Origin of the sequence: Pacificoceanicola niger (assembly GCF_048553275.1) — a bacterium.
Taxonomy (GTDB): Bacteria; Pseudomonadota; Alphaproteobacteria; order Rhodobacterales; family Rhodobacteraceae; genus Pacificoceanicola.
In genome coordinates this window covers 1-110,234 of sequence record NZ_JBLZMW010000009.1, presented here as the reverse complement: position 1 = coordinate 110,234, position 110,234 = coordinate 1, and the positions used below count along the sequence as shown (strand labels likewise).

Annotated in this window: 120 protein-coding genes (1 of these 120 running past the window's edge); 58 read left to right on the top strand and 62 right to left on the bottom strand. The window is 63.2% G+C overall.

Annotated features, from left to right (window positions below):
* On the top strand, positions 1–895 hold the 3' portion of the coding sequence (locus ACN2XU_RS13060; RefSeq protein WP_419410884.1) for a replicative DNA helicase. 590 nt of this gene lie to the left of the window's left edge; 895 of the gene's 1,485 nt are visible here — the last part of the coding sequence; its start codon lies off the left edge, out of view; the stop codon is at positions 893–895.
* Between the two features lie 86 nt (positions 896–981).
* On the opposite strand, the gene ACN2XU_RS13055 is transcribed toward ACN2XU_RS13060, so the two are convergent.
* From ACN2XU_RS13055 to cobT, 3 genes are read right to left on the bottom strand one after another with little or no spacing between them, the layout of a single operon-like run.
* Positions 982–1,485 (bottom strand): histidine phosphatase family protein, encoded by a 504-nt coding sequence (locus ACN2XU_RS13055; protein WP_419410883.1) that lies wholly within the window; start codon positions 1,483–1,485, stop codon positions 982–984.
* Positions 1,476–2,243, bottom strand: coding sequence for an adenosylcobinamide-GDP ribazoletransferase (gene cobS / locus ACN2XU_RS13050; protein ID WP_419410882.1), 768 nt, complete (start codon positions 2,241–2,243; stop codon positions 1,476–1,478). The genes ACN2XU_RS13055 and cobS overlap by 10 nt, the downstream gene beginning before the upstream one ends.
* Positions 2,240–3,241, bottom strand: a complete 1,002-nt coding sequence (gene cobT / locus ACN2XU_RS13045; protein ID WP_419410957.1) for a nicotinate-nucleotide--dimethylbenzimidazole phosphoribosyltransferase — start codon at positions 3,239–3,241, stop codon at positions 2,240–2,242. Before cobT ends, cobS begins: the two co-directional genes overlap by 4 nt.
* A 95-nt stretch (positions 3,242–3,336) precedes the next feature.
* Here cobT and alr point away from each other — a divergent pair, with 95 nt between their 5' ends.
* From alr to ACN2XU_RS12995, 10 genes are all read left to right on the top strand, one after another.
* Positions 3,337–4,374 carry an alanine racemase gene (alr, locus tag ACN2XU_RS13040; RefSeq protein ID WP_419410881.1) on the top strand — a complete coding sequence of 346 codons (1,038 nt, stop codon included), beginning with the start codon at positions 3,337–3,339 and terminating at the stop codon, positions 4,372–4,374.
* The gene (locus tag ACN2XU_RS13035) at positions 4,371–5,153 is read left to right on the top strand and encodes an MlaE family ABC transporter permease (RefSeq protein ID WP_419410880.1); all 783 of its coding nucleotides are present in this window, start codon (positions 4,371–4,373) and stop codon (positions 5,151–5,153) included. The genes alr and ACN2XU_RS13035 overlap by 4 nt, the downstream gene beginning before the upstream one ends.
* Positions 5,150–5,896, top strand: coding sequence for an ABC transporter ATP-binding protein (locus ACN2XU_RS13030; protein ID WP_419410879.1), 747 nt, complete (start codon positions 5,150–5,152; stop codon positions 5,894–5,896). The genes ACN2XU_RS13035 and ACN2XU_RS13030 overlap by 4 nt, the downstream gene beginning before the upstream one ends.
* Positions 5,893–6,276, top strand: a complete 384-nt coding sequence (locus ACN2XU_RS13025) for a hypothetical protein (RefSeq protein WP_419410878.1) — start codon at positions 5,893–5,895, stop codon at positions 6,274–6,276. The genes ACN2XU_RS13030 and ACN2XU_RS13025 overlap by 4 nt, the downstream gene beginning before the upstream one ends.
* Positions 6,261–6,716 carry a paraquat-inducible protein A gene (locus ACN2XU_RS13020; protein ID WP_419410877.1) on the top strand — a complete coding sequence of 152 codons (456 nt, stop codon included), beginning with the start codon at positions 6,261–6,263 and terminating at the stop codon, positions 6,714–6,716. The genes ACN2XU_RS13025 and ACN2XU_RS13020 overlap by 16 nt, the downstream gene beginning before the upstream one ends.
* Before the next feature lie 161 nt (positions 6,717–6,877).
* Positions 6,878–8,242 (top strand): DNA repair protein RadA, encoded by a 1,365-nt coding sequence (gene radA / locus ACN2XU_RS13015; RefSeq protein ID WP_419410876.1) that lies wholly within the window; start codon positions 6,878–6,880, stop codon positions 8,240–8,242.
* A gap of 49 nt (positions 8,243–8,291) precedes the next feature.
* Positions 8,292–8,879, top strand: coding sequence for a CvpA family protein (locus ACN2XU_RS13010; protein ID WP_419410875.1), 588 nt, complete (start codon positions 8,292–8,294; stop codon positions 8,877–8,879).
* Positions 8,880–9,180: 301 nt separating this feature from the next.
* The gene (gene purF, locus ACN2XU_RS13005) at positions 9,181–10,665 is read left to right on the top strand and encodes an amidophosphoribosyltransferase (protein WP_419410956.1); all 1,485 of its coding nucleotides are present in this window, start codon (positions 9,181–9,183) and stop codon (positions 10,663–10,665) included.
* Between the two features lie 171 nt (positions 10,666–10,836).
* Positions 10,837–11,166 (top strand): hypothetical protein, encoded by a 330-nt coding sequence (locus ACN2XU_RS13000; protein ID WP_419410874.1) that lies wholly within the window; start codon positions 10,837–10,839, stop codon positions 11,164–11,166.
* A gap of 56 nt (positions 11,167–11,222) precedes the next feature.
* Positions 11,223–11,885: an SDR family NAD(P)-dependent oxidoreductase gene (locus ACN2XU_RS12995; protein ID WP_419410873.1), complete on the top strand. Its 663-nt coding sequence runs from the start codon at positions 11,223–11,225 to the stop codon at positions 11,883–11,885.
* A 90-nt stretch (positions 11,886–11,975) separates the two neighbouring features.
* Here ACN2XU_RS12995 and ACN2XU_RS12990 read toward each other — a convergent pair whose 3' ends face one another.
* Genes ACN2XU_RS12990 through ACN2XU_RS12975 form a run of 4 tightly spaced genes read right to left on the bottom strand, consistent with a single transcriptional unit; the run spans position 11,976 to position 14,480 of the window.
* Complete coding sequence (locus ACN2XU_RS12990) at positions 11,976–12,803, bottom strand: ATP-binding protein (protein ID WP_419410955.1); 828 nt, start codon at positions 12,801–12,803, stop codon at positions 11,976–11,978.
* A gap of 23 nt (positions 12,804–12,826) precedes the next feature.
* On the bottom strand, positions 12,827–13,774 hold the full coding sequence (gene tatC / locus ACN2XU_RS12985; protein ID WP_419410872.1) for a twin-arginine translocase subunit TatC: 948 nt from the start codon (positions 13,772–13,774) through the stop codon (positions 12,827–12,829).
* Positions 13,771–14,259, bottom strand: a complete 489-nt coding sequence (gene tatB / locus ACN2XU_RS12980) for a Sec-independent protein translocase protein TatB (protein WP_419410871.1) — start codon at positions 14,257–14,259, stop codon at positions 13,771–13,773. Before tatB ends, tatC begins: the two co-directional genes overlap by 4 nt.
* A gap of 5 nt (positions 14,260–14,264) precedes the next feature.
* Complete coding sequence (locus ACN2XU_RS12975) at positions 14,265–14,480, bottom strand: twin-arginine translocase TatA/TatE family subunit (protein ID WP_419410870.1); 216 nt, start codon at positions 14,478–14,480, stop codon at positions 14,265–14,267.
* A gap of 269 nt (positions 14,481–14,749) precedes the next feature.
* Between ACN2XU_RS12975 and ACN2XU_RS12970 the strand changes: the two genes are divergently transcribed.
* A complete protein-coding gene (locus ACN2XU_RS12970; protein WP_419410869.1) occupies positions 14,750–15,421 on the top strand; it encodes a helix-turn-helix transcriptional regulator in 672 nt (223 codons plus the stop codon).
* Here the strand turns inward: ACN2XU_RS12970 and ACN2XU_RS12965 are convergent.
* Positions 15,412–16,083: an HAD hydrolase-like protein gene (locus ACN2XU_RS12965; RefSeq protein ID WP_419410868.1), complete on the bottom strand. Its 672-nt coding sequence runs from the start codon at positions 16,081–16,083 to the stop codon at positions 15,412–15,414. The genes ACN2XU_RS12970 and ACN2XU_RS12965 overlap by 10 nt on opposite strands.
* A gap of 129 nt (positions 16,084–16,212) precedes the next feature.
* Between ACN2XU_RS12965 and glmU the strand changes: the two genes are divergently transcribed.
* Genes glmU through ACN2XU_RS12950 form a run of 3 tightly spaced genes read left to right on the top strand, consistent with a single transcriptional unit; the run spans position 16,213 to position 20,104 of the window.
* Positions 16,213–17,565, top strand: a complete 1,353-nt coding sequence (glmU, locus tag ACN2XU_RS12960; RefSeq protein WP_419410867.1) for a bifunctional UDP-N-acetylglucosamine diphosphorylase/glucosamine-1-phosphate N-acetyltransferase GlmU — start codon at positions 16,213–16,215, stop codon at positions 17,563–17,565.
* A gap of 1 nt (position 17,566) precedes the next feature.
* Positions 17,567–19,384: a glutamine--fructose-6-phosphate transaminase (isomerizing) gene (glmS, locus tag ACN2XU_RS12955; protein WP_419410866.1), complete on the top strand. Its 1,818-nt coding sequence runs from the start codon at positions 17,567–17,569 to the stop codon at positions 19,382–19,384.
* Positions 19,385–19,429: 45 nt separating this feature from the next.
* A complete protein-coding gene (locus tag ACN2XU_RS12950) occupies positions 19,430–20,104 on the top strand; it encodes a DNA alkylation repair protein (RefSeq protein ID WP_419410865.1) in 675 nt (224 codons plus the stop codon).
* Position 20,105: 1 nt separating this feature from the next.
* On the opposite strand, the gene ACN2XU_RS12945 is transcribed toward ACN2XU_RS12950, so the two are convergent.
* The 3 genes from ACN2XU_RS12945 to ACN2XU_RS12935 are packed head-to-tail and all read right to left on the bottom strand — an operon-like array spanning position 20,106 to position 21,596.
* Positions 20,106–20,702 carry a DedA family protein gene (locus ACN2XU_RS12945; protein ID WP_419410864.1) on the bottom strand — a complete coding sequence of 199 codons (597 nt, stop codon included), beginning with the start codon at positions 20,700–20,702 and terminating at the stop codon, positions 20,106–20,108.
* A complete protein-coding gene (locus ACN2XU_RS12940) occupies positions 20,695–21,051 on the bottom strand; it encodes a hypothetical protein (RefSeq protein WP_419410863.1) in 357 nt (118 codons plus the stop codon). The genes ACN2XU_RS12945 and ACN2XU_RS12940 overlap by 8 nt, the downstream gene beginning before the upstream one ends.
* Positions 21,052–21,098: 47 nt before the next feature.
* The gene (locus ACN2XU_RS12935; RefSeq protein WP_419410862.1) at positions 21,099–21,596 is read right to left on the bottom strand and encodes a hypothetical protein; all 498 of its coding nucleotides are present in this window, start codon (positions 21,594–21,596) and stop codon (positions 21,099–21,101) included.
* 86 nt (positions 21,597–21,682) lie between these two features.
* On the opposite strand from ACN2XU_RS12935, the gene moaA reads away from it, so the two are divergent.
* A complete protein-coding gene (gene moaA, locus ACN2XU_RS12930; protein WP_419410861.1) occupies positions 21,683–22,690 on the top strand; it encodes a GTP 3',8-cyclase MoaA in 1,008 nt (335 codons plus the stop codon).
* 129 nt (positions 22,691–22,819) lie between these two features.
* On the opposite strand, the gene ACN2XU_RS12925 is transcribed toward moaA, so the two are convergent.
* Entirely contained in the window at positions 22,820–23,884 is a 1,065-nt protein-coding gene (locus ACN2XU_RS12925) for an anhydro-N-acetylmuramic acid kinase (protein ID WP_419410954.1), read from the bottom strand.
* 113 nt (positions 23,885–23,997) lie between these two features.
* Here ACN2XU_RS12925 and tyrS point away from each other — a divergent pair, with 113 nt between their 5' ends.
* Positions 23,998–25,248 (top strand): tyrosine--tRNA ligase, encoded by a 1,251-nt coding sequence (gene tyrS / locus ACN2XU_RS12920; protein ID WP_419410860.1) that lies wholly within the window; start codon positions 23,998–24,000, stop codon positions 25,246–25,248.
* 224 nt (positions 25,249–25,472) lie between these two features.
* Complete coding sequence (locus tag ACN2XU_RS12915; protein ID WP_419410859.1) at positions 25,473–26,369, top strand: GNAT family N-acetyltransferase; 897 nt, start codon at positions 25,473–25,475, stop codon at positions 26,367–26,369.
* A 72-nt stretch (positions 26,370–26,441) separates the two neighbouring features.
* Here ACN2XU_RS12915 and ACN2XU_RS12910 read toward each other — a convergent pair whose 3' ends face one another.
* Together ACN2XU_RS12910 and ACN2XU_RS12905 are read right to left on the bottom strand one after the other, a co-directional pair.
* A complete protein-coding gene (locus ACN2XU_RS12910; protein WP_419410858.1) occupies positions 26,442–26,999 on the bottom strand; it encodes a peptidylprolyl isomerase in 558 nt (185 codons plus the stop codon).
* Positions 26,992–27,498 carry a peptidylprolyl isomerase gene (locus tag ACN2XU_RS12905; RefSeq protein ID WP_419410857.1) on the bottom strand — a complete coding sequence of 169 codons (507 nt, stop codon included), beginning with the start codon at positions 27,496–27,498 and terminating at the stop codon, positions 26,992–26,994. Before ACN2XU_RS12905 ends, ACN2XU_RS12910 begins: the two co-directional genes overlap by 8 nt.
* A gap of 128 nt (positions 27,499–27,626) precedes the next feature.
* Between ACN2XU_RS12905 and ACN2XU_RS12900 the strand changes: the two genes are divergently transcribed.
* The 6 genes from ACN2XU_RS12900 to ACN2XU_RS12875 all read left to right on the top strand — a co-directional run bounded on the left by ACN2XU_RS12900 (position 27,627) and on the right by ACN2XU_RS12875 (position 33,484).
* Entirely contained in the window at positions 27,627–28,814 is a 1,188-nt protein-coding gene (locus ACN2XU_RS12900; RefSeq protein WP_419410856.1) for a phosphoglycerate kinase, read from the top strand.
* Positions 28,815–29,079: 265 nt separating this feature from the next.
* Positions 29,080–29,382 (top strand): FtsB family cell division protein, encoded by a 303-nt coding sequence (locus ACN2XU_RS12895; RefSeq protein WP_419410855.1) that lies wholly within the window; start codon positions 29,080–29,082, stop codon positions 29,380–29,382.
* A gap of 100 nt (positions 29,383–29,482) precedes the next feature.
* Complete coding sequence (gene pdhA, locus ACN2XU_RS12890) at positions 29,483–30,478, top strand: pyruvate dehydrogenase (acetyl-transferring) E1 component subunit alpha (protein ID WP_419410854.1); 996 nt, start codon at positions 29,483–29,485, stop codon at positions 30,476–30,478.
* 4 nt (positions 30,479–30,482) lie between these two features.
* Positions 30,483–31,859, top strand: a complete 1,377-nt coding sequence (locus ACN2XU_RS12885) for a pyruvate dehydrogenase complex E1 component subunit beta (protein WP_419410853.1) — start codon at positions 30,483–30,485, stop codon at positions 31,857–31,859.
* Positions 31,856–32,170, top strand: a complete 315-nt coding sequence (locus tag ACN2XU_RS12880; RefSeq protein WP_419410852.1) for a hypothetical protein — start codon at positions 31,856–31,858, stop codon at positions 32,168–32,170. Before ACN2XU_RS12885 ends, ACN2XU_RS12880 begins: the two co-directional genes overlap by 4 nt.
* A 21-nt stretch (positions 32,171–32,191) precedes the next feature.
* The gene (locus ACN2XU_RS12875; protein WP_419410851.1) at positions 32,192–33,484 is read left to right on the top strand and encodes a pyruvate dehydrogenase complex dihydrolipoamide acetyltransferase; all 1,293 of its coding nucleotides are present in this window, start codon (positions 32,192–32,194) and stop codon (positions 33,482–33,484) included.
* A gap of 124 nt (positions 33,485–33,608) precedes the next feature.
* On the opposite strand, the gene cysE is transcribed toward ACN2XU_RS12875, so the two are convergent.
* From cysE to ACN2XU_RS12780, 19 genes are all read right to left on the bottom strand, one after another.
* The gene (cysE, locus tag ACN2XU_RS12870) at positions 33,609–34,424 is read right to left on the bottom strand and encodes a serine O-acetyltransferase (RefSeq protein ID WP_419410850.1); all 816 of its coding nucleotides are present in this window, start codon (positions 34,422–34,424) and stop codon (positions 33,609–33,611) included.
* A gap of 174 nt (positions 34,425–34,598) precedes the next feature.
* The gene (locus ACN2XU_RS12865; protein ID WP_419410849.1) at positions 34,599–34,838 is read right to left on the bottom strand and encodes a DUF7742 family protein; all 240 of its coding nucleotides are present in this window, start codon (positions 34,836–34,838) and stop codon (positions 34,599–34,601) included.
* Between the two features lie 54 nt (positions 34,839–34,892).
* Positions 34,893–38,825, bottom strand: coding sequence for a baseplate multidomain protein megatron (locus ACN2XU_RS12860; RefSeq protein WP_419410848.1), 3,933 nt, complete (start codon positions 38,823–38,825; stop codon positions 34,893–34,895).
* Positions 38,825–39,259 carry an NlpC/P60 family protein gene (locus ACN2XU_RS12855; RefSeq protein ID WP_419410847.1) on the bottom strand — a complete coding sequence of 145 codons (435 nt, stop codon included), beginning with the start codon at positions 39,257–39,259 and terminating at the stop codon, positions 38,825–38,827. The genes ACN2XU_RS12860 and ACN2XU_RS12855 overlap by 1 nt, the downstream gene beginning before the upstream one ends.
* On the bottom strand, positions 39,256–40,143 hold the full coding sequence (locus ACN2XU_RS12850) for a phage/gene transfer agent baseplate hub protein (RefSeq protein WP_419410846.1): 888 nt from the start codon (positions 40,141–40,143) through the stop codon (positions 39,256–39,258). Before ACN2XU_RS12850 ends, ACN2XU_RS12855 begins: the two co-directional genes overlap by 4 nt.
* Positions 40,143–40,775, bottom strand: coding sequence for a phage distal tail protein, Rcc01695 family (locus ACN2XU_RS12845; RefSeq protein WP_419410845.1), 633 nt, complete (start codon positions 40,773–40,775; stop codon positions 40,143–40,145). Before ACN2XU_RS12845 ends, ACN2XU_RS12850 begins: the two co-directional genes overlap by 1 nt.
* 12 nt (positions 40,776–40,787) lie before the next feature.
* Positions 40,788–41,450 (bottom strand): RcGTA-type gene transfer agent tail tape measure protein, encoded by a 663-nt coding sequence (locus tag ACN2XU_RS12840; RefSeq protein ID WP_419410844.1) that lies wholly within the window; start codon positions 41,448–41,450, stop codon positions 40,788–40,790.
* Complete coding sequence (locus ACN2XU_RS12835) at positions 41,447–41,647, bottom strand: rcc01693 family protein (RefSeq protein WP_419410843.1); 201 nt, start codon at positions 41,645–41,647, stop codon at positions 41,447–41,449. The genes ACN2XU_RS12840 and ACN2XU_RS12835 overlap by 4 nt, the downstream gene beginning before the upstream one ends.
* Positions 41,634–41,966, bottom strand: a complete 333-nt coding sequence (locus tag ACN2XU_RS12830; protein WP_419410842.1) for a gene transfer agent family protein — start codon at positions 41,964–41,966, stop codon at positions 41,634–41,636. The genes ACN2XU_RS12835 and ACN2XU_RS12830 overlap by 14 nt, the downstream gene beginning before the upstream one ends.
* Positions 41,966–42,388 (bottom strand): phage major tail protein, TP901-1 family, encoded by a 423-nt coding sequence (locus ACN2XU_RS12825; protein WP_419410841.1) that lies wholly within the window; start codon positions 42,386–42,388, stop codon positions 41,966–41,968. Before ACN2XU_RS12825 ends, ACN2XU_RS12830 begins: the two co-directional genes overlap by 1 nt.
* Positions 42,389–42,462: 74 nt before the next feature.
* A complete protein-coding gene (locus ACN2XU_RS12820; protein WP_419410840.1) occupies positions 42,463–42,879 on the bottom strand; it encodes a DUF3168 domain-containing protein in 417 nt (138 codons plus the stop codon).
* Positions 42,876–43,214: a phage head closure protein gene (locus ACN2XU_RS12815; RefSeq protein WP_419410839.1), complete on the bottom strand. Its 339-nt coding sequence runs from the start codon at positions 43,212–43,214 to the stop codon at positions 42,876–42,878. Before ACN2XU_RS12815 ends, ACN2XU_RS12820 begins: the two co-directional genes overlap by 4 nt.
* A complete protein-coding gene (locus ACN2XU_RS12810; RefSeq protein WP_419410838.1) occupies positions 43,211–43,804 on the bottom strand; it encodes a head-tail connector protein in 594 nt (197 codons plus the stop codon). The genes ACN2XU_RS12815 and ACN2XU_RS12810 overlap by 4 nt, the downstream gene beginning before the upstream one ends.
* 156 nt (positions 43,805–43,960) lie before the next feature.
* Positions 43,961–45,139 (bottom strand): phage major capsid protein, encoded by a 1,179-nt coding sequence (locus ACN2XU_RS12805; RefSeq protein ID WP_419410837.1) that lies wholly within the window; start codon positions 45,137–45,139, stop codon positions 43,961–43,963.
* A 33-nt stretch (positions 45,140–45,172) separates the two neighbouring features.
* On the bottom strand, positions 45,173–45,718 hold the full coding sequence (locus ACN2XU_RS12800) for an HK97 family phage prohead protease (protein WP_419410836.1): 546 nt from the start codon (positions 45,716–45,718) through the stop codon (positions 45,173–45,175).
* A gap of 34 nt (positions 45,719–45,752) precedes the next feature.
* Complete coding sequence (locus ACN2XU_RS12795) at positions 45,753–45,971, bottom strand: GTA head formation protein, RCAP_rcc01685 family (protein ID WP_419410835.1); 219 nt, start codon at positions 45,969–45,971, stop codon at positions 45,753–45,755.
* 1 nt (position 45,972) lies between these two features.
* Positions 45,973–47,169, bottom strand: a complete 1,197-nt coding sequence (locus tag ACN2XU_RS12790; RefSeq protein ID WP_419410834.1) for a phage portal protein — start codon at positions 47,167–47,169, stop codon at positions 45,973–45,975.
* A gap of 322 nt (positions 47,170–47,491) precedes the next feature.
* Complete coding sequence (locus ACN2XU_RS12785) at positions 47,492–48,832, bottom strand: DNA-packaging protein (RefSeq protein ID WP_419410833.1); 1,341 nt, start codon at positions 48,830–48,832, stop codon at positions 47,492–47,494.
* The gene (locus ACN2XU_RS12780) at positions 48,771–49,145 is read right to left on the bottom strand and encodes a hypothetical protein (protein WP_419410832.1); all 375 of its coding nucleotides are present in this window, start codon (positions 49,143–49,145) and stop codon (positions 48,771–48,773) included. The genes ACN2XU_RS12785 and ACN2XU_RS12780 overlap by 62 nt, the downstream gene beginning before the upstream one ends.
* A gap of 275 nt (positions 49,146–49,420) precedes the next feature.
* Here ACN2XU_RS12780 and ACN2XU_RS12775 point away from each other — a divergent pair, with 275 nt between their 5' ends.
* The 3 genes from ACN2XU_RS12775 to ACN2XU_RS12765 are packed head-to-tail and all read left to right on the top strand — an operon-like array spanning position 49,421 to position 51,734.
* On the top strand, positions 49,421–50,602 hold the full coding sequence (locus ACN2XU_RS12775; protein WP_419410831.1) for a pyridoxal phosphate-dependent aminotransferase: 1,182 nt from the start codon (positions 49,421–49,423) through the stop codon (positions 50,600–50,602).
* A complete protein-coding gene (locus ACN2XU_RS12770; protein WP_419410830.1) occupies positions 50,599–51,408 on the top strand; it encodes an isocitrate lyase/PEP mutase family protein in 810 nt (269 codons plus the stop codon). The genes ACN2XU_RS12775 and ACN2XU_RS12770 overlap by 4 nt, the downstream gene beginning before the upstream one ends.
* Positions 51,405–51,734, top strand: a complete 330-nt coding sequence (locus tag ACN2XU_RS12765) for a TfoX/Sxy family protein (RefSeq protein WP_419410829.1) — start codon at positions 51,405–51,407, stop codon at positions 51,732–51,734. The genes ACN2XU_RS12770 and ACN2XU_RS12765 overlap by 4 nt, the downstream gene beginning before the upstream one ends.
* An 85-nt stretch (positions 51,735–51,819) precedes the next feature.
* On the opposite strand, the gene ACN2XU_RS12760 is transcribed toward ACN2XU_RS12765, so the two are convergent.
* From ACN2XU_RS12760 to ACN2XU_RS12740, 5 genes are all read right to left on the bottom strand, one after another.
* On the bottom strand, positions 51,820–52,908 hold the full coding sequence (locus ACN2XU_RS12760) for an ABC transporter ATP-binding protein (protein WP_419410828.1): 1,089 nt from the start codon (positions 52,906–52,908) through the stop codon (positions 51,820–51,822).
* 24 nt (positions 52,909–52,932) lie between these two features.
* Positions 52,933–54,573, bottom strand: a complete 1,641-nt coding sequence (locus ACN2XU_RS12755; RefSeq protein WP_419410827.1) for an alpha-amylase family glycosyl hydrolase — start codon at positions 54,571–54,573, stop codon at positions 52,933–52,935.
* 116 nt (positions 54,574–54,689) lie between these two features.
* Entirely contained in the window at positions 54,690–55,853 is a 1,164-nt protein-coding gene (locus ACN2XU_RS12750) for a carbohydrate ABC transporter permease (protein ID WP_419410826.1), read from the bottom strand.
* A 15-nt stretch (positions 55,854–55,868) separates the two neighbouring features.
* Positions 55,869–56,870, bottom strand: coding sequence for a carbohydrate ABC transporter permease (locus ACN2XU_RS12745; RefSeq protein ID WP_419410825.1), 1,002 nt, complete (start codon positions 56,868–56,870; stop codon positions 55,869–55,871).
* Positions 56,871–57,017: 147 nt separating this feature from the next.
* A complete protein-coding gene (locus ACN2XU_RS12740) occupies positions 57,018–58,283 on the bottom strand; it encodes an ABC transporter substrate-binding protein (RefSeq protein WP_419410824.1) in 1,266 nt (421 codons plus the stop codon).
* A gap of 300 nt (positions 58,284–58,583) precedes the next feature.
* Between ACN2XU_RS12740 and ACN2XU_RS12735 the strand changes: the two genes are divergently transcribed.
* The 7 genes from ACN2XU_RS12735 (at position 58,584) to ACN2XU_RS12705 (ending at position 65,213) form a co-directional block, all read left to right on the top strand.
* Positions 58,584–59,609 (top strand): LacI family DNA-binding transcriptional regulator, encoded by a 1,026-nt coding sequence (locus ACN2XU_RS12735; RefSeq protein ID WP_419410823.1) that lies wholly within the window; start codon positions 58,584–58,586, stop codon positions 59,607–59,609.
* Between the two features lie 9 nt (positions 59,610–59,618).
* On the top strand, positions 59,619–60,938 hold the full coding sequence (locus tag ACN2XU_RS12730; RefSeq protein ID WP_419410822.1) for a GH1 family beta-glucosidase: 1,320 nt from the start codon (positions 59,619–59,621) through the stop codon (positions 60,936–60,938).
* 2 nt (positions 60,939–60,940) lie between these two features.
* Positions 60,941–61,903, top strand: coding sequence for a glucokinase (locus ACN2XU_RS12725; RefSeq protein ID WP_419410821.1), 963 nt, complete (start codon positions 60,941–60,943; stop codon positions 61,901–61,903).
* 302 nt (positions 61,904–62,205) lie between these two features.
* The gene (locus ACN2XU_RS12720; RefSeq protein WP_419410820.1) at positions 62,206–63,204 is read left to right on the top strand and encodes a hypothetical protein; all 999 of its coding nucleotides are present in this window, start codon (positions 62,206–62,208) and stop codon (positions 63,202–63,204) included.
* A gap of 62 nt (positions 63,205–63,266) precedes the next feature.
* Complete coding sequence (locus ACN2XU_RS12715) at positions 63,267–64,496, top strand: hypothetical protein (RefSeq protein WP_419410819.1); 1,230 nt, start codon at positions 63,267–63,269, stop codon at positions 64,494–64,496.
* A 117-nt stretch (positions 64,497–64,613) separates the two neighbouring features.
* Positions 64,614–64,793 (top strand): YqaE/Pmp3 family membrane protein, encoded by a 180-nt coding sequence (locus tag ACN2XU_RS12710; protein ID WP_419410818.1) that lies wholly within the window; start codon positions 64,614–64,616, stop codon positions 64,791–64,793.
* Between the two features lie 3 nt (positions 64,794–64,796).
* Positions 64,797–65,213, top strand: coding sequence for a DUF4112 domain-containing protein (locus tag ACN2XU_RS12705; RefSeq protein ID WP_419410817.1), 417 nt, complete (start codon positions 64,797–64,799; stop codon positions 65,211–65,213).
* Positions 65,214–65,313: 100 nt separating this feature from the next.
* Here ACN2XU_RS12705 and ndk read toward each other — a convergent pair whose 3' ends face one another.
* Complete coding sequence (gene ndk, locus ACN2XU_RS12700; protein ID WP_136440865.1) at positions 65,314–65,736, bottom strand: nucleoside-diphosphate kinase; 423 nt, start codon at positions 65,734–65,736, stop codon at positions 65,314–65,316.
* A 249-nt stretch (positions 65,737–65,985) separates the two neighbouring features.
* Between ndk and ACN2XU_RS12695 the strand changes: the two genes are divergently transcribed.
* The 6 genes from ACN2XU_RS12695 (at position 65,986) to ACN2XU_RS12670 (ending at position 72,782) form a co-directional block, all read left to right on the top strand.
* Positions 65,986–66,669 (top strand): potassium channel family protein, encoded by a 684-nt coding sequence (locus tag ACN2XU_RS12695; RefSeq protein ID WP_419410816.1) that lies wholly within the window; start codon positions 65,986–65,988, stop codon positions 66,667–66,669.
* Entirely contained in the window at positions 66,669–68,024 is a 1,356-nt protein-coding gene (locus tag ACN2XU_RS12690; RefSeq protein WP_419410815.1) for a TrkH family potassium uptake protein, read from the top strand. The genes ACN2XU_RS12695 and ACN2XU_RS12690 overlap by 1 nt, the downstream gene beginning before the upstream one ends.
* Before the next feature lie 248 nt (positions 68,025–68,272).
* Entirely contained in the window at positions 68,273–70,138 is a 1,866-nt protein-coding gene (locus tag ACN2XU_RS12685) for an ABC-F family ATP-binding cassette domain-containing protein (RefSeq protein ID WP_419410814.1), read from the top strand.
* A gap of 151 nt (positions 70,139–70,289) precedes the next feature.
* Positions 70,290–71,339, top strand: coding sequence for a metallophosphoesterase family protein (locus tag ACN2XU_RS12680; RefSeq protein WP_419410813.1), 1,050 nt, complete (start codon positions 70,290–70,292; stop codon positions 71,337–71,339).
* A 180-nt stretch (positions 71,340–71,519) separates the two neighbouring features.
* Complete coding sequence (locus ACN2XU_RS12675; protein ID WP_419410812.1) at positions 71,520–72,146, top strand: MarC family protein; 627 nt, start codon at positions 71,520–71,522, stop codon at positions 72,144–72,146.
* Between the two features lie 54 nt (positions 72,147–72,200).
* Positions 72,201–72,782: a retropepsin-like aspartic protease family protein gene (locus tag ACN2XU_RS12670; protein WP_419410811.1), complete on the top strand. Its 582-nt coding sequence runs from the start codon at positions 72,201–72,203 to the stop codon at positions 72,780–72,782.
* Here the strand turns inward: ACN2XU_RS12670 and ACN2XU_RS12665 are convergent.
* A complete protein-coding gene (locus tag ACN2XU_RS12665; protein WP_419410810.1) occupies positions 72,779–73,237 on the bottom strand; it encodes a DNA polymerase III subunit chi in 459 nt (152 codons plus the stop codon). The two genes, ACN2XU_RS12670 and ACN2XU_RS12665, sit on opposite strands and share 4 nt — an antisense overlap.
* 6 nt (positions 73,238–73,243) lie before the next feature.
* On the bottom strand, positions 73,244–74,710 hold the full coding sequence (locus tag ACN2XU_RS12660; protein ID WP_419410809.1) for a leucyl aminopeptidase: 1,467 nt from the start codon (positions 74,708–74,710) through the stop codon (positions 73,244–73,246).
* A gap of 148 nt (positions 74,711–74,858) precedes the next feature.
* On the opposite strand from ACN2XU_RS12660, the gene lptF reads away from it, so the two are divergent.
* From lptF to rsmA, 6 genes are read left to right on the top strand one after another with little or no spacing between them, the layout of a single operon-like run.
* A complete protein-coding gene (gene lptF / locus ACN2XU_RS12655; RefSeq protein WP_419410953.1) occupies positions 74,859–75,968 on the top strand; it encodes an LPS export ABC transporter permease LptF in 1,110 nt (369 codons plus the stop codon).
* A complete protein-coding gene (gene lptG, locus ACN2XU_RS12650; protein ID WP_419410808.1) occupies positions 75,965–77,059 on the top strand; it encodes an LPS export ABC transporter permease LptG in 1,095 nt (364 codons plus the stop codon). Before lptF ends, lptG begins: the two co-directional genes overlap by 4 nt.
* Complete coding sequence (locus ACN2XU_RS12645; RefSeq protein WP_419410807.1) at positions 77,056–79,227, top strand: LPS-assembly protein LptD; 2,172 nt, start codon at positions 77,056–77,058, stop codon at positions 79,225–79,227. The genes lptG and ACN2XU_RS12645 overlap by 4 nt, the downstream gene beginning before the upstream one ends.
* Complete coding sequence (locus ACN2XU_RS12640) at positions 79,215–80,453, top strand: peptidylprolyl isomerase (RefSeq protein WP_419410806.1); 1,239 nt, start codon at positions 79,215–79,217, stop codon at positions 80,451–80,453. Before ACN2XU_RS12645 ends, ACN2XU_RS12640 begins: the two co-directional genes overlap by 13 nt.
* Entirely contained in the window at positions 80,450–81,412 is a 963-nt protein-coding gene (gene pdxA, locus ACN2XU_RS12635) for a 4-hydroxythreonine-4-phosphate dehydrogenase PdxA (protein WP_419410805.1), read from the top strand. Before ACN2XU_RS12640 ends, pdxA begins: the two co-directional genes overlap by 4 nt.
* Positions 81,413–81,468: 56 nt before the next feature.
* Positions 81,469–82,311, top strand: a complete 843-nt coding sequence (gene rsmA / locus ACN2XU_RS12630; protein WP_419410804.1) for a 16S rRNA (adenine(1518)-N(6)/adenine(1519)-N(6))-dimethyltransferase RsmA — start codon at positions 81,469–81,471, stop codon at positions 82,309–82,311.
* 63 nt (positions 82,312–82,374) lie between these two features.
* Here rsmA and ACN2XU_RS12625 read toward each other — a convergent pair whose 3' ends face one another.
* The 6 genes from ACN2XU_RS12625 to ACN2XU_RS12600 all read right to left on the bottom strand — a co-directional run bounded on the left by ACN2XU_RS12625 (position 82,375) and on the right by ACN2XU_RS12600 (position 87,930).
* The gene (locus tag ACN2XU_RS12625; protein WP_419410803.1) at positions 82,375–83,073 is read right to left on the bottom strand and encodes a DUF4167 domain-containing protein; all 699 of its coding nucleotides are present in this window, start codon (positions 83,071–83,073) and stop codon (positions 82,375–82,377) included.
* 208 nt (positions 83,074–83,281) lie between these two features.
* Entirely contained in the window at positions 83,282–84,130 is an 849-nt protein-coding gene (gene prmC / locus ACN2XU_RS12620; protein ID WP_419410802.1) for a peptide chain release factor N(5)-glutamine methyltransferase, read from the bottom strand.
* A gap of 1 nt (position 84,131) precedes the next feature.
* The gene (gene prfA, locus ACN2XU_RS12615; protein ID WP_419410801.1) at positions 84,132–85,181 is read right to left on the bottom strand and encodes a peptide chain release factor 1; all 1,050 of its coding nucleotides are present in this window, start codon (positions 85,179–85,181) and stop codon (positions 84,132–84,134) included.
* A 31-nt stretch (positions 85,182–85,212) separates the two neighbouring features.
* Positions 85,213–85,620 (bottom strand): DUF1499 domain-containing protein, encoded by a 408-nt coding sequence (locus ACN2XU_RS12610; RefSeq protein WP_419410952.1) that lies wholly within the window; start codon positions 85,618–85,620, stop codon positions 85,213–85,215.
* Between the two features lie 165 nt (positions 85,621–85,785).
* Complete coding sequence (gene speB, locus ACN2XU_RS12605) at positions 85,786–86,745, bottom strand: agmatinase (RefSeq protein ID WP_419410800.1); 960 nt, start codon at positions 86,743–86,745, stop codon at positions 85,786–85,788.
* A gap of 12 nt (positions 86,746–86,757) precedes the next feature.
* A complete protein-coding gene (locus ACN2XU_RS12600) occupies positions 86,758–87,930 on the bottom strand; it encodes a M20 aminoacylase family protein (RefSeq protein ID WP_419410799.1) in 1,173 nt (390 codons plus the stop codon).
* A gap of 299 nt (positions 87,931–88,229) precedes the next feature.
* On the opposite strand from ACN2XU_RS12600, the gene mazG reads away from it, so the two are divergent.
* The 4 genes from mazG (at position 88,230) to ACN2XU_RS12580 (ending at position 92,151) form a co-directional block, all read left to right on the top strand.
* Complete coding sequence (gene mazG / locus ACN2XU_RS12595) at positions 88,230–89,036, top strand: nucleoside triphosphate pyrophosphohydrolase (protein WP_419410798.1); 807 nt, start codon at positions 88,230–88,232, stop codon at positions 89,034–89,036.
* Between the two features lie 149 nt (positions 89,037–89,185).
* Positions 89,186–90,190: a Fe(3+) ABC transporter substrate-binding protein gene (locus ACN2XU_RS12590; protein WP_419410797.1), complete on the top strand. Its 1,005-nt coding sequence runs from the start codon at positions 89,186–89,188 to the stop codon at positions 90,188–90,190.
* A gap of 165 nt (positions 90,191–90,355) precedes the next feature.
* Positions 90,356–91,327 carry a diacylglycerol/lipid kinase family protein gene (locus ACN2XU_RS12585; RefSeq protein WP_419410796.1) on the top strand — a complete coding sequence of 324 codons (972 nt, stop codon included), beginning with the start codon at positions 90,356–90,358 and terminating at the stop codon, positions 91,325–91,327.
* A complete protein-coding gene (locus tag ACN2XU_RS12580) occupies positions 91,324–92,151 on the top strand; it encodes a metallophosphoesterase family protein (protein WP_419410795.1) in 828 nt (275 codons plus the stop codon). Before ACN2XU_RS12585 ends, ACN2XU_RS12580 begins: the two co-directional genes overlap by 4 nt.
* 134 nt (positions 92,152–92,285) lie before the next feature.
* Here ACN2XU_RS12580 and ACN2XU_RS12575 read toward each other — a convergent pair whose 3' ends face one another.
* The 3 genes from ACN2XU_RS12575 to fabD all read right to left on the bottom strand — a co-directional run bounded on the left by ACN2XU_RS12575 (position 92,286) and on the right by fabD (position 94,487).
* Complete coding sequence (locus ACN2XU_RS12575) at positions 92,286–92,519, bottom strand: acyl carrier protein (protein WP_094035528.1); 234 nt, start codon at positions 92,517–92,519, stop codon at positions 92,286–92,288.
* A gap of 206 nt (positions 92,520–92,725) precedes the next feature.
* Complete coding sequence (gene fabG / locus ACN2XU_RS12570) at positions 92,726–93,463, bottom strand: 3-oxoacyl-[acyl-carrier-protein] reductase (RefSeq protein ID WP_419410794.1); 738 nt, start codon at positions 93,461–93,463, stop codon at positions 92,726–92,728.
* Between the two features lie 82 nt (positions 93,464–93,545).
* Positions 93,546–94,487, bottom strand: coding sequence for an ACP S-malonyltransferase (gene fabD, locus ACN2XU_RS12565; protein WP_419410793.1), 942 nt, complete (start codon positions 94,485–94,487; stop codon positions 93,546–93,548).
* A 175-nt stretch (positions 94,488–94,662) separates the two neighbouring features.
* Between fabD and ACN2XU_RS12560 the strand changes: the two genes are divergently transcribed.
* The gene (locus ACN2XU_RS12560) at positions 94,663–95,856 is read left to right on the top strand and encodes a cytochrome b/b6 domain-containing protein (protein ID WP_419410792.1); all 1,194 of its coding nucleotides are present in this window, start codon (positions 94,663–94,665) and stop codon (positions 95,854–95,856) included.
* A gap of 180 nt (positions 95,857–96,036) precedes the next feature.
* On the opposite strand, the gene ACN2XU_RS12555 is transcribed toward ACN2XU_RS12560, so the two are convergent.
* The gene (locus tag ACN2XU_RS12555; protein WP_419410791.1) at positions 96,037–97,554 is read right to left on the bottom strand and encodes a hypothetical protein; all 1,518 of its coding nucleotides are present in this window, start codon (positions 97,552–97,554) and stop codon (positions 96,037–96,039) included.
* Between the two features lie 239 nt (positions 97,555–97,793).
* On the opposite strand from ACN2XU_RS12555, the gene ACN2XU_RS12550 reads away from it, so the two are divergent.
* Together ACN2XU_RS12550 and ACN2XU_RS12545 are read left to right on the top strand one after the other, a co-directional pair.
* A complete protein-coding gene (locus tag ACN2XU_RS12550) occupies positions 97,794–98,543 on the top strand; it encodes an SDR family oxidoreductase (protein WP_419410790.1) in 750 nt (249 codons plus the stop codon).
* A complete protein-coding gene (locus tag ACN2XU_RS12545) occupies positions 98,540–99,145 on the top strand; it encodes an enoyl-CoA hydratase/isomerase family protein (RefSeq protein ID WP_419410789.1) in 606 nt (201 codons plus the stop codon). Before ACN2XU_RS12550 ends, ACN2XU_RS12545 begins: the two co-directional genes overlap by 4 nt.
* Positions 99,146–99,257: 112 nt before the next feature.
* Here the strand turns inward: ACN2XU_RS12545 and ACN2XU_RS12540 are convergent, their stop codons facing one another.
* The 4 genes from ACN2XU_RS12540 to ACN2XU_RS12525 all read right to left on the bottom strand — a co-directional run bounded on the left by ACN2XU_RS12540 (position 99,258) and on the right by ACN2XU_RS12525 (position 100,994).
* Positions 99,258–99,833, bottom strand: a complete 576-nt coding sequence (locus ACN2XU_RS12540; RefSeq protein WP_419410788.1) for a YceI family protein — start codon at positions 99,831–99,833, stop codon at positions 99,258–99,260.
* Positions 99,834–99,941: 108 nt separating this feature from the next.
* Positions 99,942–100,322: a hypothetical protein gene (locus ACN2XU_RS12535; protein WP_419410787.1), complete on the bottom strand. Its 381-nt coding sequence runs from the start codon at positions 100,320–100,322 to the stop codon at positions 99,942–99,944.
* Positions 100,323–100,335: 13 nt separating this feature from the next.
* Positions 100,336–100,632: a hypothetical protein gene (locus ACN2XU_RS12530; protein WP_419410786.1), complete on the bottom strand. Its 297-nt coding sequence runs from the start codon at positions 100,630–100,632 to the stop codon at positions 100,336–100,338.
* Positions 100,633–100,757: 125 nt separating this feature from the next.
* Positions 100,758–100,994: a hypothetical protein gene (locus ACN2XU_RS12525; protein WP_419410785.1), complete on the bottom strand. Its 237-nt coding sequence runs from the start codon at positions 100,992–100,994 to the stop codon at positions 100,758–100,760.
* A 326-nt stretch (positions 100,995–101,320) separates the two neighbouring features.
* Here ACN2XU_RS12525 and rpsF point away from each other — a divergent pair, with 326 nt between their 5' ends.
* The 4 genes from rpsF (at position 101,321) to ACN2XU_RS12505 (ending at position 104,177) form a co-directional block, all read left to right on the top strand.
* A complete protein-coding gene (gene rpsF / locus ACN2XU_RS12520; RefSeq protein ID WP_419410784.1) occupies positions 101,321–101,677 on the top strand; it encodes a 30S ribosomal protein S6 in 357 nt (118 codons plus the stop codon).
* Between the two features lie 24 nt (positions 101,678–101,701).
* Entirely contained in the window at positions 101,702–101,929 is a 228-nt protein-coding gene (rpsR, locus tag ACN2XU_RS12515) for a 30S ribosomal protein S18 (protein ID WP_008328567.1), read from the top strand.
* Between the two features lie 12 nt (positions 101,930–101,941).
* Positions 101,942–102,562 carry a 50S ribosomal protein L9 gene (rplI, locus tag ACN2XU_RS12510; RefSeq protein WP_419410783.1) on the top strand — a complete coding sequence of 207 codons (621 nt, stop codon included), beginning with the start codon at positions 101,942–101,944 and terminating at the stop codon, positions 102,560–102,562.
* Between the two features lie 205 nt (positions 102,563–102,767).
* Positions 102,768–104,177 carry a methyl-accepting chemotaxis protein gene (locus ACN2XU_RS12505; RefSeq protein WP_419410782.1) on the top strand — a complete coding sequence of 470 codons (1,410 nt, stop codon included), beginning with the start codon at positions 102,768–102,770 and terminating at the stop codon, positions 104,175–104,177.
* A gap of 74 nt (positions 104,178–104,251) precedes the next feature.
* Here the strand turns inward: ACN2XU_RS12505 and tig are convergent, their stop codons facing one another.
* The 6 genes from tig to ACN2XU_RS12475 all read right to left on the bottom strand — a co-directional run bounded on the left by tig (position 104,252) and on the right by ACN2XU_RS12475 (position 109,987).
* Entirely contained in the window at positions 104,252–105,583 is a 1,332-nt protein-coding gene (gene tig / locus ACN2XU_RS12500) for a trigger factor (RefSeq protein WP_419410781.1), read from the bottom strand.
* A gap of 129 nt (positions 105,584–105,712) precedes the next feature.
* Positions 105,713–106,474 carry a hydroxypyruvate isomerase family protein gene (locus ACN2XU_RS12495; RefSeq protein ID WP_419410780.1) on the bottom strand — a complete coding sequence of 254 codons (762 nt, stop codon included), beginning with the start codon at positions 106,472–106,474 and terminating at the stop codon, positions 105,713–105,715.
* Complete coding sequence (gene otnC, locus ACN2XU_RS12490) at positions 106,471–107,115, bottom strand: 3-oxo-tetronate 4-phosphate decarboxylase (protein WP_419410779.1); 645 nt, start codon at positions 107,113–107,115, stop codon at positions 106,471–106,473. The genes ACN2XU_RS12495 and otnC overlap by 4 nt, the downstream gene beginning before the upstream one ends.
* Complete coding sequence (gene otnK, locus ACN2XU_RS12485) at positions 107,112–108,350, bottom strand: 3-oxo-tetronate kinase (RefSeq protein WP_419410778.1); 1,239 nt, start codon at positions 108,348–108,350, stop codon at positions 107,112–107,114. The genes otnC and otnK overlap by 4 nt, the downstream gene beginning before the upstream one ends.
* Positions 108,347–109,252 (bottom strand): L-threonate dehydrogenase, encoded by a 906-nt coding sequence (gene ltnD, locus ACN2XU_RS12480; RefSeq protein WP_419410777.1) that lies wholly within the window; start codon positions 109,250–109,252, stop codon positions 108,347–108,349. Before ltnD ends, otnK begins: the two co-directional genes overlap by 4 nt.
* Before the next feature lie 357 nt (positions 109,253–109,609).
* Positions 109,610–109,987, bottom strand: a complete 378-nt coding sequence (locus ACN2XU_RS12475; RefSeq protein WP_419410951.1) for a type I-E CRISPR-associated protein Cas7/Cse4/CasC — start codon at positions 109,985–109,987, stop codon at positions 109,610–109,612.
* Between ACN2XU_RS12475 and ACN2XU_RS12470 the strand changes: the two genes are divergently transcribed.
* Positions 109,922–110,095, top strand: a complete 174-nt coding sequence (locus tag ACN2XU_RS12470; protein WP_419410959.1) for a hypothetical protein — start codon at positions 109,922–109,924, stop codon at positions 110,093–110,095. The two genes, ACN2XU_RS12475 and ACN2XU_RS12470, sit on opposite strands and share 66 nt — an antisense overlap.
* Before the next feature lie 9 nt (positions 110,096–110,104).
* On the opposite strand, the gene ACN2XU_RS12465 is transcribed toward ACN2XU_RS12470, so the two are convergent.
* On the bottom strand, positions 110,105–110,234 hold a 130-nt coding region (locus ACN2XU_RS12465), incomplete at its 5' end, for a transposase (RefSeq protein ID WP_419410950.1).

Genomic DNA, 110,234 nt, shown 5'->3' with positions numbered 1-110,234 from the left:
GGGCATTTCCACCGGCCTTGTCGATATGGACAAGAAACTCGGCGGTCTGCACCCCTCTGACTTGCTGATTCTCGCGGGTCGTCCGTCGATGGGGAAGACCTCGCTGGCGACCAACCTCGCGTTCAACATCGCCAAAGCCTATAAAAAAGGCGCACGGCCCGATGGCACGACCGGATCGGTCGAGGGCGGGGTCGTCGGCTTTTTCAGCCTTGAAATGAGCGCAGAGCAGCTGGCCAGCCGGATCCTCGCCGAGGCCTCCGAGATTTCCAGCCACAAGATCCGCCAGGGGGACATGGACGAAGGCGAGTTCCGCCGCTTCGTCGAGGCCGCCAAGGAACTGGAAGCCTGCCCGCTCTATATCGACGACACGCCTGCCCTGCCGATCAGCCAGGTCGCCGCACGGGCGCGCCGCCTGAAACGGACCCATGGGCTGGACCTTGTGATCGTCGACTACCTTCAGCTGCTGCGCGGCACCGCAGAGAACCGCGTGCAGGAAATCGGCGAGATTTCCATGGGTCTCAAGGCCATCGCCAAGGAGTTGAATATCCCGGTGATCGCGCTGTCGCAGCTGTCGCGTCAGGTGGAAAACCGCGAAGACAAGCGGCCTCAGCTTTCTGACCTTCGCGAATCCGGCTCGATCGAGCAGGACGCCGACGTGGTCATGTTCGTGTTCCGCGAAGAATACTACGTGGAGCGGGAAAAGCCCGGCGATCACGAGCTGGACAAGATGGCGGATTGGCAGGAGCGCATGAGCCGCCTGCACGGCAAGGCAGAGGTGATCATCGGCAAGCAGCGTCACGGCCCCATCGGCACGGTCGAGCTGTCCTTCGAGAGCCAGTTCACCCGGTTTGGCAACCTTGCCAAACCGTGGCAGCAGGATGGCGGCGAGTTCTGAGAGGCGCCGGACCACGTGGAGACAATCGGATCAGGCGTCTGCAAAGCGGCCTGATCCGCCGCCCCGACCATGGGGCATCAACAGGTTTACAGCATCACCACCCCGCCAAAGGGCACCTGCGCATCCCATCCCTTCGGATCGCCATGTTCGACCAGCGCCGCCTTGATGCAGCCCATATGGGTGACGACGAGCGCCCCGTCTGGCGCCGCGTTCAGGGCCCGGGCAACGCGGCTGTGAAGCTGGGCCACGCTTTCGCCGCCGTGGCCGTCGTAGCCGTGAAAATCGGCCGCCCAGGCATCCAGTTCAGCCCGCGGCAGCGCCTCCCAGGCACGCCCCTCCCAAGCGCCGAAATCCATTTCCCGCCAATCGCTTGAAATCACAACCTCATGTGACAGATGATCCGCGATATGGCTGGCAAGCTGGCGGCAGCGCAGCAGCGGTGAAGAGACGATTGCCGTGACCGGCGGCAAGTCCGCAAGAACCCGGTCTGCCTCATCGTCGAAACTGTCGGCGAGGCGCAGGTCCGTGATGCCGTAGCAGGTCCCCCTGACCACTTCGGGCGTCGTATGGCGCAGCAGCGTCAGAGCCAAATCAAGACCGCCAGAAGCATGCCGATTTCGGCCATCTGCTGAGTACCGCCGAGGCAATCCCCGGTGTAGCCGCCGAGCTTGCGCAGATAGACCGACCGAAACACCTGCCCCAGGGTCGTCGCCCCGACAAATGCAACGGCCGCCACGCCGAGACCCGCCGCGAAGACCAGCCCGAGAAGAACAACGCCCGCATAGATCAACGCCACACGATAGCCCTCCGGCGTTACGGTGGGCGCGGTGAATTTCGCGCCGTCGTGGCGGGCATAATCGGTGGTTGCGATGACATGCACCACCGCCATGCGGCTGATCGCATGTCCGGCAATCAAGGCAACGCCCGCCATCCAGGGCTCGAAGGCCATCAGGATCGACGCCTTTAGCGCCAAAGTCATGCCAAGCGTCACCGCCCCGTAGGTGCCGATGCGGGAGTCGCGCATGATCTCCAGAGCCCGGTCCCGCGTCAGACCACCGCCAAGACCATCGGCGGCATCGGCCAGCCCGTCTTCGTGGAAGGCACCCGTGGCAAGGATCGTCGCGGCCATCGAAAGCAGCACGGCAACGGGCACGGGCACAAGCGCGGAAAACACCCAGAGCACCAAGGCCCCGATCAGCCCGATCAGCGCGCCGACCAGCGGATAATATTTCGTCGCCCGAGCAAGCAGATCATCGGAAAATTCAAGATCGCGCGGCACCGGCAGGCGTGTGAGGAACTGCACCGCCAGGAGGAAAAGCGTCCATTCCAGCCGCAGATCGCGCTTCATTCCGCCTCCGAAACGCCCGCAGAGGCAAAAGACGCCATATCGTTGAGCATCGCGACCGACGCCTTGACAAGCGGCCATGCCAGCGTCGCGCCGGTGCCCTCGCCGAGGCGCATGTCGAGCTGTAGCAACGGCTTGGCCCCAAGGGTATCGAGCAGCACACGGTGGCCCGGCTCGCCGGAGAGGTGGCAGAAGATCATCGCTTCGCGCGCCTTCGGCTCGATCCGCGCCGCCGCGAGCGCGGCCGTGGAAGCGATGTAGCCATCGACCAGGATCATGCGCCGCGCCGCCGCTGCGCCAAGCATGGCGCCCGCCATCATGGCGATTTCAAACCCGCCGAACTCCGCCAGCGCCCGGATCGGGCCAAGCTGTCCGGACACCCGGGCACTGGCCCTGGTCAGGGTTTCGTGCTTGCGGATCAGCCCGTCGTCATCGAGCCCGGTGCCGCGCCCGACCAGCGTGGTCAGCGACGCCTCCGTCAGCCGGTGCGTCACCAGCGCCGCCGCAGACGTATTGCCGATCCCCATCTCGCCAAAGGCGCAGGCGTTCCAGGCACCCTCGGCCCCGATTTCGCGACCGATGGCGATGGCCTTCTTACAGGTCTCCATGCTCATGGCCGGGCCGATCACGCTGTTGCCGGTGCCCTCGCCCAACGGCTCGTCGCGCACCTGAGGGATGTTGAACCGTCCGCCGCAGACCCCGGCATTGACCACCTGAAGGTCCATGCCGACTGTCCTGGTGAAGACATTCGCGGCCGCGCCACCGCCCGCGAAATTCAGCACCATCTGACGGGTGACCTCGGCGGGATAGGCCGAGACACCGGAACGCGCGATTCCGTGGTCGCCCGCGAAGATCACCAGCCGCGCCCGATCCATGACCGGCTCAAGCGTTCCTTGCAGGCGCGCGGTCTTGGCCGCGAGCAATTCAATCTGGCCCAAGGCACCCAAGGGCTTGGTTTTGCCATCAATCTTGGCTTGCAGGTCATCATCGAAGTTTGTCATGGCCAAGCAGTAGCGCCGGGTGACGCGACCCACAAGGCACCATGCGTCGCATTTCCCCCTTGACGCGACAGCGCGGCGTGCGAAACACGGACCCCATGGCACAAGCACGTCTTTCGATTGATCTCGGCGCCCTGCGCGCAAACTGGAGCGCCCTCGCCGGCAAAGCCAGCGCCGAGGCTGGCGCCGTGGTCAAGGCCAACGCCTACGGGCTTGGTATCGAGCAGGTCGCCCCGGCCCTCGCCGCCGAAGGCGCGCGGCGGTTTTTCGTGGCCATCGCCGAAGAAGGCGCGACTCTGCGCCGCATCCTTGGTCCCGGACCGGAGATCTGCGTCTTTTCCGGCCACATGGCAGGCGATGCCGCGATGATCGGCGAAGCAAAGCTGACCCCGATGATCAATTCCATCGACCAGATGTTGCGCCACGTGGAAAGCCTGCCGGGGCATCCCTTCGGCATTCAGCTCGACAGCGGCATGAACCGGCTCGGAATGGAACCGGCCGAGTGGAACGCGCTGCGCGATATTGCCCTGGCTCAGAAACCGACGCTGATCATGAGCCATCTGGCCTGCGCCGATGAGCCGGATCATCCGATGAATGCGCATCAGCTGCGCAGCTTTCGGGATATGACCGATGGCATCGACACGCCGCGTTCGCTCTCGGCCACCGGCGGCATCCTGCTTGGGCCGGACTACCATTTCGACGTGACCCGCCCCGGCATCGGGCTTTATGGTGGCCTGCCCTTTGTCGATGCCCGGCCCGTTGCCACGCTGGCAATTCCGGTGATCCAGGTTCGCGAGATCGCCGCTGGGGAAACCGTCGGCTATGGCAATACCTTCACCGCTCCCGCACCCATGCGCGTGGCCACCATCGCCGGCGGTTATGCCGATGGGATCCTTCGGGGGATGGGACCGGAGGCGCATGTCTGGGCGGAGGACACCCGCTGCAAGGTGCTTGGCCGGATCTCCATGGATCTGATCGGGGTCGATGTGACCGCGCTGAACACCGAGCCTGAAACGCTGGAATTGCTGGGCAAGCATCAGTCGGTGGACACGCTGGCCGGGTGGGCCGGCACCATCGGCTATGAAATCCTGACCTCGCTGGGCCAGCGCTACGCCCGCGCGTACCACGGCGCATGATCCTGCTCTCGCCCCTGGGTGCGCTTGGGCGTACGATGCTCGGGTTCCTGGCCGCCATTGGCCGCGTCGCGCTGTTTGCGGCCTCGGCGGTCAGCCACATCGTGCGGCCGCCCTTCTATGGCCGCGAATTCGCGATGGCGCTTTTCAATATCGGGTGGCTGTCGCTTCCGGTTGTCGGCCTGACGGCGATTTTTACCGGCGCGGCGCTGGCCTTGCAGATCTACGCCGGCGGCGCGCGCTTCAATGCCGAGGCGGTGGTGCCGCAGATCGTCGCGATCGGCATGGTGCGCGAGCTTGGCCCCGTTCTGGTGGGTCTTATGATCGCGGCGCGCGTCACCTCCTCAATCGCGGCGGAAATCGCCACCATGAAGGTCACCGAACAGATTGACGCCCTGGTGACCCTCTCCACCAATCCAATGAAATACCTCACCGCGCCGCGGGTTCTGGCGGCGCTGTTGGTGGTTCCGGCTCTGGTCGGCGTCGGCGATATCATCGGCGTGTTCGGCGGTTATGTCGTGGCGACCGGCTCGCTCGGCTTCAACCCCGCCGCCTATATCAAGAACACGGTGGATTTCCTCGAACCGCTCGACATCATCTCTTCGTTGGTCAAGGGCTGCGTCTTTGGCGGCATCGCGGCCCTTATGGGTTGCTACTACGGCATGAACTCGGGGCGCGGCGCGCAGGGCGTGGGCCGCGCCACCAAGGGATCGGTCGAGGCTGCCGCCGTGCTGATCCTCGCCGCCAACTTCCTGCTGACGGGGGTGTTCTTCTCGCTATGATCGAACTCCGCAACGTCAAGAAAGCCTTTGGCCAGAAGGTCGTCCTGCGCAATGTCGATCTGACCATCGCGTCCGGCACTTCCATGGTCATCATCGGCGGCTCCGGCACCGGGAAGTCCGTGCTGCTCAAGTCCGTGCTCGGCCTTGTGACGCCGGACAGCGGTCTCATCACGCTCGACGGGCAGGACGTGGCGAAGGGCGACCGCGATGCCTTTCTCGCGCGGTTCGGGATGCTGTTCCAGGGCGGCGCGCTGTTCGATTCCCTGACGGTCTGGCAAAACGTCGCCTTCCGCCTTCTGCGCGGATCTCTGAAAAGGCCAAAAGCCGAGGCCCGCGAGATCGCCATCGAAAAGCTGCGCCGCGTCGGGCTGAAACCCGATGTTGCGGACCTGTTTCCGGCGGAGCTGTCGGGCGGCATGCAAAAGCGCGTCGGCCTTGCCCGTGCGATCGCCGCCGAACCCGAGATCATCTTCTTTGACGAGCCGACCACCGGCCTCGATCCGATCATGTCGGGTGTCATCAACGACCTGATCCGCGAAATCGTCGTCGAAATGGGCGTGACCGCCATGACCATCACCCACGACATGACCTCCGTGCGGGCCATCGCCGACACTGTTGCCATGCTGCACGACGGGGTGATCCAGTGGAGCGGCGCGATATCGGACATGGACCAATCGGGGGACCCCTACCTCGATCAATTCATTGCGGGCCGCGCAGAGGGGCCGATCGAGGCCATCCGATGAGCTTTTTCGAGCCGGATCCGGTGTTGCTCTGGTTTCTGTTCTTCAAGAAATTCGTGTATCTAGAAGTGCTTGCGCTCCTCTCCTTCACCCGAATCCTCCAGGAGCGCGGCCCGAGCCGCTGGCTCGCGCTGATCGCCCTGATCCTCGCGCTTGCCGGGGTTGCCACGGTCTTCGCCCCGGCTGCGGGGCTGAACGATGGGGCGGTCTATGTCCGGGCGGAGGCCTTGCTGCGCCACGGTGGCGGGCTTATCGCGCTGCTCGTACCGTCCGCATTCCTTGTCCTGTCCGGGGCGCTCAAGACCGCCCGCGCGCGATGGATCGACGTGCTTCACGGCCTGCTGGTGCTGACCCTGCTCGGGTTTGCATGGTACGCCGCGTGATGCGCTGGGTGAACCTCGCCCTGCTGATCTTCTATCCCGTCGCATGGATTGCACCTCTGCTGCGCGCCGGGCTGCTGCCACTGTTTGGCCTGAGCGAAATTTCGGTTATTTCCGGCCTGCAGAGCCTTTGGGGAACGGATGTGTTTCTCGCCTTGCTGGTCACGGTCTTCGCGCTTTTTGCGCCCCTGCTGAAAACGCTCGGGCTGGCCCTGATCCAGTTTCACTTTCTCGACCGCCGCGCCCTGCCTGCGGTCAACCTGCTGGGCAAGTTTGCCATGGCTGACGTCTTCCTGATCGCGGTCTATATCACCCTCGCCAAGGGCATGGGTATCGGACGGGTGGAGACCGCCTGGGGCCTTTACCTGTTCACCGCCTGTATTCTCGCTTCTGTGACGCTCGGCGCATTGGAGAGCAGGAAACCGGTCGACCCAACCGTCTAGCGCCCGCATCCCGGTCTTCGACGCCAAGCCAATCGCATTCCAGGGTGGCGGTCGCGGCACCGACCTCGCGATATCGGCCTGCGAAGCATCAGCGCAGCCATTGGCCCCGGCGACAGATTGCGGCATAAGGCCCGCAATCCCACCTCACGACCGGACGTATCATGGCCAAACCGACCCTCACCTTCGTTTGCCAATCCTGCGGCGCGGCCTTTTCCAAATGGTCAGGGCGCTGCGACGGCTGCGGCGAATGGAACACGATCCAGGAGGAAAAGCCGCTCTCCGAAGGGCCGGGCAAGCAGGCCTTGTCGGGGCGCGGGCGGGCCGTGGTCCTGACCGATCTGGCGACACAGGAGCCACCGCCCCCGCGCACCGCCTCTGCCCTGTCTGAACTCGACCGCGTTCTCGGCGGGGGTCTTGTCCCGGCCAGTGCCGTGCTCGTCGGCGGCGATCCGGGTATCGGCAAATCGACGCTTCTGCTGCAGGCCGCGGCGGCCTTCGCCAAATCCGGGCTGAAGGTGATCTATATCTCCGGCGAGGAAGCCAGCGCCCAGGTCCGCCTGCGGGCGCAGCGTCTCGGGCTGACCGATGCGCAGGTCAAGCTTGCCGCCGAAACGAACCTTCGCGACATTCTCACCACGCTGGATGTCGAACGACCGGACCTCGCCATCGTTGATTCGATCCAGACCATGTGGTCCGACACCGTCGGCAGCGCCCCCGGCTCGGTCTCTCAGGTGCGCGCCGCTGCTCATGAGCTGACCAGTTTCGCCAAGAAGCGTGGCAGTGCGGTCATCATGGTCGGCCATGTGACCAAGGACGGCCAGATCGCCGGGCCGCGCGTTGTCGAACATATGGTCGATACCGTGCTTTATTTCGAAGGTGAGCGCGGCCATCAGTTCCGCATTCTGCGCAGCGTCAAGAACCGCTTTGGCCCCGCCGACGAGATCGGCGTGTTCGAAATGACCGGTGCGGGCCTTGCCGAGGTGCTCAACCCTTCGGCGCTTTTCCTGTCGGAACGCGGCACGCCGGCGCCCGGCTCCGTGGTTTTTTCCGGGATCGAGGGAACGCGTCCGGTTCTGGTCGAGCTTCAGGCCCTCGTCGCCCCCTCCCCGCACAGCCAGCCCCGGCGCAGTGTCGTCGGCTGGGACGGCTCACGGCTCGCCATGATTCTCGCGGTGCTCGAATCGCGCTGCGGCATTCCATTTACCGGGCTCGACGTCTACCTCAACGTCGCTGGCGGCATGAAAATCAGTGAGCCCGCAGCGGACCTTGCGGTCGCCGCCGCACTGCTTTCCGCCCGCGAAGACACCGCATTGCCCGCCGAGACGGTTGTTTTTGGGGAAATAAGCCTCTCCGGTGCGCTTCGGCCGGTGGGTCAGACCGAAAACAGGTTGAAAGAAGCCCAAAAACTTGGTTTCTCCACGGCGATCCTGCCCAAAGGCGGCAAGGCAGCCTCGAACAAAGCGATGAAACTGTCCCGCATGGGCGATCTCGCGTCCTTTGTTGGTGAGGTCTTTGGCGCCGGATGATCCGGGCCGGGCAGATATTTGAAGCACGACAAAAGGACGGGCAGCGCGTATGGAAGGTTTCACGATCATCGACGGGGCGGTGGCCGTCATCATCGTCCTCTCGGCCCTTTTGGCCTATTCGCGCGGCCTCGTGCGGGAGACCATGGCAATTGCGGGCTGGATCGTCGCCGCGATCCTCGCCTTCATGTTTGCGCCGCAGGTGCAGCCGCTGGTCAAGGAAATTCCGGTCATCGGCGATTTCCTGTCGGACAGCTGCGAATTGTCGATCATTGCCGCCTTTGCTGCGGTCTTTACCGTCGCTCTGGTGATCACCTCGTTCTTCACACCGTTGTTTTCCTCGCTGATCAAGAGGTCCGCGCTTGGCGGGCTCGATCAGGCGCTTGGCTTTTTCTTCGGTGTGGCACGCGGTGTGCTGCTCGTGGCTGTCGGCTTTTTCGTCTACGAGACCGTGATCACGGCGCAGGACATTCCGATGATCGACGACTCGCGCTCTGCCGCCGTTTTCTCGCGCTTTACGAACCGCATCGAAGAGCAGAACCCGGAGCAGGCGCTTGGCTGGATCACCGGCCAGTACGAACAGCTCGTCGGTGTGTGTGCAGCCCCCGCCCCGGACGCGCCGAGCGCCAGCGATACCTGACAGCGGCGGACAAAATACCAAAGGACAAAAGCGGGACGGCACGGCCGAGCCCGCTTTTTTATTGGCCAGATCCGCCGACCGACGGACTCATGGCCGAGTCGCAATCCGCCCGGCCGCAAACGTTTTAACCAATTTTCGACGTCAGGCGGCGCAACGCCCGGAAAACATGCGAGGCATGTGGGGGGGTTATGAATAACCTGCCGACAAAATGTTATCGTTTCGTGACACTCGGGCTTTCAGGCAGTATGTGAGGGCCACACCGCACAGTCAGGATTCGGAGCGCCATTTGTCCGACCGCCATATGCCACCCGCCCATCCGTTTGATTTCGACTACGCTCAGGACGACATGTCCGGCGATACGCTGCATGAAGAATGCGGTGTATTCGGCGTTGTCGGGGTCACCGATGCCGCGAATTTCGTCGCCCTTGGTCTGCATGCTCTCCAGCATCGCGGACAGGAGGCTGGCGGGATCGTCTGCCATCATCCGGATCACGGGTTCAACTCCGCACGTCGCTTTGGCTACGTCCGGGACAGCTTCACCAAGCAATCGCTGATGGAGACGCTGCCGGGGCCCGTGGCCATCGGCCACGTCCGCTATTCAACCGCAGGCTCCAAGGGCCAGACCGCGATCCGTGATGTTCAGCCGTTCTTTGGCGAGTTTTCCATGGGCGGCGCGGCAATTGCCCACAACGGCAACATCACCAACGCCGATGCCCTGCGCAAGGAGCTGATCGAACGCGGCTCGATCTTCCAGTCCTCGTCGGATTCGGAATGCATCATCCACCTGATGGCCCGCTCCCTGCAGCGCAACATCCCCGAACGCATGGAAGATGCGCTGCGCCGTGTCGAAGGGGCGTTTTCCGTTGTTGCCATGACCCGCACCAAGCTGATCGGTGTGCGCGACCCGCTGGGGGTGCGCCCGCTGGTGCTTGGCAAGATCGCAGATGGCTATGCACTTTCCTCCGAGACCTGCGCGCTCGACATCATCGGCGCCGAGTTCGTGCGCGAGATCGAGCCGGGCGAGATGGTCGTGATCACCGACAAGGGCGAGATCGAAAGCACGCGGCCCTTCCGCCCGCGCCCGTCGCGGTTCTGCATCTTCGAACATGTCTATTTCTCGCGCCCCGACAGCATCATCGGGGGGCGCTCTGTCTATGAAACCCGCCGTCAGATCGGTGTGGAGCTGGCCCGCGAGGCGCCGATGGACGCGGACCTTGTCTGTCCGGTGCCGGACAGCGGCACCCCGGCGGCCATCGGCTTTGCCCATGAGAGCGGTATTCCTTACGGCATGGGAATCGTGCGCAACCAGTACATGGGCCGGACCTTCATCGAGCCTACGGAGCAGATCCGTAACATGGGTGTACGCCTGAAGCTGAACGTGAACCGCGCCCTGATCAAGGGCAAGCGCGTGATCCTCGTGGACGACTCGGTGGTGCGTGGCACGACCTCCCGCAAGATCAAGGAAATGATCCTTGATGCGGGCGCAGCGGAAGTGCACTTCCGCATCGCCTCTCCGCCGACCGCCTGGCCATGTTTCTACGGTGTCGACACACCGCAGCGCGAAAAACTGCTGGCCGCGACCATGTCCGAGGACGAAATGCGCGAGCATCTCGGTGTCGATTCGCTCAAATTCATCTCGCTTGATGGCCTCTACCGGGCCGTCGGCGAGGCAGAAGGCCGCAAGGCAAGCTGCCCGCAGTACTGCGACGCCTGCTTCTCCGGCGAATACCCTGTAGAACCGGCGGACATGATCCAGAAGGGCTTCCAGATGAAGGCCGCCGAGTAAGGTTTCGTTAAGATCTCCTGCGGGTTTCCGCCGGGTTCATGGCAAAACGAGCAAAGGGGCGCCGAGCAATCGGTGCCCCTCTTTCGCACCTGCAGCATGGGCGCTATCAGCCGGTCCGCCATCCCCGTTGCTCCGGTGCGGCTGGCCGCAACCGCTATACAGAGGCTCCAAATGCTCACCAAATCGCTCCGCCCCAAAGCGCGGCCCGACACGCTGGCCGCCAAAGCCAAAGCCTTGGCCGACAATCCCGTTGTCTCGGAGGGCGACACGCCCGCCGAAGTTCAGAAAATCGCCACAACCGAGACGAGCCTGCCCGGCACCGAGCCGATGGTGCTCGGTGTGTTTGGCAAGGAAAGCGCCCAAACCGCGCTGATCCGCCTGCCCAACGGTGTGGTGAGCAAAGTGTCGGTCGGCAGCCGGATCGGCGCACAGCAAGTGATCGCCGTGGCCACGGATACGGTCACTTTGACGAACTCCACGCGCCTGCGAATGCCGATCTGAAGACGGGACAAAGTGCCCCGCTTGACCTTCGGCGCGTTCCGCCGCAAAGGAGGGCCATGACCAAACTTGCTCTGATCACCGGCGCGTCACGCGGCCTTGGCTTTGCCCTCGCTGAGGCGCTGGCCCCCGACTTTCACATCATCGCTGTCGCCCGCACCGTGGGCGGGCTCGAAGATCTGGACGACCGGATCAAGGACAAGGGCGGCGAGGCCACGCTGGCGCCCATGGACATCTGCAACCGCGATGCCATGGCACACCTGTGCCGCTCCGTGTTCGACCGCTGGGGACCGGGGACGGAAGCGGATGGCACGGTCGCCCTCTGGGCGCATACGGCGATCCACGCCGCGCCGCTGACCCCCGCACATCACATGGATCAAAAGGATTGGCAGAAGTCGCTGTCGATCAACGTCGATGCCATGGGGCACCTGATCCCCTTCGTTGCGCCCCTGCTCGGCACCAACGGTCAGGCGCTGTTCTTCGACGATCCGCACGCGGGTGAGAAGTTCTTTGGCCACTACGGCACCACCAAGGCGGCGCAGATCGCCCTGGCGCACAGCTGGCAGGCCGAGAGCGCCCAGATCGGCCCGAAAGTGCACATCCTGCAGCCGCGCCCGCTGGCCACGGCGACGCGCGCGCGGTTCTTTCCCGGTGAAGATCGGGAGACGCTCATCCGTCCTTCGGAAGAGGCAAAGCGTCTGCTGGAGAGCCTGAACGCCTGAGCGTCGCAGCGGATTTGGCGCCGGGCTGGACCGGCTCGGCGCGCGAGCGGCCTGTTCCGTCCATCACGTCCTCAATGGGACGCAGGCCCGTCAGCTCAGCGCAACACCGTTGCGCCCGGCCAGATCGGTAAAGAACTGCCACGCCACACGGCCCGACCGGGCCCCGCGCGTCGCCTGCCATTCGATGGCTTCCGCGCGCAGCGTCTCCGCATCGACCGTCACGCCGTAGGCATCGCAGTAGCCCGCAATCATCGACAGGTAGTCATCCTGCGAACAGGGATGGAAGCCGAGCCAAAGCCCGAACCGGTCGGAGAGCGAAACCTTCTCCTCAACCGCCTCGGACGGATTGATCGACGTCGAGCGTTCATTTTCGATCATGTCACGCGGCATCAGGTGACGGCGGTTGGAGGTGGCATAAAGCACGACATTGTCCGGCCGCCCCTCGACACCGCCGTCCAGAACCGCCTTGAGGCTTTTGTAGTTCTGATCGTCATGGCTGAACGACAAATCATCGCAGAACAGCACAAACCGCTCCTTTGCCCCGCGCAGCAGGGTCAGAAGCCGTCCGACAGAGGCAAGGTCCTCGCGCTGGATTTCCACCAGCTTGAGGTCCAGCCCTTCGGCGCAGATCGCGCCATGCGCCGACTTCACAAGGCTGGATTTTCCGGTCCCGCGCGAGCCCCAAAGCAGCGCATTGTTGGCCGGCAGGCCGCGCGCAAACTGGCGCGTGTTGGCCATCAGCGTGTCGCGCGCCCGCTCGATACCGACCAGAAGGTCCAGTTCGACCCGGTTCACGTTTGGCACCGGGACAAGCCGATCCGGCTCCACGTGCCAGACGAAAGCCTGCGCGGCAGAGAAATCCGGTGCCCCCAGAGGCGGCGGGGAAATCCGCTCCAATGCCGCTGCGATGCGCTCCATAGGGTCCACCGGGAAATCCTTGCTCACTTGTCGTCGTCCTTGTCGAACTCCGCCATCAGCGGGTCTTCGTCGTCGTCGTCGTCATCCTCGAACCAAAGGCCCTGCGCCCGCAGTTCCTTTTCGCGCTTCTTCTCGACCATGCGCACGAGGAGGATCGAAATCTCGTAGAGGCCATAAACCACGGTGAAGAGGATGATCTGTGTCGTCACATCCGGCGGAGTGACCACAGCCGCCAGCACCAGAATGCCGACCATGGCGTATTTGCGCACCGAGCCGAGGCCTGCCGCACTGACCAACCCCGCCTTCCCCATCAGGGTCAGCAGAACCGGAAGCTGAAAGCACAGGCCAAAGGCCATGATGAATTTCAGCGTGATATCAAGGCTTTCGTTCACCTTGCCGAAGAAGGTGATGCGTATGCCGTCGGCGGTATCAGGCACCACGGCCACATCGGCGGGAAGCTGCGCCCCGGTTGCATCCCCGGCGGCATTCAGCAGATCCGCAAAGATCGAGGAAATATCCGCAAAGCCAAGGAAGAAGGTCATCGCCAGCGGCGTGACCACGAAATGCGCAAAGGACGCCCCGAGCAGGAACATGAACGGCGACGCAATGATGAAGGGCAAAAAGGCGCCCTTCTCGGATTTATACAAACCCGGGGCCACGAAACGCCACAACTGGTGGGAGATCACCGGGAAGGCCAACGCAAATCCGAAGACCATGGATATCCGGAACAGCGTAAAGAGGTATTCTTGTGGGCTGGTATACTGCATCGTCGGCGACGGATCGCCCAACTCGCGCAGCGTGGACTCGATAGGCCCCAGCAGGAATTGCAGGATCGGCTCGGCCACGATGAAGGCCAGAACCATGCCCACGACAAACGCCAGCACGCAGCGAATGAGCCGCGTGCGCAATTCTGCCAGATGCTCGATCAGCGGGGCCGCGCTGTCCTGAAGCTCGTCGTCGGCGCTGCTCATGCGGTCCCCTTGTCAGTGTCGTTGCCCGCCGGCACATCCGGCGGCAAATCATGCGGATCGGCAGCGAGCGATTTTTCCAGCGCATCGGCCTTCTGCGCTGCGTCCTCGGCTTCGCGCTTCTTGCGATCGGCGGCCATGCGCGCGGCATTGGCTTCGATCTTGCGCTTGGCCTCTTCACGTTCCTTTGACAGCTTGCCGGTCTCGCTGTCCGGTTTGATGTCCGTCATCGACCGGGCGGCATCCTTGACACCGTCCATCGCGCTGCCGACCGGGTTGGTCGCCGATTTGAAGGTTTTCTGCATGTCCTTCACGCCCGCATCATCCGCCGCCTGATTCATGGCAGTGGTGAATTCGCGGGCCATGCCACGCGCCTTGCCGACGAACCGGCCGACGTTGCGGAACAGTTTTGGCAGATCTTTCGGGCCGACCACGATCAACGCGACCGTCCCGATCACCAACATCTCGCTCATGCCGAGATCGAACATGGGCCTTACGCCTTGTCTTTTTCTTCCTCGGGGGTGACGTCCTTGGCCTCGTCGGCCTTGGAGGTCTCAAGCTCTTGCTTGCCGTCATCGACGCCCTTCTTGAAGGCGGTGATACCCTTGCCAACCTCACCCATGAGGCTGGAAATCTTGCCGCGGCCGAAAAGCACGAGGACCACGACGGCGATCAGCAGAAGGCCGGGAAGGCCGATGTTGTTGAGCATGGCTCCACTCCTTTGTCAGCAGGCGCCACATCGGGCCTGTGCGAAAACTGGTGAGGGCGTTCTAAGCCTTCTGCGGCCGCTCGAAAAGCGCCAAAACCGCGCGGCACGGGGCTAGTTTTGTCACCTTCTTGTCAGTTGTCAGGTTTTTGTCAGTATGGGGCGACGAATTGGAGAGAATCGGTCATGCGCCCAGGTGCGAAAACATCGCGTGAAATGCCCCGAGATCCGGGGAACGGGATGCGGCCAATGGCGTCCCTGACGGCCCCGTCATGAATCGCAAGGACCGCCTCTATGCCCTGATGGAGCGTCTGCGCGATGGTGAATTACATACGGCGGAGGCCATGGCACAGGACCTTGGCGTCTCTGTCCGGACGATCTATCGCGACATGGAAGTGCTCGCAGCCTCCGGCGTGCCGGTGGAAGGCGCAAGGGGCTATGGCTACACGGCGCGCGCCGCGGTGACCCTGCCTCCGCTGAACCTCACCGATGCGGAACTGGACGCATTGCACATCGCGCTCGCGGCCCTCGGTGCGTCGGATCTCGAAGAACACGCCGCCGCCGCGCGCAGCCTCGCCGCCAAGATCGAAGCCGTGTTGCCAGAGGAAGCCGGTCAGCCCGCCGCGCCGTTCGGCTTTGCCACCGACGCCTTCGCCGGGGCGGCACGGGGGTTTGCCCATATGCCGACGATCCGCGCCGCCATCCGGGCGCGTCAGAAACTGCGCGTGGTCCTGGCCGGTCAGCCGCATGACATCCGCCCGCTTTTGCTCGATTACTGGGGGCGCGTCTGGACCTGCGTCTGCTGGGACGAGCGCGACGGCGCCTTCAGCCGCTTTGCCCTCGACCGGATCGAGGGCCTCGCGCCCCTGCCCGGCCTGTTCGTCGATGAGCCGGGAAAGCGGCTCTCGGACTGGCAAACTCTGGGAAAACCCTCTCAGGGGTGACCGATCAGCCGCGCAACCTCCCCGTGCAGCTGGTCGAAATGCGTGATGACGGACTCCGGCGCCAGATCGCGCACCGCCTCCCCCGCCGGCGAGAACGCCACCAGAACCGAAGGCACCCGCGCCGCCGCAGAGGTCTTGCGGTCGGTATCGCTATCCCCGACCAGCAAGGACGCCTCGCGCTGCCCGCCGCAGCCATCGACTGCAGCCCAGAAATGCGCCGGATCGGGCTTTTTCACCGGCAAGGTATCGGCCCCGATCAGCGATCCGAACAGATCGCGCACCCCGAGCCGCGTGAGCAGCGTGTGCGCAAGCCCTTCGGGTTTGTTGGTACAGATCCCGACGGCATATCCCGCCTCCTTGAGCTGCTCGACCGAGGCCACCGCACCGGGGTACATCTGCGTATGCACATCCAGCGTCTCGGCGTAGACCTCCAGCAGACGCGGATACCAATCCATCACGCGCGCCTCGTCAAACCGCCCGGCCCGCTTGAGTCCGGTCCCAAGCATCATCCGCCCGCCGCGCAGCGCCACCATACGATCGCTGTCAATGGACAGTCTCACATCCTCGCCCATCTCCTCGAAACAGCGGTTGGCCGCAGCCAGGAGATCAAGGCTGGTGTCCGCCAAAGTCCCGTCGAGGTCGAAAATAACGCAAGGCTGCATGCCGTCTCCTGCCAGATGGGGTGACAGCGCGCTGTCACATGCCGAAATCAAGCGTGAAAAGCGCCTGCTTGCCCCGCCGCCATATCCGGATAAAACGGGGCCAACAGAAAAACAAACAGGAAAGAGGCCATGAGCACCGCCCTCATCATACTTGCCGCCGGCAAGGGCACGCGGATGGAATCCGACCTGCCCAAGGTTTTGCACTCGATCGCCCACGCCCCGATGCTCTGGCACGCCATGCGCGCCGGACGCGCGCTGGACCCGGAGGCCACCGTCGTCGTCGCCGGTCACGAAGCAGCCAAGGTCGAAGCCTCGGCGCTGGACTACGATCCGGAGGCGAAGGTCGTCCTTCAGGCCGAACAGCTTGGCACGGCACATGCGGTGGCCCAGGCGAAAGATGCGTTGGACGGGTTTTTCGGCAATGCCATCGTGCTCTACGGCGACACGCCCTTCATCTCCGAAGCGACGCTCGAAGCCATGCTGGAGGCGCGCCAGACCCATGACTTGGTCGTTCTGGGCTTCGACGCGGCCGACCCCGGTCGCTATGGGCGGTTGGTCACGCAAGGGGAAGCCCTGGAGCGGATTGTCGAGTTCAAGGACGCGAACGAAGAAGAACGCGCCATAACCCTTTGTAACTCCGGCGTTGTCTGCGCTGATGCGGCAACGCTGTTTGCGCTGATCGACGCGGTTGGAAACGACAATGCCAGCGGCGAATACTACCTGACGGATATCATCGGTATCGGCCGGTCGCAGGGTCTTTCGGCGACGGTTGTGCGCTGCGATGAGAGTGAAACGCTGGGGGTGAACTCCCGCGCGGAACTCGCTGATGCGGAACGGCTTTTCCAATCCCGGCGCCGCGCGGAGCTGATGGCGGACGGGGTCAGCCTGCAAGCCCCGGATACCGTGTTCCTCTCCTGGGACACGATCATCGGTCGCGACAGCGAGATCGAACCGAACGTGATCTTCGGCCCTGATGTCACCGTTGAGAACGACGTTCGCATCCGCGGGTTCAGCCATATCGAAGGCGCCCATGTCAGCCGCGGCAGTACCATCGGCCCCTTCGCCCGCCTGCGTCCCGGCGCGGAACTGGCGGAGAACGTGCACATCGGCAATTTCGTCGAGGTCAAGAACGCCGTCCTGCACGAAGGGGTGAAGGCCAATCACCTGACCTATCTTGGCGATGCGGAAATCGGCGCCCGCACGAACATCGGCGCGGGCACCGTGACGTGCAACTACGATGGCGTGTTCAAACACAAGACAACCATCGGCGAAGACGCTTTCATTGGCTCGGACACCATGCTGGTCGCGCCGATAACGGTGGGCGACGGCGCAATGACAGCCTCCGGCTCCACGATCACCGAGGATGTGCCCGCAGGGGCGCTCGCCGTCGCGCGCGCGCGGCAGGAAGTGAAGCCGGGCCTCGCGAAAAAATTGTTCGATATGTTGAAGGCCCGGAAGGCCAGACAGGGTAAAGGGGCATAAAATGTGCGGTATTGTCGGAATCCTCGGAAAACATGAAGTCTCGCCCAGCCTCGTCGAGGCGCTGCGCCGTCTGGAGTATCGCGGCTATGACAGCGCGGGCATTGCCACGATCAACGACGGCCATCTTGACCGGCGCCGCGCGGTGGGCAAGCTCGTGAACCTGTCGGATCTGCTGGTGCATGATCCGCTGCCGGGCAAATCGGGCATTGGCCACACCCGTTGGGCCACCCATGGCGCGCCGACCGAAACCAACGCCCACCCGCACAAGGCCGGGCCGGTGGCCGTCGTGCACAATGGCATCATCGAAAATTACAAAGACCTCCGCGCCGAGCTGGCCGAAGCCGGGATCACGCCGCAGACCGAAACAGACACGGAAACCGTGGCCCTGATGGCGCAGCACCTGCTTGGGCAGGGCCTTTTGCCGGTGGAGGCCGCGATGCGGACCATCGACAAGCTGGACGGTGCCTTTGCGCTGGTGTTCCTCTTCGATGGCGAGGATGACTTGCTCATAGCGGCCCGCAAGGGCTCGCCGCTGGCCATCGGTCATGGCGATGGCGAGATGTTCGTGGGCAGCGATGCCATCGCGCTGGCCCCGCTGACCGATCAGATCACCTATCTGGAGGAAGGTGACCGCGCCATTATCACACGGCTGGGTGCTGTGATTACGGACGCCGCCGGCCGCGAGGTCAGCCGCGAGGTGCGCACGATCCAGATGGATGCGGCCCGCGTGGACAAGGCCGGGTACAAGCACTTCATGGCCAAGGAAATCGCCGAACAGCCCGGCGTCTTGTCCGGCGCGCTGAGCGCGTATCTGGCGCAGGACGAGATCTCCCTGCCGCAGCCGGGCCTCGATTTCGACAATGTCGAACGGCTGGTCATGGTTGCCTGCGGCACCGCCTATTATGCCTGTCTCACGGCGAAATACTGGTTCGAACGGCTGGCGGGCATTCCCGTTGAAGTCGATATCGCGTCGGAGTTCCGCTATCGCGAACCACCGATCACGGGCCGCACGGTCGCGCTTTTCGTCAGCCAGTCAGGCGAAACCGCCGATACGCTGGCTGCGCTGCGCTATTGCCGCGGCAAGGCCGACACGATCGTATCGGTGGTCAATGTCGAGACGTCCTCGATCGCCCGCGAAAGCGATCTGGCCCTGCCGATCCACGCGGGTGCGGAAATCGGCGTGGCCTCGACCAAGGCCTTCACCTGCCAGCTCAACGTCCTGTTGCTGCTGGCGCTCAAGGCCGCACAAGCGCGCGGACGCATGGACGAGGCCAGACTGCATGATATGCTGGAGGCGCTGCGCGCCTTGCCGGGCATCTTCAACATCGCGCTGGATCAGGACGGGCGCATCGCCGAGGCCGCGCGCCAGATTGCCGAAGCGCGGGACGTGCTGTTCCTCGGCCGTGGGCTGATGTATCCTCTGGCGCTCGAAGGCGCGCTGAAACTTAAGGAAATCAGCTATATCCATGCCGAAGCTTATGCGTCGGGTGAACTGAAGCACGGCCCGATCGCATTGATCGACAAGACGGTGCCCGTGGTGGTCATGGCGCCCTGCGACTCGCTCTTTGAAAAGACCGTGTCCAACATGCAGGAGGTGATCGCGCGCGGCGGCAAGGTCTGCCTGATCACCGATGCCAAAGGGGCCAAGGCCGCTGGCGAGGATGTTTGGCAGGTGGTGATCCTGCCGGAAGTGGCCGAAGAGTTGACGCCGCTGCTCTACGCCCTGCCCGCGCAGCTTCTGGCCTACCATGCGGCCATCGCAAAGGGCACCGATGTGGATCAGCCGCGCAACCTTGCCAAGTCCGTGACGGTGGAATGACCGCTATGCCGCCAGGCGATCCACACAAGAACAAGGGCCTTTGTAATGAACCTGAATGACGCGCTTGCCGCCCTGAATGCAGAGGCCGACGCGGAGCGCGCCGCAGGCAGCGCAGCCTATCACAAGGCGGAGCGCGTCTATCTCGGCGTGCCCAACCCGGTGATCAACACGCTGACACAGGGCTGGCGGCAGGCTCTCGACGTGCCCGAGCGGGTCGCTCTGGCCGATGCGCTGTGGCAAACCGACATTCACGAAGCGCGGATCGCGGCGGCAAAAGTTTTGACACAGGCGCGGATGCGCCCGGATGAAGACGCCTGGCAGCTGATCCAGTCATGGGTGCCGCAGTTCGATGCCTGGGCAATCGCCGATCACGCCTGTTCGGCGGGCGCGCGGAGGCTGCAGGCCGATCCGGCGCGGATTGCACAGGTTGAACCCTGGACCGGGTCCGATCACCTGTGGACCAAACGCGCGGCTCTGGTCATCACCCTGCCCTGGACAAAACAGAATTTCCCGTCGGAACAGGACCTTGAGATCCGGGATCGGGTGCTTGGCTGGGCGGCGGACTATGTCCACGACCCGCGCTGGTTCATTCAGAAAGCCGTCGCCTGGTGGCTGCGCGATCTGTCGAAACATGATCCGGACCGGACACGAGCCTTTCTGGCCGACCACGGCGACGCGATGAAAGCCTTCGCCCGGCGCGAGGCCGCGAAATACCTGTGACTCAGGCCCCGTTCCGCGGCGACGCCCGGAACAGGAACCGTCCGAGCACGACCGTCACCAACAGCGCCGCCAGCAGTCCGATCAAGTCCGAGGCAATCTGCGCCACCTCCGCGATCTGACTGGCAAAGGCAAAGCCCAGGCCGGTGTAGAGACTGACCCAGAGGCTCTCTCCGCTGAGACTGCCCAATGTAAAGCGCCGCCAGTCCAGCCCCATCGCGCCGCCGATGAAATTCACATACGGCCCGAGCGGGCTGAACAGCCATCGGGTCAGAAAGACCGCCACTCCGCCGCGCTGATCAATCATGCGCTGCGCCCGTTTCAGAAGACCGGCGCTGCGGCGGGCGTGTTGCAGCCGCGCGATCAGCGGCGCGCCGCCTTTCCGGCCAATGAGATAGCCGGTTTGATCCCCGACGAGCGCACCGCCAAGCGCAGAGGCCAGCACCGTGGTCATCGTCAGATCCCCGGATGCGGCAAACGCGCCGCCTGCCAGCATCAGGAAAGACGACGGAACCGGCAGCGCAAGGCAGGAAAAGAAGGTCACTGCCATGAGAATCCATCCGCCATACTCCGGCACCAGCGCCAACAGCATGTCAGTCATGCGGCGCGGTCCGGAACGCGGTGATGGCGTTATAGAGATCGACGCTCAGGCTCTGGAACGGGACGCCGCGCGCCTTCGCCAACTCATCCAGGGTCTGGCCCGGCTGAAAGCTGTCCTTGGTCAGCCCGAGCGCATCACCGACAATCTCGTTCGGAACCTGCCACGAATGCGCGACGTATCCCGGCGTCATCCACCCGGCGATGGTCTGATCGCGGTGCGCCGGATTGGCCCAGAACACCGAGTGCACGATCAGACGCCCACCGAAAAAAACGCTCGCCAACAGCGCCACGGCAAAGAGCAGTGTCAGGACTGGCTGTTTCTTGTAGCTGTGAACGAGGCGTGCGCGCATGACCGCAGGCTAAGCGCAGGTCGCGTTCAAGACAAGCGTGGTGCGGCCTAGCCGCCTGAAAACACTTGAATTGTCGGCAGATCGGTCAATGGCGCTTCGAGCAGGCGCATGGCCGCGAGCGAAATGCGGCTGCCGGCGGTTGCCGGCCCGTCGATCGGGATCAGATCGACCTGAGCCGATTTTCCGGTTGCCGGATTCAGTACGCGGCCCTTTGCAGGCGCGGTCACCAAGGGTGTCTCCAGCCAAAATCCGGGCCGTGCCACGTCGCCAAGCGAGGCAACTGTGCTGCCAAGACTGACCTCCCCGGCCGGTTTCGGCGCGGCCGCCGCGGCGCGCTCTTCGGCGGAGGTGGTGTCGAACTCCTCGGCGGTGCGGGCGTTTTGCGGCGGGGGCGGCGCGACAGCGCTGTCCGGACGGGCTTCGGGGCGGGTTTGCCCCTCGGCATTGGTGGCGGGATCGGCGGCGCCCGGTTTGCGGAAGAACTCCCCCGCGCTGCTGCAGGCCGACAGGCTCAAGGCCAGAACGACTGTGATTGCTGTTCTCATATCCCGCACCCTACGACCTTGGTCGCCCCATGACAATTTCGTTGCAAGACTTGCTCATATATCCGCCGGCCCTTAGGTTCAATCGCATGACAGCCCCTCTGATTGATCCGTTCCACCGTCCGATCTCCTACCTGCGCGTTTCGGTGACAGACCGCTGCGATTTTCGCTGCGTCTACTGCATGTCCGAAAACATGACCTTTCTGCCCAAGAAAGAGCTTCTGACGCTGGAAGAACTGGACCGCATGTGCTCGACCTTCGTGCGTCTGGGCGTCGAGAAACTGCGCATCACCGGCGGAGAGCCGCTGGTGCGGCGGGATATTCTGACGTTTTTCCGCTCGATGACCCGGCACCTCGATTCGGGGGCGCTCAAGGAGCTGACGCTGACCACCAATGGCTCACAGCTGGAGCGGTTTGCCGACGATCTCTACGCGGCGGGAGTGCGCCGGGTGAATCTGTCCATGGATACGATGGACGAGAAGAAATTTGCCGACATCACGCGCTGGGGCCGCCTGCCGCAGGTGCTGCGCGGGATCGATGCGGCGCAAAAAGCCGGTCTTCGGATCAAGATCAACGCCGTGGCGTTGAAAGGGTTCAACGAGGACGAGCTGATCCCGATGACCGAATGGTGCGCCGAACGCGGCATGGACCTGACGTGGATCGAGGTCATGCCGATGGGCGACATCGGCAACGAACAACGCCTGGACCAGTACTGGAAGCTCACCGATCTGCGGGCCCGGCTGGCCGAGCAGTATACCCTGACCGACCTGCCTGAGAGCACCGGCGGGCCGGCGCGCTACGTGCGCCTGGAAGAAACCGGACAGAAGATCGGCTTCATCACCCCGCTGAGCCATAATTTCTGCGAAAGCTGCAACCGCGTGCGGCTGACCTGCACCGGCGATCTGTTCATGTGCCTTGGCCAGGAAGACATGGCTGACCTGCGCGCCCCTCTGCGCAATCATCCGAAGGACGATCAGGCGCTTGAGGACGCGATCCGCGCCGCGATCCGCCTCAAGCCGAAGGGCCACGATTTCGACTATTCACGCCAGAACGTTGATGGCCGCGTCTCCCGCCACATGAGCCATACCGGGGGCTAGGGCTTTCCAGACCGGCGCGCCTAGGGGCGCCCTCTCCTCTGGGGGCAAGCCCCCAGACCCCCGCTCGGAGCGTTGCCCCGAACCCCGAGTATTTTTCAAGAGAAGAAGACAAGGTGGAGTTACCGATTGTCAGACACCATCCGGACGGCTGATCTGACCGCCACCGACCGGCGCCGCGACACCGGTTGTGGCGGGCGCGGAGGTTGGCAGGCCACGCATCACGCGGACCGCGAGGAAAGCAAAGGCCTGCGCTTCCAGCATGTCACCGTCGAGGCCGACCGCCTCCACCGGCTCAACCGGGCAGTCGAGACCCGCCGCAAGCATCCTCATCATGACAGGGTTATGCCGCCCGCCGCCAGTGACCAGCACACGGCCCGGCGGGCTTGGGCAATGCTCCATGCCCTGCATCACGGCTGTCGCAGCCATGGCCGTCATCGTGGCGGCCGCGTCCGCATCGGACAGCTCTCGCACAAGATCCAGCATCAAGGAAAAATCGTCCCTGTCCAATGACTTGGGCGGGATCTTGCGGAAGTAGCCTTCCTCCAGAAAAAGCTCCAGCGCGCCCTCTTCAACACGCCCGGTACGGGCCAGCGCCCCGTCCCGGTCACAGTCCAGCCCCAGCCGCTCGGACACCAGATCGTTGATCGGCGCATTGGCCGGGCCGGTGTCGAAGGCCAGCAAGGCCCCCTCATCCTGCGGCCTTGCCTTGCCCGGATCTACCCACGTCAGATTGCCAACGCCGCCGAGATTGAGGAAGGCAACCGGCTCTGTCGCGCCGATCCATTTGGCGCATGCGAAGTGATAGAAGGGGGCAAGCGGCGCGCCCTGGCCACCCAAGGCCACATCGGTCGAGCGAAAATCCCAGACCACGGGTGTGCGCAAGGCCTCTGCCAGCGCTGCGCCATCACCCATTTGATGCGTGCCCCGCCCCTGTGGATCATGTGCCAGGGTTTGACCGTGAAATCCAATGACCTCTGCGGCCCCGAACTGGCCGAGCACGTCGCGGTGCGCGTCGAAACAGACCTGCGGCGCCGCGCCGAGATCATCGCCGGGCCAGCAGCCCAAAGCAGCCTTCAAGGCTGCCCGTTCCGCATCCGAATAAGCACGGTACTGCGATGGACCGAATTCGAAAATCGTCTCGCCATCGGTGCGCAGCATCGCCGCGTCCACGCCATCGAGAGAGGTGCCCGACATGGCCCCCAATGCCCAGACCGGACCGCTCTGCCGCCCGTGGCTCAACTTGCCCTTCACCTTCGCCCTCACGCCTCTTATAGGTGCCTCCCGTACACGTATACGAGAGGCACACCATGACCTACCATCCCAAATCGGACTTCATGTCGATCATGATGCAACGCGGCTACCTTGCCGATTGCACCGATTATCAGGGCCTTGACGAGGCGCTGAGCAAGGGATGCGTGCCGGCGTACATCGGCTTTGATGCGACGGCGAAGTCCCTGCACGTGGGGAGCCTGATCCAGATCATGATGCTGCGGTGGCTGCAAAAGACCGGGCATCAACCGATCACGCTTATGGGCGGCGGCACTACCAAGGTGGGCGATCCGTCCTTTCGCGCGGACGAGCGGCCGCTGCTGACCGACGATCAGATCGACGACAACATCGCCGGGATCAAGCAGGTGTTTGCCAAGTACCTCGATTATGATCGCGCCGAAAACCCGGCCTTGATGCTCAACAATGCCGAATGGCTGGACGGGTTGAATTACCTCGATTTTCTGCGGGACATCGGGCGGCATTTCTCCGTCAACCGGATGTTGTCATTCGAGAGCGTGAAATCGCGGCTGGACCGGGAACAGTCTCTGAGCTTCCTGGAATTCAACTACATGATCCTGCAAGCCTATGATTTCCTTGAGATCAATCGCCGCTACGGGTGTTTGTTGCAAATGGGTGGCAGCGATCAGTGGGGCAATATCGTCAATGGGATCGACCTGACTCGCCGGGTTCTGGACCACGAGATCTACGGCCTGACCTCGCCGCTTCTGACCACATCGGACGGCAGGAAAATGGGCAAGTCTCAGGACGGGGCGGTCTGGCTCAATGCAGAGATGCGCAGCCCCTACGAGTTCTGGCAGTTCTGGCGCAACACGACCGATGCGGATGTCGGACGGTTCTTGAAGCTCTACACCGAGATCGACATCGACGAATGCGCCCGCCTCGGTGCACTGGCCGGCTCCGAGATCAACGAGGCGAAGATCGTGCTGGCCAATGCGGTCACGACGCTTTGCCACGGGGCCGAGGCAGCCGCAGCCGCAGAGGCCACCGCGCGGGAAGTCTTTGAAAAGGGGGGGGTTGGCGACGATTTGCCAACTTTGGAGTTGAGCGCCGGTGAGGTGGGTGACGGAATTTCCGTGGTTCAGCTGATTGTGCGCGCAGGGCTCGCCAAATCCGGCAAGGAGGCCAAACGGCTGATTGCGGAAAATGGCGCGCGCATGGACGATGCCCCGCTCACCGATGCCGGGCTGGTGCTGGACGTCGCGGCCCTGGCCTCGCCGATCAAGCTCAGTGCGGGAAAAAAGCGCCACGCGTTGATCAAGCTGAGCTGACAACGTCCAAATCGTCGGACACGGACGCCGCCCATTGGGGCGGCGTTTGTTTTTACGGCTCAGGTCATAGAACGACCTCGACCAGCGCCAGAAGCGCAAACGGCATGGAGAGCATCAGCGCAACCAACAAGGCAGCGCCGGATGTGGGACGGGGGCGTGGGGCAACGGCTTTTTCCATGCGGCCATTAATCACACGGAAAGTTTCTCTTTGGTAAACTCCCGGAATGACCGGCTTGATTTGTCCCCTGCCCCAATCGTCCGAATTTGCCCGCGCCAGTGAGGCGCTGAACTTGCCCGTGCGCCGGATGCAGCGCGAATCCGGCGGATCGGTGAAATTGCTCTGGCAGGTGCAATCGCGCAAGCTCGGTCCGCTTGGGCGGGTGGACATGATTTCGCGGGGCCCCGTCGCCCGGAATACGGCGGACCAACTTGACTGGCTCGGCATGTTTGAGCGCTGGCAGGACGGTTGCCCCCTGATCCTGAACAACGATGGCTTGTCGGCGGAGCGGCTCTTCGATGCGGGATTCTGGCCCTTGCTGACCCCGGCCACACTGGCGCTCCTGCCGCTGAGCGATGGTGCGCAAATGCGGTCCGCTTTGAACCAGAAATGGCGCAACCGCCTGGTGCGTGCGGAAACGTCCGGTCTGAAGGTGACGCGACATCCGCTTTCGAAGGGGCATTGGCTGCTGGCCGCGGAGGAGCGGCAGGCGCGTAAGAAGGGCTACCGTGCGCTGCCGACAAACCTGTCTTTGGCTTTTGCCAAGGCAAATCCGGGCAAGGCGCAGCTTTGGGAAGTTCGGCAGGCTGGGGAGCCACTTGCCGCAGTCTTGATGCTGCGGCACGGGGCTATGGCCACATGGCAGATGGGCCATGTCACGCCGCAGGGTCGCAAACTGAACGCCATGAACCTCGCGTTGTTCACCGCGATGAAAGCCCTGGCCGATCAGGGGCATACGCTGCTCGACCTTGGAACGATCAACACCGAGGACGCGCCCGGTCTGGCCCATTTCAAACTCGGCACCGGCGCCTACAGCCACCGGCTGGGTGGAAGTTGGCTGCATCTGGGCGCATTGGCCGCCATTGTCCGGCGGCTGCCCTTGACGCTCAGGCTCGCGGCCTGATCCGGCGGGCTGTCGCGACAAAAAAGGCGGGAGCAACGCCCCGCCTTTGTGCATGAATTTCTGCGGTCCGGATCACTCCGTGACGGTCACCTTGACCATGCGGTCCGGCGCACCGGCAACCTCGCCGTTGCGGCCCGCGCCGCGCTTGATCTTGTCGACCACTTCCATACCTTCGGTCACTTCGCCGACAACGGTGTACTGACCGTTAAGGAACGGGCCCGGCTCGAACATGATGAAGAACTGCGAATTTCCGGAGTCCGGGCTTTGCGAACGGGCCATGCCCACGATGCCGCGATCAAACGACAGCTCCGAGAATTCCGCCTTCAGATCCGGACGGTCCGAGCCGCCCCGACCCGCCATACGCATGTCAAAGCCTTCGGCCTCCATATCGCCAAAGCGGACGTCGCCGGTCTGGGCCATGAAGCCGTCAATCACCCGGTGAAACACGACATTGTCGTATTCGCCCGCTTCGGCCAGCGCGGTGATCTGCTCCACATGCCCCGGTGCAACGTCCTCGAAGAGATCGACCTGAATGGTGCCGTTGGCCCCCTCTCCGGCGACCTCGATCTCAAGCCCCGTCGCCAGCGCGGACGAGGCCATCAGAGCAAAGAGCGCAGCCAGCTTATACATCGGCGGCCACCTTGACGGAAATCATCGTGTCCGGGTTCGCGGGCGGCTCGCCTTTGACGATGGCATCCACGTGCTCCATGCCTTCGATGACCTGTCCGTAGACGGTATACTGCCCGTTCAGGAAGTCGTTGTCCTTGAAATTGATAAAGAACTGCGAGTTGGCGGAGTTCGGGTTCTGCGAGCGCGCGGCGCCTAGCGTGCCGCGCGCGTGGGGGATGCGCGAGAATTCGGCGGGCAGATCCGGAAGGTCGGAGCCGCCGGTCCCGGCGCGGCGGATGTTGAAGCCGTCGTTGGTGTTGCCGTGCTCGACGTCGCCGGTCTGGGCCATGAAGCCGTCGATCACCCGGTGAAACACCACGCCGTCATACTTGCCCGCGCGGGCCAGATCTTTCATGCGGGCGACGTGTTGGGGCGCCACATCCGGTAGCAGCTCGATGGTGACGGTGCCGCCTTTCAGCTCCATCAGGATGGTGTTTTCGGGGTCTTTGATCTCGGCCATGGTTCACTCCCAGTCAAATTGGCTTTGGCCAAAGGACTTAATCCCCCGAGGTCCGCTTGCCAAGACGCCGTTGACGCCCCGCTCAACATTGGGCAGACAGCGAGGGACAAGCGAAGTGGGAGAGAACCATGGCCTGGAAGACCCTCGACGAGATGGACCTGGATGGGAAACGGGTACTGACCCGCGTCGACATCAACGTGCCGGTCGAAAATGGTGAGGTTACCGACACCACCCGGATCGAACGCATTGGCGCGACTGTTCAGGACATCCTGAACCGGGGCGGCAAGCCGGTCCTTCTGGCGCATTTTGGCCGGCCGAAGGGCGAGCGCCGCGATGACATGAGCCTGCAAATGCTGATCCCCGCGCTCGAAGCCGTGCTTGGGACGCCGGTGGTCTTTGCCGCCGATTGCGTTGGCGCGGCGGCAGCGGCCATAGTCGACGCGTTGGAGCCGGGCCAGGTGGCGCTGTTGGAAAACACCCGTTTTCACAAGGGTGAAGAGCAAAACGATCCCGAGCTCGCCGCCGAGATGGCCAAGCTGGGCGACATCTATTGTAACGACGCGTTTTCCGCGGCGCACCGAGCCCATGCCTCGACCGAAGGCCTGGCGCGGCTGTTGCCCTCCTGCGCGGGCCGTCTGATGCAGGCGGAGCTTTCGGCGCTCGAAAGCGCACTCGGCTCGCCGGAGCATCCGGTGCTGGCCGTCGTCGGCGGTGCGAAGGTCTCGACCAAGCTCGATCTGCTGGGCAATCTTGTCGACAAGGTCGACGTACTGGTGATCGGCGGCGGGATGGCAAACACCTTCCTCGCCGCGCAGGGCCATGCGGTTGGCGCATCGCTTTGCGAGCATGAAATGGCCCCGACAGCACGAGAAATCCTTGAAAAGGCTGAAAACGCCGGGTGCCAGATCCTGTTGCCTACGGATGTTGTCGTGGCACGTGAATTCAAGGCGGGCGCCGAGAACGAGACCGTCGCGGCCAACGCCTGCCCGCAGGACGCGATGATCCTCGACGCGGGCCCCGAAAGCGTTGCGGCCATCAAGGCGGCCATCGGCAAGGCCAAGACGCTGATCTGGAACGGCCCTTTGGGTGCCTTCGAGATCGAGCCCTTCGACGCCGCCACCAATGCCGCCGCGCGCTATGCCGCAAAGCTGAGCGCCGACAGCCACCTGGTGTCCGTGGCCGGGGGCGGCGATACCGTTGCGGCGCTGAACAAATCCGGTGCGGCGGCGGATTTCACCTATATCTCCACCGCCGGGGGCGCATTCCTCGAATGGATGGAAGGCAAGGTTCTGCCCGGCGTCGCCGCGCTGGGGTGAGAGCCGGTCCCCGGCTTGGGGCAGAGATCACCCTCAGGGATGCGGCACGGTCCTTACCTGACCGTGCCGCGACACTTTGAACGGACTGGGGAGCGGCCGTTTCCAAAGCAAACTGCCGGGCGAATCGGCAGGAATGCAACGGTTTGGACACGAGTGGCCACGCCGCGAATCGGGTCTTTTCCGACGCCAGACACCATGGCATTCTGCCAATACCGTCCGGCAAGAGACGGCCCCCGTCGCAGCAGTTTTTACAGGTACACCCCAGATGACGCACAGGCGCACGCGACCCAACCTTGGTACGCTGGTATTCTTTGCCGTCGCGCTCAGCCTTTCGGCCTATTTCACCTTCGCCGCCGTGCAGGGCGACTTCGGTCTGTTCCGCCGCGCGGAAATCAGTGTCGAGGCGCATGAGCTGCAAGGCGAGCTCGATCACCTCTCCGAAGAGGTCGCGCGGATGGAGAATCTCACACACCGCTTGTCGGACGAATATCTCGATCTCGACTTGCTGGATCAGCAGGCCCGCGACGTTCTTGGCATGGTGCGCTCCGATGAAATGGTCGTAAACTGAGCCTCTGGCCCAGACAGCGTCAGTCTTTACTCCACCTCCCGGCTTGGCTACCCTTTCCGAAATGGTTCAACGCTAAACAAATTCCTGGGGAGGAGAGCGCATGGCGACGCGCAAGACGGCAGCCAGGCCGAACGTATCGGCCGAGGAGCTGTTAGCCTATTACCGCGATATGCTGCTGATCCGCCGCTTCGAGGAAAAGGCCGGCCAGCTCTACGGCATGGGACTGATCGGCGGCTTTTGTCACCTCTATATTGGCCAGGAAGCCGTGGTTGTGGGACTAGAGGCCGCCGCCGAGGAGGGCGACAAGCGCATCACCTCCTACCGCGATCATGGCCACATGCTGGCCTGCGGCATGGATCCGAACGGAGTGATGGCCGAGCTGACGGGCCGGAGCGGCGGCTATTCCAAGGGTAAGGGCGGCTCCATGCACATGTTCAGCCGCGAGAAGCATTTCTACGGCGGTCACGGCATCGTCGCGGCGCAGGTGCCGCTTGGCGCGGGGCTCGCTTTTGCTGACAAGTACAAGGGCAACGGCCGCGTTACTTTCACCTATTTCGGCGATGGTGCCGCCAATCAGGGACAGGTCTACGAGACGTTCAACATGGCGGCGCTCTGGCAGCTTCCGGCGATTTTCGTCATTGAAAACAATCAATACGCCATGGGCACCGCACAGGCCCGTTCGACCTCCACGCCCGAGCTTTACAGTCGGGGCGCCGCGTTTGGCATCCCCGGAGAGGTCGTCGACGGCATGGATGTGCTGGCCGTGAAGGCCGCCGGCGACAAGGCCGTCAGACACTGCCGCGCTGGCAAGGGGCCGTACATTCTCGAAATCAAGACCTATCGCTATCGCGGCCATTCGATGTCCGATCCGGCAAAATACCGCACCCGCGAAGAGGTTCAGAAGATGCGCGAAGAGCGCGACCCGATTGCCCATGTCCGCGAGATGCTGCTGCAGGGCAAGCATGCGTCCGAAGAGGACCTGAAGGCCATCGACAAGGACATCAAGAAGATCGTGGGCGACAGCGCCGAGTTCGCCAGGGAAAGCCCGGAACCGGCGCTGGACGAGCTCTGGACCGATATTTACGCGGAGGCCTGAGCAGATGGCGACCGAAATTCTCATGCCCGCCCTTTCACCGACCATGGAGGAAGGCACGCTGGCCAAATGGCTGGTCAAGACGGGCGACAGCGTCCAATCCGGTGACGTGATCGCGGAAATCGAGACCGACAAGGTCACGATGGAGTTCGAGGCGGTGGACGAAGGCATCATCGGCAAGATCCTCATCCCGGAGGGCACCGCCGACGTCAAGGTGAACACCCCGATCGCGGTGCTTGTCGAAGAGGGCGAGACGGTCGAGGATGCGAAGCCGACCGGCCCCGCACAGCAGCCCGTCCCGGCGAACAAGACCCTGACCTCCGAGGACCAGCCCGCCGCCGCGAAGGCGCACCCGGCCCCGTCCCAGGACCGTGCCCAATCCCCCTGGCCCGAAGGCACCAAAACCAAGAAGCAGACCGTCCGCGAGGCGCTCCGCGACGCCATGGCGGAGGAGATGCGCCGCGACGAGGATGTCTTTCTCATGGGCGAGGAGGTCGCCGAGTATCAAGGCGCCTACAAGATCAGCCAAGGTCTTCTCGACGATTTCGGCTCGAAACGTGTCATCGACACGCCGATCACCGAGCATGGTTTTGCCGGGATCGGCGTCGGTGCAGCGTTCGGCGGCCTGCGTCCCATTGTCGAGTTCATGACCTTCAATTTCGCCATGCAGGCCATTGATCAGATCATCAATTCCGCAGCGAAGACCCTGTACATGTCCGGCGGCCAGATGGGGTGCCCCATCGTCTTCCGCGGTCCCAACGGCGCGGCGGCCCGCGTCGGGGCGCAGCATTCGCAGGATTATGCCGCCTGGTATGCCCATATTCCGGGCCTGAAAGTGGCCATGCCCTACTCTGCCTCCGACGCCAAGGGCCTGCTCAAATCCGCGATCCGCGATCCAAATCCGGTCATTTTCCTTGAAAACGAAATCCTCTACGGTCGCAGCTTCGACGTGCCCGAGCTGGACGATTACACGGTGCCTTTCGGCAAGGCCCGCATCTGGCGCGAGGGCACCGACGTGACCCTTGTCAGCTTTGGCATCGGCATGACCTTTGCACTGGAGGCCGCTGAAAAGCTTGCCGAAGATGGCATCAGTGCCGAGGTCATCGACCTTCGCACCCTGCGTCCCATCGACACCGGGACCATCATCGCCAGCGTTCAGAAAACCAACCGCTGCGTCACCATCGAAGAAGGCTTTCCGGTCGGTGCCATCGGCAATCATATCTCTGCCGTTCTGATGCAGGAAGCCTTCGACTGGCTGGATGCCCCGGTGATCAATTGCACGGGCAAGGATGTACCAATGCCCTATGCCGCTAACCTCGAAAAACACGCGCTCGTCACAACCGCCGACGTCATAGAAGCGGTGAAAAAGGTGACCTACCGATGAGCCCGCGCGTCGAGGTTCAAGGCAGGGACCCCGCCCGCGAGGCCTATCGCATCGAAACCGACGCGGGCCGCGCCTATGTGCCCGAATACCTGATAGGGGGCCTCCGTCCCGGCGACCGGCCCAGCCATCAGGACGCCTACGAATGGATCGCGGCACATCGCAAAGCGCTGGCCGCGGCGGTCGCGGCCCGTGCGAATGGGCAAACTCCGCGCCCTCCCTACGATGCGCTGACCCTGATTTCTTCTTCTCTGTCCAAATATCCCGGGGAGCGCGAGGGGTTGGCCCCTCGCCTGCCCGCCGCCAGACAATAACCCGCCAGGAGGCGCTCGACGATGCCCACCGAAATCCTCATGCCCACCCTCTCCCCGACCATGGAAGAAGGTACGCTGGCCAAGTGGCTGGTCAAGGAAGGCGATGCGGTGCAATCCGGTGACGTTATCGCCGAGATCGAAACCGACAAGGCGACGATGGAATTCGAAGCGGTTGACGAGGGCACCATTGGCAAGATCCTGATTGCCGAAGGAACGGCGGAAGTGAAGGTGAACACGCCCATCGCGGTCCTGCTCGAAGAGAGCGAAACCGCCAGTGACATGGGCGCCGCGCCCGTTGCGCCGCAGCCGAAGGCGGACGCAACCGCGGCCACCGAAGTGGCCCCGGAGGGGGCCGGCGAGACGGCCGCTCCCCCCGCTCCGACACAGGATGGCGCGCGGGTCTTTGCCACCCCCCTCGCCCGTCGCATTGCCGCCCAAAAGGGCCTGGATCTCAGCCAGATCGCCGGATCCGGCCCGCATGGCCGCATCGTGAAGGCCGATGTCGACAGCGCAAGCGCCGCGCCTCAGCCTGTCGCTGCTGCGAGCCTGGCGCCGCAAATGGACGGCCCCGCCGCACCAAAACCGCTCGACGCCAGTGCGGTGACCCGCCTCTATGAGGACCGTGCCTTCACCGAGGTGCCGCTTGATGGCATGCGCAAGACCATCGCTGCCCGTCTCACGGAGGCAAAACAGAGCATTCCGCACTTCTACCTGCGCCGCGACATCCGGCTCGACGCGCTGCTTGCCTTCCGCGCCGAGCTGAATGCTCAGCTCGCAAAGCGCGGCGTCAAACTCTCGGTCAACGATTTCATAATCAAGGCCTGCGCCCTGGCGCTGCAACAGGTGCCAAAGGCCAACGCCGTCTGGGCCGGAGATCGCATCCTGCAGCTTGAGCCATCGGACGTGGCCGTCGCGGTCGCCATCGACGGCGGGCTCTTTACGCCTGTACTGCAAGACGCCGAGAGCAAAAGCCTTTCCGCGCTGTCGGCAGAGATGAAAGACCTCGCCGCGCGCGCCAGAACGCGCAAACTCGCGCCACACGAATATCAGGGCGGCAGCTTTGCGATTTCCAATCTGGGCATGTTCGGGATCGACAATTTCGACGCAGTCATCAACCCGCCACATGGCGCCATCCTCGCAGTTGGTGCGGGGGTGAAAAAGCCAGTGGTCGGCGCGAACGACCAGATCGAGGTCGCCACGATCATGTCCGTCACGCTCTCCGTCGATCACCGGGTCATCGACGGGTCACTGGGGGCCGAGCTTTTGACGGCGATCAAGGACAATCTCGAGAACCCCATGGCCATGTTGGCCTGAAGCGTTCGTCGTTTGTGTTTTCGGTGAGCTGCAGTTCAGCAACGCGCGGCCGTCGAGACGAAACGGGCCGCCAGAGCGGACCATTTCTGTCCAGTTGATCTGAGGGGGCAATTGCTGCCCCTCTTCACTCCGGTTCGCTGTCACGCAGCAACTGGTCCATGCTGATCGATGGTTGCGAACAACCTGCCTTGCCGACGATCTTCGCCGGAACCCCGGCCACCGTCGTACATTCCGGCACTTCGTGGAGCACAACCGAGCCTGCAGCGATGCGCGAACAGTCTCCAATCCGGATATTGCCGAGCACTTTTGCCCCGGCCCCGATCATCACACCATTTCCAATCTTGGGATGGCGGTCTTCCTCTTCCTTGCCCGTGCCGCCGAGTGTCACGGAATGCAGCATCGAAACGTTGTCGCCGACAACCGCCGTCTCACCGATCACGATGGAATGCGCGTGGTCGATCATGATGCCGCGTCCGATGCGCGCTGCCGGATGGATATCGATGCCAAAGACCTCGGAGGAGCGCATCTGGAAGAAATACGCCATGTCGCGGCGCCCCTGTTTCCACAGCCAATGTCCAACGCGATAGGCCTGAATTGCCTGAAAGCCCTTGAAGAAAAGGAGCGGCTGCAAGTACCGATGGCAGGCCGGGTCACGATCGTGCACGGCCACGATATCGGCGCGTGCCGCCTGTGCGAGCGACGGGTCGGCCTCGTATGCCGCGTCGCAGATCTCTCGCAGGATCTGCTCTGACATCTCGCCATTGGCAAGCTTCAACGAAATCCGGAAGGCCAGGGCTTTTTCCAGTGTCGGGTAGTGCAAAATCGAGTAATGCACCATGCCGCCCAGCAGCGGCTCGACCTTCACTGCCTCTTCCGCCTCACGAACAACGCGAGCCCAGACAGGATCGACTTCGGCAAGTTTTGCGCGCGTTTCAGCCATCGTATCTCTCCTTTGACCACCGCAGCTTAGCAGATAGTCTGGCCTGTACGAAACGCAAATATGTGATGGAATGCATCGCACTCTATGAAACTTCACCGCAGGCTCGCATGGCCAACGCGGAAAGGCGGCTAAACTTGCGTCCAGCCACCCCATTTGCATCCTAGGCGACCTCTGTCAGCCCGCTACACAGCGCCGCATTCGCAACGCATCGAGCACACAGACAAAGCAATCTGCATATTCCGGGTCATCCAGACGCCGCTCCTTCGGAATCTGCCCCCGGCCCAAGGCCGCGGCCATCAACGTGCCGTTGCCCCAGAACGGATGCGCCTTGCCCATGCGTTTGCGATAGCGATCCGCAGCTTCCGCCTGGGCAACCAGCCTCCGGGCAAGGCTGTCGCGCGCGCAGGCAGGCACGGACAACAATGCCCGCGCCGCCGCGCGCGCTTACATCTCCGGTCAGGACCGGTCTCACAAGCTCACCGTCCGGCTGGCAAAGGGACCAGGTCCAAACCGACCCGACACCTGCGCCACAGACACCGTTACAAGCCCCGCCGCACCGTCGGCGCTCTGCATGGCCGCGTCATAGGTCCAGGCGGGAGTGGAAAGCTGTGCCTCCCGCAGCAATGTGCCATCCTTTTCGACCCGCAGCAGATAGGCTTCGCTGTCTTCGCCAAGCGGCACTTCCGCCAGATCCCAGCTGTCGCCATCAATCCGGGTCCGGCGGATCCACTGCGCCGACAGATCACCGCCAACACGCTTGAGCGACAGATGCCCGGGACGATATGGTCGCAATCCATTGCCCTCGAAGGCGTGCGCCTCGTAGACATAGGTCGGATCGTCGTACGGCCTGCGGGCCGGACCGACCCGATAGTGCCGCAAGAGCCGCCGCTGCGCCGCCGCAAGGGAAATCTGCAAGGGCAGACCATTCATGACCACCACCAGCGATCCGGATGGCCAGGTGTCGGGCATCACCCCGTCACTGCCCGCCTGCCCCCGCAAACGATTGCGCAACTCCCAGGTGTTTTCCCCGACAAGATCCGCATCACGGAATTGCAGCAACTCCCATTTGTCCGGCGAACCATCACCGATGGCAATCAGATTGCCGCCGGCCAGAAGCGCTTCGTCCGAGATCGACTGCAGCGTGCCGGAGGTCAGACGGATCCGAAGCGCATCCCCCTTGTCGAGCCGGCCAACCGGGGCGGCGAACAACGGCGTCTCCGTCACGCCAACACTGGAGCGCGCGGCGATGATCTCGTTGAGCGAATAATCCGCATCCAAAGCCGAGTCGTAAACTGCCACGCTGCCCGGCCAGGGTTCCGCTGCGATCGCGAGGTGCGGCGCATGAGGCACTTCCTCCCCGTTCATCAAAGGCAGGTCCATGAAGATCGGCGTGACCGGAGCCGCGGCGGTGAACCGATGCAACGGCGCCGTCTCATCCGCAAACTCGGAGGGCACGAAGACATCCGGCTCGATCCGGACCGCATCAACGATCTGACGATCCGTCACGTCGACACGGTCGACCCGCGCCAGCACCGGTCCCGACTTTGACGGCAGCCGCACCACATCGCCCGCGCCCAGCGCCAGCTTCGAAGGCGGCAGGGCAAAGCGCATGCTGTCGCGCGCGACCCGCGCCTCCGCAAGCCAGCGTTCGGCAGTTTGTCGCCCTTCTGCCCGCGTCAGGGACAGGTTCAGGTCCGTCTCCGCCACCGCATGGGTGCGATCATCGGGCAAAACCGTTTCCTCGGCGGCCACACGATGATCGCCATCCGCCTGAACGAAGCTGACGCGCACGCGGCCTACCATCTCGACTTCACCGGCACGGGTTTCCATCAGGTCGCCTTCGACCTCCTCGCTGATCGCGAGGTCCGCCAGCGAAAGGTCAATCGGTGCCTTGCCCGTCCGCATACGAAACACCAGCAGACCGTCGCGCTCGATGGCATCGAACCCATAGGTCAGCATCAACGGCTGCAATGCATGCCGGGCGTCCGAAACGCGCGGCACAACATAGCCGCGCACGTAGCCATGCAACTGGCTCGTGTCGATGGCCGTCACCCCGGAACGCTCGCAGATTTCCCGCACGACAGACGCCAGCGTCCGCCCCGATACACGGCCATTCAGCCAATGTCCCCGGCGATAGTTCGGCCCATCAGACCACAGATCCTCATTGCCGGGAAACCACGGATAAGGCCGTGCGTCCCAAGCCCAGACAAAGGCCCGCGTCATATCGATCATTGCCCCGTCATAGATATCGGACTGCGGGTTATTCGCGGTATCCCCCCAGAAATCGTACATTGCACGAATATACTGTCGCTGAATCAGCTCATCGCGCATCCCATTGGAGTAGTAGGGCAACGAGGATTCCGAGCTTTTGGGATCGACGAACTTGTTCGGCTGGTTCGTGCCCTTGTCCACAGCAGCGCAACCCAGTTCTGTAAACCAGATCGGCTTGCTGCCCGGCTCCCATTCGGTCGGATCGAGGGCGCGTACGCCGCCCTGCCGCTCGTAGTGATCGTTTTGCCACCAATTGCGGATATCCTTGTAACGCCAGACCCAAGGCTCATCATACGATCCATCGGTGATCGGCTCGCGGCGCTGCGCATCCCGGCCTTCGACGCTGTCGTAGTACCAATCATAACCCTCGCCCCCGGCGATATTCGCCTTGAGATAATCGAGGTTGTAGATTGATTGCCAATCCGCATCCGCGTGCGTGTCCCCGTCCCGCCAATCCGACAGCGGCATGTAATTGTCGATTCCGATGAAATCGATCTCGTCATCGCTCCACAGCGGATCGAGATGGAAATAGAGATCGCCCGAGCCATCCTGCGGATGATATCCGAAGTATTCGGTCCAGTCTGCCGCGTAGCCCAGCTTAACGTCGGGACCCAGCAATGTCCGGCATTCCGCCGCCAGGGTCTTGAGCGCCTGCACCGCAGGAAAACCGCCCGCTCCGCGGATCTGCGTCAGGCCCCGCATCTCGGAGCCGATACAGAACGCCGTCAGACCGCCAGCCGCCGCGCAAAGCGCCGCCTGATGCAGAATGAAACGGCTATAGCTCCACTCGTCCGGGCCATTGTACGTCACAACGCCATCGCCAACCGAGAAGTCCGCCGCTGTGACCGTCCCGATGAACTGCGCAACCTCGGCATCCGCCGCTGCTGTACCATCGGGCGAGCCTTCGCGGCCCGGTGCGGTGCTCAGCGTGATCCTGCCACGCCAGGGTAGCTTTGGCTGACCCGTGTTCCCGCTCCACGGGTCCGGCAGCTCGTTCAGCATCTGGTCCATTAGGATGAAGGGATAATACATCACCTCCAGCCCCTCTTCAGTCATCTTCCGGATCGACTGAACCACGGAGGCATCCGTCGGCGTGCCGCCATAGACAGGACGCTCCTCCGACAACGGAACACGCTCGGCCTGCGATCGGGTGAGGCCACTCACCGACCATGGGAACGCCTCGGACTCGAACGCGAGCTCTTCGACTTTGGGTTTGATCGAACAGGCACCACAGCGCAGGTCGTCCCCGAACCAACTCACCACCAGCGACACCGATTTGCAGCCCGGCATTTCCTCCGTCAGCTGCATCAAGGACGTATTGAAGTCCGGCTCTTCCGACGGAGAGTTGACGTTGATCACCCGCTTGCCCGTCTTGGCGGAGCCAAACTGTGTCACCGGCCCCGCAGCATAGTTCATATACACCGGCTCCGTTGCCAGCGCATATTCACCGGTGCCAGGGATCATTGCAACGCCCGTCACCGCGTTCGGCACATCCGCGTCGTCTTCCAACTCAGGACGGGTGACCTCGAAGCTGAATTGCGGAATTCGGTTGCCAAACTCCGACAACTGCAGATCTTCCATCACCACATAGGCCGTACCACGGTACCCCGGAACCATGCCGGTCCCCTCGACCGCCTCCATCTTGGGATCGGGCAACTGATCATGGGTGCCGCGATAGATCCGCATGTTCAGATCCTTGAGTGGCACCTCGACTCCATCGGCCCAGACCCGCTGCACGGACGAGATCTCACCCTCGCAGAGCGCCAGAGCAAGGCTCACGGAATAGCTGTAATTCTTGACCTTTGGCTGCGACGGGGCACCTTTACCGCCGCCGCCGGTCTGTTTGACATGCTCCTCGAATTCGGTGGCCCAGATGACATGGCCGCCAAGCCGCATCCGCCCGAAGACCTGCGCAACTGGCGCGCCTTCGCCCGCACCAGTCACCCGGAACCGGTCGATCTTGCCAACCTCGACCGCATCGGAGCCCTGGCCCATGATGCGTTGGTCAATGGCGCGGCCGAGAGACGCGCCGATGAAACGGCCCACGGCCGTCATGCTAAGTCCGAGCAGCGAGCCACCGACAGAGCTGCCGATTGCCGCACCCGCGACAGAAAGAAGGATCGTTGCCATTATAGCGCCTCCACTGGAAAGGCGAACCGCGCCACAACGCGCCGCGCCCACGGTGCGCTGAGCGCACTTTCGATAACGCCATGCCCGCTATAGGCATGGATGAATGCCGCATCGTCTCCGATACGGGACTGGATTCCGACGTGCTTGGCGACAGAGCCGTCGCGCATGCGAAACAGCAAAACGTCCCCCGGCGCGGCTGCGTCCAGGGGCTTGCGCACCAGATGTGCCAGCGCTGCCTGCCAAAGGCGTTCCTCGCCCTGAGGCTCGGACCAATCCCTGGTATAGGCTGGCACCGTGACCGGCTCCGGCCCGATCACTTCGCGCCAGACCCCGCGCAGCAGCCCAAGACAATCACACCCGGCGCCTTTGCGGGACGCCTGATGCACGTAGGGCGTGCCGACCCAGCTGCGGGCGGCCTCAACGATCGCGTTCATCTCCGGCTGCCTCCGCTTGTCTTCTTCGCTTGCGATGCATGCACGAAAATCCAGTCCTCTTCCGGCAGGTCCGGAAAACCCTGAAAGTTGACAACATTGTTGAACTTCAGACGGCAGGTCTCGAAACGCTTGTCACATCCCGCAATGATCTTCACCTGATCGCCCGGCACGACTTTGCCCCGCAGCGGCTCCCACAGATCAATCCGGCGTGTGCCATCATAGAGCACAACATCGCGCTTGATCGCCCCCGAGAGGCCGGCGGCGGCGCCGTTCTGAACCGTCAGTCGCCCCCTCTGAAACCAGCCGGGCTCAAAGTCAGTCAGCGCATCGAAAAAGAACGATCGCGTTGCCTCGACCTCGCGCACGGCGCCTTCGTGGAAATACCCGGACCGGGCGGTATCAAAGGCGCAGCCCGCGTCACCCAGAACCGCTGAACAGGGCTTTTGATAGACCCGCCCCAAGGGGCGATTGAGCATATCCGTCAACCCGCGCAGTTCCGCATGAAACGCGCCATTGCCCCGGCGCAGCTCGCCGATATGCCCGCGGAACATGACACGCCGCGCCGACACGTCTGCCCAGTTGACCATCCACGAGACAACCTCGGCCTCGTCAAACCGCCCTGCCGCGATATCTTCCTCACGGATAGCGGCATCGCTCAGGGCGCCCATGGCCTCGGTATTGTCCACCGAGAGCCCTGTCGCCTGCTGTAACGCCCGAGCGCTCAGACCGGTGTCCGCACGAAACGTGATCCCCTCGAACGTGAGATCACGGTCATGATCGGTGAAGCCGAACACGACGCCATCGCGGCGCGTCACGGCCCAAGCCCGCGCGACCGTGCCCGACCCTGTCTGCAAATGCGTATGAAGTGAGTCTGCATGGCCCATCAGATCCGGACCTCCACCACTGGAACATCCGGCACCTGCCCGGCGCGGAAGCTGGCCACGCTAACGTTGATCCGATCCGTGTCAAAACGCACTGGCACATCGAACTCGAACCCTGCGCTGATCTCGGCACCGGCAAGCGGCGGCTCGATGAACGTGATCAACCCGGCATCCACATCCAGTGTGAAATGCACACCTTCGCGCGCCTCCACATCCTGGACCGCCGCAACCACCGTTCCGGCCACCGGCTTTGTGATCGGCCGGGCATAAGCGCCCACACCCGACCTATAGGTCTTGATGAGCTGGAACGTCTTCGTAACACCGTCGCCCGTACCAATGACCTGATCACCCATCTCCGGCTGCCGCGATGGCTTGCAGGACTTGTAGTCTGCCCAGTCTTTCCAGCGAAAGCCAAAGATCTGCCCCTGCCGCGCTTCGAAGAACGCGATCAACGACTCGACATCGTCGAGCGAGCGCAACCCGAGCCCCGCATCATACCGCCTGCGCGAATGCGCCCACGGCGTATTGCGCTCTTCGAACCCGCTGGTCAGCTGCACGATATCCGTGCGCCGCTCCGGACCGCCAACCGAGCCAAAGCTCAGGTCCGCCGGAAATCTCACCTCATGAAACGCCATCGTTCCCTCCAATTACCTGTTGCGTGCGCCCTTGCTCAGCATCCGGCTCATCTGCGCCGCGACCTGGCTCTGGCTGCGTTGGAAACCCTGTACGTCCGGGGTGTTGATGTTCATCACCACGGTGACCGGCTGACCGCCGCCCTGCGTGCGCACTCCCAGCTTGCCATCCGGGCCACGGCTGAGCGGCATGATTGCCTCCGGGCCGGCCTCGCCCATCAACCCGGTCCCGCCCCGCATCGGGAAGGTCACCGGACTGCTGACGACTCCACCGTTGGCAAACGGCATCACCCGGCCCTGCGAAAAGCTGCCGCCGTTCGCAAAGGGCGAAAACGAACCGAACATTGCCGACATCCCCGACGACAACAGACCGCCCACGTGGTTCGCCACCGGCTGCACTGCCGCCTTGTAGGCAGCATTGATCATCGACTGCGCCACCACTTGCAGCGCATCCGTCAGCTTCATGCCGTCCAGCACCACACCGTCGATTGCCCGGCTGACGCCGGAACTCAACGTCCGCTCCAGTTTCGCTGCGCCTTCGCCGGTGGCGGAAAACGTCTGGTGGATGCGCCTCAGCTCTGCATCGAACTCCGCCGCCATGCTGACCGCCCCGCCAAGCGATCCCTGCAGCGCTTCGACCTCGGCGCCCAAGTCATCGATCATATCCAACTCGCTCATTCCAAAGCCCCTTCCTTGTGATCAGGGAAGGCCGCCATCAGCTCATCGAGCCGCGACCGTCCCATTGGCCTCGCTGCCGAGCCTTCGCCCAGCAGCACCTGCAATTCGGCGGGGGTCAGCGCCCAGAAGTCATCAGGGCGAAGCCCCAACCCGCGCATCCCCGCCCGCATCAACGCGGCCCAGTCAAACCCCTGCATCCGCGCTCTCCGGGGTCATGAATGCCCGCGCAAGCAGCTCGGCAGACGCCTTGGCCGCCGCCATCGGCCCACCTTCGATCTCGGCCTGTAACAGGTCCGATGCACGCCCCTGCCAGCCGCCGCCGCGCAACCCGGCAACGATCAGCACAAGCACATCGCGCGTACTGAAACCGCCCTTCTCGAAACGCTGCACAAGATCGACGAGGGAGCCGCTTTCGAGGCTCGCCTCCAGTTCGGCCAACGCACCCAGCGTCAGCCGCATCACGCGGCGCTCGCCATCAATGACAAGCGCCACTTCCCCCCGCCACGGATTGGCCATTACGCCACCGGAGCCGCGATAAAGCTCAGCGCTCCCGCCGAAGCCATGGCGACCTCATAGGTCGCTTCGCCATTGTGCGAGCCGGCATATTCAATGGAGGTCACCTGAAAGGCGCCCTCGACCGTGCCGAAATCGGGGATGATGACCTGAAACTCAGGTGTCTCGCCGTCGAAGAAGATCTGCCGCGCACGCTCGTCGGTGCCCGCATCCTTGAACACACCAGAGCCGCTGATGTTCGCGCTCTTGACGCCCGCACCGGACAGAAGCTCGCGCCAGCCGCCCTGGCTTTCGAGCGTGGTCACATCGACCTGCTCCGCATTGAAGCTGACCCGAGTGGCCCGCAGGCCCGCCATCGTTTCAAACTGTCCGTCGCCGGTCAGATCCACCTTGATCAGAAGGTCCTTGCCGTTTTGTGCACCCATGATCTTTCTCCAGTTGATTTAGGGTTGAGAGAAAATCCGCGCAGCCGCGCGGGTCGTATTGGTAAAGTCAGCCCTCAGGCTGCGGCGTCGTCCTCGACGCGCGCGCGAAAGGTCAGGTCGATCCGCCGCAGCCCGCCGGTCTCGCGTTTGGCCTTGGCCTTGCGAAACCACAGACCGACAAGCCGCCCGCGGCTCAGACTCAACGCCGCATCGTCGAGCGCATCGCTCACTGCGCCCGCGACTTCCTTTGCGCTCTGAAAACCCGCCGCGTCGGTGATTACGGACACCGTAAGATCGTGCCAGGCACCATCGCCGTCCATATCCGACGCCTCGGTCACGAACTCGGGTCCGAGCGAGACATAAAGCGACGGCAAAGTGCCCGAGGGCAACGCGTCGTAGATGGCGCTGCCGACCAGCGCGCCCAGCGCTGCATCACCCTGCAACCGCGCATAAACAGCCGCCTGCAACGGGGCCGAAACTGCATAACTCATGGAGAGACCTCCTCTGCGCAGTGACACACAAGGTAGAGGCCCCTGGCCTTGTCCTCCGTCACCGCCTCAATGTTGAAAACACGCCCCGGCGCAATGAACCGCTGACCGGGCTTTGGACGCGCCGAATGTCCCACCGGCGCGCCGCGCACGGTGATCTGATATCCGGTCACCGACACCGACCCGGTCTCGCCGTTGACCTGTCGCCCGCTGCGCGGCACGATCTGCGCCCAAAGAGCGCCAAGCGCCTGCCAGCTCTGGGAATAGCCCCCCGCGCCATCGGCCACGGCCTCAGGGCTTTCGAGCACAAGGCGACGATTGAGATTAACCCCGCTCATGCCCCCAGCCCCAACCGCATCGGACGATACCGCGCGATCAGGCTGGTCACGCCAAAGGGCATACACCCCTGACCGAGCGCAGTCTCATCGCGATATTCATAGTAATGTGCCGCCAGCAGCAGGACCGCCTGCTGCAAATCGGCGGGCAGATCAGTGAATGCCGCCCCATAGCCCGCATCAAAGCGGACCTCGGCGGCACCATCGCGCGCAATCCCCGGCAGGCTGCTGCCGCGCGCTTTCAGCATCGGACCAAAGGCATCCTTCTCCAGCCTGTACCGCGCCGGATCGACCGTCTTTGTCACCCCATAGCCATCCACCAGCGTCACATCCGTGATCGACGCCACAGGGGCAATCGGCAGAACCTGGGCATTGCTGTCACGCCACGCATTCAGCGTCAGCACAAACCGCCGCGTGATCAGCGCCCGCGAGCACCGCGCCTCCACCGAAGCAAGAGCCGCTCGCAAAAACGATCTCAGAACCGCATCCTGCACATCGTCTTCGGCAAAGCCCGTGCCAAGGCGCAAGTGCTGTTTCAGCGCATCAACCGGCAAGGCCGCGTCAAGCACTTGTGTTTCTTCCACCAAGATCATGTCAATTCTCCAAAGCTCCTCGCCCATCCCCCACGCTCGATCTCAAGCGGGCGCGCGCCGCCCACGTCGCAGAGGCGGAGGGGGCTGCTGGACAACGCCGGGACGCGCGCCCTGTGAAGGACGGACCGTCAGGCCCGCCCCCCAGTTCGGTCACCCTCAGGCGGTGCAGCGCAGCAGCTTGATGGCTGCAAAGTCGCTCACGTCGCCGCCGACGCGCTTGGTCGCATAGAACAGCACGTGCGGCTTGGCGCTGAACGGATCGCGCAGAATGCGCAGGTCCGGACGCTCGGCAATGGTGTACCCGGCATCGAAATTGCCAAAGGCGATGGGCGCAACGCCCGCGGCAATGTCCGGCATGTCCTCGGCGATCAGCACCGGATACCCGAGCAGACGCGCGGGCTCACCGGCGGCGAAACCATCGGACCACAGGTGACGGCCATCGGCATCCTTGAGTTTGCGCAGGGAGCCGGCGGTCTTGGAGTTCATCACGAAGGTCGCACCGGCGCGGTACTGCGCGCCCAGCGCATAAACCAGCTCGATCAGCGTGTCGCCGCCCGTGAAATCGGTGGCAATGGAGCCATCCACATAACCAATCGAACCCCAGGTCCAGTTGGCGTTCGCAACCTGATTGTGATCGAGAAAGCCGCGCGGCTTGTCGACGCCGTCACCGTTGACGAATGCAGCAGCCTCGGCACGGGCAAACTTCTCGGCAATGCGGCCCGCAAGCCAGCCTTCCACGTCAAACGCGCTGTCATCGAGCAGACGCTGCGAAACCTTCGGCATCGCGTTCAGCTCATAGAGCGGAATGGAAATGCGCTCGATGGTCGGGGTGCCGGTCTCGGAGGACGACGCGGTCTCTTCCGCCCAGCCCGCGCCAGTGTCGTTCTGGTCGATCAGCACGTCAAAGGACGTCGCCTCAACGTTCACCACGTTCGAGATCGCCCGGATCGACGCAGTCGATGCCAGGGTCGACTTGATGGTATCGGCGGTCTGCGGATCGACGAGATAGCCACCGTCGGAATTCACCGCCGTCGACATCGACTTGCTGTCCAGTTCGAGGCCGCGCAGGCCGTCGTCATCGCCGGAACGCAGGTAGGCATCAAACGCCTTCTGATGGGGGGCCTCGACCGGCTGTGCGGACGAAAGGGCCGGGCGGCCCATACGGGCAGATTTGTGATCAAGCATGGTCAGTCGCTCTTCCTGTTTGTTCATCTTCTGTTGCATGTCGGCCTGGAGGGCCTTGATATCCCCGATCAGCCCCGCCATCGCGGCACTCACCCGGGTGACCGGAGACAAATCTTCCCCGGTCCGAGACTTGGTCTCGGGTTTGTTCATGAGGTCTTCCCCGTGTCTTGAGAGAGGCGCGCGTCAGCCGCCCGCCAGGTTACGGCGCATGTCCTCCAGGACGTCCGCCAACTCGCACAGCGCTGCGTCTTCCATGAGGTCATCCCTCTTGGACGCAACCCGCGCACTGGGCAGCATCGGGAAAGTCACAAGGCTCACCTCCCAAAGCTCCAGTTCGGTCAAGAGCCGCTGGCCCTTGTCGTTCTTGCTTGCCTTCAGAGTGCGGTAGCCGATCGACAAACCATCGATCGCACCCGCCTCGATCAAGGCCGCCGCCTCGCGGCCCTTGGCCACGCTCTCCAACAGGCGCCCTTTGACATAAAGGCCGCGCTCATCCTCGCGCACCGTATCCCAGATGCCGATGGGCTGTGCCGGATCATGCTGCCACAGCATCTTCACCGCGCGCCCCTCGGAAGTCAGCCGCTTGAGCGAGCGAGCATAGGCCCCCTTGCTCACCACGTCACCGCCCTGATCGCAGGCACCAAACAGGCTGGCATAGCCTTCGATCTTCGTGCCTTCAACGACCTTCACCTCGTCATCGAACCGGCAGAACTTGTGTTCCAGATCCATACTCTGTCTCCTCGTTTCCCCGATACGCCGCCGCTCAGGGCGTCGCGTGCATCAGCCCCTGAAAGGCTTCCGCCAAAATCACCCCGGCCACGCCGTACACCGTCAGCCAGACCCGCCGCTCCAGCCGCTCCAGCACCTTTTCCAGCTGGTCGTACCGGGCATTCATCGCCTCGACCTGCAGGCGGCTGATCCGTTCATGCGCCTCCAGCCGCAATGCCGGAGCGCAAGCGAAGGGTTCGCTCGTGCGTCGCATGTCAGTCACCATCGCTCTCCGCGGTCAGGCTCGGCAGACCCAGCATCCGGCGCTTCTCATCCGCCGTAAGGAAATCCGCCTTCGCCACACGCGACCATTGCGCGTCGCGCTCGGTGGCCAGCGCGGGCACCTGATCGAGATCGGGCTTGAGGCTCACCGCCTCGCCCACGAACTCAGAAAGCCAGCGCCCGATACTCGCGCTTACCCTTGTGGCCAGCGGCAGCACCGTCAGGCGATAAAACGCCCGGTGCGCCTCGGCGTAATTGGCAAAGGTCGCCTCACCGGGAATGCCAAGCAGCATCGGCGGCACTCCAAAGGCAATCGCGATCTCCCGCGCTGCCGCCTCCTTGGTCTTCTGAAACTCCATGTCCGACGGGCTGAACCCCATCGGTCGCCAGTCAAGCCCGCCCTCAAGCAGCATCGGACGGCCCGCATTGCGCGCGCCCTGATGGTTGGCCTCCAGCTCCGCAGACAACCGCTCGAACTGCTCCGCGCTCAGGTGCCCCTGCCCCTCGGTGCCTTTCCAGACAATTGCCCCGGAGGGCCGCGCCGCATTGTCGAGCAGTCCTTTACTCCAGCGGCTGGCGCTGTTGTGCACATCCACCGCCTGCGCCGCCGCCTGCAGCGGCGACAGCCCGTAATGATCATCCTGCGGATGGAAGCTCTTGATATGGCAGATCGGCGGAACCGGCCCGGTCACGTCAAAGCGGTGCTTGCGTGCCCCCACAGAATACTCATACGCCACCGGCCAGCCATCCGCGCCAGGCACCAGCCGCATTCGATCAGAGCGCAGCACATGCAACTCGAACGGCACCGCCGCCTCACCGATCACCGCCTCTACATAGCCATCGCCGGACAGCAGCAGCTGGCCATAAAGCGCCTCGAACAGCTCCGCGCGGCCCTGCGCCGGGTTCGGCGCGGTCAGCAGGCTCAGCAGCGGATGCTGCTCATAGCGGGTGCCGCTGTCCTGCAGCACCAGGGGCAGCGCCGCCGCCGCCTCCGCGATCAGCTTCACCGCACGAAAGCCAACCGGGTTCCCGGCAAACGCCTGCTTGGTCAGCGACACCGTATCGCGCGGCGACCAGGCCACGCGGCCCGAGGTCATATGCGCCACAACCGGCCCGGTGGCCGAGGCTTTCGCCTCCGGTGCCGCGCCTTCGGGCGCCTTGCCGCCGCGTCGCAGAAAATCGAATACCATCGCCTTGCGCTCCTTTGTCATCTCCGCTGCAACCCGGCGCAGGTCACCGCCCGGAAAGCCGCAGCGGCTCCCCGGCGACCCGTCCGTCGCACCTTTGGATCAGTCTTCCGGGGTGGTCCCCGTCGTCTTCGAAAAACAACCTATGAATTGCGAGTTAACAGAGCTTCACACCACCGTACGGTGGTCTTTCCCATTGAATGTAATCGCTTTTACGTGCCGCGCCCGCCCGCCTGCGGGCATGAAAAAAGCCCCGGACATGGTCCGGGGCCTCTCGTCTTCAATAATCACCGCCGGGCCATCAGCCCTCCGCGTCACGGCACACTCACAGCACCCGCACCTTCGGCTCGGCCTGACCTTGCTGGTTCAGCATCAGCTCCGTGATCGCCCAGACCAACGCATCCACCCGGTCTGGGCTGCCCTGTCCCTGATAGCCGCCATTTGTCATCCGGCACATCTGCGCCTCCAACTGCTCCAGTCCCCGCGCATGGCTCACCCGCCCCTGCTCGTAGAGCGCCGCCACCGGCTCCGCCCGCGCGATCTTGCCTCGCGTCGCGTGAACCGACCGAACCGGCAGCATCGGATCAACCGTGTGCAAGACAGTCGACACCATCGCCCCGCCCTGGTTGACCTCTGCCACAACGCGGTCCGCCTTCCATCGCTGCGCCGCCTCGCACACCGCCGTGGCCCAGCCGGTCGGGCCAAGCCCCTGCACGCTGGCATCTTCCAGGACATAGCTCCGCCACGTGCCCAGCGCACCGTCCATGACGACCCCCGCCACCACGATCCCGCAGGCATCCGACGCCTTGCCATCACCCGCGGGTGGGTCCACCGCCACAACCACGCGGCTCATCTCCGGCATACGTCCAGCCCGCGCCGCATCCAGCATCTCGATGCTCCACAGCGCGCCGTCGACCTGATCCACCAGGATCCCGTCAAGCTCCTGCATCCCCATCTGCGTCCCTGCGTAGCGCGCGCGCACCTCGGCCAGGAAACTGCTCGCCAGATGCGCCCGGTTCGCCTCGGTCGGGGCATGGGTGCGCACTGTCGATGGCAGCTCCAGAAGTGACTTGAGCACCTCCACATTGCGCGGCGTTGTCGTCACGCAGGCACGCGGCGCCTCCCCCAGCCGCAGCGCAAACTGCAACTGATCCCAGGTCTCGCGCCCCTTCGGCCATTTGCCCAGCTCATCCGCCCAGGCACCATCGAACTGCGGCCCGCGCAAGCTCTCCGGATTGAACGCCGAAAACGCCATTGCCTCCGCCCCGTTCGGCCAGACAAGGCACTGCCGTCCACTGACCCATTTCGGCATGCGGTCCGGCGGCGAGCAGCTCAGAATACCGCTGTCACCAAAAATCATGACCTCGCGCACCTGATCCAGGGTCTCGCCCACCAAGGCCACGCGTTTGCACCGGCCCGTGTCCATGGGGCGCGGCCCTTCAACCATGCTGCGCACCCATTCGGCCCCGGCGCGCGTCTTGCCTGCGCCGCGACCGCCCAGGATGACCCAGGTCCGCCAATCGCCTTCGGGGGGCAATTGGTGCGGATGCGCCCAGAAATCAAAGAGAAAGGGGAGCGCAAGGCGCTCCCCCCGATCGAGGCTGTCAAGAAACCTCGTTTGCACCGCAACAGGAGCGGAGGCTATCCAGGCGGCACCCGATCGCATCGCCTGCCGCGTCAAGATCGAGTCCCCAGTCTCCTGCAAGACTGCTGTCCTTTCGTCGGATTGCGTCAATTTCCTTCTCCGTTTCTCTGGCCTGCTTGAGCCAGTAGCGGACCTCGGCCAGCAACTTGCCACCCTCGGCCGATTTACCCGCGCGCCGCTCGGCGCGAAGTTCGTTTTTCAGGGCCTCCAGATCCTCGATCAGCTCAAGGAGCGTCGCCGCGATGGTGTCGCGATCTCTTTCCAAACGCTCCAGGTCCGACTTCAGGGTGATCAGGACGGGCCGGTCTTTTACTGCTCTGTTCATGCTCGACACCTTTTTTGCCTGTATGGGTTTCCCCCTCCGGGGTAAGGCGCAAACAAAAACGGCCCTCGGGTTCCCCCGCAGGCCGTTTTGCTGTCACCTCGTCCAGCATGTCACAATGTGTACCTTGGACCGTTCGCTGGGTCAAACCCCCGCCCGGCCTCAACCAACTGAAATCATTCAGACAAATTACCAAATTGTTAACAAACACGACAACAGCGGGCGTCGGCCCTTGCCCCCCTGCCGCGCCTCTGGCACTGATATCGCCAACAATAACAGGAGCTTTCATGCCACAGCTTTCCACCCGCATCCGCACCCTGAACTCCGGCGGCTCGGACGGCTGGGAGGTGTTCTACCGCGCCCGGCAAATGATCGCCGCGGGCACGCGCGTGATCGAACTGACCATTGGCGAACATGACATCCGCACCCATCCGTCGATCCTGACCCATATGCACAAAAGCGCGGCGGACGGTCACACCGGCTATGCCTCGGTGCCGGGAATCGCCGGGCTTCGAACCGCTATCGCCGAACGCGTCACCACACGCACGGGAACCCCGGCCAGCGCCGATAACCTCGTGATCACGGCCGGCGGTCAGGCCGCGCTCCTTGCCGCACATATCGCCTGCTGCCAGCCCGGCGAGACCGCACTGCACATTGATCCCTACTACGCCACCTATCCCGGAACGATCCGCTCCGCCTCGGCCGATCCGGTCGCCATTCCCACCAGGGCAACCGACGATTTCCTGCCCGATCCGACGCTGGTCGACCGCATCGCAGGCGAAACCGGCGCCCGCTCTCTGCTCATCAACACCCCCAACAACCCCACCGGAACAGTCTACCCGCGCGCAACACTCGAAGGGCTGGCAGAGGTCTGCATCAAACACGACCTCTGGCTGATTTCCGACGAGGTCTACGACACACAGATATGGGACGGGCAGCACATGTCCCCGCGCACCCTGCCCGGCATGGCCGAACGCACACTCGTCGTCGGCTCCATGTCCAAAAGCCACGCCATGACCGGCTCCCGCGTTGGCTGGATTCTCGGACCAGAGGACGCCATCACCCACCTGATCGACCTGTCGACCAACACCAATTACGGCGTTCCCGGCTACATTCAGGATGCCGCGCTCTTTGCTCTGAACGAAGGCGCCTGGCTGGAAGACGAGGTCGCCGAACCGTTCCGCCGCCGCCGTGCGCTGGCGCTTGGCATACTCGCCGATCAGGACGTCGTCACCGCCATCCCGTCGCAGGGCGCCATGTACGTGATGCTCGACATTCGCGCCACCGGCCTCTCGGGGCGCGAATTCGCCGAACGGCTGCTCGACGCGCGGCACATCGCGGTCATGCCCGGAGAAAGCTTCGGCGACTCCGCCGCCGGGCACCTGCGCGTCGCCCTCACCGTCGAGGACAGCCTCCTCGCCCAGGCCCTGCGCGAACTCTGCGCCTTTGCCAGGGATCTTACCCCATGACCGATATCGGAGCCGCCTTCCGCGCCCTGCACAAACCCGGCGATCCCTTCATTCTGGCCAATGCCTGGGACGCGGGCAGCGCGCGCATGCTCGCCGCACTCGGCGCGCAGGCCATCGGAACCTCCTCCGCCGCGCATGCCTTCACTCTGGGCCGCCCCGACATGGGTCACGTCAGCCGTGACGAGGCGCTCGCCCACGCACAAACGCTTGTCAGCGCTGTAAACATCCCGGTCTCAGGGGATTTCGAAAACGGCTTTGGCGAGGCCCCGGACACCTGCGCCGAGACTGTTCGCCTTGCCGCCGAAACCGGTCTGGCGGGCATTTCCATCGAAGACACCGCCCTGCCCGCAGATGCCCCCTACGACCGTGATCTGGCCACCGACCGCATCCGCGCCGCCGTCTCAGCCGCCCGCGCCTTGCCGCGCGATTTCATCCTCTGTGCCCGCGCCGACGGCGTGATGAACGGTCACTATGACATGCCCGAGGCCATTGCCCGCATTCAGGCCTTTGAGCAGGCAGGCGCCGATTGCGTCTATATCCCGCTGCCGCCCACCTTTGATGATATCGCCACGATCTGCCAATCGGTGAACGTGCCGGTCAACGTCCTCGTCGCCGGCAAATTTACATCTCACCTGCGCCTGCAGTACGCCAAGGCCGGGGTCGCGCGCCTGTCCCTCGGCTCCGCGCTCGCCCGCGCCACCCACCGTGTCATTCACGACGCGGCGAAAAAGATGTTCACCGATGGTGATTTCTCCGGCCTCATGCCATCGATCTCCGGCAGCGAGATCGACGCGCTGCTCAAATGAGCACGCCGATCAGCACCATCCGCAACCTCGGCCCCGCCGTGGAGCAGGAGTGCCGCCGCGCTGGTATCCCCGACGCTGAAACCCTGCGCGAACTCGGGGCGCACGAAGCATACCGCCGCCTCCTGATGAACGGCACACGCCCGCATTTCATCGGCTATTACGTGATGCACATGGCGCTTCAGGGCCGCCCGTGGAACGACTGCAAGGGCAAGGAAAAAGACGCCCTGCGCGCGCAATTCGACGCGCTGAAATCCGAAACCATCGCCGAAACGCCGCCCGGGATCGAACGCATTCTCGACGCCATCGGCACCGGACAGCGGCGATAGCGCCCCGCCCCCATGCCCTCGCCCCCCGGAGCACGAAAGCCTTGCGAGAGGTCCGCACCGATACCGCTTAAAGCAATTTGGCGCTTCAACGATAAAGCAAAGAAACCCCGCCCGCGAACAGGTGCACCTTCTCCGGCACCGCTGTCAAACGGACCACCGTCCCGCGCACTTCGCGGTGAATGCCCGGCAGCTTGCCAATGACTTGATCGCGCCCGTCCTGCCGCTCGAAGTAAAGCAGCGTGACCTCGCCAAGCGCTTCGGTGATCTCCACCTTGCCTTCGAAAATCGCGGGCCCGTCCGTCGCCACGAAATCCTCCGGTCGCACCCCGACATTCACCTTCAGGCCCATATCCTTCTCGCTCGTCGGATAATCCGACAAGGCCTCGCCGCCACCGTCCAGTTTCACCCGCGTTTGCGCCCCCGTGCCGATCACCTCGCCGGGGATGAGGTTCATCGCAGGCGAGCCAATGAACTGCGCCACGAACTCGCCATTTGGCCGCTCATAGAGGTCAAGCGGCGTGCCGACCTGCGCAATCCCCTTGTTCGCCAGCACCACGATCCGCGTCGCCAGCGTCATCGCCTCCACCTGATCGTGGGTGACGTAGATCATCGTCCGGTCGGGCATCTGCTCCTTGAGCTGCGCGATCTCGATCCGTGTCGCCACCCGCAGCGCCGCGTCGAGGTTCGACAGCGGCTCATCAAACAGGTACACCTTCGGATCCCGCACAAGCGAGCGACCGATCGCCACCCGCTGCCGCTGCCCACCCGAAAGCGCCTTGGGCAAACGGTCAAGATAGTCGTCCAGTTGCAGCATCTTCGCCGCACGCGACACCGCCGCGTCAATCTCTTCGGGGGACTTCTTCGCCAGTTTCAGCGCAAAGCTCATGTTTTCCCGAACGGTCATATGCGGGTAGAGGGCATAGCTCTGGAATACCATCGCGATGCCCCGCTGCGCGGGCGGCACGTCGTTCACGACAACACCGTCGATCTGTAATTCGCCGCCGGTGATCTTCTCCAGCCCTGCAATCATGCGCAGCAGCGTGGACTTGCCACAGCCCGACGGTCCCACGAAAACGATCAGCTCGCCCTGATCAATCTCAAGATTGATGTCCTTGAGAACATTGACCGTTCCGCCATACGTCTTTTCGACGTTGGTCAGTTTCAGATTGGCCATGGCCTCCCCCCTTCCTTACCAGTTTCAGGCTCGCGCCTTGTGTTTCAGCGCAAGCGCCGGTTGCCACGGCCCGAGATGCAGCTTGCCATCGGGCGCGGGGCCGGTGCTGCCCAATTCGATTCCGATCTGGTGCCAGTCTCCCTCTGGCATATCGATCGTCCACGGCTCGCCCGACAGGTTCACCGCGACGAAGATCTCCTCGTTCTCCGACGAGCGGGTGAAATGGACCACCGTGCCATCGGCCTTGACCGTATCATGGGCGCCCTTGACCAATGCGTCGTGGCTGTGGCGGAAATGGATCGCCTTCCGATAATGATGCAGCAGTGCGCCGGGGTCCTTTTCCTGCTCCGATACCGCACGCGGCAAGTGATCGTGGCTGACCGGCAGCCATGGATGACCGCTGGAAAAGCCGCCGTTCTGATTGTTGTTGTCCCAGACCATCGGCGTGCGGCACCCGTCACGGCCCTTGAATTCGGGCCAGAACTGGATGCCGTAAGGGTCCTGCAAATCGTCGAAGGTCAGTTCCGCTTCCGGCAGGCCGAGCTCCTCGCCCTGATAGATACAGACAGAGCCGCGCAGGCACATCATCAGCGTCGTATAGGCCCGCGCCGCGGCATCCGGCAGATCCCAGCGCGAGATGTGACGCGGCACATCGTGGTTCGAAAACGCCCAGCAGACCCAGCCCTCCGGCGCCTTCTCATCGACCAGGCCCATGACCTCGGCCACGTAATCGGCCGTCGGCGGATGCGACGACAGCAGCTCGAAGGCATAGCTCATCTGCACCTTGTCCCCGCCGGACGTGTATTCTCCAAGGATATCCAGCCCATATTGGTCGTCGCCGACTTCGCCCACCGCCGCCGCGCCGTACCCGTTCATCAAGCTGCGCAGCTTGCGCAAGAAAGCGAGGTTCTCGGGACGATTTTTGTCGTAGAGGTGCTCCTGCCAGGTGTAGGGGTTCACCGCTGGCGCGCTGATCGGGTTGCGCTTGCCCTCAGGCAAGGCCGGATTGTCGCGCAACTCCTGATCGTGGACATAGAAATTGATGGTATCGAGCCGGAATCCATCGACCCCCCGATGCAGCCAGAATTCCGCCACCTTCAAAAGCGCATCCTGCACCTCTGGCTCGTGGAAGTTCAGATCCGGCTGCGAGGTCAGGAAGTTGTGCATGTAATACTGGCACCGCTGCGCATCCCACTGCCACGCACTGCCCCCAAAGATCGACAGCCAGTTCGTGGGCGGGTTGCCGTCCGGCTTGGCATCGGCCCAGACATACCAGTTGGAGCGCGGATTATCCCTGGACGCGCGGCTTTCCGCGAACCACGGATGGTCGATCGACGTATGCGACAGCACAAGGTCGATCATCACCCGCAGGCCCAGCTGGTGCGCCATGGTAATCAGCGCATCAAAATCCGCAAGGGAGCCGAACATCGGGTCGACGTCGCAATAATCGCTGACGTCATAGCCGAAATCGCGCATTGGCGATTTGAAGAAGGGCGAAATCCAGATTGCATCCACGCCGAGGCTCGCAATATGCGGCAGGCGGTTGGTGATGCCCAGAAGATCGCCGATCCCGTCACCGTTGCTGTCCTGATAGCTGCGCGGATAGATCTGGTAGATCACCGCGCCGCGCCACCAATCCGGATCGTCTGTCAGGGGTCTCAACATTGAATTGCCTCGATTGTCTCTTCTTGTGTCACACCCCGGACCTGATCCGGGGCCTTTTTCCTGATTTCATGCAGCAGCGCTGCGTGTCCGGTTCCCGTCCGGGATCAGGCTCCGGTTTACTTCACGGATCCGGCCAGCAGCCCGCGCACCAGGTATTTCTGCATGGCAAAGAACACGACGAGCGGCACCGAGATGCTGACAAAGGCCGCTGTCGCCAGAATTTCCCAATTGCCTCCCCGGGTGCCCAGAAGTTCGACAATCTGGTTCGTCATGACCGTTGTCTGCCCGGTTGCATCAATCAAGAAGACCTTGGCCACCAGCAGATCGTTCCATGTCCACAGGAACTGGAAGATTGCAAAACTCGCCAGCGCCGGGAAAGAAAGCGGCAGGATGATCTTGGTAAAGATCTGGAAATCCGTCGCTCCGTCGACCCGCGCGTTTTCGATGATGTCGCGCGGCAGGCCGACCATGTAGTTCCTCAGCAGATAGATCGCCAACGGCAGACCAAATCCGGTATGCGCCAGCCAAACGCCAAGATATCCCTTGCCGATGCCGATCCCGAGATGCAGCTTCAGAAGCGGGATCAGCGCCAGTTGCAGCGGCACGACCAAAAGGCCAACCACAAAAGCCACAAGCAGCGCCCGCCCCGGAAAATCCATCCACGCCAAGGCATAAGCGGCAAAAGCCGCGATCACGATAGGAATGATCGTCGCCGGAACGGTCACGGTCAGCGTGTTGAAAAAGGCTTTGGCCATGCCGTCGGTCGCATTGCCGGAGAACAACACCCGCTCGTAGTTTTCCAGGGTGAACTCGGGCGGCGCCGTCACGGTGGCAAACACCCGCTGCCCCCGACCCGACAACTGCTCATCGCTGCCGCGCCATTCATAATCGCCGGTGACGGACACGGTCATGCTCTCGCCATCGCCCATGTCGGCGGTTTGTCCGGCCTCATAGGCCGACACATCACGCGAGCTCACACCCCAGGTGCTGATCTTTTTGTCACCGGGTAAGGCACCGCCTTCGACAAACAGATTGCCGCGCACGACAAACCCGCCACCGTCCGCCTCGCGGGCCTCTTCGGGATCGGCACTGCGGTATTGCTCGGTCTGCTCGGACGGGAACAGCGCCTTCCACCAGCCAGAGCCGGAAATCTGATCCGCCGTCCGGAAAGACGACACGAAAAGCCCCACCGTGGGAAACAGCCACAAGGCCACCAGCAGCAGGGTGGAAATCTGGACTGCCCAGCTCAGCGTCGATTTGGTTCCTGCGATATTATCCATGATCCCAAATCTCCCTCAGCGCATTTCTTTGCGCACGTTGTAGACGTTCCAGACAAGGATCGGCGTCACCAGCAGCATGATGATGATGGCCGAGGCACTGCCCACGCCCCAATCCAGAGAGCGGAACAGCTTGTCATACATGTAATTGGCCAGAACCTGCGTCTCCCATTGCCCGTTGGTCATGGCAAAGACGATGTCGAAGATCTTCAGCACAACAAGCGTGATCGTCGTCCAGACCACCATGATGGTGGACATGATCTGCGGAACCTTGATCTTGAAGAAGATCTGGAACGGATTGGCCCCGTCCACGATTGCCGCCTCGATGGTCTCTTCGGGAATGCCGCGCAGCGCAGCGGACAGGATCACCATGGCAAAGCCGGTTTGAATCCAGATCAGCACGATCATCAGCAGAAAATTATTCCAGAACGGAACCGTCAGCCATTGCTGCGGATCGTTACCGCTGACGAAGACATAGATCGCATTGAGCACTCCAATCTGCTCCGTGCCCGGCGGACGCGCGTCGTAAACCAGCTTCCAGATCACCGCCGCGCCGACGAAACTGATCGCCATAGGCATGAAAATCAAAGACTTGGCAAAGTTACCCCACTTGATCCGGTCGGTCAGCTGCGCCGCCAGCAGGCCAAAGGCCGTCGACATCGCGGGCACCACGATCAGCCACAGCATGTTGTTGCGCATGGCCTCCCAGAATTTCGGATCGCCGAACATCTGGGAATAATTGTCAAAGCCGACATATGCGCCGCCTTGATCACGGTCCGTAAGGCTCAGGCGGAAGGTCTCGATCACCGGGTAAGCGAGATAAAGGCCCAGCGCGAACATCGCCGGAAACAAGAACAGCCAGGGTCGGATCATATTCGCGCGGTTGATATTGCGCCCCGCATTCGGCCCTTTGGCCGGATAGAGCACCTTGTCCAGAAACTGATTGGAAAAGTAGAAATAGGCGAGGCATCCACTGACCCCGATGACGATCGTCAAAATGCCCTGAAATGCCGGATGCATGGCGTCCTCCCCCGCCGCCTCACCAAAGACGACCAAAATTTTTCAAGGATATGCGCAAATCCCCTTGGTGGAATTTGCCGCTGCCCCCCGCCTCCCGAGCAAGGAACTCGAGGCGGCCCCCGAGGCCGGGGACCGCCCTGTGATCGCTTACTTCAGCGCGTCCCAGCTGTTCTGGATCTCGGTCGCCACGGCTTCGGCATCCTTGCCGCCCGCATAATCGACCATACCGGTCCAGAACGAGCCAGCGCCCACGCCACCCGGCATCAGGTCAGAGGCGTCAAAGCGGAAGGTGGTCGCACCCAGCAGAATCTCGTTCATCTTCTTCAGGGTCGGATCGCCGAAGGCATCCGGGCTCACCCCCTTGTGCGGGGTCAGGAAGCCCTTCTGCGCCATCCAGGCTTCATGCGCCTCGACGGTCTTCAGGAACTCGATGAACTGATGCGCGGCATCGTTCTCGCTGGTGATCGCCCAAAGGGTGCCCGCACCCAGAACCGGCGCACCCAGGTCCTTCTCGGCGTAGGCCGGGAAGTAGAAGAAGTCGACATCCGTGCCCACCTCGGTTCCCTCGGGGAAGAAGGCCGGAATGAACGAGGCCTGACGGTGCATGTAGCACTGCGGCGGCGCTTCAAAGAGACCCTTGGGGCTGTCGCGGAAGTCGGTGGAAGCCACGGCGCCACGACCGCCCGCCACGCGGTCATCCTCGATGAACCAGCCGAATTCCTCGATGGCCGCGACGACCTTCGGGTCGTTGAACGGCATCTCGTTGCTCACCCAGGCGTCATAATCCTCCGGGGATTGCGTGCGCAGCATCATGTCCTCGACCCAGTCGGTCGCCGGCCAACCGGTCGCCCCGCCGGACCCCAGACCGATACACCAGGGTGTCTCGCCATCGGCCACGATCTGATCGGTCAGCGCCTTGAGCTCTTCCATGGTTTCCGGCACGTCGTACCCGGCATCCTCGAAGTTCTCCGGGATGTACCAGACGAGCGACTTCACATCGACCTTGTAGAAAAAGCCGTACAGCTGATCGTTGCCATCCGCGTCCGCATAAGTACCCAGATCGACCCAGCTCTGACCGGCGGCGTAATTCTCCGAGATCCACTCCGCCGTGCCATCCTTGAGCGGCGTCAGAAAGCCCCGGCTGGCCATCGTCGCGGCGAGGCCCGGCTGCGGGAAAACCGCGATGTTCGGCGCACTGCCCGCCTCGGCGTCGACCACGATCTGCTGCTCGAAGCTGTCGGAGCCGACGTAGCTCACATCCAGACCGGACTGCTCGCGGAATACATCCAGAACCTTCTGCACCTGCGCCTCGTCCGGCCCGGTCCAGGGGCCTGCGATGGTCAGGTCAGCAGCCTGTGCCGATCCGGCCATCACGGCCAGCGCGGCCACGCCGAGAAGATAGTTGCGTTTCATGGATTAAGACCTCCCGATGTCTTTTCTATCGAAGCGCACGCGGGGCACAGACACCTTCCGCGTGCACGCTCCTCCAAAACTTGTACTTTTCGCGGCTCAAGGCAAATCAAAGATTTCCCAAAGCGCTTTGAACAAGCCATCCATTGCGCGATTCTGGTGCTCTGTCAATGAAACCCCGGCGTAAGGCCCTTATTTTTTACGCTGCATCGCAGCTAGACGCTGCGGCGCAGAAAAACTTTCTCGCCCGTTTCAGCGCTGGAAATCTTTACAAACCCAAACCGCTTTGGTTCTTATGGGCAGATGAATCTCAAAGAGCTCTCCGCCCATCTGGGCCTGTCCCCGACGACCGTCAGCCGTGCGCTGAACGGCTATCCGGAGGTCAGCGAAAAGACCCGGCAGCGCGTGCAGAAGGCCGCCACCGAACAGGGCTACAGCCCCAATGCGCGCGCGCAGGGCCTCGCCACGGGCCGGGCGCGGGCCATCGGCCATGTGCTGCCAATGTCGACTCAGCACGAGATGGTGAACCCGATTTTCGGAGACTTCGTTCTCGGCGCGGGGGCCGCCTATGCCCGCAAGGGCTATGAGGTCGTCATCAGCCTCGTTGACGACACCGGCGAAGAGGCCGCCTACCGCGCCATCAAGGCGCGCGGCAACGTCGATGGCATCATCGTCCACGGCCCGCATATGAACGATCCGCGCATCGCGCTGCTGCGCGAATTGCAGCTGCCCTTCGTTGTCCATGGCCGCGCGTCCTTCGTCACCGAACCTTACTCCTGGCTCGATACAAACAACCAACGGGCCTTTCGCCGGGCGACTGACTTCCTGCTCGATCTCGGGCATCGCCGGATCGGACTGGTGAACGGCCTCGAATTCATGGACTTCGCCCATCGCCGCCGTGCGGGCTATACCGAGGCCCTCGTCGCACGCGGTCTTGCGCCCGACCCCGCGCTGATGCGCAGCGAAGAGATGACCGAAACATACGGCTACGCCTCTGCCAGAGACATGTTGGACGGCCCCGCGCCGCCCACCGCCTTTCTCGCCGCGTCAATGATTGTCGCCATCGGTGTGCGCCGCGCCATCCAGGACCGTGGCATGACGCTTGGCCGCGATGTGTCCGTCATCACCCATGACGACGATCTGAGCTACCTGCGCAACAGCGTCGACGTGCCGATTTTTACCGCCACCCGCTCTTCGGTCCAGAAGGCCGGAACGCGGGCGGCCCACATGCTCCTTTCGCTGATCGACAATCCCGATCAGCCCCCCCTCACCCATCTTCTCGAAGCCGAACTCATCATCGGCTCATCCACCGGCCCCGCGCCCAGCTGAGAGTGCCCCATGCAATTCACCCGCGCCGATTTCCCCGAAGGCTTCAACTTCGGGGTCGCCACCTCCTCCTATCAGATCGAAGGCCACAGCTTTGGCGGCGCTGGCCGCACCCAGTGGGACGACTTCGCCGCCACACCCGGCAACGTCAAGAACGCCGAGACTGGCGCAATCGCAGCCGACCATTATCACCGCTACGAGGCGGATATGGACCTCGTCGCGCAGGGCAATTTCGACTGTTACCGCTTTTCCACCTCCTGGGCGCGGGTGATGCCGGATGGTTTCACCGTGAACCCGGACGGTCTTGATTTTTATGACCGACTGACCGATGCGATGCTGGCGCGCGGCATCAAACCCTGCGCCACGCTCTACCATTGGGAGCTGCCGGTGCCGATTCTGGACCGGGGCGGCTGGCGTAACCGCGACATCGCCGATTGGTTCGCCGATTACACCCACACCATCATGGCCCGTATCGGCGACAGGATGCACTCCGTCGCGCCGATCAACGAGCCGTGGTGCGTCGCGTGGCTCTCGCACTTCATGGGCGCGCACGCCCCCGGCCTGCGCGACATCCGCGCCACCGCCCGCGCCATGCACCACGTGCTGCTCGCCCACGGCAAGGCGATCCATACCATGCGCGGCCTCGGCATGGACAACCTCGGCGCGGTGTTCAATTTCGAATGGGCCGATCCGGCGGATCACACCCCGGAAGCGGCGGAAAAGGCCGCGCTCTACGATGCGATCTACAACCGCTGGTTCCTCGGAGGCGTTTTCAAGGGCGAATACCCGGCCAACGTGCTCGACGGGCTTGGCGTGCACATGCCGGACAAATGGCAGGACGACTTCCCCACCATCACCGCGCCGGTCGACTGGTGCGGGCTGAATTATTACACCCGCAAACTGATTGGCCCCGACGGCGGCGCATGGCCGGGCCTCAAGGAGGTCGAAGGCCCACTGGAAAAAACGCTGATGGGCTGGGAAATCTATCCCGAAGGGCTCTATAACTTTCTCACCCGAACCGCGCGCGAATACACGGGCACCCTGCCGCTGACCGTGACGGAAAACGGCCTTGCCTCGCCCGATGTCATCGAAAACGGACGCATCGACGACCCCCAGCGCAGCAGCTATATCGCCGCGCACCTCGCCTCGGTGCGCAGGGCCATTTCCGAAGGCGTGCCGGTAAACGGCTATTACCTTTGGTCGCTGATGGACAATTATGAATGGGCCTTCGGCTACGAACAGCGCTTCGGCCTTGTGCATGTGGATTTCGACACACTTGAACGCACGCCCAAGGCGTCATACCACCAGATGGCACAAAACTTGAGGCGCTGACGATGACTGACCCCCTTGCGGTCGTGGCCGATATTGGCGGAACCAACACCCGCGTGGCGTTTGCCCGCGGCACAACGGTGCAGATGCATACCATCAAGCGCTACCGCAACGCCGATCAGCAGGGCATCGAACAGATTCTGCGCGACTTCCTGTCCGGTTCCGACAGCCGCCCGGAGGCGGTCTGTGTCGACATGGCTGGTCCGGTCAAGAACGGCGTCGGCCAGATGACCAACCTCAGCTGGACCATTGCTGCCGATGCCATAGCGGAGACCACCGGCGCGCATACGGTGTCGGTGCTCAACGACATGCAGGCACAGGGCTTTGCGGTGGCGCATCTCGATGCAGGCTCGCAGCGGCCGGTCCTGCCCGGGCGCCCGGCAGATCCGGAGGCAACGCGGCTTGTGGTGAATGTCGGCACCGGCCTCAACGTCGCGCCGGTGTACCGCCTCGACGGGCGCACCATCGTCACCCCCGCGGAAGCAGGCCATATCGCGATGCCGGTGCAAACCGAGGAGGAGCTGCGGCTCAAAGACTGGGTCGCGGCCAAACACGGCACGCCGGGCATCGAAGACGTGCTCTCCGGGCGCGGCTTTGAACGCATTTACGCATTTCTCTGCCATGAGGCTGGCGACGAGAGCCCCGCGCTCGACGCCAGCGCCATCATGAAGGCCTTTGAAAACGGCGATCCCCGCGCCACGCACACGGCGAAGCTCTTTGTCCGGTTCATGGGTCGATATGCCGGCGATCAGGCGCTCATTGCACTGCCTTTCGGCGGGGTCTACCTTGTCGGCGGCGTCGTGCGCCATTTCGGACCCCACCTGCTGCGCCTTGGCTTTGCCGAGGCCTTTGCGGACAAGGGGCGGTTCGGCCCTTACATGACGCAATTCCCCGTGCATCTGGTGGATGATGATTACGCGGCGTTGACCGGCTGCGCGAGCCATCTCGCCGAGCGTCTCGCCACGTAAACCTTGAAAATCATTGACTCACCCAAGGTCAAGCGACAGCTTGGCTTGGATCATTCTTAATTCGGTTGATTTTTTGACCGGCAATTTTTGTATTTTAAAAAGGGGTTCTCATGCCTATCCGATTTCCGCTGCCTCGCACCATCTGCCTTATTGCGTTTGGCCTTTCGGCATACCCCGCCCAATCCCAACAGGTCATCGAAGACGACAGTGTAACAACTGGGAGCGCTTACGTTTTCGGCTCGGGCTGTTTTGGCGCCCCTTGCGAAGGTATACCGGATTTAAAGGATACTAATCTTCTGATCATGTCTGACACCCCGAGGATTGACGTGTCTGACACGTCGGGAACCTCCCCGGGCGATCGCGATTGGGCGCTTCAGTTCAACGATCCCGGCGGCCTGTTCGATTACTTTGCGATCGAGGATGGCGGCACCAACACCATTCCTTTCCAGATCATGGGCGGGGCACCACCGGCATCCTTCGTCATGGCATCGGATGGGAAAATTGGTATGGGAACCGCGATCCCGCAGACCAATTTACATATGGCCGATCCAAACACCGTGGCTTTGCGCATGGAACCGGGGGGCGCAGGGGGTCGGATCTGGGAAGTCATCGCGACCGGCGGCTCCTTCAATTTAAGAGACTATACGTCTGGCCAAGTTCCCTTCAGCATCTACCAAAACGCCCCAAGCTATTCTCTCTCAGTGTATCACACTGGCAACGTTGGTATGGGCACTCAAGCTGCGGATACCGCCCTGCACGTCACCCGTGATGATGGCACCGCCGCCATAAAAGTCGAAAATACAGAGGCCTCCGGACAAGGCGTGCGCGAGATGTTCCGCATGGTAAACGAGGGCGGCTCTTACTTCACCCTGGCCAATACCGTCACCGACAACGAATGGTACTTTGTCCACGAAAACAACACGCAAGGGCGGTTCATGGTGAACCATTCGGACGGCGGTCTGCAAATGGCCCTGACACGGAGCGGTGACATGACCTTGATGGGCGAGCTTTATACCGCCGGGTCCTGCGCCGCCGGGTGTGACCGGGTGTTCGATGAGGATTACCCGCTGCCCACGATCGCAGAACAAGCAGCCTTGATGAGGGCCAACAAACATCTTCCCAATGTCGGCCCGACGCCAGAGGATGGACCGTTCAACATCACAGCGATGACCGGCGGGATGCTCAATGAGCTGGAAAAGGCGCATCTTTATATTGCCGAGCTGCATGGGGAAAACGAGGCGCAAGCAGCGCAGATTGCCGCAATGGCCGCACGGCTTGAAGCGCTGGAACAGGCAGACTGACTTGATTGGCGAGACCGCGCTTAAGTGCGGCAAAGCGTAAAGCGTGCAAAGGAGACAATCCAATGAGAGCTTTTGCCCTGACCACTACGATAGGTTTGATACTGGGGACACCTGCGCTGGCCGATCAGCTATTCAACGACGATATCATAACCACCGGCAATATCTGCGTCGGCGGCTTCGAATGCACCGATGGAGAAAGCTTTGGCGCCTCGGATATCAAGATCAAAGGCACCATCCCGGAAGTGCAATTCAACGACACCTCGTCAGGCGACAGCACATGGACACTGTCGGTGGATGACACCGCCTCGGGCGTGTCCAACGGCTTTTCGATCAAGAACGAAACCAATGCCGACTACCCCTTCGTGATCCAGGAAGACGCGCCGGATTATGCGATGTTCATCTCGGACACCGGGTCGATCGGGATGGGCACGACCATCCCGCAGGCCAGTATCCACATCAGGGACTACGGGCTTTACGGCGAGCCGCGGATCAGGCTCGAGGACAACTATGGCACGCCCTACAGTTGGGAGATGCGGGGCAATAACTCGGGCTTTTACTTGTATGACGTTACGGGGGGTCGCACGCTGCCGTTCCAGGTGCGTCCCGGGGCGCCGAGCTCGTCGATTGACATCGACAACGATGGCAAGGTCGGCATGGGCACCTCTTCGCCCCTCGCACCTCTGGACATCCGCAGCGACAGTGCCGGGACCGACGACAATCAGGGCGTCCGGGTTGTAAACAACAGCGGCACCCCCGGCGTGCGCGGCATGCTCACCATGATCAACAATGGCGGCTCTTATTTCACGCTCGACAACACGGATGCAGGCACGACCTGGTATTTCGTGCATGAGAACAACGCGCCCAATCGGTTCATCATCACCGATGCGGTCGCGGACGGGCCAGAGATGACCCTGACGGCGGATGGCGATCTGACGATTCCGGGCCAGCTCTTTACCGCCGGGTCCTGCGCCGCCGGGTGTGACCGGGTGTTCGACGAGGATTATCCCCTGCCGACCATTGCCGAGCAGGCGGCCATGATGAAGGCGAACAAGCACCTGCCCAATGTCGGGCCAACGCCCGAAGACGGCCCCTTCAACCTCACCGCCATGACCGGCGGCATACTCAACGAGCTGGAGAAGGCGCATCTTTTCATCGCCCAGCTCAATGAGAAAAACGCCGCGCTGGAAGCGCGCAACAAGGCGCTCGAAGCGCAGGACGCCGCGCTTCTCTCGAAGACCGCGAAAATGGAAGCGCGCCTCGCAGCCCTGGAGGCCCTGCTTCTCGAAAAATAGACCGAAGCGCGTGCAGCCAGAGACGCGAGACAGCCGGGTCAGTGACGCCGCATCGGGAACCATTTGCCCGAATGCGGCGTTCTACTTTCAACTGAACGCGATGAAAGGAGTTCTCTCATGGACCTTATCCGCATCATATTTGCTGTCATTCTTCCGCCGCTCGGTGTCTTCCTTCAGGTTGGCCTCGGCAAGCATTTCTGGCTGAACATTCTGCTGACCCTTCTGGGCTACATCCCCGGTATCGTGCACGCGATCTGGATCATCGCCCGCACTGGCTACGAGCCGGAGAAGGTCTGACCCATGGCTGCGCATCCCCATCTGGACCGGGTGGCCCGCGCCGAGTCTATTGCGAAACGCATGGATTCGGCGCTGCGTGTGCCCTTCACCCGCATCACCTTTGGCCTCGACAGCATCATCGGCCTCGTGCCGGGTGTTGGTGACGCACTCGCCGTCGCGCCCTCGCTTTACATCGTAAAGCTGGCCCGGGACTGCGACGTGCCGGGGCATCTGCAGGGGCGCATGCTCGTGAACATCGGCGCGGACTGGCTTATCGGCCTTGTGCCGCTGATCGGTGATCTCTTTGACGTCGGGTTCAAGGCAAACCTGCGCAATGCCGCGCTGTTGCGCGCGCATGTGGAGAACGCCTTGTCCACGGACGCGCAGCCGCGTCCCGCAAGCGATCCGTCCCTTGCCGCGCGCACACCGCTGCCGGCATAAAAGACGCCCGGCCTGTTGCCCCGACCGCGGCAGACGCCATTCAGGTCATAAAAAAGCGCCCCGCAGGGCGCTTTTTCGCGTTTTCGGCAAGCCGTGTGGCTTAGCCAACCAGTTCCAGGCCGGAGAAGAAGTAGGCGATCTCGACAGCGGCGGTTTCCGGTGCGTCGGAGCCGTGCACGGAGTTCTCGCCAACGGATTCGGCAAACTCGGCGCGGATGGTGCCCGCCGCGGCATCGGCCGGGTTGGTGGCGCCCATCACTTCGCGGTTCTTCGTGATCGCGTTCTCGCCTTCGAGAACCTGCGCGACGATCGGAGCGGAGGCCATGAACTCGCACAGCTCATCATAGAAGGGGCGCTCTTTGTGGACGGCATAAAACTCACCGGCCTGCGCCTTGGTCAGGTGGATGCGCTTTTGTGCGACGATGCGCAGACCCGCGTCCTCGAATTTGGCGTTGATCTTGCCGGTCAGGTTGCGGCGGGTTGCGTCGGGCTTGATGATCGAAAAAGTGCGCTCAAGGGCCATGTCATGCTCCATCGGTAAAGCGCCACGGACACCGTGTCCGGGGCATATTCATTGCGGGCGGCGGTAGCATGGGCCGCAGCGATTGAAAAGCCCCGCGATGCCGCGACGGCCTCCCATGTGCGGCGAATGGCCGGGGATCGGACACCGCGCGGAGACGCCCTTCGGCACGCCAGCCGCATTGACAAGCTGGCTGCGGCGAACAACATTCCGCCCACGCAAGGCCCTGCCTGACAACGACCGGGAGCATCCATGTTCGGTTCGAAGAAGAAATCCAGCGACAAGCGCAGCACGTTTGTCGTGATCGGCCTTGGCAATTTCGGCTACTCCGTCGCCCAGGAACTCACACGCTTCGGCAACCATGTCATCGGCCTCGACACGCGCCCCGAACGGGTCAGCCAATGCGCCGAGGAGATCAGCCAGGCGCTGATCGTCGATGCCCGCGACGATGCCGCCCTGCGCGAGGCTGGCGTCGCGGAATGTGATGTGGCGCTGGTCGCCATGGGCTCCGACCTCGAAGCCAGCATCCTCGCCGCCATAAACCTGAAGACCATCGGCGTGCCGGTGGTCTGGGCCAAGGCCACGACCAAGACCCACCACCGCATCCTGTCGAAGCTGAAGGTCGATCGGGTGGTCCACCCGGAGGTGGAAATGGGCCAACACATCGCCCAGATGCTGCACAACCCGCTGGTGCGCGATTATGTCAGCCTTGGAAACGGCTATCACGTCGTGAATTTCAAGATCCCCGAATCGCTCGAAGGCAAGGCGCTGCAGGAGGTGCCTTATGGCACGGATCACAACCTGCGCTGCATCGGCGTGATGCGTGGCACGGAGTGGATCGGGGATGGCTCGAACAACTGCACCCTCGCCGCCGATGACCTGCTCATCTTGCTCGGCAAACGCTCGGACCTGCGCCATTTCGCATCGAGCCTGTAATGGCGGCCAAACCGAAAAGCCGCCTTGCACGCCTGCGCCGATGGTTCGGCACATTGCCTCCCCCGGCGGTGCTGACCCTGCTTTATGCCGCCTGCATCCTCGTCGGCGCGGGCCTGCTCTGGCTTCCGATTTCCCATCACGGCAATGTCTCCGCAGGCGCCGCATTCTTCACCTCGGTCTCTGCGGTCACGGTCACCGGCCTGGCCGTGGTGGACACCGGCTCGGATTTCACGCTCTTCGGTCAGATCGTCATCGCGCTGCTGATCCAGCTGGGCGGGCTGGGGCTCATGACCTTTGCCGTCATGCTGCTCTCCGCCCTCGGCATCCCCGTGGGCATGCCGCAACGGCTGATCCTGCGCGAGGAAATGGGCCACCCCTCGACCGCCGGCCTTGCCATCATCGCGCGGCTGATCATGCGGGTCGCACTGGTCTGCGAAGGCATTGGCGCGGCGCTTCTGGCCATCGTCTTCGTGCCGGAACACGGATTGGTACAGGGGCTGTGGCACGCTATCTTCCACAGCATCTCCGCCTTCAACAACGCCGGCTTTGCGCTCTATCCTGACAGCCTGACGCGCTATGCCGGCGATCCGGTCATCAACGTGACGATCCCGCTGCTGTTCATCCTCGGCGGGCTTGGCTTCATCGTCGTCGGGGACGTCTACCAGACCCGGCGCTGGCAAGGGCTGGCGCTGCACTCCAAACTGATGATCGCGGGCACGCTCTCGCTGATCTGCTTCGCCTTCGTGATGTTCGCGGCGCTGGAATGGAGCAATCCGAACACCCTCGGCGCATTGCCCGATGCGCAGAGCAGGCTCTGGGCAAGCTGGTTCCAGGCCGTCACGCCGCGCACCGCGGGATTCAACACGCTCGACTATGGCGCGATGCACGACAGTACAGCGCTGATGACGATGCTGCTGATGCTGGTCGGCGGCGGCAGCACCTCGACGGCGGGCGGCATCAAGGTGACCACGCTGATTGTGCTTCTGCTCGGAACCGTCGCGTTTTTCCGGCGCCGCGAAGAGCTGCACATTTTCGGGCGCAGCCTTGGCGTCGACGAGGTGATGAAGGTCATGGCGCTGACCACGATCAGCCTGCTGACCGTGCTGACCGGAATGTTCGTCATCTCGATTTCGCATGACTCCGAATTCCTCGACCTCGCCTTCGAAGTAACCTCCGCTTTTGGCACTGTCGGCCTAAGCCGTGGCGCAACACAGCATCTCGACGGCCTGGGCATGGCGGTGATCACCCTGATCATGTTCCTCGGCCGGGTCGGCCCGCTGACGCTGGGCTTTTTCCTTGCCACGCGCAGCATGCCGCGTGTGCGCTACCCGCGCGGCGAGGTGTATCTCGGCTAAGGGTTTCGGATCGCATTGGCGCTCCTTCGGGGCCCATGCGATCCGACCGGCGCGCGCTGCGCGCGCGAGGAAATTTTGCCGGAACAAAATTTTTCTTGGGGCTCCGCCCCGTCCTGCGGACTCCCCGAGGTATTTTGAGACCAAAGACGCCTGGCGCGGCGCGAATTTGGCGCAGCCTTGCGCCCTTTGTCCGCATCCCGCTTTCCTCACATTGACAAGCCTCTGGCGCTCTGCCACCTGCCTGATCCATGTTACGCATTCAGGATATCTCTTATTCGGTCGAAGGCCGCCCTTTGTTCGAGGGCGCCTCCGCCACCATTCCCGATGGCCACAAGGTTGGCCTTGTCGGTCCCAATGGCGCGGGCAAAACCACGCTTTTCCGTCTGATCAAGGGTGAGCTGACGCTCGACAACGGCGACATCTCCCTGCCCAGCCGTGCCAACATCGGTGGTGTCGCGCAAGAGGTGGCCGGAACCGAGACCTCGCTGATCGACACCGTACTGGAAGCGGACAAGGAGCGCCACGCGCTCATGGCGGAGGCCGAGACCGCCACGGACAGCGCTCGCATCGCCGAGGTCCAGACCCGGCTGGCCGACATTGACGCCTGGTCCGCAGAGGCGCGCGCCGCCACCATTCTGCGCGGCTTGGGCTTCGATCCAGAGCAGCAGCTCATGCCCTGCTCCGCCTTTTCCGGGGGCTGGCGCATGCGCGTCGCCCTCGCCGGTGTGCTGTTTGCCGAGCCGGACCTGCTCCTGCTCGACGAGCCGACCAACTATCTCGATCTCGAAGGCGCGCTCTGGCTCGAATCCTACCTGCAGAAATACCCCCATACGGTCATCGTGATCAGCCACGACCGTGGCTTGCTGAACCGGGCCGTGAACTCTATCCTGCACCTTGAGGACAAACAGCTGACCTACTACGGTGTGCCCTATGACGGCTTTGCCAAGCAGCGCGCCGAGAAGCGCGCGCAGGCCGCCGCCATGGCCAAGAAGCAGGACCAGCGCCGTCAGCATCTGCAATCCTTTGTAGACCGCTTCCGCGCCAAGGCCTCCAAGGCCAAGCAGGCGCAATCACGCCTCAAGATGATCGAGCGCATGGACATGATCACGGCCCCGGAAGAGGCAGCCAAGCGCGTGTTCAACTTCCCCCAGCCGGACGAACTTTCGCCGCCGATCATCAATATCGAAGGCGGCTCGACCGGCTACGGCGAAACCGTGGTTCTGCGCAATCTCAACCTGCGCATCGATCAGGACGACCGCATTGCCCTGCTCGGCAAAAACGGCCAGGGCAAATCCACGCTGTCGAAATTGCTCTCCGACCGCCTGCCGCTCATGGCCGGCAAGATGAACCGCTCGTCGAAACTGCGCATCGGCTATTTCGCCCAGCATCAGGTCGATGAGCTGCATCTCGATGAGACACCTCTGCAGCACCTGCAGCGCGAACGCCCCGGGCAAACCCCGGCGAAACTGCGCGCGCAGCTCGCCGGGTTCGGCCTCATGGCGGCACAGGCAGAAACCGAGGTCGGGCGCCTCTCCGGGGGGCAGAAAGCCCGCCTGTCGCTGCTGCTCGCCACGCTCGACGCGCCGCATATGCTCATTCTCGACGAGCCGACCAACCACCTCGACATCGAATCGCGCGAGGCGCTGGTGGAGGCGCTTACGGCGTATTCCGGCGCCGTCATCCTCGTCAGCCACGACATGCACCTGCTCTCCATGGTTGCAGACCGGCTCTGGCTCGTGTCGAACAGCACGGTCAAACCCTATGAGGATGATCTGGACGCCTATCGCGCCATGCTCCTCGCTCGAGAGAGTGCCCCGAAGTCCGAGAAGGCCCGGGAAAAAGCCGAGGCTGCCAAGCCCAAGCGCCCCTCCCGCGATCAAATCCTCGAACTGCGCGCAGAAGCCCGCAAGTGCGAAGAGCGCGTGACCAAGATCGAGGATATGCGCGAAAAACTGGCCAAAAAGCTGGCAGATCCGGCCCTTTACGAGACTGCGCGCAAGCACGAGCTTGAAACCTGGAACAAGAAATACGCCGAGGTGATGGACGGTCTGCGCCGCGCCGAGGGGCTCTGGGAGGCCGCGCTGGAGAAACTCGACGCCGCCGAGACGACCTGAGCCGCGCACCGAACGGCCTATTTGCCTTGACCGACCGCACCCGCAGCGTCACTTTAACCTGCGGGTGAATTCGGCTTTTCCGAACGCGCCCTGATTGCACACCCGCCCCTGTGGCGCGGGCATTTCACCTAGGAATCAAGGGTTTTTCTCAATGACTTCACCCATTACATCAACAACGCGCTTCAACACCTTCAATGGAAGCTCTTTTCATGCCGGGCCGCGTCCCGGATCCGTGGTGCCCGCCGCGCCGGGCAATCTGGACACGGATTATGACGTCGCCCAGATCCTGACCGCCGCACAGATAGAGAGCATCCACAACAGCGGCATCATGGCCTTTCACACATTCGGCGATTCCGGCACTGACGATCACCACAACGGCGATGCCGACACCCGCCTGTCCGTGGCCGAACAAATGGAGGCCGAGTGCACCGCCAAGGCCGGTCAACCGGACAACCCCTGCTTCTGCTTCCATCTTGGGGATGTGATCTATCCCTCTGGAAATGAACACCTTTACGAAGAAGAATTCTACCAGCCTTACCGGGGCTACGGCAACGCCATCCTCGCCATTCCCGGCAATCACGACTACTACGGCGATCGCCTCGCCTCCTTTGCAGAGAATTTCAATGCCTCCGAATTGAGGATCGCGCCCGGCACCCGCCCGGCGATGAATCTGCCGTGGTTCTACTTCACATTGCAAACCCCCGTCGCCACGATCATCGGCCTCGCCACGGTGTCCAACAACATCGACTGGCAACAGCGCGCGTGGTTCTGTGCACAGATGAAGGCCGCGGACCCGAACAAGGCGCTGATCGTCGCCACGCACTACGCGCCCTACTGTTTTGACGGAACCGACAACAGCGCGATCCGTGACTGTCTCGAAGAGGCGATCACGGCGACGGGTCGCAAGCCCGATCTGGTGATCGCCGGTCACTCGCACACCTATCAGCGCATGACCGCGCCGGATTACCCGGTGCTTGTCATCGGCACCGGCGGCGTCGGGACCTCGCACCTTGGCCGATATGGCAATGGCGCCACGTGGCAGGCTGGCAGCAACAAGGTCTATGGCGCTGTCACGCTCACCCTGGATGCAAATGCGCGCGAGATCCGCGGCGCCTTTACCGTCGGAGCAAGCACGGACGGCAGTCACGCGCCCGGCGATGTGCTCGACCGCTTTCACTATCCCTGGAATTCGCAAAACTGAGGGAGTGACCGACCGTCACACCGCTTTGCCAGCGCAAGAGGCGTCGAGCCCGGATCCGGATACAAGCCGCACACGCGATTGATCCAAAACCCGGCGCGCGCAGCTGATGCTCGGCTCCCGTCCCGATGCCGGGGCACGCACTGGCTGGACAGCTCCGGGGTTAACCGCTAGCCAAGTCCCATGGACAGCGCTTTTCTCATCACGTCATTTGTGACCCTTTTCGTGGTGATCGATCCCATCGGTCTGACCCCGCTGTTCATTGCACTGACTGCCGGAACCGATGCACAGCACCGGCGCGGCGTTGCGATCCGTTCCTGTGTTATTGCCTGTATCTTACTGACTCTGTTCTCTTTTCTTGGCGAGGGTCTGCTTGGCTTCATCGGCATTTCCATGCCCGCCTTCCGCATTGCCGGCGGCATTTTGCTGTTTCTGACGGCGCTCGACATGCTCTTCGAGCGCCGCACCAAACGCCGCGAGGACCAGACCGAGACGGAGGATTTCCCCGACCCTTCCGTCTTTCCCATCGCCATCCCCCTGCTCGCCGGGCCCGGAGCCATCGCGACGATCATCCTGCTCACCGGACAGGCGGATGACGTCATGGGCAAGCTTTCGGTGCTTGGCGTGATGGCCGTGGTGATCTCTATCGCCTTGGTTTTGTTTCTCTCTGCAGGTGTCATCGAACGCGCCCTGGGCAAGACCGGCATCACCGTCGTCACGCGTTTGCTTGGTATGCTGCTGGCCGCGCTCTCGGTGCAATTCGTGCTCGACGGTCTGCGCGATTTCGGTTTTGCGGGGGGCGCGGGGTGAAATCGCCCGGCACATTGCCTAAGTCTTGACAGATGATCTGGTAAGGACAGTCACATGGACAGCTGGCAAACCGGCCGTTTTCTCTATCTCGCCCTGCTTGCGGGGGCCTTGCTCCTGTGGCTCTTTGTGGAAAACCGCGACAGCCTCGGCACGAAAATGAAGCAGATGGCGGCATGGGTGCTGATCTTCCTCGGCGTGATCGCCGCGATTGGCCTTTGGAGCGACATTCGCCAGACGGTGCAGCCGCGTCAGGCGATCTTTGAAGATCAGAACCGGATCGAACTGCCCTTGCAGGCCGATGGACATTACTATGTCACTCTCGGCATCAACGGCGTGAACACCCGTTTTGTCGTCGACACCGGCGCGTCCGGCATTGTCCTGACAGGAGACGATGCCCGCCGCGTTGGCATCAATGAGGCGGATCTGGCGTTTTATTCGCAGGCCATGACGGCCAACGGCGCGGTGCGCACCGCGCCGGTCCGGCTTGAGCAGATGACCCTTGGCCCGATCACGGACCGTAACGTACAGGCCTTTGTGAACGCTGGAGAAATGGACACGTCCTTGCTTGGTATGAGCTACCTTCAGCGTTTCTCCCGCATCGAAATTGCCAACGGCAGGCTGGTGCTTGAGCGCTAGGCCTCGGCCTTTTTTTCCCAGCGCCCGCTTTCCTCGGACCAATATTGCGCCTTGCATCCGGCCCCGGTCAGGCTCCGCCATTGCTCGCGTGCGATGTGCACCGCCTCCGTGTCGTGCCCATCGAACAGCACACAGACCCGCTCCAGCGCCTGCACCTCCTCGGGCGCCACCAGCGCCCCGTCGACGGACATCAGGCATTGCGGCGTGTTGGCCATATCCTTTTGATATGTCAACAAAATCGGCTGCAGCGCGTCATGCGGCCCACCGGCAAGCCCATGTGGCAGAAAACTGTCCTCCGCCCCCTGCCAGAGCTTTTGATCGAGCCAGTCCATCCGATCCGGCTCAACACCGCGCACCAGGACGCGCCAACCGGCGCCGAGCGACTTTTCGAGAAGCACGGACAAGGTTTCGTCCATCGGACGCCGGGTCAGGTGATAGAAATAGGCCGCACCCATAAGGGCTTAGCTCTTCTCGAACTGGTCACGCACCAATCGGTCGAGCGCCATGACACCCCAGCCCGTCGCCCCCTTGGGCGCAAATGGCGTCTCCTTGCCGACCTGCGCCACCCCGGCAATATCGAGGTGAATCCACGGCATGTCCTCGGCGATGAACCGCTGCAGGAACACCGCAGCGGTGCTCGCCCCGGCCGGACGCCCGCCGGTGTTCTTGATGTCGGCCTTCAAGGTCTTGATCTGCTCGTCATATCCCTTGCCCAACGGCAGGCGCCACGCGCCTTCGCCCTCGGCCTCGGCTGCCTTCATGAACTGCCCGGCAAACCCGTCGTCATTGGAGAAAACCCCGGCGTTTTCATGGCCCAAGGCAATCACGCAGGCGCCGGTCAACGTTGCCAGATCAATGATCGCGGCGGGCTTTTCCGCCTCCTGCGTGTGCCACAGCACATCGGCCAGAACCAGCCGCCCCTCCGCGTCGGTGTTGACCACCTCGATCGACACGCCGCGCATGGATTTGACGATATCGCCGGGGCGCATCGCCTTGCCATCCGGCATGTTCTCCACCAGCCCGACAAGTCCCACGACATTGGCCTTGGCCCCGCGCAGGGCCAGCGTCTTCATTACACCCGAGACAACGCCCGCGCCGCCCATGTCCATGGTCATGTCTTCCATGCCAGCGGCAGGCTTGATGCTGATGCCGCCGGTGTCAAACACGACGCCCTTCCCGACAAGCGCCAGCGGCGCGCCGGTCCCGCCGTTCCAGCGCATGACCACCACCTTCGATGGGCTGACGCTGCCCTGCCCGACGGCCAGCAGCGCGCCCATGCCAAGCTCGGCCAGCTTGTCCTCTTCGAGGACATCGACCTCGACTCCAAGATCGCGCAAACCCTGCAGCCGATTGGCAAATTCGACTGTTCCCAGGATATTGGCCGGCTCGGAGACCAGATCGCGGGTAAAGAAAACCCCCTCCGCCACGGCCAGCGCATCGCTCACCGCCTTGGCCTCGGCGCCGGGATCCTTGACCCAGACCACCGCATCGCCGGGCGCCTCGCCCTTGTCGCTGAGGTATTCGCTGAACTTGTAGCCACGCAGCGCAAGCCCAAGCGCGATGTCGGCCGGACGGCCCGTGCCTTCGGCCAGCAGCGTGACCGCCTTGGACCCAACCGCCTTGGCCAGCGAGGCGCCGGCCTTGCGCGCCTCGGCCACACCGGGTTTGCGCTCCAGCTTGATCAGCACCACCGCCTCCGCCTGCAACCCGACGGGCATCGACAGCACCATGGCCTCACCCTGGGGCAGACTTTCCCACGCGGTGCTTTCGATTGCCCGCGCCACCGCCCCCTTGGTCAGACGGTTGACCCGCCGGGCGCTTGGGTTCAGCGTGCCAGCCGCGTTGATCAAGACCCCGACAGCCCCTTGCACGCCGTCGAGGGCATCGAGGTTCGTTTCGGCAAAGGTGATCTTGCGCAGCTGCGTCATGGTGCTCTCCTGAGTGGCTTTCCGCCAAGAGGTAGCCCTCCGCGCGTCCAAAGGCCAGAGTCAGCTTTCCCCCAAACCGCCGATCCGCTAGGGTTCTGCCACAAGATCAAGTGTCCGGGGGCGCAACGTGCAAAGATTCGACCGCTATATGCTGTCGCAATTGATGGTGCTTTTCGGATTCTTCGCCCTCGTGCTTGTCTCGGTCTATTGGGTCAACCGCGCCGTGGTGCTTTTCGACAGGCTCATTGCGGATGGCCATTCTGCCGGGGTTTTCCTTGAGTTTTCAGCGCTTTCCCTGCCGTCTGTGATCGCGCTGGTGCTGCCTATGGCGGCCTTCGCCGCTGCGGTTTACGTGACCAACCGGCTGTCGAGCGAATCTGAACTGACGGTCGTTCAATCGGTGGGCTTTTCGCCCTGGCGACTGGCGCGGCCGGTGCTGGTGTTTGGCATTCTGATCGCCGCGATGATGGCGATGCTGACCCATGTTCTTGTGCCAGCCTCGCTTGAGCAGCTGCGCCTGCGCGAGCGCGAGATTTCCGGCTCTCTGACTGCGCGGCTGCTGCGCGAGGGCGTTTTCCTGCACCCCTCCAAGGGCGTGACCTTTTTCATCCGCGAAATCACCGAGACCGGAGAGCTGAACGACGTGCTGCTCTCGGACCGGAGGCAAGCCGGGCGGGATGTCAGCTATACCGCTGAAAAAGCGTATATTCTGCGCGATGACGAAGGGCCGAAGCTGGTCATGCTCACCGGTCTGGCCCAGACGCTGGACCTTGAGACCAATCGCCTGTCGACCACCAACTTCTCAGATCTGACCTATGACGTCTCTGCACTCGTCACCCAATCCGGCGTGGGACGGCGCAAAGTCAATTTCATTCCCACATGGGAGTTGTTGACGCGCACGCAGGCCGTCGCCGAGGAGGCGGGCGAGGATCCCGGCGAGGTCCTCGAAGCGGCGCATATGCGCTTTCAGAATCCGCTGCTGAGTGTCGTCGCGGCGCTGATCGGCTATGCCGGGTTGATGGTCGGCGGGTATTCGCGCTTTGGCGTGACGAAACAGATCGTCGGGGCGATTTTCCTGTTGGTTGTGGTCAAACTGGTGGAGAGCGGCGTCACCGATCCGGTGCGGGCCGATCCCCGGCTCTGGCCGCTGGTCTACCTGCCAAGCGTCGTCGGGGCGATCATCGTCTGGCTGCTGCTGTGGAGCGCCAGCCGCCCCTACCGACCCCGCCGAGGCGCTGCGCAGGAGGTGGCGCCATGACCCTGCATTACTACTTTGCGCGCCGCTTTCTCTGGCTCTTCCTGTCGATTCTCGCGGTCTTCGCGTTGTTTCAGGGGTTCGTGGACCTGATGGACGAGATGCGCCGCATCGACGGCGATCCCAGCCTGGGACAGCTGTTGCAACTGGTGGCGCTGAAGCTTCCGGAGGGGCTGTACCAGATCCTGCCGCTGGTGATGATCCTGTCGACCGTGGCGCTGTTTCTTGGGCTTGCGCGCTCTTCGGAACTGGTGGTGGCCCGCGCGGCGGGGCGCTCCGGCCTGACCGCCCTGCTTGCGCCGGTGACCGTGGCGCTGATCATCGGCGGGCTGACTGTCGCGATGCTGAACCCGGTGGTTGCGGCGACATCGAAACGCTATGCCGATCTGCGCGAGACCTATGAAAACGGCGGCGCCGCCGCGCTCTCCATCGGCGCGGAGGGGCTATGGCTCCGGCAGGGCGGCCCGCTGGGCCAATCCGTGATCCGCGCCGCCAGCGCCAACGCTGAAGCGACGGTGCTCTATGACGTCAGCTTTGTGATCTACGCGCCAGACAGCGGCCCGGCGCAGCGCGTGGTTGCGGAACAGGCGGAGCTGGGCGAGGCGGAATGGGTGCTGACGAACGCCAAGGCCTGGCCCCTGGCGGCAGGGTTGACGCCGGAATCCGGCGCAAAGATGCATGAGACGCTGCGTATCCCCTCCACCCTCACCCGCGAAAGCATCCGCGACCGCTTCGGCAAACCCTCGGCCATCGCGATCTGGGATCTTCCGGCGTTTATCTCCGATCTCGAAGAGGCCGGTTTTTCCGCCCGGCGCCATGTGGTCTGGCTCAACATGGAGCTGGCCCGGCCCGTGTTCCTGATCGCCATGATGCTCGTTGGCGCGGCCTTTACCATGCGGCCCACGCGCCTGGGGCGCACCGGCATTTCGGTGCTTTCGGCTGTTCTTCTGGGCTTTGGGCTCTATTACGTGCGCAACTTCGCGCAGATCCTCGGAGAGAACGGCCAGATCTCACCGGCGATGGCAGCTTGGGTGCCGCCGGTGGCATCGGTCTTGCTTGCCCTGGGTCTGATACTGCATATGGAGGATGGATGACTCGCATACTCCATATCTTGGTCCTGTTTCTCGGACTGACGCTGCCGCTGCCCACACTCGCCCAGCAAGCTGAGGCAGAGTCCGCCGACAATCCTCCGGCGCTGCTCATCGCCGATGAGGTCTTTGTCGAAAACGAAGACCTTCTGATCGCCACCGGCAATGTCGAGGCGCTGCACGACGGGGTGCGCCTGACCGCCACGCGCATCACCTACTCCAAGACCTCCGACAGCCTTAGCATCGAGGGCCCGATCCGCATCACCGACGCGGCGGGCAATATCCTGCTCGCGGATTACGCGGAAATGGATCAGGGCCTGCGCAACGGGCTGCTGCGCAGCGCGCGCATGATCATGGATCAGCAGCTGCAACTGGCCTCGGTCGAGGCCCGGCGCGTCGAGGGCCGGTATACGCAATTGTCAAAGGTCGCCGTGACCTCCTGTCAGGTCTGCGGCGATGACAGCGCCCCCCTCTGGCAAATCCGCGCGACGCGCGTGATCCACGATCAACAGGAGCGGCAGCTTTATTTCGACAATGCCCAATTGCGTGTTCTGGACGTGCCGATCTTCTACCTGCCGCGCATGCGCCTGCCCGATCCGACGCTGAAGCGCGCGCGTGGCTTTCTCATCCCCTCCCTGCGCAGCACCTCGCTGCTCGGTCTGGGGATCAAACTGCCTTATTTCATTCCGATCGGCGATCATCAGGACATCACCCTGACGCCCTATCTGTCGCCGGATACCCGAACCCTGGAATTCCGGTATCGCCGTGCCTTCCGCAATGGCGATCTTCTGGTCAACGGTGCGCTGACCGGCGACAGGCTGCTGCCGGATCAGGCGCGCGGTTATCTGTTCGCCGAAGGCAACTTCGATCTGAAGCGCGATTTCAAACTGAATTTCGATCTCAAGACCACCTCGGACGCGGCCTATCTCAATGATTATGGCATCAGCGGCGCTGACCGTCTCGACAGTACGCTGACCCTGACACGGGTGCGGCGGGACGAATTCATCGAAGCCGGGCTGGTACATTACGAATCCCTGCGCACCTCCGAAGACAACGACACGCAGCCAACGATCATCGGTTTTGCGCGCATGGAACAGCGAAAATATCCCCCCGTTCTGGGCGGTGAGTTGCGGCTTTCGGCCGAAGCGCATGGCCATTACCGCTATAGCTCCATCCCCTTCGACAGTGCGGATGCAGACACCGATGTGGACGGGCGCGACGTATTCCGCCTCAACGCAGAGGCCAACTGGCTGCGGCGTTGGACGCTGGCCGGAGGCATTCGCGCCGGGGTATCCACCCATCTGTGGCTGGACCGCTATGCCATCCGGCAGGACATCACCTCCGCCGCGGACGTCACCCGGGCAACACCCGGCGTCGCAATAGACCTGCGCTGGCCGTTTCAGAAGCAGGGCGCCGCCGGGGGCCGGACTCTGATCGAGCCGATCGTGCAATTCGGCTGGGTCGGGGGCGCGCGTCCGGGCAATCCCAACGACGAAAGCAGCCGTGTGGAATTGGACGAGGCCAACCTGCTCAGCCTCTCGCGCTTTCCCGCCGCCGACCGCCATGAACATGGCCGCACAATCGCCGCCGGGCTGCGCTGGATGCACGAGGCGCCTGCGGGCTGGGCCGCGGCGTTCACGCTTGGCCGGGTCTGGCGCGAAACTGCCGATCCTGAATTCACCCGCTCCTCCGGGCTCGAGGGAACGCAAAGCGACTGGCTGCTCGCGGGCCGTTTTGCCAATGCCTCCGGGCTGAGCCTCGTGGCGCGCGGCCTGCTGGACGACACGTTCCGCTTTTCCAAGGCCGAGGCGCGCGCGGGCTGGACCAATGAGCGCATGGATCTTGGCGCATCCTACCTGCTTCTGGTGACCGACCCGGCAGAAGACCGCGCCAGCGCCCAATCGGAATGGAGTTTCGATGGCAGCTACCGGATGAGCCGCCACTGGACCGGCTCCACCGAGTGGCGTTATGATCTGGCAGGACGGAACCTTGACCGTGTGGGGGTCGGCCTGCAATACCGCAATGAATGCGTTCAGGTGGATTTCGGGGTGCAGCGCAAGTATGCATCCTCTACCACGCTCGAACCGAGTACGGATTTCGATTTGACTGTCGCGCTGACGGGATTTGGCACCAGCGACAGCGCCAAGGAGTATCGACGCACATGCAAGTACTGACCCGCCTGTTCGCCCGCGCGGCCACTGTCGCAACCCTCGCGGCGCTGCCGTTGACCCTGGCGCCGGGGCAAGGGATGGCGCAGGGGCTGTTCCAGCCTGCGATCATCGTCAACGACGCGGTTGTGACCGGCTACGAGCTGCAGCAGCGTGCCGAAATGCTGCGCCTGCTTAATGCGCCCGGCGATCTGCAGAAACTGGCGCGCGAGCAGCTCATCGACGACCGGCTACGGCTGCAATCGGCGGCGGAAATCGGCCTCGTGCCCTCGCCCGAGGATGTGCTCGACGGCATGTCCGAATTTGCCGGACGCGCCGATCTGACACGGGATGAATTCATCAAGGTGCTGGAATCCAACGGCGTATCCGCCCAGACCTTCCGCGATTTCGTCAGGGCCGGTGTGGCGTGGCGCATGGTGGCGGGTGCACGCTTCGCCGGGCGTGCCTCTGTCTCCGATGCCGAGGTGGATCGCGCGCTGGCTGCCGGGGGCGGCAGCAGCAGTGTGCGGGTCCTGCTCTCTGAGATCATCATGCCGATGCAGCCTGCAGAGCAAGAAGCGGTGCGCGCCCGTGCCGCGCGGATCTCTCAGCTGACCTCGACCTCGGCCTTCTCCGCCGAGGCGCGCCGCTACTCCGCCACGCCCTCGCGCGGCAGCGGTGGCCGTCTGCCGTGGCGCGACATCAAGGAACTGCCGCCGGTGCTGCAACCGCTGGTACTTAACCTGAAGCCCGGCGAGGTCACTCAACCTCTGCCGCTGCCCAACGCCATCGCTCTGTTCCAGCTGCGCGATATCGAAGAGACGGGCTACAGCGCGCCAGAGATCGCCGCCGTGGATTACGCTGCCTACTACATGCCGGGTGGACGCTCCGAGGACACGCTGGCCCGCGCCCGCGTTCTCGAAGGGCGCGTCGATCGCTGTGACGACCTGTATGGTGTGGCCAAAGGTCAGGCGCCGGAGGTTCTGGAGCGGGGCACACTGCCGCCGAAGGACATTCCGACCGATATCGCCTATGAGCTGTCCAAGCTCGATCCCGGTGAGGTGTCTACCGCGCTGACCCGTGCGAACGGGCAGACGCTGGTTTTCCTGATGCTGTGCGGGCGCACCAATGCGATCACCGAAGACGTGGACCGTCAGGAATTCACCATCGGCCTGCGCAATCGCCGGATTGGCTCGCTTGCCGAAGGCTACCTTGCGCAGCTCCGCGCCGACGCCCGCATCATCGAAAAATGAGCCCCGCCCCAATCGCCGTCAGCTGTGGCGAGCCAGCCGGGATCGGTCCGGAACTGATCGAAGCCTGCTGGCGCGAGACGCGCGGGACAGTGCCGTTCTACTGGATCGGTGATCCCGCGCATCTTCCGGGCACGGTGCCCCATGCGGTGATCGACACCCCTGCCGCGCTGCCGGAGGGTGCGCTGCCGGTGATGCCGCTGCGCTTTGACGGGCCGCGCGTGGCCGGCACGGCGCAGCCGCACCAGGCTGCGGGGGTGATCGCCTCAATCGAACGCGGCGTTGCGGACGTGATGGCTGGACGGGCCTCCGCGCTTTGTACCCTGCCCATCCACAAGCAGGCGCTGGCCGAGGGGGCCGGGTTCATCCACCCCGGACACACCGAATTTCTGCAGCATCTGGCAGGCGCGGAAGAGGTGGTGATGATGCTCGCCTCCGAACAGCTCCGCGTCGTGCCGGTGACCATCCACATCCCGCTATCACAGGTGAAACAAGCCCTGACCCCGGCGCTGCTGGAGCGGCGGCTGCGGATCACCGAGGCCGCCCTGAAAACGCAGTTCGGCATTGCCAACCCACGCATCGCCGTCTCCGGTCTCAATCCGCACGCGGGCGAAGGCGGGCGCATGGGCCGCGAGGAGATCGAGGTCATCGTCCCGGTTCTGGACCGTCTGCGCAGTGAGGGCATGGACCTGATCGGCCCACTGCCAGGCGATACCATGTTCCACGCCGCCGCCCGCGCCCGCTATGACGTGGCGGTCTGCATGTATCACGATCAGGCGCTGATCCCGATCAAGACGCTGGATTTCGACCGGGGTGTGAACGTGACGCTGGGTCTGCCGTTCATCCGGACCTCGCCCGATCATGGCACCGCCTTCGACATTGCCGGTCAGGGCCTTGCCAATCCATCCTCGACGCTCGCCGCGCTGCGGATGGCGTGGACCATGGCGGGCGGCGCTGTATAAGGGGGCTCTGCCCCCGCCTCCGGCTCCCCCGGAGTATTTATCAAAGAGAAGAAGACATGAGCGCCATCGACGGACTGCCGCCCCTGCGCGAGGTGATCGCGACCCATGAGCTTCGGGCCAAGAAAAATCTCGGACAGAATTTCCTGCTGGATCTGAACCTGACATCCCGGATCGCCCGGGTCGCCGGGGATCTGTCGCAGACCGATGTGATCGAGGTTGGGCCGGGACCCGGCGGGCTGACCCGTGGGCTGCTGGCCGAAGGCGCGCGCAAGGTGCTGGCCATCGAGAAGGATTCGCGCTGCCTGCCGGCGCTGGCGCAGATCGGCGCGGCCTATCCCGGACGGCTGGAGGTGATCGAGGGCGATGCGCTCAAGATCGACCCGCTGGCGCATTTGACGCCGCCAATCGCGATCTGTGCAAACCTGCCCTACAATGTTGGCACTGAACTGCTGTTGCGCTGGCTCACGCCCGAGGTCTGGCCGCCGTTCTGGCAATCGCTGACGCTGATGTTTCAGAAAGAGGTGGCCGAGCGGATCGTGGCGCAGCCCGGATCGAAGGCCTATGGACGCCTCGCGATCCTGACCCAATGGCGGGCGGAGGCGCGCATTGCCCTGCACCTGCCGCCGGAAGCCTTCACCCCGCCGCCCAAGGTGTCGAGCGCGGTGATCCATCTGACCGCCCTGCCCGAGCCGCGCTTTCCCGCCGATCTGAAGGTGCTGGAGCGTGTGGTGGCCACGGCTTTCAACCAACGGCGCAAGATGCTTCGGTCCTCTCTCAAGGGGCTGACGCCAGCAATCGAGGATCATCTGACCGCCGCCGGGATCAGGCCGACGGATCGCGCCGAGCAAATCCCGCTGGAGGGCTTCTGCGCCTTGGCGCGTAGCCTCGCCACGGTCTGAAACACACAGCCACAACAAAAAGCCCGGATCCAGGATCCGGGCTTTTTGCCAGGTGACAGTGTCTTATTCGGCGGCGTCAGACGGCGTGTCCGCCGCAGGGGCCGGGGCGCTTTCGCCATCGGCGGTCGGTGCGGGCTCTGCCGGTTTCTTCGCGCGCGGCTTGCGCGGCGCGCGCGGCTTTTTCGGCTTGGGCTTTTCTTCGCTGGTCTCGGCCTGCGGCTGATCGGCCTTGGACTCGGGCGTCTCGACAAGGCCGGGGCCGTCGTCGTCACTCTGCACGTCAAAGATATCAGGCTGATCGCCGCTGCCTGCCGGGTTCTGACGCGGCTCGCGCCGCTTGCGCACGGGCCGCTGTTCGGGCTCATCGCTTTCACCGGCTGGCTGCGCGCTCTTGTCTTCGTCACGCGTGTTGCCTTGGGCGGCTTCCCGTTCGGCACGCTCGCGGTCGCGCTGCGCCTGGCGCTCGCGGTTCTCGCGTTCCTGTGCCTCGCGCTTGGCGTCCTGTTCCTTCTGCGCTTCGCTCAAAAGGCGCATGTAATGCTCAGCGTGCTGCTGGAAGTTCTCCGTCGCAACCCGGTCATTGCCAAGCGCGGAATCGCGGGCAAGCTGGTTGTACTTGTCGATGATTTGCTGCGGCGTACCGCGCACCTTACCCTCCGGACCGTTGCTGTCGAACACACGGTTCACAACATTGCCAAGAGAGTTGTTGTTGTTTCGGTTGCGGTTGTTCTTGTTCCGCGAACGAGATTTGGAAGATCGCATGTTTTTGACTATCCAGCCTGATTTTCGACTGTTTCGTGACCTTTGCGGCGCATCCTGCACCAGGAAAAATTGGGTCACCTGAATGTTGGCTTGATGTCGGGCGCGACCACGGCGGATGCGATCAAGCCACTCGACGCACACTTCTAAACACGGATGGACAGTATGGAGCAAGGAGAAATCCGGCTTTTCCGTCGATTTGACGCGGTTTTCAGCCGGTTTTTGCTTCCTGCGTCGCGATAACCACACGATCGCGCCCGTCGAGGTCGGTGATCACGGTGATTCCCCGCAAACCTGCACCGGCCATCAGCGCAGCCACATCCGCGCCCTGGGTCGGGCCGATCTCGACGATCAGCCGCCCGCCCGGCTCAAGGTGGCCCGGAGCACAGGCACAGATCGCGCGATAGGCACTCAGCCCGTCCGCCTCATCGGTCAGGGCCATGCGCGGTTCATATTCGCGCACCTCCGGCGCCAGCCCCGCCATTTCGGACCGCGCGATATACGGCGGGTTGGAGACGATGAGATCGAAGCTGTCCGCGGCATCGAGCGGCGCGCACCAGCAGCCCGCCCGCAGATCGGCCCGCCCCTCCAGGTTCAGCGCATTGCGATTCCAGAAGGCCACGTTGAGCGCTGCGTCACTCAGATCGATGCCGACACCCACCGCTCCCTCGCGCTCTGACAAGAGTGTAAGCAGGATGCAGCCCGACCCGGTCCCAAGGTCCAGAACGGAGGCAAACGGCTCGGCCAGCGCGGCCTCGATCAGGGTCTCGGTCTCCGGGCGCGGGTCCAGCACATCGGGTGTGACCAGCCAGTCCCGACCATAAAACTGCCGCCGCCCCGTCAGATGACTGACCGGCACACGCGCGGCCCGGCGCTGGATCATCGCGCTGAAGATCTCCTCCAGGTCGGGATCGACCGGTTCGGGCAAAAACAGCGTCAACCGCCCCGGCGGCACCTTGAGCACATGCGCCAGAAGCCGCCGCGCATCGCGCCCGGCGTCAGGCACCCCAGCCGCCGAAAGCGTGGCCGTGCCACGGGCAACAAGCTCGGCCCCGCGCATCTCAGCGCTCCATCTCGGCCAGCAAAGACGCCTGATGCTCGGCGGTCAGCGCGTCGATGATCTCGTCTATGTCGCCTTGCATGATCTGATCGAGCCGGTAGAGCGTCAGGCCGATGCGATGGTCCGTCATGCGCCCCTGCGGGAAGTTATAGGTGCGGATGCGCTCTGAGCGATCGCCACTGCCGACCTGAGACTTCCGGTCCGAGGCGCGGGCGCTGTCGATTTTCTGCCGTTCGGCATCGAAAAGCCGCGCGCGCAGCACCTGCATGGCGATCTCGCGGTTGCGGTGCTGCGACTTTTCCGAGCTCGTCACAACGATGCCCGAGGGAATATGCGTGATCCGCACGGCGGAATCGGTGGTATTCACGTGCTGCCCACCCGCGCCGGAGCTGCGCATGGTGTCAATGCGGATGTCATTGGGATTGATGGCGATATCCACCTCCTGCGCCTCCGGCAGGACCGCGACCGTGGCCGCCGAGGTGTGAATTCGCCCGCCGCTTTCGGTCTCCGGCACGCGCTGCACCCGGTGCACACCGCTTTCGAACTTCAGCCGGGCAAAGACCCCCTCGCCCTTGATCCGCACCACGAGCTCCTTGAGCCCGCCAAGACCGCTGAGCTGTTCCTCGATCACATCCCACTGCCAGCCATGCTGCTCCGCATGGCGCTGATACATGCGCGCAAGATCCCCGGCAAAGAGCGCCGCCTCATCGCCCCCGGTGCCGGGGCGGATCTCCAGAACCGCGGGCCGCGCATCCGCGGCATCGCGCGGCAGAAGCGCAAGCTGCACCGCATGCTCCGCCTCCGGCAGGCGCGCCTTCAGCGTTGGCAGTTCCTCTTCGGCCAGCGCCCGCATCTCCGGATCGCTGAGCATCGCCTGTGCCTCCGCCAGATCGGCGAGCAATTGTTCGTATTCCTCGATCTGGGCGACCACGGGCCTGAGCTCTGCATATTCGCGGCCAAGCTCGGCAATATCGCCGCCGCCCGCGCTCATGCGGGCCTCGACGAATTCAAGGCGTTCCTTGATCTGGTGCAGGCGTTCGGTCGGGATCATCCCGCGTGCATTGCCCGGAATATTCGCAGCGTCAACCCTCTGCGGCCCTCAACGCCTGCAGCCAGCCGTCCACCCGCTTGCGGTTCACGCCCATATCTGACGTGCCGAACCGCTGGCGCGCAAAAATCTCCAGCTGATCTTCGCTCTGCTGCACGGTTGTATAATCCGGAAAGCCCATCCACAGGCTGCGCGTGACGTAAGTGGCCCGGCCCGCCTCCGGTCCTCCGGCGAGCAATTCCGTGCGCGGCGTGGCAAGGATGATGCCATTGAGCCGGACAAAGCGCCCCTCTTCGGCATCAATGCGCCGACGCACACCGCTGGCCAGGTCCTGATCAGCGGTCACCATGGGATCCACGTTCCACACCGCCGGATCAGACGGGGCAAAACGGATCCAGGCCAGCCCACCGACCGCAAGTATCAGGATTGCAAAGAAAACCATGCGCACGGCAGTGCTCCGATTGTTGATATGTTGTCGTCCCCCACCCCCGAATGACACGGGCGCGGGGGCATTTGAAAGAGGGTTACGAAAATTTGACACAAACCCGCCGACCTGGCCCCGTTCGACGTCTGTTTTCCGCCGATCGGTCCACTTGACAGGCAACGATCAACGCCGGGTCCAGCCCCAGAGACAAAGCAATTCCGTCGCGACATGCGCCGCCGCCGTGGCGGTGATGCTGGCATGATCGAAGGGCGGAGAGACCTCGACCACGTCGCCGCCGACCAGGTTGATACCCTTGAGCGCCCGCAACATGGCCAGCGCCTGCCAACTCGCCAGCCCACCGCTCACCGGGGTGCCGGTGCCGGGTGCAAAGGCCGGATCAAGCGCGTCAATGTCGAAGGTGATGTAACAGGGATTTTGCCCGACGATGTCGCGCACCTCCTCCATCAGCGCCTCTGGCGTGCCCCGGTGACAGGCGGGCGCATCAATGATGTGAAAGCCGATGGTATCCGGGTTATCGGTGCGAATGCCGATCTGCACGGAGCGCTCCGGCACGACCGTGCCTTCTTTCGCGGCCTTGTACAGAAAGGTGCCGTGATCGACCCGCGAGAAATCGTCATCCGCCCATGTATCCGTATGAGCATCGAACTGTATCACGCTGAGTGGACCGTATTTTTCCGCATGGGCCCTGAGCACGCCGAGGGTCACGGAGTGATCGCCCCCAAGCGCGATACAGGCGGTTTCCGTCGCCAGGATCCCGGCGACATGCGCCCGGATGCGCTCGGGCACTTCGGAGGGCATGGCATAGTCGAAGGCCATGTCGCCATAGTCGGCAATCGCGAATTCGCTCAGCACGTCATAACCCCAACCATAAGGTGCATCGCAGGGCTGTAACAGCGAGGCCTCGCGGATCGCCCGTGGCCCGAGGCGCGTGCCAGGACGGTTTGTCACCGCCTGATCGAACGGCAGGCCGGTGACCGCCAGATCGGCATGGGTCAGGTCCTTCGTATAGCGACGGCGCAGGAAGGATGTCGCCCCGGCAAAGACGTTCTCGAACGACGGCCCCTTCAGATCCTCGCGGGTAAAGGCATGATCTATCTGGGCTTTTGCATCTTCAAGCGCCATTGGTTCTCTCCCTCATTTGGCGGTGTCGAGCGGCAGGGCGCGCTCGATAAGGGTGGCAAAGAACGAAGCGCCAATGGGCGCGATCGCGTCGTTGAAATCGTATTTCGGGTGGTGACAGACCGGCGTGTCCCCCTGGCCAAGGAACAGGTACGCGCCGGGACGGGCCTGCAGCATGTAGGAAAAATCCTCCGCTGCCATGATCGGCTCGCAATGCGCATCGACCCGCTCCGCGCCGACGACGGTGCGGGCAACCTCGGCGGCAAAGGCGGCCTGCGACGGGTGATTGACCGTCGGCGGGTAGCCCTCTTCATAGGTCAACGTCGCGCTTTGTCCGAAGGATTTCGGCGTAAACTCAACGATCTCCGCCATACGCGCCCGCGCAATCGCCTGCACATCCTTGTCAAAATAACGCAGCGTGCCGACAATGCGGGCCGTGTCCGGGATGATGTTGGTGCCGCCGTCGGCGTGGATCTGGGTCACCGTGATGACAAGCTGATCCAAGGCATTGATATTGCGGCTGACGATGGTCTGAAGCGCCTGTACGATTGCGACGGCGGGCATGACCGGATCCTTCGCCTGATAGGGCATCGCGCCGTGGCCACCGACGCCCTGCACGTCGATGTAGAAGGTGTCGACCCCGGCCATGAGCGGCCCCGGCGCGGTGTGAATGTGGCCTTCCTCACCGCCCGGCATGTTGTGGATGCCGAAGACTTCGTCGATGCCAAAGCGCTCCATCACGCCCTCTTCGACCATGATGCGACCGCCGCCTTCGCCCTCTTCCGCGGGCTGGAAGATCAGCGCGACCTTTCCCGCGAAATTCCGTGTCTCCGCAAGGTACTTGGCCGCCCCGAGCAACATGGTCGTATGCCCGTCATGGCCGCAGGTGTGGGCGACCCCGGGAACCTTGGACGCATGGGCGGTGCCCGACAGATCATCCATCGGCAGCGCATCCATATCTGCGCGCAAACCGATGGTTCGGCCCGGCGCGCGGCCTTCGATGATGGCAACGACACCGGACGTGGCGATGCCGGTGTGGACCTCGGAAATCCCGAAGGAATCCAATTGCTTCACAATGAAGGCGGCGGTCTCGTGGCACTCCAGCCCAAGCTCTGGATGTTGGTGAAGATGACGGCGCCACGTCTTGAGCGTGTCGGCCATATCGGCGATGGAATTGAGCACTGGCATGCGGGGTGTCCTTTTGGAGGCACACTGCACCCGGAACGTGGAAAAGAAAAGCTGTTCGCGTTCATGGGCGGTCTTCGTTTTGGCCATTAATATTTTTTCCTATGGGCCGCAGAGGATTGGGGGCGGACCTTCAGAAATCCGGCACGATCCGTTAATTTGAAAGCTTTGCACGAAAAAACGGCTGCAACGTTTTGATTAATTTAAATTTTAGCGCCGAAAAATCGTCGAGCAGTCGATGCGCTGGACTTTGGCTCAGCAATGTCGCAAGGCTTGGGTGACGTGCATGAAGAGGCAATGCCATGAGCGACGAATTGATCCACAATCCGAAGGGCGGCATGCCGCGGCTGTTGGCGATCATGCGGGCGCTGCGCGATCCGAAAACGGGTTGTCCCTGGGATCTCGAACAGGACTTCGCATCAATCGCGCCCTACACCATCGAAGAGGCCTACGAGGTGGCCGATGCCATCGAGCGAGAGGCCTGGGACGAGCTGAAAGGCGAGCTTGGGGATCTGCTGTTCCAATCGGTGTTTCACGCGCAGATGGCTGAGGAAAAAGGGCTTTTCAGCTTTGATGACGTCGCCGACGGGATGAGCGACAAGATGGTCGCGCGCCATCCGCATGTTTTTGGCGACGAAAGCCGGAACAAATCCGCCGAGCAGCAAACCGCCGATTGGGAGGCGATCAAGGCGCGGGAGCGCGCCGCGAAAGCACGAGCGGGCGTTCTGGACGATGTGGCGATGGGCCTGCCGGCGCTTATGCGGGCCGTCAAACTTCAAAAACGCGCTGCAAGGGTCGGATTCGACTGGCCTTCGACCGATCAGGTCATCGACAAGATCGTCGAGGAAGCGCAGGAATTGCGGGAAGCGACGGATGCCGCGCATGCCTTCGAAGAATTTGGCGATTTGCTGTTCGTCATGGCCAATCTCGCACGGCACATGGATATTGATCCCGAAGAGGCCCTCCGCGCAGCGAATGCGAAATTCACGCGCCGGTTCAAGTACATAGAAGCCGAGCTTGAAGCGCAAGGGCGACGCCCCGAGAATAGCGACCTGCAGGAAATGGATGCGCTTTGGGATCAGGCCAAAGCGCGGGAGAAGGCGCGTTAAGCCAGGAGTTTTCGTTTCAGGACAAGACGGTGCGCGACCTCGCAACCGGGTGGCTGGAATACGCGATTTTTTTAGTCACCTATTGACCCGATAATTTTAGTCGGGTTTAAGACTGGCAATGCAAAATCCAGATTCGACGAGGAGACCCCATGTTTCTGCGCCTTACCTCTGCCCTCGTGGCCCTGAGCATCGCCGCACCGGCATTCGCCCAGGAGGTCAACCTCTATTCCTATCGGCAGCCGGAGTTGCTCAAGCCGCTTACCGACGCCTTCACCGAGAAGACCGGGATCAAGGTGAATACCGCTTTCCTCGACAAGGGTATGGTTGAGCGACTGAAAGCCGAAGGCCGCCGCTCTCCTGCTGATCTGATCTTTACCGTGGATATCTCGCGGCTTGGCGCAGCCGTTGAGGCCGGTGTCACGCAGGCGGTGACCAGCGACGTGCTGACCGCCAACGTGCCGCCCGCCTATCACGATCCTGAGGGCCATTGGTGGGGTCTGACCACCCGCGCGCGCATCGTCTATGCCTCCAAGGATCGCGTGGACCCCGCAGAGGTGACCACCTATGAGGACCTTGCCGCTCCGAAGTGGAAAGGCCGTATCTGTACCCGCTCCGGCACGCACCCCTACACCGTGGCGCTGGTCGCGGCGATGCTGCACCACCACGGCGAGGAAGAGACCAAGACCTGGCTTCAGGGCGTGAAGGACAACCTCGCACGCAAGCCGCAGGGCAATGACCGCGCGCAGGTCAAGGCGATCTGGGCCGGGGAGTGCGACATCAGCCTCGGCAACACCTACTACATGGGCAAGATGCTGAGCGATCCCGAGCAGACCGAATGGGCCAATTCGGTCAACGTGCTTTTCCCGGAGTTCGAGAACGGTGGCACCCATGTGAACATCTCCGGTGTGGCCATGACGGCTGCGGCTCCGAACCGCGATAACGCTCTGAAAATGATGGAATTCCTGACGACCCCCGAGGCGCAGGAAGTCTATGCCGAGGCCAATTACGAATACCCGATCGCGCCCGGTTCGGAGGCTGCGGATCTGGTCAAGAGCTGGGGCTCGTTCGAGGCCGACGACACCAACCTGATGACGCTGGCCGGCCTGCGCGAGGATGCGCTGCGGCTGGTGGAAGAGGTCGATTTCGACGGCTGACACCGGCTTGGGTGAGTGGAAACGAAGGGCGGCTCTCGGGCCGCCCTTTTTCGTGGTCCGCTTCGCGTTCTGCCACGGCAGGCGCTTTGGTGTCGGAGGCGACATGCAACCTTTTTGACCCCAGGCGCGTTGACCCAGTGTCCTTCACAACTTTCAGGCCACATCATGTACCAATCGCCCTCCTCCGTTCCGGACGCCGTAACAGAGGCGCCAGCGCCGCAGGGACTTGGGCAGATTGCGGTAATCGCGAACACCGCGTCGGGCACCAATGCCATGGACAGCGCCGCCATCGACCGCGCCATCGACATTCTCGGACGGGACCAGGCGCGGCTCTATTACTGGTCCCCCAAGGACAGCCCCGAGACCGTGGTGCGCAAAGCCCTGCTTGACGGCGCACAGACCATCGTGGCCGCCGGGGGCGATGGAACGGCGATGGCGATCGCAGGCGCGGCGCTTGGTCAGGCGTGCACGTTCGGCGCTCTGCCCCTTGGCACCTTCAACTATTTCGCGCGCGGGCTGGGCTTGCCGGAGGAGCCGGACGCAGCGGCGCGGGCAATGCTGGATTGCACGCCCCATGACATTCGCGTCGGCACGGTGAATGGCCGGGTGTTTCTCAATAATGCCAGTCTCGGGATTTATCCCTCTGTGCTCAAGCGGCGCGAGACGGTCTATCGCCGGTGGGGACGGCACCGGATCATGGCGCATTGGTCGGTGATTCAGACGTTCTTGCGATTTCAGCGTCCGATGCGCCTGACGCTCTATGCGGACGGGCAGACGATCGAACGGCGCACGCCGCTGTTGTTCGTATCGCGCTCGGCGTTTCAGTTGGAGCGGTTCGGTCTCAAGGGCGGTGACGTGATCAGCCACGATGGTTTCGCGGTGCTGATCGGGCGCGGTGACACGCGACTGGATCTGTTTCGGACGGCCTTCCGGCTGGTCTCGCAGACGGCGGAGCCGGGTCGTGATTACGAGTTCCTGCCGGTGCGCTCGCTGGATGTGCACACGGAGCGGCCGCGCGGACTGATCGCCTATGACGGGGAAAAGGCGCGGCAGGTGGCACCGTTCCGGTTTCGCATGTCAACGCAGCGTCTGACGGTGTTGTTGCCTCCGGAGGCCGCGCGTGAGGGTGCGGCATGAGCCGCTTGATCCACCTCTCCGACCTGCATTTCGGCACGGTCGATCCGCAGTTGCGGGCGCCGCTTCTGGAACAGATTGCCGAATTGAATCCGGCGCTTGTGGCCGTGTCCGGTGACCTGACCCAACGCGCGCGCCACCGGCAATTCGCCGAGGCACAGGCCTTCCTGGCGCAGATCCCGGCGCCGGTGCTCAGCGTACCCGGCAACCACGACACACCGCTCGACAACCTGTTCGTGCGCTTCATACGCCCGTTTGGGCGCTACAAGCGGCATATCTGCCCCGATCTGGAGCCGGTTTACGAAGATGACACGATGATCGTGATCGGGGTGAACACCGTGAACCGGTTCGCGTGGCAGAGCGGCAAGATCGGTCGGGGGCGGCTGGCGCGTCTGGCGTGGCGGCTGCGCGGGGCGCACGGCAAGCTTCGGGTGGCGGTGCTGCATCATCCACTGGAGCATGCGCCAGGCGTCGACAAGCGGCTGATGCGCGGGGCAGATCAAGCCCTGGCGGCGCTGTCGCGCTGCGGCGCGGATGTGGTGCTCTCCGGACACCTGCACCACGCGGTGGCGGCCCCATCGAGTGCGGTGCCGGATGTGTTGTTCGTGCAGGCCGGGACCGGGCTGTCGACGCGGCTGCGCAACGGTCAGCGCAACAGCTTCAACCAGATCGACGCTATCGGCGATGATCTTCGGGTTGTGACATGGACCGCCGCGGACACGGGCGAGCCGCGGTTCGTGCCGGGGGAGGACAGCTTGTGGACCTGCCATGACGGTTCATGGGCCCAGCGATCGGACACGACACCAAAGCGCCGGGCACTGCGCTGAACCCACGCGATGGCGGGCCGGGCGTCTTTGCTCCGTCAGGAGCAAACAGCGTCAGACACGCCAGCGCCCCTGCTGCGGCAAAATGCAAAACGGCGCCCCGAGGGACGCCGTTTGGTAATTCCGGAAACCGGAGCTTACTGCGCTTCGGTGATGAACTTCACCGCGTCGCCGAAGGTCTGGATGGTCTCGGCTGCGTCGTCCGGAATCTCGATGCCGAACTCTTCTTCGAAGGCCATGACGAGCTCGACGGTGTCGAGGCTGTCGGCGCCCAGATCGTCGATGAAGGAGGCGCTTTCGGTCACCTTCTCTTCTTCCACGCTCAGGTGCTCGACCACAATCTTCTTAACGCGATCTGCGATGTCGCTCATGTTTCTTCCTCACTTGTTCGGGCCATATCTGCCCATTTCGCCTTCGCCCCGGGGGGTCGGCATTCGGTGCCCTTTCGGGCGGCTAAACCGGTGCTACCCGGCCCTGACCATTCAACGCGAAGGCGCCCCTCGGCCAAAATCTGGGGGGCCTATAGCATACCCCGGTGGGATGGCAAATGCTTTTCCCGACCGGATCACGCAACCCTTTACAGCATGGCCATGCCACCGTTGACGTGCAAGGTGGTTCCCGTTACGTAACCTGCTTCGTTCGAGCTCAGGTACAAAACGGCGGCGGCAATTTCCTCCGGTGTGCCCATGCGCCCGGACGGGATCTGGGCCAGAATGCCGGATTTCTGATCATCGGTCAGCTTGTCGGTCATGGCGGTGGCGATGAAGCCCGGTGCCACGGCGTTCACCGTGATTCCGCGCGTCGCCACTTCGTAGGCCAACGACTTCGACATGCCGATCATCCCGGCCTTGGCGGCAGCATAGTTGCCCTGCCCCGGGTTGCCGGTCGCGCCGACGATGGAGCTGATGTTCACGATGCGGCCCCAGCGCGCTTTCATCATGCCGCGCAGTACGCCTTTGCACAGGCGGAATGTGGCGGTCAGGTTGACCTCCAGAACCTGCGCCCATTCCTCTTCGGACATACGCATGAAGAGGTTGTCGCGGGTGATGCCAGCGTTGTTGACGAGGATGTCGATGGCGCCCATGGCCTCGATCGCCTGCTTGGGCAATGCGTTCACTGCCTCCGCATCGGAAAGGTTGCAGGGCAGCACATGGGCGCGCTCGCCCAGTTCGGCGGCCAGCGCGTCGAGCGGCTCCTTGCGGGTTCCGGAAAGGCCGACGGTCGCGCCTGCCGCGTGCAGCGCCCTGGCGATCTCGCCGCCGATGCCACCCGATGCGCCGGTGATCAGCGCGCATTTTCCTGTCAGATCAAACATGTCTCTCTCGCTTTTCGGTCTTTGAGCAAACCCCTTGTGGCGGCGTTTGCAGGTCTTCGAAGGCAGGATCCGGTCGCGCCGGTCAGGCGGCCAGACTCGCCCCAGCGGTCTTGGCATCGGCCGCGGTGCCGACGTTGCCCACGGTGGCGGGCTTGTGGATGCGGCGGACCATGCCCGAGAGCGCCTTGCCCGCGCCGATTTCCCAGAATTCGGTGACCCCCTGCGCCACCATCCATTCGACGGACTCGCGCCAGCGGACAGAGCCGGTGACCTGCTCGATCAGCAATTGGCGGATGGTATCGGGATCGCTGACCGCCTCGGCCCGCACGTTGGCAACGAGCGGCACCTTCGGCGCGTGGATCGTCGCCTTGGCCAATGCCTCGGCCATCACGTCGGCGGCGGGCTGCATCAGAGCGCAATGGAACGGTGCGCTGACCGGAAGCAGCAGCGCGCGCTTGGCTCCGGCATCCTTGGCGATGGTAACGGCGCGCTCGACGGCGGCCTTGGTCCCGGAGATCACCACCTGCGCGGGATCATTGTCGTTGGCCGCCTGACAGACATCGCCCTCGGCGGCCTGTTCGGCCACGGCGCGGACCGCTTCCAGATTCAGGCCGAGGATCGCGGCCATTGCCCCTTCGCCGACCGGCACGGCGGCCTGCATGGCGGCGCCGCGCGCACGCAGCAGACGCGCGGCATCGCCAACGCTGAGCGCGCCCGCGGCAGTGAGCGCCGAGTATTCCCCAAGGCTGTGACCCGCGACAAAACTGGCTGCCTCGATGCTCATGCCCTCGGCTTCGAGCGCGCGCATCGCGGCAAGCGAGGTCGCCATGAGTGCCGGCTGGGCATTGGCGGTGAGGGTCAGCTGATCGGCCTCGCCCTCCCAGATCAGGCTTGAGAGGGGCTCGCCCAGGGCCGCGTCGACCTCGTCGAACACGGCTTTGGCTGCCGGATAGGCCTGAGCGAGATCGCGGCCCATTCCGATGGTCTGAGCGCCCTGCCCGGGGAAAATGAATGCGCGGCTCATGTCGGCCTCTCCTCCGTCTTCTTTCTTGTTCGCTGGACCGTCGTCCTTGACGCTAGGGCTTACAGGGCTGCGCGAGCGCGGGCAAGCGCCCGGCACAGGGAATGTGCGCGAATGGAGATTGCATGCTGCGGCGCAACGGTTAAGTCGAAAGCAACCATATCGAGGGACCAGTGTCATGGCTTTGCAAAATACTTCCACGCGTTTCGGGAGCCTGTCGAAGGCTCTGCATTGGGCGATCGCCTTGGGAATCCTCTTGATGATCCCGCTTGGCGTGATTGCAAGCGACGCGCCCTATGGCACCGCCGAAGAGCTGGCATGGAAGGCGCAGCTGTTCTCGGCGCACAAGACCGTCGGCGTTGTGTTGTTCGGTCTTGCGCTGATCCGGATCGCATGGATGATCACGCAACCCAAGCCCGCGCCGCTGCATCCGGAGCGCAAGCTGGAGACATGGCTTGGCGAGACGGTGCATTGGGTGCTGTATGGCGCCTTGGTTCTGGTGCCGCTGACCGGTTGGATTCACCACGCGGCGACGACGGGATTTGCGCCGATCTGGTGGCCGTTCGGGCAAAGCCTGCCTTTCGTGCCCAAGGATGAGGTGGTGGCCGGTCTCTTTGGCGGGATGCATGTGATTGCGAAAAATGTGCTGATCGCCAGCCTGCTACTGCACATCGCCGGGGCGTTGAAGCATCACTTCGTGGACCGGGATGCCACGTTGCGGCGGATGCTGCCGGGACGCGCCGAGGCCGGTGTGCCGGGTGCCGGATCGCATGGGTTCGCGGCAATCGTCGCGGTGGCGGTCTGGGCCGGGGCGCTTGGCTTTGCGCTCCTTCCGGGCGGCAGTCAGGCGGAGGGCGGCGGCCCCGCGCTGGCGCAGGTCGAGAGCGAATGGACCGTGCGGGACGGCACGTTAGGCCTTGCGGTGCAACAGATGGGCAGCACGGTCAACGGCAGTTTTTCCGATTGGCAGGCGGCAATTTCCTTTGCCGGACCGGAGGCCGACGCGCCGCAGGGGGAAGTGCGGGTCGAGGTTGCGATTCCCTCGCTGACGCTGGGATCGGTGACCAAACAGGCGCTCGGGGCGGATTATTTCAACGCAGAGGCCTATCCGACGGCGGTCTACACAGGCGAGATCTTCGCGGTGGAGGGTGGCTACAAACTGCGCGGGGCACTGGATCTGAAAGGCACGCAGGTGCCTTTGACCATGGACTTCACGCTCGATCTCGACGGCGATACGGCTATGGCCAAAGGTGAGGGGACGCTGGATCGCCGGGACTTCGGCATTGGCGAGAGCATGACCGATCCGGGACAACTTGGCTTTGAGGTGCTTGTCAGCTTCGAGCTGACGGCGGTGCGCGGCACGGCGGAATAATCTGCAACGGGACGATCATGCATGATCGTCCTGATTTCATCCCTGAAACGACCCGCTCTCATGGCGAACCGGCACAGTGTGCCGGTTTTGTCGTATCATGGGGTCGTAGCACGCCGCCCCGAGCAAAAAAATCCGCGCCCCGAAGGCCGGGACGCGGATCGTTTCTGACTTTCCGAGCGCTTATTTGATGCGCTGACCGTTTGCCAGGACATGGCCCTGATCGTTCACTTCGATGACCGATGTGGCGGTGTCGGGCTGGGAGCCGGGAACGGTGAACATGGAAAGCATCATCCGGGCGCCCATGGCGTCCTCTTCGGACATGAAGCCCATCTGGATGATCTTGTCGATCAGCCCGTTGGCGCCGGAGACGGAGAGGTTCAGCTTGCCTTCGGGGGCCGGGAACCCGTCGAAGCTTTCCGTGTCCGAGTTGTCGAAGGTGAAAGCGCCCTCGCCGGAGATCTTGCCGCCGGCCGCTTCGACCAGCAGGCTGTTGAGGGTGACGGCGTTAAGCTCGCCCGGCATGACCTCGCCGCGTTCGAGTTTGGTCATGTCGTCTTCGTTCAGCAGGCTGATAAAGGGAGTGACTTTGGCGGTCAAATCGGCCGAGATCGTCGCCGGATCACGCGGCAGTACCCCGGCCGGGTCGATCATACCCCAGATCATGTCGGAGGTTTCAAACCCGCCGAGCGTGATGCCGATGGCAGCGTCCTGCGGTTCTTCGGATTTTTGCAGCGGCACGGCAAAGGTGAAGGCGGTTTCTGCCATCGTCGCGTTGATCGGCAACGGGATGTCCCCGCCCTGGATCGCGACGACCATATCGGTATTGCCTGCCTCGTAGCGCATTGCATCTTCGGACATGCCGAACTCGATAGTGCCGGATGCGGTGGTCACGGTGCCTTGGGTGCGATTGCCACTATCATTGGCATCGAAGCTCATGTCGAAACCGGAGTGCGACAGCTGCGCTGCCCCGGCAAAGCCCTTTGCGAGCATCCCGGCCATGTCGGTATAATCCATGTCCTCAGGCACCATGCTCTCGCTGCCGGATTCGATGTCGGTCATGGTCAGCGAGAAATTGCCGCCATTGTCGGTGCCCGGCTCTGCCGCCATGCCGGTGACGGTCAGGGTGCTGGCGTTCAGGGTCTGGGTGATCATGCGCATGCTGTCGGCCAGATTGAACGCGCTGGAGCCGCTCAGTCCCGCCATCATCAGCTGCATGGTCGCCATCTCGCGGGTGATCGTTTCGCCATCTACGACGAGGTTGGTCAGCGTCAGTCCCAGCGAATCCGCAGTGTAATCATAGGTCATGACATCGGGCGTGCCGGAGACCGTCATGTCGAGGCCTTCATAGGAATAGTCAAAGCCCAGCTCGACCGGGTCCCCCTCGATATCCATGGATACGGTGATCGGCATCGGCGAGGGCCACGTGATGGCCACCGTGCCGTCTCCGTTGTCGGTCAGGGACATCTCGCCCATGCCGACGATGACCGAGCCATCCGCGTCGGGGATATCCATGGACATGGTGATGTCGCTGACGGTGAGCGTGTCACCAGACATGGATTCGCTGGCTTCCATCTCATAGCCCATGCCGCTCATGTAGCTTTCGAGGTTCCCCCAGACGTCGGCCGGCGTGACATCCGCAAGGGCCGGGCTGGACATCGCACAGACGGCCAGAACGGAAACGGTGCTAAGGTGTTTCATGAATATCCTCATTGGGTCGATATGAATTCTCTCGCCTCAGTGTCGGCGTGTGGCCGATCCGGGTCAAGGGACTGGATTCCATACTTTGTTCGCATTACCTCTCTCACAGGACACGATCAGGTTATCGCCCCTGCCCGCTGCTCCGCGCCGCAGAGGGTGTCGCCCCCGGACGCGAGGGGGCCAGTCTCCCTCGATCCGGATCGCGGGTTCAGCCGGGGGGCGGAAGAAAAGGACAAGCCATGGATTTAACTGGAAAAACCGTTCTGATCACCGGCGCGAGCCGGGGCATCGGCGCAGAGGCCGCCCGACTCTTTGCCGGGGCTGGCGCCAAGGTCGCGCTTGTGGCGCGCAGTGCCGAGGCGATCGCGGAGCTGGCCGGAGAGATCGGGCCGAGCGCGGTTGCGATCCCCTGCGATATCACCCGCTATTGGGAGGTCGAGCAGGCCGTGAACGCCTGCGTTTCGGCGCATGGCGGGCTTGATATCGTGATCAACAATGCCGGGGCCATCGAGCCGATTGCCCGCATGGCGGAGGCCGATCCGAGTGCCTGGGGCGAGGTGATCGACGTCAACCTGAAGGGTGTGTTCCACGGCATGCACGCGGCGCTGCAGATCATGCTGCCGAAGGGCGGCGGGACCGTGCTGACCATCGGCTCCGGCGCCGCGCATGGGCCGGTTGAGGGCTGGTCGCAGTATTGTTCGTCCAAGGCGGGCGCATTGATGCTGACGAAGATGCTTGATGAGGAGTATCGCGCGGCGGGGATCCGGGCGATTTCGCTCTCGCCGGGCACCGTGGCGACGCAGATGCAGAGGGATATCAAGGCCTCCGGAATCAATCCGGTGTCGCAACTGGACTGGTCCGATCACATCCCGCCCGAGTGGGTGGCCAAGGCGCTGCTCTGGATGTGCGGGTCCGAGGCGGATGTGTATCTGGGCGGCGAAATCTCGCTGCGCGATGAGGGCATCCGGGCCAAGGTCGGCGTCGCATGATCGCGTTGACGAAGGAAGAGAGCGGCCTGTGGATCGCGACCATCAATCGCCCTGACAAGGCCAATTCCCTTACGGCGGAGATGCTGGAGCAGCTTTGCATCATCGCGGAGGACGCGCGGGAGGCGCGCGCGCTGGTGCTGACCGGGACGGGCAAGGTGTTTTCCGCCGGGGCCGATCTGGAGGCCGCGAAGGCGGGCCTGGCGGTCTCACCGCTCTGGGAGCGGCTGTCGGGGGCCCTGGCGCGGTTGCCAGGCCTCACGATCTGCGCGTTGAACGGCACGGTGGCCGGGGGCGCGATGGGCCTGTTTCTCGCCTGCGATTTGCGGATCTCGGTGCCGGGAGCAAAGGTGTTCTACCCGGTGATGAAGCTCGGTTTCCTGCCGCAGCCGTCCGATCCCAAACGGCTGTCGGCGCTGGTCGGGGCGGCGCGGGCAAAGCGCATCTTGATGTGCGGAGAGAAAGTCACCGTCGAAGAGGCCTTCGGCTGGGGTCTGATCGACCGCATCGCAGAGGGCGACGTGCTGGAGGCGGCGCGGGAGATGGCGGCGGACAGCCTTGCGGCCAGCCCGGAACACGCGGCGGCGATCAAGCGGATGATCTGAGCGGTGGGCCAAGCGCCCGCTTGAGAAAAAGGCCGGGACCCCATGGGTTTCCCGGCCTTTCCTGTCTCACGCCGCGTCGCGCGCGGCGGTTGTCCGGTTCGGCCGTGGTCGATTACTGTGCCTGAGCAGCTTCGACCGAGATGAAGACCTCGACTTCGTCGCCCACGTAGGGCGCAAAGGCGCCGAGGTTGTAGTCCGAGCGCACCAGCGTGGTGGTGGCTTCGAAGCCCGCCCACGGCTTGTTTTCCATCGGGTGATCCATCTCCTGGGTCAGCTTGGCGTCAAGCACGACCGACTTGGTCACGCCGTTCAGCGTCAGATCGCCGGTGATGGCGGCGGTGGTCTCGCCCGTCACTTCGATGCCGGTGGAGGTGAAGGTCACCATCTCGTCGTCGGCGGCGTCAAAGAAATCGCCGGACATGAAGTGCTCGAAGCGGGCTTCCCAGCCGGTCAGCATGGAGCGCACCGGGAAAGAGACGGTGACGGAGGAGGCCGCCGGGTCTTCCTTGTCCCACTGGATGTCACCCTCGAAGCCGGAGAACATGCCATAGGTCGTCGAAAACCCGAGGTGGTTGTAATGGAACACGATCTGGCTGTGGCTCGGGTCGAGCGTGTAGGGGACCGCCTCGGCGGAGGCAGCAAAAGGGGTTGCGGTTGCGAGTGCGGCGGCAAGAAAAAGCGACTTCATATCAGGTCCTTATTGGTTGAACGAACATGGGGTGCAAAATGGCCATGCAGCCGCAGCATTCAAGTCGGCGAGGTTCAACAGGGTCTGTGTGAAAATGAACGCTTCCGCTCAGCTTCTGCGCTGCAATGCACGCCACATCAGCGGAGCAAGCCGGGCTCCGACGTCATAATTCCAATGCGTGTAATCGGGCAAGACAGTCAGCGACGCAGTGTGGCCCGCACGGGCCGGGGCCTGAAGCGTGCGGCGGTGGCCCGCGAAGGAAAACACCGTATCGGCATCGCCGGAAAAGGCGTGCACCGGCACCGGGTTCCATGCGGGCAAGACCCGCAAGGCGGTGGAATGCCTGGAATGGACGGCAACCCCGCGCCAGGGACCGACCCACAGATTGGCGCGTTGCATTGCAAAGACCGCCCCGGAGGAATGCCCGTCAAGGTAGATGCGGTCCGTATCGAGCGGGTAGGTCTTTGACGCGTCATTCAGAACGGCCATCAGAAAGGCCGGGTCATCCGTCACAAGCCACCAGCCGCGCGCCGCGCGGCGCGGCGAGGATCAAGGTCTGCCGCTTTGCAAAGTCTTTCCACATGGCGAGCATGGCGCGCCCGTCCCGGCCGGAGCCGTACAACAGGACGATCACCAAGCGAGCGCCGCCATGGTGTGGCCCCTGCCCGTACCAGACCCGGTCCTCCGGCGTGCCAAAGCCCATGAGCGGACCGGCGCGCGTGACAGGACGCGCGCCGAGATCGGATGGCGGTTCAAATTGGTTGCGGGTGCCTGCGTGCGCCGAGAGACGCGGGCCCACGGTTTTGGTTCAAACACCGGCCCGTTCCGGGAACAGCTCGGAATGGTCCAGCGTGGCGAGCCCCGGCCGCGTGGCCCAGAGGCCGATGGCCAGAAGCAGCCTGCGCGGCAGAGACACCGGGCGTGTTACCGTTTCCTGGCCATGAAAAGAAGGAACAGCCCGGCGGCAATCAAAAGCACGGATGTCCAGAGTTTCATCAACATCGCCTCCGGCATCCCGTCGCTGCCCCCCGTCAACCAAAGCCCGATGGCCGCAATGCACAGCACGCTGCCCAGAAACATCAACATCAAGGTATAGAAGAACCCCGAGAGGGAGATTTCGACGGGGGTTCGGCGCTGGACGTCTGCGGCGAGCGTATTCATGCGGGTTGCTCTTGTCTGGAAACAATATGTTCGAATGTCAGGGTCTGTGCGAATCCGGGCATCAATGCGGCGCTCGAAAGGTTATGTCATGCCGATGCGCCGGCCCGTTCACCATGGGCTGCGGCGCTCGGTTCAACCGAACCTTGATCGGCCAGCCTCAGCCTGCGGCGCCCGGCCCCGGCAGCAAGGCTTGCGCAACCCTGCAATCCATGCGATAGGGCCGGACCTTTCGCAGATTTGCTTGCACCGCGCAGTCTCTCGTGGACCGGAGCGAAAGGGACAGTCGGTCCTATGAAATGCGCCTTGATAGAAGAAACGGAGATAACATGCCGCTATATGAGCATGTCATGATCGCGCGTCAGGATCTTTCCAACGCGCAGGCCGAAGGCCTTGTCGAACACTTCAGCGCAGTCCTCACCGACAACGGTGGCAAAGTCGTCGAGTCCGAGTACTGGGGCGTGAAGACCATGGCCTACAAGATCAACAAAAACCGCAAGGGTCACTACGCCTTTCTGCGCACCGACGCCCCGTCGTCCGCCGTGCAGGAAATGGAGCGCCTGATGGGTCTTCATGACGACGTGATGCGCGTCCTGACCATCAAGGTCGACGCACATGAGGAAGGCCCCTCCGTCCAGATGCAGAAACGTGACGAGCGTGAAGGCCGTCGCGAGCGCCGCAACTGATCCCCGAGGAATAGGAGTTAAACCATGGCTGCAAAACCGTTTTTCCGCCGCCGCAAGGTCTGCCCCTTCTCGGGCGACAATGCACCCAAGATCGACTACAAGGACACCAAGCTCCTGCAACGCTACATTTCCGAGCGTGGCAAGATCGTGCCGTCCCGTATCACCGCCGTCTCGGCAAAGAAGCAGCGTGAGCTGGCCCGTGCCATCAAACGCGCCCGCTTCCTCGCCCTGCTGCCCTACGCCGTGAAATAAGGAGCGACTGACATGCAAGTTATCCTTCTGGAACGCGTGGCCAAGCTTGGCCAGATGGGCGACGTCGTCGACGTCAAGCCCGGTTTCGCCCGCAACTACCTGCTGCTGCAGGGCAAGGCGCTGACCGCTTCGAAAGAGAACATCGCGTCCTTCGAAGAGCAGAAAGCCCAGCTTGAAGCGCGCAACCTGGAAACCAAGAAAGAGGCCGAAGCACTGGCCGATCGTCTTGGTGGTCAGCAGTTCGTTGTGATTCGTCAGGCCTCTGACGGTGGCAACCTCTACGGCTCCGTCACCACCCGTGACGCCGCAGAAACCGCAACCGCCGAAGGTTTCTCGATCGACCGCAAGCAGGTCATCATCCGTGACCCGATCAAGGTTCTTGGTCTGCACGAAGTCGAGGTGCACCTGCACCCCGAGGTGATGGTCGCCATCGAACTGAACGTCGCGCGTTCGCCCGAAGAAGCCGAACTTCAGGCCTCCGGCAAGTCCATTCAGGACCTGGCCGCCGAGGAAGAAGCGCAAGCAGAATTCGAGATTTCCGAACTGTTTGACGAAATCGGCTCCGCCGCTGACGAGGACTCCGACCTGGTCGAGACCCCCGAAGGCAAGGCCGCCGAAGAAGACGACAGCTGATCCGATCCGCTGCCCTGGGCAAACCTCAGGCAGACAGTTTTTGAAACGCCGCGCAGCCCCTGCGCGGCGTTTTTCGTATGATGTAGACCCATCAATGAAAGATCGACATTCTGCATAAATCGAGAGTTTAAAATTATCGGTCTGGCAATGTTTTTCCACTAATTCGATTCGCTATCACTTGTGATGCTGGGAATCGGAGAGCTGGATGAGTTTTTTTGGAAGCAAGGCGCAAGCGGGGGGCTTGGTACGGTCGAACGGTGCTGCACTGACACCTTCCTGCGTGGCCCTGGTTGACATGGTGCAGGACACCCAGGCCGTCATCCGGTTCAAACCGGATGGCAAGATCGTGGAGGCCAACGCCAATTTTCTTGAAGTGATCGGCTACACCGCCGAAGAAATCGAAGGAAAAACCCACGCGCTTTTCGTGACGGACGAGTACCGTGAAAGTGCTGAATACGCCCAGTTCTGGGAGTCGCTGCGCGCAGGTGAGGTTTTCACCGACCGGTTTCCGCGCAGGCACAAGGACGGGTCGATCATCCACTTGCAGGCGACGTATGCGCCCGTAAAGGACAAGTCCGGCAACATAGCAGAAGTGATCAAGATCGCCACCGACGTGAGCCACCGCGCGCGCAGCATTGAGTCAATTCGCATCGGGATGGAGGCATTGCGCGCCGGCGACCTGAGACACCGCGTGCCGCACGCGGAGGCTCCGGACATGCAGCAGCTCGCCCTCGCCTACAACGAGGCAGCCAGCCAGCTGGAGGCTCTTGTCAACAGCGTGAAACACGCCAGTACGCAGATCAGCGAAAGCGGCGAAAAGATCAATGTCGCCTCCGAAGCGCTCTCCAACCGCACCGAAACCCAGGCCGCCACGCTTGAAGAGACGGCCGCTGCAGTCGAGCAGCTGACCTCCAACGCCTCTGCCGCCGCACAGAACGCCCGCAGTATGAATGACATCGCCGACGGTACGCGCGCGGCCGCGAAGAAGGGCGGACAAGTTGTGGGCGATGTGATCCAGGCCATGGGGCGGATCGAAAAATCCTCCGGGGAGATTTCTCAGATCATTTCGGTGATCGAGGATCTGGCCTTTCAGACCAACCTTCTGTCGCTCAACGCCGGCGTCGAGGCCGCGCGGGCGGGCAATGCCGGGCGCGGCTTTGCCGTGGTTGCCTCCGAAGTGCGCGCGCTGGCGCAGCGCTCTGCGGACAGTGCTCGGGATATCAAGTCCTTGATCACGGAAAGCTCGGAGCATGTCGCTGGGGGCGTGGATCTGGTGCAGCGGGCAAATACGGAGCTGAGCACGATCTTCGAGCGGGTCGGAACGATCACTGACAGCATCAAGGGCATCACCGGTGGCCTGAACGAGCAGTCGGCGACCCTGACGGAGATCAATACGGCGGTGGCCGAGCTCGACGCCGTGACGCAGCGGAATGCCGCGATGGTTCTGGAAAACATGACGATCAGCAAGACGCTATCGGCGGACACCGAAGCGCTCTACAATCAGGTCGCCTTCTTCCAGACATCAGAGGAGGCGAAACGCGGGCAGAGCGTAGAGTGGAACGTCCCGGCCTCATCGCCGCCCGAGGAGGACGCGCGCTACAACGAAGTGTTTTGAGCACTCCTGCCACCCGGACATGAAAAAGCCGCCCCTCGGGGCGGCTTTCTGCATTTCAAGAACCGCTGTGCGGCTTATTCTTCGTCGAGCGCTTCGACAGCCTTCTGCAGCTCTTCCTTGGAGACCTCCTTCTCGGTCACCTGAGCGGCGTCGGCAATGTGGTCGATGACCTTGTCTTCGAAGATCGGCGCGCGCAGCTGCTGCTGCATCTGCTGGTTCTGGCGAACATAGTCAAAGAACGCACGCTCCTGCCCCGGGTACTGACGCGCCTGGTTCATGACCGCCTGGGTCATTTCGGCGTCGGTCACCTCGACCTCGGCTTTCTGGCCGATTTCGGCGAGCAGCAGGCCAAGACGCACCCGGCGCTCGGCAAGGGTCTTGTGCTCGTCGGTGGGCTCGATCTCGCCGTGGTCGTGGCCGTGATCGTCCGGGTTCTCTTCATGGTAGAGCTGATGCGCGATCTGCTTGGCTTCTGCTTCAACAAGGCTCGGCGGCAGGTCAAAGGAGACAAGGCCATCCAGCTCGTCGAGCAGCGCGCGCTTCATCACCGCGCGGGCGGCGCCGTTGTATTCCTGCTCCAGACGCTCGCGGATCTGGCCCTTGAGACCTTCGAGATCCTCGGCACCGAACTTCTGTGCCATCTCGTCGTTGATCTCGGCCGCGGCCGGGGCCTTCACGCCTTTGATCTTGCACTCAAAAACAGCGTCCTTGCCGGCGAGGTTCTCTGCGCCATACTCTTCGGGGAATTTGACTTCCACGTTCTTCTCTTCGCCAGCCTTAACACCGACCAGCTGCTCTTCGAAGCCGGGGATGAAGGAGCCAGAGCCCAGAACCAGCGGGTAATCTTCGGCAGCGCCGCCTTCGAAGGGCTCGCCGTCGACCTTGCCAAGGAAGTCGATCACAACCTGATCGCCATCTTCCGCGGCCTCGCCCTCGGCGCGGTCTTCGAAGTTCTGTGCGGTCTTGGCAAGATCGGCCAGCGCCTCGTCGACGGAGGCGTCATCGGCCTTCGCCACCAGCTTTTCGATCTTGATGCCGGAAAAGTCGACCTCGGGCACCTCGGGGAGCGCTTCGTAGGACATGGTGACTTCGACGTCATCGCCTTCTTTCCAGTCCTCGTTGGTCATCTTGACCTCGGGCTGGAGCGCCGGGCGGTCGCCGCTCTCTTCGAAATGCTTGTTCATCGCGCCGTCGATCACTTCCTGCATCGACTCGCCCAGCAGACGCTGGCCGAACTGCTTCTTCAGCAGCGGCATCGGCACCTTGCCCTTGCGGAAGCCCTTCATTTCGACTTCGGGCTGCGCTTCGGCCAGCTTTTCGTTGACCTTTTCGTCAAGCTCAGCGGCCGTCACGGTGATCGCGTAGCCGCGCTTCAGACCGTCGTTCAGAGTCTCGGTGACCTGCATGGTATTCCTCTTCGGCTCGGGCCCGCCTCATTTGGTCGCGGTCGCCCCGGTTCAAAATCTGCGTTCTTCTAAGCACCGAGACTACACGGTGCAAGGTGAATCGTCGGGTATACCGTGGGATCGGCGTGGTCAGGCCCGCAGGCTCTGCATCCAGCCGAGGGTCTGCTCCGTCGGCCCGCCCGGTTTGTACTCCGCCCCGAGCGGCGCACCATAGCCGAGGCGGCTGATCTCGGCAAAGATGTGGGCGTAATTCAGCTCGCCCTGATCGGGCGCGGCGCGGTCCGGAACGGAGGCGAATTGCACGTGGCCAATGACCGGCAGCAGGTCCGCAAAGCGGGTGGTGATGTCGCCTTCCATGCGCCCCACATGGTAGCAGTCGAACATGAGTTTGACGTTGAGCCGTCCGGTTTCGGCGATGATGGCGCGGGCCTGATCGGTGGTGGTCAGGAAATAGCCCGGCGCATCATGGCGGTTGAGCGGCTCGATCAGGATGGTCAGGTTGGGGGCCTGATCGGCGGCATAGCGCAGATTGGCGACGAAGGTTTCATGCGCCGCCTGCCCGTGCGCGAACCCGGCCATGACGTGCACGGCCCCTGCCCCGATGGCCTGTGCATAGCCAAGCGCCTGATCAATGGCGACGCGGGCGTCAGCCTCGCGGCCCGGAAGCGCCGAGAGGCCGTTTTCCCCGGCGGCGCCGCGCACGGTATTGAGGCCGAGCATCTTGAGGCCGGTCTCTGCCAGCGCCTGCTGCGTCTGTGCGACCGAAGTGTCATAGGGCCAGTGGCATTCGACCGCGTCAAAACCCGCAGCCCTGGCGGCGCGGATGGCATCGGGGAGCGTCAGTTCCTTCCACAAGAAACCGAGATTGGCGGAAAACTGTCTTTGGCTCATGCGCCCCACTCCACGTTGAATTTCGTCACCAGCGCCTGCACCTGATTGCCCGAGAGGCCACGCGCGTTCATGCCGCGCGTCATCAGGGCGAGCTTGGCGTTGGCCTCCAGCTCTTCGATGGCGTTGCAGGCGGCGGTGACATCCTTGCCCGCCACCACGGGGCCGTGATTGGCCAGCATGACGGCAGATCGTTTGCCCGCCAGCCCGCGCACCGCCTCGCCCATGGCCGGATCGCCGGGGAGGAAGAACGGCAGCAGCTTGACCCGGCCCAGCTGCATGATGCCATAGGGGGTGAGCGGCGGCAGGAAATCATCCTCGTCCACCTCCAGCATCGAGAGCGCCACGGAATGGCACGAATGCAGGTGGACCACCGCCCCCGCCGCGCTGCGCGTGTCGTAAAAGGCGCTGTGCAGGGGCATTTCCTTGGTCGGTTTGTCGCCGCCGATGTGCTGTCCGGCGGCATCGAAGCGCGACAGCGTGCCGGGGTCGAGGCGACCAAAGCTTGTCCCAGTGGGCGAGACCAGCAGGCCGCCATCCTCGGTGCGGGCCGATATGTTGCCGGTGCTGCCGTGGGTCAGGCCCCGGTCAAACAGCGACTTGGCCAGCAGGCAGATCTGTTCGCGCAGGTGACTCTCGCTCATGCCGTGCCTGCCAGCAGGGCGTTTGCCTTGGCAAAGAAGTCCGTCGCGCCGAAGTTGCCGGACTTGAGCGCCACGACAAGCGCCTCTCCGGCCCTCAACGCCGGCACGCCGGGGTCGATCTCCGGGCCGATCTCCAGCGTGTCGAGCGAAAGTCCCTCGACGATGGCGCCAGAGGTTTCGCCGCCTGCGGTGATGACGCGGGTCACGCCCTTGGCTACGCATTGTCGGGCGACCTCGGCAAACAGCCCTTCGAGCGCCTCGGAGGCCCGCTCGCGGCCATATTCGGCCTGAACCGCCTTCACCGTTTCGGGATCGGCGGAGGTATAGATGAGCGGCAGCCCGTCCTGCGACAGTGCCCAGTCTGTCAGGCCCTCTGCGGTGATGCGGCCTTCGAGCACATCGGCGGCCAGCACTTCGCGAGCGGGGCTGTGGACCCTGTGCGCCTCGACCTGCGCGCGCGTGGCGACGGAGCAGGAGCCGGAGAGCGCGACCGCCCTGCCCGGCTGCGGCGTCCAGGGCGCGGGGGCGGCCTTGCAACCGAAGTTGGCAGGCAGGCCAAGCGCCACGCCGGAGCCGCCGGTGATCAGCGGCAGACCCTTGGCGGCGCGGCCGATTTCGGTCAGGTCTTCGTCGCGGATGGCATCGACCACGATCAGGCGATGGCCCTTGGCATCCTCGGCCTCCAGAGCCTCGGCAATGGCATCATGGCCTGCAAAGACGGTCTGGGCCGCGACATGACCAACCGTGCCTGCGGTCTGTGGCGCGAGCCAGCGGCGCAGGTCTGCATCCGTCATCGGGGTCAGCGGATGGTTCTGCATGCCGCTTTCGTTCAGGAGCGTATCCTTGACGAAGAGGTGCCCCTGATAGACCGAACGCCCGGTGCCCGGAAAGGCCGGACAGACGATGACCTTGGAGGCGTTGAGCGCATCGGCCAAGGCATCCGCAACCGGGCCGATGTTACCCTCGGCCGTGGAATCAAAAGTGGAGCAATATTTGAAGAAGATCTGCTCGCAGCCCTGGGAGAGCAGCCAGTCGAGCGCCTCCAGCGACAGGCGCACGGCCTCCGCTGGGTCGATGGAACGGGACTTGAGCGCAACCACGCCCGCCTCGACGTCAACCGCGGCGTCCTGCGCCGGGATGCCGGTGTATTGAACCACCCGCATACCGCCCTTGGCCAGCGTGTTGGCAAGGTCGGAAGAGCCGGTGAAATCGTCGCCGATGCAACCCAGTTTCATGTCTCGTCTCCCGGCAAAGTGATCCCGGCGTTGCGGGCATAGACCTTGGCCACCGAAGCATCGTCTTCTGCGCCAAGGCCCATGCCCTGCGCCGCGAGATATTGCTGCATGGCGGCGGCGGTGATCGGGGCGCTGAACTGCGCCGATTTGGCGATGTCGAGCACGATCCCGAGATCCTTGGGCCAGATGTTGACCGAGCTGTGGGGCGTGTAATCGCCGTTGACGATATGCGGTGCGCGGTTTTCCAGCATCCAGGAGGTGCCGGCGCATTTACTGATCACCTCGACGAATTTGTCCGGAGCGACACCTTGGGTCATGCCAAAGGTCAGGGCCTCCGCCATAGCGGCGATGTGCACACCCGCCAGCAGTTGGTTGACCGCCTTCATGGCGCTTCCCGCCCCGGCCTCATCCCCAAGCTCAAAGACCCTTTCGGCACAGGCGTCGAGCACCGGGCGCGCGGCGGTGAAGGCCTCACGCGTGCCGGAGGCCATGATCGACAGCTGACCATTGGCCGCCTTGATCGAGCCGCCGGAAATCGGAGCATCGAGGTAGTGCACACCGCGCTCGGCGCAGCGGGCGGCCATGGCGCGGGAAAACTCCGGCGGGACGGTGGCACAGGCCAGCACGACGGCGCCCGGTTTCAGCAGCGGCACAACACCGGCGTCACCAAAAAGCACGGCTTCGGTCTGGGCCGCGTTGAGGACAACGACCGTCACGGCGTCCAACCCGGGCGCGACCTCGGCCATGGCCCCCGAAGCGCCGCCTTCGGCGACGAAACGGGCCTCGGCGTCGGGGTTGATGTCAAAGCCATGGCAGGTCAGCCCGGCCCGCAGGCACGATTGCGCCATGCCATAGCCCATGGAGCCAAGGCCGATAACGGCGGTTGTCACAGTCTCACTCACGGTAATGTCCTTTGCATCGCGGCTCACGCCTCCCCGGCGCGACGTTACCGCTATCGCTTACGAATTCTCGCGGGCGTGTCAATCAACTGGTCTGTGGCCACCTGCGCGACACCACGTGGCGCATTGCTCGAATGGCTTGATTTTGAAAGGAAAACCGTGGTGAGTGCAAAGGGAGCCCACCCCCGCAATTCTCATGAACTTCGGAGTTTTTCAGGCTGATTTGCAACGGTGTAACAGCGCAGAAACCCGACAGGCAGTTTAACGTTCGACGCATTGTCCGAAGGTCCTGACGCCTCAACAGTGCAGAAACAGTCTCCGCTTTCGAGAAAGTTCAGGAGCAGGTCGCGGTTCTGCCCCCTACCCTTCAGTTCCCCCCCAATACCGCCGAAAATACCGCGTTGTTGATGCGGTTTTCCGGAGGTCCCCGCGTGGGCGGCGAACAGTCTTTCTGCAAGCGACTGATTTCACAAAGCTATTCGAACGCAAAAAAGGTACCGGGTTGATGCCAGTGCCCGGATCTGCCTTTCTGATGCAGCGAGAAAAACCGGATAAGTTGCCAGCCATCAAAATCTTCGGGCATTTCGGCCATGTCAGGCGCGGCGGATCAGCATCAGACCACAGCCGAAAACCAATATCATCCTGACCCTTAGAACGGTGCTTAACAAAGGCATGTGCGACCTGCATCGCGGCATCGCAGGTGTCGTCGGGGCTGTCGGCCAAGATGCGCCCGAACATCGCGATGTCGACGGCCCCATCAGCGTGGCGCAGCACCGCTTTGCGCAGCTCTTTGCCCGTGGGCAGTTCCTCGCCCTGGACGACCTTTGCGGCAAGATCGTGTGCTAGGGTCAGGATTCATAACCAATAGATGACGGTTGCGGCCAGAGCGATGGCTGAGAGGAAGACCCTGGGACAACGATCATAGCGTGTCGCCACACGCCGCCAGTCCTTGAGCCTGCCGAACATGATCTCGATGCGGTTGCGT

Coding starts and splice junctions, on each gene's coding strand:
- cobS (WP_419410882.1), bottom strand. CDS start 2,243: ATGAAGCGCGATCTGCGGCTGGAATGGACGCTTTTCCTCCTGGCGGTG.
- cobT (WP_419410957.1), bottom strand. CDS start 3,241: ATGACAAACTTCGATGATGACCTGCAAGCCAAGATTGATGGCAAAACC.
- alr (WP_419410881.1), top strand. CDS start 3,337: ATGGCACAAGCACGTCTTTCGATTGATCTCGGCGCCCTGCGCGCAAAC.
- ACN2XU_RS13035 (WP_419410880.1), top strand. CDS start 4,371: ATGATCCTGCTCTCGCCCCTGGGTGCGCTTGGGCGTACGATGCTCGGG.
- ACN2XU_RS13030 (WP_419410879.1), top strand. CDS start 5,150: ATGATCGAACTCCGCAACGTCAAGAAAGCCTTTGGCCAGAAGGTCGTC.
- ACN2XU_RS13025 (WP_419410878.1), top strand. CDS start 5,893: ATGAGCTTTTTCGAGCCGGATCCGGTGTTGCTCTGGTTTCTGTTCTTC.
- ACN2XU_RS13020 (WP_419410877.1), top strand. CDS start 6,261: ATGGTACGCCGCGTGATGCGCTGGGTGAACCTCGCCCTGCTGATCTTC.
- radA (WP_419410876.1), top strand. CDS start 6,878: ATGGCCAAACCGACCCTCACCTTCGTTTGCCAATCCTGCGGCGCGGCC.
- ACN2XU_RS13010 (WP_419410875.1), top strand. CDS start 8,292: ATGGAAGGTTTCACGATCATCGACGGGGCGGTGGCCGTCATCATCGTC.
- purF (WP_419410956.1), top strand. CDS start 9,181: ATGCCACCCGCCCATCCGTTTGATTTCGACTACGCTCAGGACGACATG.
- ACN2XU_RS13000 (WP_419410874.1), top strand. CDS start 10,837: ATGCTCACCAAATCGCTCCGCCCCAAAGCGCGGCCCGACACGCTGGCC.
- ACN2XU_RS12995 (WP_419410873.1), top strand. CDS start 11,223: ATGACCAAACTTGCTCTGATCACCGGCGCGTCACGCGGCCTTGGCTTT.
- ACN2XU_RS12990 (WP_419410955.1), bottom strand. CDS start 12,803: ATGGAGCGCATCGCAGCGGCATTGGAGCGGATTTCCCCGCCGCCTCTG.
- tatC (WP_419410872.1), bottom strand. CDS start 13,774: ATGAGCAGCGCCGACGACGAGCTTCAGGACAGCGCGGCCCCGCTGATC.
- tatB (WP_419410871.1), bottom strand. CDS start 14,259: ATGTTCGATCTCGGCATGAGCGAGATGTTGGTGATCGGGACGGTCGCG.
- ACN2XU_RS12975 (WP_419410870.1), bottom strand. CDS start 14,480: ATGCTCAACAACATCGGCCTTCCCGGCCTTCTGCTGATCGCCGTCGTG.
- ACN2XU_RS12970 (WP_419410869.1), top strand. CDS start 14,750: ATGAATCGCAAGGACCGCCTCTATGCCCTGATGGAGCGTCTGCGCGAT.
- ACN2XU_RS12965 (WP_419410868.1), bottom strand. CDS start 16,083: ATGCAGCCTTGCGTTATTTTCGACCTCGACGGGACTTTGGCGGACACC.
- glmU (WP_419410867.1), top strand. CDS start 16,213: ATGAGCACCGCCCTCATCATACTTGCCGCCGGCAAGGGCACGCGGATG.
- glmS (WP_419410866.1), top strand. CDS start 17,567: ATGTGCGGTATTGTCGGAATCCTCGGAAAACATGAAGTCTCGCCCAGC.
- ACN2XU_RS12950 (WP_419410865.1), top strand. CDS start 19,430: ATGAACCTGAATGACGCGCTTGCCGCCCTGAATGCAGAGGCCGACGCG.
- ACN2XU_RS12945 (WP_419410864.1), bottom strand. CDS start 20,702: ATGACTGACATGCTGTTGGCGCTGGTGCCGGAGTATGGCGGATGGATT.
- ACN2XU_RS12940 (WP_419410863.1), bottom strand. CDS start 21,051: ATGCGCGCACGCCTCGTTCACAGCTACAAGAAACAGCCAGTCCTGACA.
- ACN2XU_RS12935 (WP_419410862.1), bottom strand. CDS start 21,596: ATGAGAACAGCAATCACAGTCGTTCTGGCCTTGAGCCTGTCGGCCTGC.
- moaA (WP_419410861.1), top strand. CDS start 21,683: ATGACAGCCCCTCTGATTGATCCGTTCCACCGTCCGATCTCCTACCTG.
- ACN2XU_RS12925 (WP_419410954.1), bottom strand. CDS start 23,884: ATGTCGGGCACCTCTCTCGATGGCGTGGACGCGGCGATGCTGCGCACC.
- tyrS (WP_419410860.1), top strand. CDS start 23,998: ATGACCTACCATCCCAAATCGGACTTCATGTCGATCATGATGCAACGC.
- ACN2XU_RS12915 (WP_419410859.1), top strand. CDS start 25,473: ATGACCGGCTTGATTTGTCCCCTGCCCCAATCGTCCGAATTTGCCCGC.
- ACN2XU_RS12910 (WP_419410858.1), bottom strand. CDS start 26,999: ATGTATAAGCTGGCTGCGCTCTTTGCTCTGATGGCCTCGTCCGCGCTG.
- ACN2XU_RS12905 (WP_419410857.1), bottom strand. CDS start 27,498: ATGGCCGAGATCAAAGACCCCGAAAACACCATCCTGATGGAGCTGAAA.
- ACN2XU_RS12900 (WP_419410856.1), top strand. CDS start 27,627: ATGGCCTGGAAGACCCTCGACGAGATGGACCTGGATGGGAAACGGGTA.
- ACN2XU_RS12895 (WP_419410855.1), top strand. CDS start 29,080: ATGACGCACAGGCGCACGCGACCCAACCTTGGTACGCTGGTATTCTTT.
- pdhA (WP_419410854.1), top strand. CDS start 29,483: ATGGCGACGCGCAAGACGGCAGCCAGGCCGAACGTATCGGCCGAGGAG.
- ACN2XU_RS12885 (WP_419410853.1), top strand. CDS start 30,483: ATGGCGACCGAAATTCTCATGCCCGCCCTTTCACCGACCATGGAGGAA.
- ACN2XU_RS12880 (WP_419410852.1), top strand. CDS start 31,856: ATGAGCCCGCGCGTCGAGGTTCAAGGCAGGGACCCCGCCCGCGAGGCC.
- ACN2XU_RS12875 (WP_419410851.1), top strand. CDS start 32,192: ATGCCCACCGAAATCCTCATGCCCACCCTCTCCCCGACCATGGAAGAA.
- cysE (WP_419410850.1), bottom strand. CDS start 34,424: ATGGCTGAAACGCGCGCAAAACTTGCCGAAGTCGATCCTGTCTGGGCT.
- ACN2XU_RS12860 (WP_419410848.1), bottom strand. CDS start 38,825: ATGGCAACGATCCTTCTTTCTGTCGCGGGTGCGGCAATCGGCAGCTCT.
- ACN2XU_RS12855 (WP_419410847.1), bottom strand. CDS start 39,259: ATGAACGCGATCGTTGAGGCCGCCCGCAGCTGGGTCGGCACGCCCTAC.
- ACN2XU_RS12850 (WP_419410846.1), bottom strand. CDS start 40,143: ATGGGCCATGCAGACTCACTTCATACGCATTTGCAGACAGGGTCGGGC.
- ACN2XU_RS12845 (WP_419410845.1), bottom strand. CDS start 40,775: ATGGCGTTTCATGAGGTGAGATTTCCGGCGGACCTGAGCTTTGGCTCG.
- ACN2XU_RS12840 (WP_419410844.1), bottom strand. CDS start 41,450: ATGAGCGAGTTGGATATGATCGATGACTTGGGCGCCGAGGTCGAAGCG.
- ACN2XU_RS12835 (WP_419410843.1), bottom strand. CDS start 41,647: ATGCAGGGGTTTGACTGGGCCGCGTTGATGCGGGCGGGGATGCGCGGG.
- ACN2XU_RS12830 (WP_419410842.1), bottom strand. CDS start 41,966: ATGGCCAATCCGTGGCGGGGGGAAGTGGCGCTTGTCATTGATGGCGAG.
- ACN2XU_RS12825 (WP_419410841.1), bottom strand. CDS start 42,388: ATGGGTGCACAAAACGGCAAGGACCTTCTGATCAAGGTGGATCTGACC.
- ACN2XU_RS12820 (WP_419410840.1), bottom strand. CDS start 42,879: ATGAGTTATGCAGTTTCGGCCCCGTTGCAGGCGGCTGTTTATGCGCGG.
- ACN2XU_RS12815 (WP_419410839.1), bottom strand. CDS start 43,214: ATGAGCGGGGTTAATCTCAATCGTCGCCTTGTGCTCGAAAGCCCTGAG.
- ACN2XU_RS12810 (WP_419410838.1), bottom strand. CDS start 43,804: ATGATCTTGGTGGAAGAAACACAAGTGCTTGACGCGGCCTTGCCGGTT.
- ACN2XU_RS12805 (WP_419410837.1), bottom strand. CDS start 45,139: ATGAACAAACCCGAGACCAAGTCTCGGACCGGGGAAGATTTGTCTCCG.
- ACN2XU_RS12800 (WP_419410836.1), bottom strand. CDS start 45,718: ATGGATCTGGAACACAAGTTCTGCCGGTTCGATGACGAGGTGAAGGTC.
- ACN2XU_RS12795 (WP_419410835.1), bottom strand. CDS start 45,971: ATGCGACGCACGAGCGAACCCTTCGCTTGCGCTCCGGCATTGCGGCTG.
- ACN2XU_RS12790 (WP_419410834.1), bottom strand. CDS start 47,169: ATGGTATTCGATTTTCTGCGACGCGGCGGCAAGGCGCCCGAAGGCGCG.
- ACN2XU_RS12785 (WP_419410833.1), bottom strand. CDS start 48,832: ATGCGATCGGGTGCCGCCTGGATAGCCTCCGCTCCTGTTGCGGTGCAA.
- ACN2XU_RS12775 (WP_419410831.1), top strand. CDS start 49,421: ATGCCACAGCTTTCCACCCGCATCCGCACCCTGAACTCCGGCGGCTCG.
- ACN2XU_RS12770 (WP_419410830.1), top strand. CDS start 50,599: ATGACCGATATCGGAGCCGCCTTCCGCGCCCTGCACAAACCCGGCGAT.
- ACN2XU_RS12765 (WP_419410829.1), top strand. CDS start 51,405: ATGAGCACGCCGATCAGCACCATCCGCAACCTCGGCCCCGCCGTGGAG.
- ACN2XU_RS12760 (WP_419410828.1), bottom strand. CDS start 52,908: ATGGCCAATCTGAAACTGACCAACGTCGAAAAGACGTATGGCGGAACG.
- ACN2XU_RS12755 (WP_419410827.1), bottom strand. CDS start 54,573: ATGTTGAGACCCCTGACAGACGATCCGGATTGGTGGCGCGGCGCGGTG.
- ACN2XU_RS12750 (WP_419410826.1), bottom strand. CDS start 55,853: ATGGATAATATCGCAGGAACCAAATCGACGCTGAGCTGGGCAGTCCAG.
- ACN2XU_RS12745 (WP_419410825.1), bottom strand. CDS start 56,870: ATGCATCCGGCATTTCAGGGCATTTTGACGATCGTCATCGGGGTCAGT.
- ACN2XU_RS12740 (WP_419410824.1), bottom strand. CDS start 58,283: ATGAAACGCAACTATCTTCTCGGCGTGGCCGCGCTGGCCGTGATGGCC.
- ACN2XU_RS12735 (WP_419410823.1), top strand. CDS start 58,584: ATGAATCTCAAAGAGCTCTCCGCCCATCTGGGCCTGTCCCCGACGACC.
- ACN2XU_RS12730 (WP_419410822.1), top strand. CDS start 59,619: ATGCAATTCACCCGCGCCGATTTCCCCGAAGGCTTCAACTTCGGGGTC.
- ACN2XU_RS12725 (WP_419410821.1), top strand. CDS start 60,941: ATGACTGACCCCCTTGCGGTCGTGGCCGATATTGGCGGAACCAACACC.
- ACN2XU_RS12720 (WP_419410820.1), top strand. CDS start 62,206: ATGTCTGACACCCCGAGGATTGACGTGTCTGACACGTCGGGAACCTCC.
- ACN2XU_RS12715 (WP_419410819.1), top strand. CDS start 63,267: ATGAGAGCTTTTGCCCTGACCACTACGATAGGTTTGATACTGGGGACA.
- ACN2XU_RS12710 (WP_419410818.1), top strand. CDS start 64,614: ATGGACCTTATCCGCATCATATTTGCTGTCATTCTTCCGCCGCTCGGT.
- ACN2XU_RS12705 (WP_419410817.1), top strand. CDS start 64,797: ATGGCTGCGCATCCCCATCTGGACCGGGTGGCCCGCGCCGAGTCTATT.
- ndk (WP_136440865.1), bottom strand. CDS start 65,736: ATGGCCCTTGAGCGCACTTTTTCGATCATCAAGCCCGACGCAACCCGC.
- ACN2XU_RS12695 (WP_419410816.1), top strand. CDS start 65,986: ATGTTCGGTTCGAAGAAGAAATCCAGCGACAAGCGCAGCACGTTTGTC.
- ACN2XU_RS12690 (WP_419410815.1), top strand. CDS start 66,669: ATGGCGGCCAAACCGAAAAGCCGCCTTGCACGCCTGCGCCGATGGTTC.
- ACN2XU_RS12685 (WP_419410814.1), top strand. CDS start 68,273: ATGTTACGCATTCAGGATATCTCTTATTCGGTCGAAGGCCGCCCTTTG.
- ACN2XU_RS12680 (WP_419410813.1), top strand. CDS start 70,290: ATGACTTCACCCATTACATCAACAACGCGCTTCAACACCTTCAATGGA.
- ACN2XU_RS12675 (WP_419410812.1), top strand. CDS start 71,520: ATGGACAGCGCTTTTCTCATCACGTCATTTGTGACCCTTTTCGTGGTG.
- ACN2XU_RS12670 (WP_419410811.1), top strand. CDS start 72,201: ATGGACAGCTGGCAAACCGGCCGTTTTCTCTATCTCGCCCTGCTTGCG.
- ACN2XU_RS12665 (WP_419410810.1), bottom strand. CDS start 73,237: ATGGGTGCGGCCTATTTCTATCACCTGACCCGGCGTCCGATGGACGAA.
- ACN2XU_RS12660 (WP_419410809.1), bottom strand. CDS start 74,710: ATGACGCAGCTGCGCAAGATCACCTTTGCCGAAACGAACCTCGATGCC.
- lptF (WP_419410953.1), top strand. CDS start 74,859: ATGCTGTCGCAATTGATGGTGCTTTTCGGATTCTTCGCCCTCGTGCTT.
- lptG (WP_419410808.1), top strand. CDS start 75,965: ATGACCCTGCATTACTACTTTGCGCGCCGCTTTCTCTGGCTCTTCCTG.
- ACN2XU_RS12645 (WP_419410807.1), top strand. CDS start 77,056: ATGACTCGCATACTCCATATCTTGGTCCTGTTTCTCGGACTGACGCTG.
- ACN2XU_RS12640 (WP_419410806.1), top strand. CDS start 79,215: ATGCAAGTACTGACCCGCCTGTTCGCCCGCGCGGCCACTGTCGCAACC.
- pdxA (WP_419410805.1), top strand. CDS start 80,450: ATGAGCCCCGCCCCAATCGCCGTCAGCTGTGGCGAGCCAGCCGGGATC.
- rsmA (WP_419410804.1), top strand. CDS start 81,469: ATGAGCGCCATCGACGGACTGCCGCCCCTGCGCGAGGTGATCGCGACC.
- ACN2XU_RS12625 (WP_419410803.1), bottom strand. CDS start 83,073: ATGCGATCTTCCAAATCTCGTTCGCGGAACAAGAACAACCGCAACCGA.
- prmC (WP_419410802.1), bottom strand. CDS start 84,130: ATGCGCGGGGCCGAGCTTGTTGCCCGTGGCACGGCCACGCTTTCGGCG.
- prfA (WP_419410801.1), bottom strand. CDS start 85,181: ATGATCCCGACCGAACGCCTGCACCAGATCAAGGAACGCCTTGAATTC.
- ACN2XU_RS12610 (WP_419410952.1), bottom strand. CDS start 85,620: ATGGTTTTCTTTGCAATCCTGATACTTGCGGTCGGTGGGCTGGCCTGG.
- speB (WP_419410800.1), bottom strand. CDS start 86,745: ATGGCGCTTGAAGATGCAAAAGCCCAGATAGATCATGCCTTTACCCGC.
- ACN2XU_RS12600 (WP_419410799.1), bottom strand. CDS start 87,930: ATGCCAGTGCTCAATTCCATCGCCGATATGGCCGACACGCTCAAGACG.
- mazG (WP_419410798.1), top strand. CDS start 88,230: ATGAGCGACGAATTGATCCACAATCCGAAGGGCGGCATGCCGCGGCTG.
- ACN2XU_RS12590 (WP_419410797.1), top strand. CDS start 89,186: ATGTTTCTGCGCCTTACCTCTGCCCTCGTGGCCCTGAGCATCGCCGCA.
- ACN2XU_RS12585 (WP_419410796.1), top strand. CDS start 90,356: ATGTACCAATCGCCCTCCTCCGTTCCGGACGCCGTAACAGAGGCGCCA.
- ACN2XU_RS12580 (WP_419410795.1), top strand. CDS start 91,324: ATGAGCCGCTTGATCCACCTCTCCGACCTGCATTTCGGCACGGTCGAT.
- ACN2XU_RS12575 (WP_094035528.1), bottom strand. CDS start 92,519: ATGAGCGACATCGCAGATCGCGTTAAGAAGATTGTGGTCGAGCACCTG.
- fabG (WP_419410794.1), bottom strand. CDS start 93,463: ATGTTTGATCTGACAGGAAAATGCGCGCTGATCACCGGCGCATCGGGT.
- fabD (WP_419410793.1), bottom strand. CDS start 94,487: ATGAGCCGCGCATTCATTTTCCCCGGGCAGGGCGCTCAGACCATCGGA.
- ACN2XU_RS12560 (WP_419410792.1), top strand. CDS start 94,663: ATGGCTTTGCAAAATACTTCCACGCGTTTCGGGAGCCTGTCGAAGGCT.
- ACN2XU_RS12555 (WP_419410791.1), bottom strand. CDS start 97,554: ATGAAACACCTTAGCACCGTTTCCGTTCTGGCCGTCTGTGCGATGTCC.
- ACN2XU_RS12550 (WP_419410790.1), top strand. CDS start 97,794: ATGGATTTAACTGGAAAAACCGTTCTGATCACCGGCGCGAGCCGGGGC.
- ACN2XU_RS12545 (WP_419410789.1), top strand. CDS start 98,540: ATGATCGCGTTGACGAAGGAAGAGAGCGGCCTGTGGATCGCGACCATC.
- ACN2XU_RS12540 (WP_419410788.1), bottom strand. CDS start 99,833: ATGAAGTCGCTTTTTCTTGCCGCCGCACTCGCAACCGCAACCCCTTTT.
- ACN2XU_RS12535 (WP_419410787.1), bottom strand. CDS start 100,322: ATGGCCGTTCTGAATGACGCGTCAAAGACCTACCCGCTCGATACGGAC.
- ACN2XU_RS12525 (WP_419410785.1), bottom strand. CDS start 100,994: ATGAATACGCTCGCCGCAGACGTCCAGCGCCGAACCCCCGTCGAAATC.
- rpsF (WP_419410784.1), top strand. CDS start 101,321: ATGCCGCTATATGAGCATGTCATGATCGCGCGTCAGGATCTTTCCAAC.
- rpsR (WP_008328567.1), top strand. CDS start 101,702: ATGGCTGCAAAACCGTTTTTCCGCCGCCGCAAGGTCTGCCCCTTCTCG.
- rplI (WP_419410783.1), top strand. CDS start 101,942: ATGCAAGTTATCCTTCTGGAACGCGTGGCCAAGCTTGGCCAGATGGGC.
- ACN2XU_RS12505 (WP_419410782.1), top strand. CDS start 102,768: ATGAGTTTTTTTGGAAGCAAGGCGCAAGCGGGGGGCTTGGTACGGTCG.
- tig (WP_419410781.1), bottom strand. CDS start 105,583: ATGCAGGTCACCGAGACTCTGAACGACGGTCTGAAGCGCGGCTACGCG.
- ACN2XU_RS12495 (WP_419410780.1), bottom strand. CDS start 106,474: ATGAGCCAAAGACAGTTTTCCGCCAATCTCGGTTTCTTGTGGAAGGAA.
- otnC (WP_419410779.1), bottom strand. CDS start 107,115: ATGAGCGAGAGTCACCTGCGCGAACAGATCTGCCTGCTGGCCAAGTCG.
- otnK (WP_419410778.1), bottom strand. CDS start 108,350: ATGAAACTGGGTTGCATCGGCGACGATTTCACCGGCTCTTCCGACCTT.
- ACN2XU_RS12470 (WP_419410959.1), top strand. CDS start 109,922: ATGTGCGACCTGCATCGCGGCATCGCAGGTGTCGTCGGGGCTGTCGGC.
- ACN2XU_RS12475 (WP_419410951.1), bottom strand. CDS start 109,987: ATGTTCGGGCGCATCTTGGCCGACAGCCCCGACGACACCTGCGATGCC.